This is a genomic window from Armatimonadota bacterium (genome assembly GCA_036504095.1).
Taxonomy (GTDB): Bacteria; Armatimonadota; DTGP01; order JAKQQT01; family JAKQQT01; genus DASXUL01.
In genome coordinates this window covers 57,672-173,014 of record DASXVS010000024.1, presented here as the reverse complement: position 1 = coordinate 173,014, position 115,343 = coordinate 57,672, and the positions used below count along the sequence as shown (strand labels likewise).

Annotated in this window: 109 protein-coding genes (2 of these 109 cut by a window edge); 54 read left to right on the top strand and 55 right to left on the bottom strand. The window is 62.8% G+C overall.

Annotation, left to right across the window (positions count from 1 at the left end; translation table 11 throughout):
* The 14 genes from aroF to VGM51_04725 form a co-directional block, all read left to right on the top strand.
* Positions 1-448: the final stretch of a 3-deoxy-7-phosphoheptulonate synthase gene (aroF, locus tag VGM51_04790; protein HEY3412363.1), read on the top strand. 575 nt of this gene lie to the left of the window's left edge; 448 of the gene's 1,023 nt are visible here — the last part of the coding sequence; its start codon lies off the left edge, out of view; the stop codon is at positions 446-448.
* Between the two features lie 172 nt (positions 449-620).
* Complete coding sequence (locus tag VGM51_04785) at positions 621-866, top strand: hypothetical protein (protein ID HEY3412362.1); 246 nt, start codon at positions 621-623, stop codon at positions 864-866.
* Positions 867-1,040: 174 nt separating this feature from the next.
* Positions 1,041-1,919: a phospholipase D family protein gene (locus VGM51_04780; GenBank protein HEY3412361.1), complete on the top strand. Its 879-nt coding sequence runs from the start codon at positions 1,041-1,043 to the stop codon at positions 1,917-1,919.
* A 257-nt stretch (positions 1,920-2,176) separates the two neighbouring features.
* Positions 2,177-3,460 (top strand): family 10 glycosylhydrolase, encoded by a 1,284-nt coding sequence (locus VGM51_04775; protein HEY3412360.1) that lies wholly within the window; start codon positions 2,177-2,179, stop codon positions 3,458-3,460.
* Positions 3,461-3,550: 90 nt separating this feature from the next.
* Positions 3,551-3,940, top strand: coding sequence for a type II toxin-antitoxin system RelE/ParE family toxin (locus VGM51_04770; GenBank protein HEY3412359.1), 390 nt, complete (start codon positions 3,551-3,553; stop codon positions 3,938-3,940).
* Entirely contained in the window at positions 3,940-4,266 is a 327-nt protein-coding gene (locus tag VGM51_04765) for a helix-turn-helix transcriptional regulator (protein ID HEY3412358.1), read from the top strand. Before VGM51_04770 ends, VGM51_04765 begins: the two co-directional genes overlap by 1 nt.
* Positions 4,267-4,534: 268 nt before the next feature.
* Positions 4,535-5,695 carry an exo-alpha-sialidase gene (locus tag VGM51_04760; protein HEY3412357.1) on the top strand — a complete coding sequence of 387 codons (1,161 nt, stop codon included), beginning with the start codon at positions 4,535-4,537 and terminating at the stop codon, positions 5,693-5,695.
* On the top strand, positions 5,692-5,988 hold the full coding sequence (locus VGM51_04755) for a MoaD/ThiS family protein (protein ID HEY3412356.1): 297 nt from the start codon (positions 5,692-5,694) through the stop codon (positions 5,986-5,988). The genes VGM51_04760 and VGM51_04755 overlap by 4 nt, the downstream gene beginning before the upstream one ends.
* A gap of 45 nt (positions 5,989-6,033) precedes the next feature.
* Positions 6,034-6,444: a VOC family protein gene (locus tag VGM51_04750; GenBank protein ID HEY3412355.1), complete on the top strand. Its 411-nt coding sequence runs from the start codon at positions 6,034-6,036 to the stop codon at positions 6,442-6,444.
* A 46-nt stretch (positions 6,445-6,490) separates the two neighbouring features.
* Complete coding sequence (locus VGM51_04745) at positions 6,491-6,760, top strand: DUF2277 domain-containing protein (GenBank protein ID HEY3412354.1); 270 nt, start codon at positions 6,491-6,493, stop codon at positions 6,758-6,760.
* Between the two features lie 202 nt (positions 6,761-6,962).
* Positions 6,963-9,194, top strand: coding sequence for a serine hydrolase domain-containing protein (locus VGM51_04740; protein ID HEY3412353.1), 2,232 nt, complete (start codon positions 6,963-6,965; stop codon positions 9,192-9,194).
* A gap of 112 nt (positions 9,195-9,306) precedes the next feature.
* Complete coding sequence (gene dapF / locus VGM51_04735) at positions 9,307-10,155, top strand: diaminopimelate epimerase (GenBank protein HEY3412352.1); 849 nt, start codon at positions 9,307-9,309, stop codon at positions 10,153-10,155.
* Between the two features lie 138 nt (positions 10,156-10,293).
* Positions 10,294-11,796 carry a vanadium-dependent haloperoxidase gene (locus VGM51_04730; protein HEY3412351.1) on the top strand — a complete coding sequence of 501 codons (1,503 nt, stop codon included), beginning with the start codon at positions 10,294-10,296 and terminating at the stop codon, positions 11,794-11,796.
* Between the two features lie 153 nt (positions 11,797-11,949).
* Entirely contained in the window at positions 11,950-13,272 is a 1,323-nt protein-coding gene (locus tag VGM51_04725; GenBank protein ID HEY3412350.1) for an MFS transporter, read from the top strand.
* Between the two features lie 52 nt (positions 13,273-13,324).
* Here the strand turns inward: VGM51_04725 and VGM51_04720 are convergent, their stop codons facing one another.
* Positions 13,325-13,771 (bottom strand): hypothetical protein, encoded by a 447-nt coding sequence (locus tag VGM51_04720; GenBank protein ID HEY3412349.1) that lies wholly within the window; start codon positions 13,769-13,771, stop codon positions 13,325-13,327.
* 482 nt (positions 13,772-14,253) lie between these two features.
* On the opposite strand from VGM51_04720, the gene VGM51_04715 reads away from it, so the two are divergent.
* Positions 14,254-14,625, top strand: coding sequence for a PadR family transcriptional regulator (locus tag VGM51_04715; protein HEY3412348.1), 372 nt, complete (start codon positions 14,254-14,256; stop codon positions 14,623-14,625).
* A gap of 14 nt (positions 14,626-14,639) precedes the next feature.
* Positions 14,640-15,443, top strand: coding sequence for a hypothetical protein (locus tag VGM51_04710; protein HEY3412347.1), 804 nt, complete (start codon positions 14,640-14,642; stop codon positions 15,441-15,443).
* Positions 15,444-15,642: 199 nt separating this feature from the next.
* Here VGM51_04710 and rbsK read toward each other — a convergent pair whose 3' ends face one another.
* A complete protein-coding gene (gene rbsK / locus VGM51_04705; protein HEY3412346.1) occupies positions 15,643-16,566 on the bottom strand; it encodes a ribokinase in 924 nt (307 codons plus the stop codon).
* Between the two features lie 139 nt (positions 16,567-16,705).
* Positions 16,706-17,356: a thymidine kinase gene (locus tag VGM51_04700; GenBank protein HEY3412345.1), complete on the bottom strand. Its 651-nt coding sequence runs from the start codon at positions 17,354-17,356 to the stop codon at positions 16,706-16,708.
* A gap of 379 nt (positions 17,357-17,735) precedes the next feature.
* Here VGM51_04700 and VGM51_04695 point away from each other — a divergent pair, with 379 nt between their 5' ends.
* Positions 17,736-20,039: an MFS transporter gene (locus VGM51_04695; protein ID HEY3412344.1), complete on the top strand. Its 2,304-nt coding sequence runs from the start codon at positions 17,736-17,738 to the stop codon at positions 20,037-20,039.
* 88 nt (positions 20,040-20,127) lie between these two features.
* Here the strand turns inward: VGM51_04695 and VGM51_04690 are convergent, their stop codons facing one another.
* Positions 20,128-20,697, bottom strand: a complete 570-nt coding sequence (locus VGM51_04690) for a peptidylprolyl isomerase (protein HEY3412343.1) — start codon at positions 20,695-20,697, stop codon at positions 20,128-20,130.
* Between the two features lie 193 nt (positions 20,698-20,890).
* On the opposite strand from VGM51_04690, the gene VGM51_04685 reads away from it, so the two are divergent.
* A complete protein-coding gene (locus tag VGM51_04685) occupies positions 20,891-21,256 on the top strand; it encodes an STAS domain-containing protein (protein ID HEY3412342.1) in 366 nt (121 codons plus the stop codon).
* Positions 21,257-21,287: 31 nt separating this feature from the next.
* Here VGM51_04685 and VGM51_04680 read toward each other — a convergent pair whose 3' ends face one another.
* The 5 genes from VGM51_04680 to VGM51_04660 form a co-directional block, all read right to left on the bottom strand.
* The gene (locus VGM51_04680) at positions 21,288-22,820 is read right to left on the bottom strand and encodes a right-handed parallel beta-helix repeat-containing protein (protein HEY3412341.1); all 1,533 of its coding nucleotides are present in this window, start codon (positions 22,818-22,820) and stop codon (positions 21,288-21,290) included.
* Positions 22,821-23,834, bottom strand: coding sequence for a hypothetical protein (locus VGM51_04675; protein HEY3412340.1), 1,014 nt, complete (start codon positions 23,832-23,834; stop codon positions 22,821-22,823).
* Between the two features lie 94 nt (positions 23,835-23,928).
* Positions 23,929-24,831, bottom strand: a complete 903-nt coding sequence (locus VGM51_04670; protein HEY3412339.1) for an alpha/beta hydrolase — start codon at positions 24,829-24,831, stop codon at positions 23,929-23,931.
* Between the two features lie 42 nt (positions 24,832-24,873).
* Positions 24,874-25,749: a glycoside hydrolase family 16 protein gene (locus tag VGM51_04665; GenBank protein ID HEY3412338.1), complete on the bottom strand. Its 876-nt coding sequence runs from the start codon at positions 25,747-25,749 to the stop codon at positions 24,874-24,876.
* Positions 25,750-25,879: 130 nt separating this feature from the next.
* Positions 25,880-27,175, bottom strand: coding sequence for an alpha-L-fucosidase (locus VGM51_04660; GenBank protein HEY3412337.1), 1,296 nt, complete (start codon positions 27,173-27,175; stop codon positions 25,880-25,882).
* A 133-nt stretch (positions 27,176-27,308) separates the two neighbouring features.
* Here VGM51_04660 and VGM51_04655 point away from each other — a divergent pair, with 133 nt between their 5' ends.
* Entirely contained in the window at positions 27,309-28,703 is a 1,395-nt protein-coding gene (locus VGM51_04655; protein HEY3412336.1) for an acetyl ornithine aminotransferase family protein, read from the top strand.
* Between the two features lie 273 nt (positions 28,704-28,976).
* Positions 28,977-29,756, top strand: a complete 780-nt coding sequence (locus VGM51_04650) for a phytanoyl-CoA dioxygenase family protein (GenBank protein ID HEY3412335.1) — start codon at positions 28,977-28,979, stop codon at positions 29,754-29,756.
* A gap of 37 nt (positions 29,757-29,793) precedes the next feature.
* Here the strand turns inward: VGM51_04650 and VGM51_04645 are convergent, their stop codons facing one another.
* The 12 genes from VGM51_04645 to VGM51_04590 form a co-directional block, all read right to left on the bottom strand.
* Positions 29,794-30,480 (bottom strand): cytidylate kinase-like family protein, encoded by a 687-nt coding sequence (locus tag VGM51_04645; protein ID HEY3412334.1) that lies wholly within the window; start codon positions 30,478-30,480, stop codon positions 29,794-29,796.
* 79 nt (positions 30,481-30,559) lie between these two features.
* A complete protein-coding gene (locus VGM51_04640) occupies positions 30,560-30,829 on the bottom strand; it encodes a hypothetical protein (GenBank protein ID HEY3412333.1) in 270 nt (89 codons plus the stop codon).
* A gap of 93 nt (positions 30,830-30,922) precedes the next feature.
* Positions 30,923-31,978, bottom strand: coding sequence for a hydrogenase expression/formation protein HypE (hypE, locus tag VGM51_04635; protein HEY3412332.1), 1,056 nt, complete (start codon positions 31,976-31,978; stop codon positions 30,923-30,925).
* 84 nt (positions 31,979-32,062) lie between these two features.
* The gene (hypD, locus tag VGM51_04630) at positions 32,063-33,154 is read right to left on the bottom strand and encodes a hydrogenase formation protein HypD (protein ID HEY3412331.1); all 1,092 of its coding nucleotides are present in this window, start codon (positions 33,152-33,154) and stop codon (positions 32,063-32,065) included.
* A 73-nt stretch (positions 33,155-33,227) separates the two neighbouring features.
* A complete protein-coding gene (locus tag VGM51_04625; GenBank protein ID HEY3412330.1) occupies positions 33,228-35,180 on the bottom strand; it encodes an NPCBM/NEW2 domain-containing protein in 1,953 nt (650 codons plus the stop codon).
* A 29-nt stretch (positions 35,181-35,209) separates the two neighbouring features.
* Positions 35,210-36,262, bottom strand: a complete 1,053-nt coding sequence (locus VGM51_04620) for a Gfo/Idh/MocA family oxidoreductase (protein HEY3412329.1) — start codon at positions 36,260-36,262, stop codon at positions 35,210-35,212.
* Positions 36,263-36,345: 83 nt separating this feature from the next.
* Positions 36,346-37,338, bottom strand: coding sequence for a galactose-1-phosphate uridylyltransferase (gene galT / locus VGM51_04615; protein ID HEY3412328.1), 993 nt, complete (start codon positions 37,336-37,338; stop codon positions 36,346-36,348).
* Positions 37,331-37,456 carry a hypothetical protein gene (locus VGM51_04610; protein HEY3412327.1) on the bottom strand — a complete coding sequence of 42 codons (126 nt, stop codon included), beginning with the start codon at positions 37,454-37,456 and terminating at the stop codon, positions 37,331-37,333. Before VGM51_04610 ends, galT begins: the two co-directional genes overlap by 8 nt.
* A 92-nt stretch (positions 37,457-37,548) precedes the next feature.
* The gene (locus VGM51_04605) at positions 37,549-38,940 is read right to left on the bottom strand and encodes a sialate O-acetylesterase (protein HEY3412326.1); all 1,392 of its coding nucleotides are present in this window, start codon (positions 38,938-38,940) and stop codon (positions 37,549-37,551) included.
* Positions 38,941-39,079: 139 nt separating this feature from the next.
* Complete coding sequence (locus VGM51_04600; protein ID HEY3412325.1) at positions 39,080-41,071, bottom strand: sialate O-acetylesterase; 1,992 nt, start codon at positions 41,069-41,071, stop codon at positions 39,080-39,082.
* 203 nt (positions 41,072-41,274) lie between these two features.
* A complete protein-coding gene (locus VGM51_04595) occupies positions 41,275-41,817 on the bottom strand; it encodes a peroxiredoxin (GenBank protein ID HEY3412324.1) in 543 nt (180 codons plus the stop codon).
* Between the two features lie 36 nt (positions 41,818-41,853).
* Positions 41,854-42,255 carry a transcriptional repressor gene (locus VGM51_04590; GenBank protein ID HEY3412323.1) on the bottom strand — a complete coding sequence of 134 codons (402 nt, stop codon included), beginning with the start codon at positions 42,253-42,255 and terminating at the stop codon, positions 41,854-41,856.
* A gap of 135 nt (positions 42,256-42,390) precedes the next feature.
* On the opposite strand from VGM51_04590, the gene VGM51_04585 reads away from it, so the two are divergent.
* Positions 42,391-43,653, top strand: coding sequence for a DUF1080 domain-containing protein (locus tag VGM51_04585; protein ID HEY3412322.1), 1,263 nt, complete (start codon positions 42,391-42,393; stop codon positions 43,651-43,653).
* Between the two features lie 64 nt (positions 43,654-43,717).
* Here the strand turns inward: VGM51_04585 and VGM51_04580 are convergent, their stop codons facing one another.
* Complete coding sequence (locus VGM51_04580) at positions 43,718-43,960, bottom strand: hypothetical protein (GenBank protein HEY3412321.1); 243 nt, start codon at positions 43,958-43,960, stop codon at positions 43,718-43,720.
* Between the two features lie 197 nt (positions 43,961-44,157).
* A complete protein-coding gene (locus VGM51_04575; protein HEY3412320.1) occupies positions 44,158-44,964 on the bottom strand; it encodes a FliA/WhiG family RNA polymerase sigma factor in 807 nt (268 codons plus the stop codon).
* 307 nt (positions 44,965-45,271) lie between these two features.
* Here VGM51_04575 and VGM51_04570 point away from each other — a divergent pair, with 307 nt between their 5' ends.
* The 4 genes from VGM51_04570 (at position 45,272) to VGM51_04555 (ending at position 47,200) form a co-directional block, all read left to right on the top strand.
* The gene (locus tag VGM51_04570) at positions 45,272-45,475 is read left to right on the top strand and encodes a cold-shock protein (GenBank protein HEY3412319.1); all 204 of its coding nucleotides are present in this window, start codon (positions 45,272-45,274) and stop codon (positions 45,473-45,475) included.
* A 95-nt stretch (positions 45,476-45,570) separates the two neighbouring features.
* Positions 45,571-46,188, top strand: a complete 618-nt coding sequence (locus VGM51_04565) for a TetR/AcrR family transcriptional regulator (protein ID HEY3412318.1) — start codon at positions 45,571-45,573, stop codon at positions 46,186-46,188.
* 75 nt (positions 46,189-46,263) lie between these two features.
* A complete protein-coding gene (locus tag VGM51_04560; GenBank protein ID HEY3412317.1) occupies positions 46,264-46,806 on the top strand; it encodes a D-lyxose/D-mannose family sugar isomerase in 543 nt (180 codons plus the stop codon).
* Between the two features lies 1 nt (position 46,807).
* Positions 46,808-47,200: a rhodanese-like domain-containing protein gene (locus tag VGM51_04555; protein HEY3412316.1), complete on the top strand. Its 393-nt coding sequence runs from the start codon at positions 46,808-46,810 to the stop codon at positions 47,198-47,200.
* 114 nt (positions 47,201-47,314) lie between these two features.
* Here VGM51_04555 and VGM51_04550 read toward each other — a convergent pair whose 3' ends face one another.
* The 4 genes from VGM51_04550 to rsmG all read right to left on the bottom strand — a co-directional run bounded on the left by VGM51_04550 (position 47,315) and on the right by rsmG (position 51,062).
* Positions 47,315-48,418, bottom strand: a complete 1,104-nt coding sequence (locus VGM51_04550) for a SpoIIE family protein phosphatase (protein HEY3412315.1) — start codon at positions 48,416-48,418, stop codon at positions 47,315-47,317.
* Between the two features lie 83 nt (positions 48,419-48,501).
* Complete coding sequence (locus tag VGM51_04545; GenBank protein HEY3412314.1) at positions 48,502-49,311, bottom strand: DNA-processing protein DprA; 810 nt, start codon at positions 49,309-49,311, stop codon at positions 48,502-48,504.
* A 67-nt stretch (positions 49,312-49,378) separates the two neighbouring features.
* The gene (locus VGM51_04540; GenBank protein HEY3412313.1) at positions 49,379-50,242 is read right to left on the bottom strand and encodes a ParB/RepB/Spo0J family partition protein; all 864 of its coding nucleotides are present in this window, start codon (positions 50,240-50,242) and stop codon (positions 49,379-49,381) included.
* A gap of 88 nt (positions 50,243-50,330) precedes the next feature.
* The gene (rsmG, locus tag VGM51_04535; protein ID HEY3412312.1) at positions 50,331-51,062 is read right to left on the bottom strand and encodes a 16S rRNA (guanine(527)-N(7))-methyltransferase RsmG; all 732 of its coding nucleotides are present in this window, start codon (positions 51,060-51,062) and stop codon (positions 50,331-50,333) included.
* On the opposite strand from rsmG, the gene VGM51_04530 reads away from it, so the two are divergent.
* Positions 51,053-52,063 (top strand): hypothetical protein, encoded by a 1,011-nt coding sequence (locus tag VGM51_04530; protein HEY3412311.1) that lies wholly within the window; start codon positions 51,053-51,055, stop codon positions 52,061-52,063. The genes rsmG and VGM51_04530 overlap by 10 nt on opposite strands.
* Here VGM51_04530 and VGM51_04525 read toward each other — a convergent pair.
* The 3 genes from VGM51_04525 to lon form a co-directional block, all read right to left on the bottom strand.
* Positions 52,060-52,848: an ABC transporter permease subunit gene (locus VGM51_04525; GenBank protein ID HEY3412310.1), complete on the bottom strand. Its 789-nt coding sequence runs from the start codon at positions 52,846-52,848 to the stop codon at positions 52,060-52,062. The two genes, VGM51_04530 and VGM51_04525, sit on opposite strands and share 4 nt — an antisense overlap.
* 2 nt (positions 52,849-52,850) lie before the next feature.
* A complete protein-coding gene (locus VGM51_04520) occupies positions 52,851-53,768 on the bottom strand; it encodes an ABC transporter ATP-binding protein (GenBank protein ID HEY3412309.1) in 918 nt (305 codons plus the stop codon).
* A gap of 134 nt (positions 53,769-53,902) precedes the next feature.
* A complete protein-coding gene (gene lon, locus VGM51_04515; protein HEY3412308.1) occupies positions 53,903-56,470 on the bottom strand; it encodes an endopeptidase La in 2,568 nt (855 codons plus the stop codon).
* A 306-nt stretch (positions 56,471-56,776) separates the two neighbouring features.
* Here lon and VGM51_04510 point away from each other — a divergent pair, with 306 nt between their 5' ends.
* Both VGM51_04510 and VGM51_04505 read left to right on the top strand, forming a co-directional pair.
* Positions 56,777-57,496 (top strand): hypothetical protein, encoded by a 720-nt coding sequence (locus tag VGM51_04510; GenBank protein ID HEY3412307.1) that lies wholly within the window; start codon positions 56,777-56,779, stop codon positions 57,494-57,496.
* 100 nt (positions 57,497-57,596) lie between these two features.
* Positions 57,597-57,950, top strand: coding sequence for a hypothetical protein (locus VGM51_04505; GenBank protein ID HEY3412306.1), 354 nt, complete (start codon positions 57,597-57,599; stop codon positions 57,948-57,950).
* A 118-nt stretch (positions 57,951-58,068) separates the two neighbouring features.
* Here VGM51_04505 and VGM51_04500 read toward each other — a convergent pair whose 3' ends face one another.
* On the bottom strand, positions 58,069-59,361 hold the full coding sequence (locus VGM51_04500) for a hypothetical protein (GenBank protein ID HEY3412305.1): 1,293 nt from the start codon (positions 59,359-59,361) through the stop codon (positions 58,069-58,071).
* A gap of 298 nt (positions 59,362-59,659) precedes the next feature.
* Between VGM51_04500 and accC the strand changes: the two genes are divergently transcribed.
* From accC to VGM51_04455, 9 genes are all read left to right on the top strand, one after another.
* The gene (gene accC / locus VGM51_04495) at positions 59,660-61,006 is read left to right on the top strand and encodes an acetyl-CoA carboxylase biotin carboxylase subunit (protein ID HEY3412304.1); all 1,347 of its coding nucleotides are present in this window, start codon (positions 59,660-59,662) and stop codon (positions 61,004-61,006) included.
* Complete coding sequence (gene nusB / locus VGM51_04490) at positions 61,006-61,458, top strand: transcription antitermination factor NusB (GenBank protein ID HEY3412303.1); 453 nt, start codon at positions 61,006-61,008, stop codon at positions 61,456-61,458. Before accC ends, nusB begins: the two co-directional genes overlap by 1 nt.
* A 104-nt stretch (positions 61,459-61,562) precedes the next feature.
* Positions 61,563-61,757, top strand: a complete 195-nt coding sequence (locus VGM51_04485; GenBank protein HEY3412302.1) for a hypothetical protein — start codon at positions 61,563-61,565, stop codon at positions 61,755-61,757.
* Positions 61,748-61,975 carry a DUF2283 domain-containing protein gene (locus VGM51_04480; protein HEY3412301.1) on the top strand — a complete coding sequence of 76 codons (228 nt, stop codon included), beginning with the start codon at positions 61,748-61,750 and terminating at the stop codon, positions 61,973-61,975. The genes VGM51_04485 and VGM51_04480 overlap by 10 nt, the downstream gene beginning before the upstream one ends.
* Before the next feature lie 23 nt (positions 61,976-61,998).
* Positions 61,999-62,850, top strand: coding sequence for a bifunctional methylenetetrahydrofolate dehydrogenase/methenyltetrahydrofolate cyclohydrolase FolD (gene folD / locus VGM51_04475; protein HEY3412300.1), 852 nt, complete (start codon positions 61,999-62,001; stop codon positions 62,848-62,850).
* 10 nt (positions 62,851-62,860) lie between these two features.
* Positions 62,861-63,646 (top strand): GNAT family N-acetyltransferase, encoded by a 786-nt coding sequence (locus VGM51_04470; protein HEY3412299.1) that lies wholly within the window; start codon positions 62,861-62,863, stop codon positions 63,644-63,646.
* A gap of 137 nt (positions 63,647-63,783) precedes the next feature.
* Positions 63,784-64,161 (top strand): Rid family detoxifying hydrolase, encoded by a 378-nt coding sequence (locus tag VGM51_04465; GenBank protein ID HEY3412298.1) that lies wholly within the window; start codon positions 63,784-63,786, stop codon positions 64,159-64,161.
* A gap of 77 nt (positions 64,162-64,238) precedes the next feature.
* The gene (locus VGM51_04460) at positions 64,239-66,368 is read left to right on the top strand and encodes a DUF4962 domain-containing protein (protein HEY3412297.1); all 2,130 of its coding nucleotides are present in this window, start codon (positions 64,239-64,241) and stop codon (positions 66,366-66,368) included.
* 105 nt (positions 66,369-66,473) lie between these two features.
* Complete coding sequence (locus VGM51_04455; protein HEY3412296.1) at positions 66,474-67,703, top strand: MFS transporter; 1,230 nt, start codon at positions 66,474-66,476, stop codon at positions 67,701-67,703.
* Positions 67,704-67,743: 40 nt separating this feature from the next.
* Here VGM51_04455 and VGM51_04450 read toward each other — a convergent pair whose 3' ends face one another.
* The 6 genes from VGM51_04450 to holA all read right to left on the bottom strand — a co-directional run bounded on the left by VGM51_04450 (position 67,744) and on the right by holA (position 73,291).
* On the bottom strand, positions 67,744-68,265 hold the full coding sequence (locus tag VGM51_04450; GenBank protein HEY3412295.1) for a hypothetical protein: 522 nt from the start codon (positions 68,263-68,265) through the stop codon (positions 67,744-67,746).
* Between the two features lie 120 nt (positions 68,266-68,385).
* Positions 68,386-69,342, bottom strand: coding sequence for a ketose-bisphosphate aldolase (locus tag VGM51_04445; protein ID HEY3412294.1), 957 nt, complete (start codon positions 69,340-69,342; stop codon positions 68,386-68,388).
* A gap of 211 nt (positions 69,343-69,553) precedes the next feature.
* A complete protein-coding gene (locus VGM51_04440) occupies positions 69,554-70,543 on the bottom strand; it encodes a LamG-like jellyroll fold domain-containing protein (GenBank protein HEY3412293.1) in 990 nt (329 codons plus the stop codon).
* Positions 70,544-70,615: 72 nt separating this feature from the next.
* Positions 70,616-71,872: a glycosyl hydrolase gene (locus tag VGM51_04435; GenBank protein HEY3412292.1), complete on the bottom strand. Its 1,257-nt coding sequence runs from the start codon at positions 71,870-71,872 to the stop codon at positions 70,616-70,618.
* Positions 71,873-71,878: 6 nt separating this feature from the next.
* On the bottom strand, positions 71,879-72,142 hold the full coding sequence (locus VGM51_04430; protein ID HEY3412291.1) for a hypothetical protein: 264 nt from the start codon (positions 72,140-72,142) through the stop codon (positions 71,879-71,881).
* Between the two features lie 99 nt (positions 72,143-72,241).
* On the bottom strand, positions 72,242-73,291 hold the full coding sequence (gene holA, locus VGM51_04425; GenBank protein ID HEY3412290.1) for a DNA polymerase III subunit delta: 1,050 nt from the start codon (positions 73,289-73,291) through the stop codon (positions 72,242-72,244).
* Positions 73,292-73,449: 158 nt separating this feature from the next.
* Between holA and VGM51_04420 the strand changes: the two genes are divergently transcribed.
* The 7 genes from VGM51_04420 (at position 73,450) to VGM51_04390 (ending at position 78,525) form a co-directional block, all read left to right on the top strand.
* Positions 73,450-73,806 (top strand): STAS domain-containing protein, encoded by a 357-nt coding sequence (locus tag VGM51_04420; GenBank protein ID HEY3412289.1) that lies wholly within the window; start codon positions 73,450-73,452, stop codon positions 73,804-73,806.
* Between the two features lie 81 nt (positions 73,807-73,887).
* The gene (gene rph, locus VGM51_04415) at positions 73,888-74,601 is read left to right on the top strand and encodes a ribonuclease PH (GenBank protein ID HEY3412288.1); all 714 of its coding nucleotides are present in this window, start codon (positions 73,888-73,890) and stop codon (positions 74,599-74,601) included.
* 34 nt (positions 74,602-74,635) lie between these two features.
* Positions 74,636-75,238: an RdgB/HAM1 family non-canonical purine NTP pyrophosphatase gene (rdgB, locus tag VGM51_04410; protein HEY3412287.1), complete on the top strand. Its 603-nt coding sequence runs from the start codon at positions 74,636-74,638 to the stop codon at positions 75,236-75,238.
* Between the two features lie 75 nt (positions 75,239-75,313).
* Positions 75,314-75,637, top strand: a complete 324-nt coding sequence (gene trxA / locus VGM51_04405) for a thioredoxin (protein ID HEY3412286.1) — start codon at positions 75,314-75,316, stop codon at positions 75,635-75,637.
* Between the two features lie 135 nt (positions 75,638-75,772).
* Positions 75,773-76,513, top strand: a complete 741-nt coding sequence (locus tag VGM51_04400; GenBank protein HEY3412285.1) for an energy transducer TonB — start codon at positions 75,773-75,775, stop codon at positions 76,511-76,513.
* 142 nt (positions 76,514-76,655) lie between these two features.
* The gene (locus tag VGM51_04395; protein ID HEY3412284.1) at positions 76,656-77,426 is read left to right on the top strand and encodes a PspA/IM30 family protein; all 771 of its coding nucleotides are present in this window, start codon (positions 76,656-76,658) and stop codon (positions 77,424-77,426) included.
* A 166-nt stretch (positions 77,427-77,592) separates the two neighbouring features.
* Positions 77,593-78,525 (top strand): hypothetical protein, encoded by a 933-nt coding sequence (locus VGM51_04390; protein HEY3412283.1) that lies wholly within the window; start codon positions 77,593-77,595, stop codon positions 78,523-78,525.
* An 8-nt stretch (positions 78,526-78,533) separates the two neighbouring features.
* Here the strand turns inward: VGM51_04390 and VGM51_04385 are convergent, their stop codons facing one another.
* The 7 genes from VGM51_04385 to VGM51_04355 form a co-directional block, all read right to left on the bottom strand.
* Entirely contained in the window at positions 78,534-81,380 is a 2,847-nt protein-coding gene (locus tag VGM51_04385) for a glycoside hydrolase family 2 TIM barrel-domain containing protein (protein HEY3412282.1), read from the bottom strand.
* Between the two features lie 115 nt (positions 81,381-81,495).
* The gene (locus VGM51_04380; protein ID HEY3412281.1) at positions 81,496-82,998 is read right to left on the bottom strand and encodes a carboxypeptidase M32; all 1,503 of its coding nucleotides are present in this window, start codon (positions 82,996-82,998) and stop codon (positions 81,496-81,498) included.
* A gap of 71 nt (positions 82,999-83,069) precedes the next feature.
* The gene (locus tag VGM51_04375; GenBank protein HEY3412280.1) at positions 83,070-84,794 is read right to left on the bottom strand and encodes a SpoIID/LytB domain-containing protein; all 1,725 of its coding nucleotides are present in this window, start codon (positions 84,792-84,794) and stop codon (positions 83,070-83,072) included.
* Between the two features lie 34 nt (positions 84,795-84,828).
* Positions 84,829-85,176 carry an ASCH domain-containing protein gene (locus VGM51_04370; protein HEY3412279.1) on the bottom strand — a complete coding sequence of 116 codons (348 nt, stop codon included), beginning with the start codon at positions 85,174-85,176 and terminating at the stop codon, positions 84,829-84,831.
* Positions 85,177-85,325: 149 nt separating this feature from the next.
* Positions 85,326-86,696 (bottom strand): tRNA uridine-5-carboxymethylaminomethyl(34) synthesis GTPase MnmE, encoded by a 1,371-nt coding sequence (mnmE, locus tag VGM51_04365; protein ID HEY3412278.1) that lies wholly within the window; start codon positions 86,694-86,696, stop codon positions 85,326-85,328.
* A 143-nt stretch (positions 86,697-86,839) separates the two neighbouring features.
* Complete coding sequence (gene tnpA, locus VGM51_04360) at positions 86,840-87,274, bottom strand: IS200/IS605 family transposase (GenBank protein HEY3412277.1); 435 nt, start codon at positions 87,272-87,274, stop codon at positions 86,840-86,842.
* A 102-nt stretch (positions 87,275-87,376) separates the two neighbouring features.
* Entirely contained in the window at positions 87,377-88,312 is a 936-nt protein-coding gene (locus VGM51_04355) for an aminoglycoside phosphotransferase family protein (GenBank protein HEY3412276.1), read from the bottom strand.
* An 88-nt stretch (positions 88,313-88,400) separates the two neighbouring features.
* Between VGM51_04355 and mutY the strand changes: the two genes are divergently transcribed.
* Positions 88,401-89,480: an A/G-specific adenine glycosylase gene (mutY, locus tag VGM51_04350; protein HEY3412275.1), complete on the top strand. Its 1,080-nt coding sequence runs from the start codon at positions 88,401-88,403 to the stop codon at positions 89,478-89,480.
* Positions 89,481-89,577: 97 nt separating this feature from the next.
* Here mutY and VGM51_04345 read toward each other — a convergent pair whose 3' ends face one another.
* The 3 genes from VGM51_04345 to VGM51_04335 form a co-directional block, all read right to left on the bottom strand.
* The gene (locus VGM51_04345) at positions 89,578-92,085 is read right to left on the bottom strand and encodes a glycoside hydrolase family 2 protein (GenBank protein HEY3412274.1); all 2,508 of its coding nucleotides are present in this window, start codon (positions 92,083-92,085) and stop codon (positions 89,578-89,580) included.
* A gap of 176 nt (positions 92,086-92,261) precedes the next feature.
* Positions 92,262-93,416, bottom strand: coding sequence for an inorganic phosphate transporter (locus VGM51_04340; GenBank protein HEY3412273.1), 1,155 nt, complete (start codon positions 93,414-93,416; stop codon positions 92,262-92,264).
* 66 nt (positions 93,417-93,482) lie between these two features.
* Positions 93,483-94,106, bottom strand: coding sequence for a DUF47 family protein (locus VGM51_04335; GenBank protein ID HEY3412272.1), 624 nt, complete (start codon positions 94,104-94,106; stop codon positions 93,483-93,485).
* A gap of 163 nt (positions 94,107-94,269) precedes the next feature.
* Between VGM51_04335 and VGM51_04330 the strand changes: the two genes are divergently transcribed.
* The gene (locus tag VGM51_04330) at positions 94,270-95,550 is read left to right on the top strand and encodes an ABC transporter substrate-binding protein (GenBank protein ID HEY3412271.1); all 1,281 of its coding nucleotides are present in this window, start codon (positions 94,270-94,272) and stop codon (positions 95,548-95,550) included.
* 10 nt (positions 95,551-95,560) lie between these two features.
* On the opposite strand, the gene VGM51_04325 is transcribed toward VGM51_04330, so the two are convergent.
* From VGM51_04325 to VGM51_04310, 4 genes are all read right to left on the bottom strand, one after another.
* A complete protein-coding gene (locus VGM51_04325; GenBank protein ID HEY3412270.1) occupies positions 95,561-95,830 on the bottom strand; it encodes a hypothetical protein in 270 nt (89 codons plus the stop codon).
* Between the two features lie 412 nt (positions 95,831-96,242).
* The gene (locus VGM51_04320; GenBank protein ID HEY3412269.1) at positions 96,243-96,815 is read right to left on the bottom strand and encodes a LemA family protein; all 573 of its coding nucleotides are present in this window, start codon (positions 96,813-96,815) and stop codon (positions 96,243-96,245) included.
* Positions 96,816-96,861: 46 nt separating this feature from the next.
* Entirely contained in the window at positions 96,862-97,860 is a 999-nt protein-coding gene (locus tag VGM51_04315; protein ID HEY3412268.1) for a DUF3137 domain-containing protein, read from the bottom strand.
* 113 nt (positions 97,861-97,973) lie between these two features.
* Entirely contained in the window at positions 97,974-99,323 is a 1,350-nt protein-coding gene (locus tag VGM51_04310; GenBank protein HEY3412267.1) for a Gfo/Idh/MocA family oxidoreductase, read from the bottom strand.
* A gap of 205 nt (positions 99,324-99,528) precedes the next feature.
* Here VGM51_04310 and VGM51_04305 point away from each other — a divergent pair, with 205 nt between their 5' ends.
* Entirely contained in the window at positions 99,529-103,491 is a 3,963-nt protein-coding gene (locus VGM51_04305; GenBank protein ID HEY3412266.1) for a hypothetical protein, read from the top strand.
* A 71-nt stretch (positions 103,492-103,562) separates the two neighbouring features.
* Here the strand turns inward: VGM51_04305 and VGM51_04300 are convergent, their stop codons facing one another.
* Positions 103,563-104,738, bottom strand: a complete 1,176-nt coding sequence (locus tag VGM51_04300) for a PIN domain-containing protein (protein HEY3412265.1) — start codon at positions 104,736-104,738, stop codon at positions 103,563-103,565.
* 272 nt (positions 104,739-105,010) lie between these two features.
* Between VGM51_04300 and VGM51_04295 the strand changes: the two genes are divergently transcribed.
* From VGM51_04295 to VGM51_04270, 6 genes are all read left to right on the top strand, one after another.
* A complete protein-coding gene (locus VGM51_04295) occupies positions 105,011-106,075 on the top strand; it encodes a sensor domain-containing diguanylate cyclase (protein HEY3412264.1) in 1,065 nt (354 codons plus the stop codon).
* Between the two features lie 220 nt (positions 106,076-106,295).
* Positions 106,296-106,775, top strand: coding sequence for a hypothetical protein (locus VGM51_04290; protein ID HEY3412263.1), 480 nt, complete (start codon positions 106,296-106,298; stop codon positions 106,773-106,775).
* Positions 106,772-107,770, top strand: coding sequence for an NAD-dependent epimerase/dehydratase family protein (locus tag VGM51_04285; GenBank protein ID HEY3412262.1), 999 nt, complete (start codon positions 106,772-106,774; stop codon positions 107,768-107,770). Before VGM51_04290 ends, VGM51_04285 begins: the two co-directional genes overlap by 4 nt.
* Positions 107,771-107,916: 146 nt before the next feature.
* Complete coding sequence (nagZ, locus tag VGM51_04280; protein HEY3412261.1) at positions 107,917-109,620, top strand: beta-N-acetylhexosaminidase; 1,704 nt, start codon at positions 107,917-107,919, stop codon at positions 109,618-109,620.
* Positions 109,621-109,767: 147 nt separating this feature from the next.
* Positions 109,768-111,222: a glycoside hydrolase family 32 protein gene (locus VGM51_04275; protein HEY3412260.1), complete on the top strand. Its 1,455-nt coding sequence runs from the start codon at positions 109,768-109,770 to the stop codon at positions 111,220-111,222.
* Positions 111,223-111,268: 46 nt separating this feature from the next.
* Entirely contained in the window at positions 111,269-111,490 is a 222-nt protein-coding gene (locus tag VGM51_04270; protein HEY3412259.1) for a hypothetical protein, read from the top strand.
* A gap of 147 nt (positions 111,491-111,637) precedes the next feature.
* On the opposite strand, the gene VGM51_04265 is transcribed toward VGM51_04270, so the two are convergent.
* Complete coding sequence (locus VGM51_04265) at positions 111,638-112,849, bottom strand: type II secretion system F family protein (GenBank protein HEY3412258.1); 1,212 nt, start codon at positions 112,847-112,849, stop codon at positions 111,638-111,640.
* Positions 112,850-113,110: 261 nt separating this feature from the next.
* On the opposite strand from VGM51_04265, the gene VGM51_04260 reads away from it, so the two are divergent.
* The gene (locus VGM51_04260; protein HEY3412257.1) at positions 113,111-113,695 is read left to right on the top strand and encodes a glutathione peroxidase; all 585 of its coding nucleotides are present in this window, start codon (positions 113,111-113,113) and stop codon (positions 113,693-113,695) included.
* Between the two features lie 283 nt (positions 113,696-113,978).
* On the opposite strand, the gene VGM51_04255 is transcribed toward VGM51_04260, so the two are convergent.
* Positions 113,979-114,779, bottom strand: coding sequence for an undecaprenyl-diphosphate phosphatase (locus VGM51_04255; protein ID HEY3412256.1), 801 nt, complete (start codon positions 114,777-114,779; stop codon positions 113,979-113,981).
* A gap of 186 nt (positions 114,780-114,965) precedes the next feature.
* Positions 114,966-115,343, bottom strand: partial view of an AI-2E family transporter gene (locus VGM51_04250; GenBank protein HEY3412255.1) — the 3' end only. 810 nt of this gene lie beyond the right edge of the window; 378 of the gene's 1,188 nt are visible here — the last part of the coding sequence; its start codon lies beyond the right edge, outside the window; the stop codon is at positions 114,966-114,968.

The window sequence follows — 115,343 nt, the reverse complement described above, 5'->3', positions numbered from 1 at the left end:
CAACTTCAGCCTTCTGAAGGAGATCGGCCAGACGCGCATCCCGGCGATGCTGAAGCGTGGGATGGCCAGCACCATCGAGGAGTGGCTGCAGGCGGCGGAATACATCGCCAGCCGCGGCAACTACGACATCATCCTCTGCGAACGCGGCATTCGCACGTTTGAGACGGCGTACCGCAACGTACTGGACGTGAACGCCATCGGCGAGGTCGCCATGCGCAGCCACCTGCCGATCTGCGGCGACGCCAGCCACGGAACGGGCCGCTGGCAACTGGTTGGCGGCAGCACCAAGGCCGCCCTGGCCGCCGGCGCCGACTGCGTGATGATCGAAACCCACCCCAACCCGAAAACCGCCCTCAAGGACGGCATGCAGAGCCTCACCTTCTCGGATTTCAGGAGGTTGATGGGCGAACTGAAACCCCTGGTGGAAGCGCTTGGACGAACCATGTAGGCTGCGGTTTCAACGCGGAGGCCGCGGGGACGTGCAGACGAACAATCACCTTGCCATGGCGCTCGGCACTATGTCATAATACGGCCGCTCAGCGGGCGTTACAATCGCGCTGAAAACAGCGGATCGAGCGCGGCGGCTTCACCTCTGGGCACAGTCTAGGAGGAGAAGAAGCATGGCAAGGATCATCCTCAAGCCCGGTGCCTGCGTGGAAGTAGACCGAGCGACGTTAGTACTCGGGGAAGATGGGATTCTGATTTGCGACCATTACGACTCGATGGGGGACGTATGGACGGAATTTGAGACCGAGGATGGAACGGTCGTAGTCGATCTGAACGACGACTTGGAGGGCGAATTGGACGATGAGGTCGCCGTGTCCATCCTCGAAGAGGAACCGGTGGAAGTCGTCTTTGGTGAATGAGCACGGATCTTGCGCTTGTTCCGCCGTGGGGGGAGTCTCGTTGGCGCAGCACATTGAGCGTCAGGATCGGCCACGCCGATTCTCGGGAGATGCCTGCCAAACCGCTGACCGAGCGGTGGACACACACAACTAACCGCTAAATCCGGACCGAGAGGTTAAACACCATTGGAACTAATGGCCTCGCCGTTTGCGTCGGCATTCGGCGCGTTCATCGACAGCGTCCAGACGCGCTGCGTAATCTGCTCCCCATACATCACGCAAGGCCCAATGCGCCTGTTGGTAGATGGAGTCCGTGAAAAGGGTGCGCAGAATGCTGTATCTGTGACTGTTGTCACGGACATCTCGGCATCCAACTTGGTCCAGGGAAGCACCGATGTCGCGGCGTTAATCTATCTGTGCGAGCATCTGCCGAAGACGCGACTAATCTACCTGCCACGTATTCACGCCAAGGTGTTCACTTCCGGAGACTCTTTGGCATTGATCGGCTCTGCGAACTTCACAGAGGGCGGGTTCCGAGGCAACCTCGAGTATGGCGTGCGGGTGACTGAAGAGTCAGTCGTGAAGCGCGTAAACCACGACATACGGCGCTACGCTCGGCTTGGCGGATTGGTCAGCCCAGATCGTTTGCTGAGTCTTCAGAGCCAAGTGACCGAAATCCGCGTTGCCGTTTCCGAAGAACAGAGGTCAATCAGGGCGAAACTTCGAGCCGCGTCGTCGGAATTGCGGCAGAACGCTCAAGACGACCTCGTCCGTATCCGCCTAAAGGGCAGATCCCTGCAGAGCATTTTCGCTGACACGGTACTCTACTTGTTGTCGGATCGCCGTCTGTCAACGCAGGACCTCTACGAGATGGTCCCTGCTATCCATCCAGATCTGTGCGACGACTCAGTTTCCCGGATCATCAGCGGAGATCGCCGCGTGATTTGGCAACACCGGTTGCGACATGCGCAACAGGCCCTGAAGAAGAAGGGGCTCATTGAGAATGATCCTGCGTCGGGCGAATGGTTGCTTTCGAGCAATCAGGATGGCTCTGTGTCTCCCGCAGCAGACTGAGACAGGCCGAAGACCGCGCTGAAAGACGGCATGCAGAGCCTCACGTTCAGCGACTTCAACCGCCTGATGGGCGAACTGAAACCGCTGGCGGAAGCGCTGGGCCGAACCCTGTAGGCTCCGAAATGAACCACGGAGGACACTGAGGGCACGGAGGTTCATAGAGGATCAATTCAGACATCGAATTCCTCCGTGCACCTCCGTGTACTCCGTTTCCTCCGTGGTGAAAATACCACCTATCATCTCCTCAGGAGGCCCGCATGAAGGTTCTGTTGTTCTCGCTCCTGCTCCTGATGGGAGGGTTCGCCATGGCGGAAGACGCCGTCTCGACCAAGCCGGAGGCGCGCGCAATCTGGGTCGTGCGCTACGACATGACCACCCCGCAGAATATCCAGCGCGTGGTCGATACCGCGGTGAAGTACAACTTCAATGCGATTATCGTACAAGTGCGCGGCCGCGGCGACGCCTACTACCTGAACGGCCTCGAACCGCGCGCAGAAGCGCTGGACAAGCAGCCCGCCGATTTCGACCCCCTGCAGACCGCCATCGACCTGGGCCACAAATCCGGCCTCCAGGTCCACGCGTGGTTGAACACGTGCTACGTGTGGGGCGGTACCTCCAAACCGAAGGATCCGAAGCACGTCGTCAACGCGCACCCCGAGTGGCTGATGGCCGACCGCCTGGGCAGCGTGCCGCTCGTCGCCAGCCCCAACCTCGAAGGCGCGTTCCTCGATCCCGGCAACCCGGATGCCCGCAAGCACATCCACGATGTCTTCCTGGACGTGGCGCGGCGCTACAACGTGGACGGTATCCACTTTGACTACGTCCGCTACCCTAACCGCGACATGGGTTTCAATGACAGCGACATCAAGGCGTTCAAATCGACCATCCTGCCCGCGCTGACTCCCGAAGAGCGCGAGGCGATGGACCTGATGCCGGCACGCGACGCCTGGCCGGCGATGTACCCGGCGAAATGGGCGCAGTGGCGGCGCGACAACGTGACGGGCCTCGTGCGCCGCATCTACAAGGACGTGAAGGCCATCAAGCCCAACGTGGCGGTTTCCGCCGCGCTCATCCCGTGGGGCGCGTTTACTAAATGGGAGGATTCGGAGCCGTACAACAGCACGTTCCAGGACTGGTTCGGCTGGATGCGAGAGGGCATCCTCGATATCGCTATCCCGATGACGTACCACACGGATACCGGCCAGTGGGCCGGTTGGGTGAAGGCCGCGATGGAGAACCGGCACAAGACGCACCTTTGGGCCGGCATCGGCGACTGGCTGCTCACCGGGGCAAGCGACGCCGAGAAGGTGAAGGTGGGTCGCACGCTGGGCGTCCAGGGCATCAGCTTCTTCGCGTTCGACAGCCTGATGGGCGAGGACCCCGAGTCCACGGTGAAGGACGCAAGCAAACTGGACACGCTGCTCAAGACAGTGTACCAGCAGAAGGTCCCGGTCCCGGACTTCCGAGCCCCGCAGCCGGACGCGAAAGCGCCGGAAGCCGTGCTCCCAAAGCCCAGCGAGGCCGAACAGCCGAGGTGGTAAGGGGGGTTCGGGGTTTCGAGTTCCGAGAGACTGGGTTCGAGACACGCTGCTGCCAAAGTGACAGGTTTATATTAGAAATGGTATAATGCCTTGAGCGATGCACTACACGGAATGGATGCAGACCGACCGCTGATTTGGCTTGGCTCGCCCCTCGACGACCTGCGCCGGATGCCCGAGGACGTGAAGGATACCTTCGGCTATGCCCTTCAGATCGTCCAGGAGGGTGGCACGGCGCCTCACGTCAAGCCGTTGCGCGGGTTCGGTGGAGCGAGCGTCCTCGAGATCCGGGACGACTTTGATGGGGACACATACCGGACCGTGTTCACGGTGAGATTCGCTGATGCGATCTACGTGTTGCACGCGTTCCAGAAGAAGAGCCGTGTTGGGCGCAAGACAAGCCAGCACGACCTCGCACTGATCCGACAACGACTGGCCGACGCCGCGAAGCACCACTCTGAGCACTTTGGGGGTAGGGTCTGATGGAGTTCACAACAGGAAGCGGTAACGTTTTCGCCGATCTCGGTCTGCCGGAACCAGAGGAGCGCCTGGCCAAGGCGCGCGTTGCCTATCGTATTCACGAGGTCATCGCCTCCTTGGGTTTGACCCAAGCGCAGGCGGCCCGTCGAACTGGCCTTACACAGCCGAACGTCTCGGACATCACGCGTGGGAGGCTGAAAGGCTTTACGCTTGAACGGCTGTTCCAGTGCTTGAATGCGCTCGACCAGGATGTTGAGATCGTCATCCGGCCCAAGAAGCCTGACGCCGATGGGGCAGTCACGCATGTGTCGATTGCAGACAACGTGTAGGACCCTGACTGAAACCGGGCAAACCCGGCCTGAATGACAGATCGTGCAGAGTGGCGGACCAGCCCCGGTCCGCCACTTTTCATTTTGCACGCTCCATTTTTCATCCCCCATTACCCGGAGCACCGCTGGATGACGCCGTGTTTCTTCATGTAGCCACAACGCCGCCTCCCGTGGCATCATTAGTGACTCGTGGCAAATGCGCGACGTTTTACGGTCCGGCCGGAGTGATTTTCGGCCCGTAGAAGGAACCGGATAGAGAGGAGTGACAATGAGCGGAGTACGCGTGCTGGTTGGCACAAAGAAAGGCGCTTTCATCCTGACATCGGACGAAAAGCGTGCAAAGTGGGACGTTTCAGGCCCCCAGTTCACAGGCTGGGAGATTTACCATATGAAGGGCTCGCCCGCCGACCCGGACCGGATATACGCCTCGCAGACCAGTGGCTGGTTCGGCCAGGTGATCCAGCGATCGAGCGACGGCGGCAAGTCGTGGGAAACGCCGGGCGGCGGGCCGTCGACGACGCCGGATGGCATGCCCATGGGAGAGAGCAACAAGTTCGTCTACGAGGGCACGCCGGGCACCCACATGTGGTACGACGGCACACAGCACCCCTGGGAGTTCAAGCGGGTCTGGCACCTGGAGCCGTCGCTCACCGATCCGAACACCGTTTACGCCGGCGTGGAGGACGCCGCATTGTTCAAATCGGCCGATGGCGGCGCCTCTTGGCAGGAGGTTGCCGGCCTGCGGCAGCACGAGTCGGGGCCGCGCTGGCAGCCGGGAGCGGGCGGAATGTGTCTGCACACCATCATCCAGGATCCGGGCAACCCGGGGCGGATGTTCATCGCCATCTCGGCCGCGGGAGCGTTCAGGACCGACGACGGCGGCACGACGTGGAAACCGATCAACCGCGGACTGCGCTCCGAGTACATCCCGGATCAAGACGCCGACGTCGGACACTGTGTCCACAGGATCGCGATGCACCCGTCGCGCCCGGACGTGCTCTTCATGCAGAAACATTGGGACATCATGCGAAGCGACAACGCCGGTGATTCGTGGTACGAGGTGAGCGGCAACCTGCCGTCCGACTTCGGGTTCCCGATCGACGTTCACGCACACGAGCCGGACACGATCTACGTCGTTCCGATCAAGAGCGATTCCGAGCATTTCGTGCCCGACGGCAAACTGCGCGTCTACCGCAGCCGCACCGGCGGCAACGAATGGGAGGCCCTGACCAACGGGCTGCCGCAGAGTGACTGCTACGTGAACGTCCTGCGCGACGCGATGGCCGTGGATTCGCTCGATTCCTGCGGCATCTATTTCGGCACAACCGGCGGGCAGGTCTACGCTTCCGCAAACTCCGGCGATACGTGGGCTCCCATCGTGCGAGACTTGCCGGCGGTCCTGTCGGTGGAGGTCCAAACACTTCAATGATACGGCTAGAGCTGCCGGCCAACCTGCGGACTCTGGCCGGCGTCCACGGGGAATTGGAATTGGAGGTGGAAGGACCGGTCACACAGCGATCGGTCCTCGACGCCCTCGAGGCCCGCTACCCCATGCTGCGGGGCACAATACGGGACCACGGCACGCTGGCGCGCCGCGCGTTCATCCGCTTCTTCGCGTGCGGTCAGGACCTGTCGCTGGATTCGCCGGACGCCCCGCTGCCGGACGACGTGGCTTCGGGGAAGGAACCGTTTCTCGTGATAGGCGCCATAGCCGGGGGTTAAGCCTGGTCCGGGTCGTTCATTTGAACTCCGTGAAAGGAAAATATGATGCAAGTTGAACCTTACCTGTTTTTCAGCGGTCAGTGCGAAGAGGCTTTCAAGTTCTATGCGCAGTGCCTGGGAGGCAAGATCACAGCCATGCACACTCACCGGGAAACCCCGGCTGGGCCGCAGACGCCCCCGGAATGGCAGGACAAGATCATGCACGCTCGTCTTGAACTGGGCGGCACGGTACTGATGGGCTCCGACTCCCCGCCGGAATGGTATGAGGCGCCGAAAGGATTCTCGGTATCACTTTCGGCCGGTTCACCGGCCGAAGCCGATCGCATATTCGGCCTACTGGCCGAAAACGGTACGATCAAGATGCCGATTCAGGAGACCTTCTGGGCTGCGCGTTTCGGCATGCTCGTGGACCGGTTCGGCATCCCCTGGATGATCAACTGCGACAAACCGGAGTGAGAGACACTGGCGTTTGAGTGGATACGGGCCGGCGGAGGAGGAAGGTATGTGCAGGAATATCCGAACGCTGTACAATTTCGAGCCGCCGGCCACGGACGACGAGATTCGCGCCGCGTCGCTGCAGTTCGTTCGCAAAATCAGCGGGTTCAACAGCCCGTCGAAGGCAAACGATGCCGCCTTCGCACGGGCTGTTGATGAAATCGCCGCGGCTTCCGGCCGCCTCCTTACGTCCTTGGAATCAACCTCCGCGCCGAAAGACCGCCAGGGAGAGGCCGCCAAGGCCAGAGCGCGCTCAGCCGTCCGATTCGGCCGGTAAATTCACCCCTCACCGTGCCGCCCGCCGCCCTTCCGGTTGGAACCGCCAAGCCGGAAGTGATATCGTTTGTCATTGAGCATCGGTCGCCTGCCATACGATATTCCTCCTGGCCCCGACGGGTCACGAGGACAATAACCGGCTGCGATCCACCCGCCGGTCACAGGTAACCGCATCGCTGAAACGTTAGTACGAGGACCACGAAATGAGTATCGGCACACTTCCCCTGCTGATTCCGGCTGTGATTGCCGTCTCGGCGATCGCTGCTCCTGCCCTGGCCGCTGAGACACCTCCCCCGTTCAGCGGGTTCATCAAGGACTGGGTGATCATCGGCCCCTTCCAGAATCCCGAGAGATCGGGACCGGACGACCGGGGCGCTTTCGATACCGATTACCTCTCGCCCATCGGCGGAGAGGCGAAGGCCAGAATCCGGCCGGAAACGACATTGGCCACGCCAGGCGGCGATACCGTCTCCGCCAAAAGCGTTCGGCTTTCCGGAAACACGCTGGATTTCGCCCTTCATTACCCGTTCACCGACCACAAGCTCGCCTACGCCTACGCGGAACTGAACGCTCCGGCGGACCAGGAAGCGGTCTTCTTCCTGGGATCGGACGATGGCGTCAAGGTATTCGTCAATGGCAAGAACGTCTTCGAGACACTGCTATTCCCGGGCCGGGGTTACGTCGCGCGCCAGGACCGGTTCAACGTTCGCTTGCGCAAGGGCACGAACACCATTCTGGCGAAAGTGGAAAACGCCACCGGAGCCTGGGTCCTGGGGATGGAAGCGTTCACCGGTAAAGAGGCCGAAGACATCACTCTCGCGCTCAAAAAGGCCGAAGACAACCGCGATTTCCAGAACCAGGAGGTTGTGCCGGCCACCATGTGGCCCGGCTACGCCTTCTCGGCGGAGGAGGGCCGCTTCCCCAGAATCGTATGGCGTGATGTCGACCATGTGCGGGAACTGGCCGGCGACGTTCCGCTAACGGTGCGATGGTTTGACAAAGACCTGAATGAGGTGAAGGCGCCAAAGGCTCCCGGCCGCTATGGGGCATATATCGAAGGCAAAACCAAGGACGGTATGGTCGTGAAGCGGGCGATGACGTTCTGCGGCGTGTCAGCAGCTTCGCTCTTTGGCGCGGAATGGGGTCTGGACGTGCCGTATCTGGGTTCGCCCATCGATCCAAAAGTGTGGGATGAGCAGCGGATAAATGTCGCCAACGCCGCCGGCGGCATCTTCCGGGAGTCGTTTCTGTCGTCCCAGGCCGGCGCGGGCGTGCTTGCGGCGCTCATCGACGCCAAGCCTACGGGATCGCCGGCGGGCGTCCTCGATGGCCCGGACGTCAAGTACGATGACTATCACCTGGCCCTCAGGCTGAAACTCGAGAAGCGCGCGGACAAGGTTCGTCCGTTGGCGCCGCCGAAAACGGTGTCCGGCAGCCCGGCCGAAGTGCTTCACGCCGGAACGCCGGCAGAGGCCGGCGTGAAGGCGGATGCCAAAGAGCGAATCGACGCCGTATGCCGCAAGTGGGCCGAGGACTCCGGCGAGCCGTTCACCATCCTCGTGGCGCGGCATGGCGCCATCATCACGCATCAAGCGTTCGGTAAGTCGGCAGACGGAACCCCGTTGCCGCTCGACTACCGCCATGATGTGGCCTCGATCACAAAGGCCGTCAGCGGCATGTTGTTCAGTCAGTTTGTTGACCAGGGATTCACCGCTATCGACGATCCCATCGGCAAGTACCTCCCCGGGTTCCCCACCAAGGGCAAGAAGGCGCTCACGTTTCGCCATCTGTTCACCCACACGAGCGGGCTCGCTGGCCACGGCGAGTGGGGCGGCATCCACAACCCGTACCTGGACAACGTGGTGCTGAACGGCCTCGACAGCCTGGATCCGGGCGCCGCCCATAACTACAACGGGATGGGCTACGACCTGGCCGGCAAGGCGATGGAGGCCATGACCGGCAAGAGCATCATCCGGCTGTTCCACGACAACCTGTATCGCCCGCTCGGTATCGGCGACGTCCCGATGGCGGACCTCGCCTACGGGGCGCGGCTGACCGCGTACCAGCTCGGGGCGCTCGGCCAGGTTCTCGCGAATCACGGAAGGTATGGCGATAAGCAGTTCGTCTCCGAGGAGACGTTTGCCCAGATGCTTCCGCGAAGCCTGAAGGAGTTCTACCCGGAAGTTGACGTGGAATGGGGCATCGGTCTCACGTGGTTCCGGGAGACGAAACCGGGGGCGCCAACCAACTCCACAGACCCGAAGGACATGATCCTCGGCAATCGTGTCATCGGCCATGGCTCGGCGACGGCCTGCATACTCCGCGTCGATCTGGATCACGAGCTGGTCATCGCGCAGATACGCGCGACAGCCGGCCCGAAATACGACGAGTACCTGAAGCAGTTCCTGACAAGCGTCGCGGACTCGCTGACATAGTTCCGGGTTCCGAGTTCCGAGTTTCGAGTTCCGGGTTTCGAGTGCCGGGTTTCGATTTCCGGGTTTTGGGTCTCGAAACTCGGAACTAGGAACTCGGAACTAGAATGATCGTATGCGATTCACGAAAATGCACGCGTTGGGCAACGACTTCATTGCCCTGAACGGATACGACCTGCCGCCCCACGATTGGCGGCAGTTGGCGATCGACATGTGCGATCGTCACTACGGCGCCGGCGCGGACGGGCTGTTCGTCGCCTTCCCCTCGGATACAGCCGACGTCCGGATGCTGTTCTTCAACCCGGACGGTTCCGAGGACCGTTGCGGCAACGCCCTCCGGTGCCTCGGGCGCTTCCTGCATGACGAGGACATCACGCAGAAAACCCACGTCGCTGTCGATACTTTCGGGGGGACGGTCCACCTCTGGATCCACAAGTGCGAAGAGGACGATTGCACGGTCACCGTCGACCTTGGCGCCCCCGCGCTGAACCCGATAGCCATTCCGATGTCCGTTGCCGGCGACCGGGCGCTCAACGTCCCCGTCACGGTCGCGGGCCGCAACCTTATCCTGCACGCGTGCTCAACGGGCACGCCCCACGCGATCATCCTCGTCGACGAAATGCCTGATGAAGCGACGTTCCAGACGGCCAGCCCCCTCATCGAGAACCACCCTCTGTTCCCGGAGCGCACGACACTGGAATGGACCCATTTCACATCACCGCACCGGGCGGAGATCCGCATATGGGAGCGCGCCGTGGGGGAAACGCTGGGCTGCGGAACCGGCGCCGCGGCGGTTGCGGTTATCGGCCACCTGCTCGGGATCTCGGCGAACCCGGTCACCGTCGTCTCCAAAGGCGGCGAAGTGAAGGCCTCCTGGGACGGGGACGATGCGGTGACCCTCTCCGGTCCGGCCTACATCGTGTATACAGGGGACTGGAAGGAGCGCTCCGGCGACGCAGGGTGATCTCCCCGATCAACCGCCAAAGCAACTTCCCGCCCACGGCCGGCCAAAGCTCCCTGCGCCGATAAATGGTAACGATCGAACGGAATTATGGGTATCAAGCACATTGATATCATGTCAAGCCCATAGGGAGGTCTCAAGATGCGTTATCGAGCGGTTCTTTTTCTTGCCGCCGTGGCGGCGCTCTCATACTCATTCGCCACTCCCGGTCGTGCGGCGAGCGCGATTCCCGCCGGCGCGCCGGAATACCACGATTCCATCGTCGTTCGGTGGGACAATGCGCTGCTTCAGGCAATTCGCGACACGAAACCGGGTCCAACCGTCGTTGCACGTGACCTGGCCATCGTCCACACGGCGATGTATGACGCCTGGGCGACATACGACGCCGTCGCTCACGGAACGCGCCTCGGGGGAGCGCTCCGCCACCCTGCTTCGGAGCGAACCGAGGCCAATAAGGCCGAGGCGATCTCCTACGCGGCTTTCGCCGCACTGGTCGATCTCTTCCCGCAGACGGCCGAAGTCGCGAAGTTTGCAGCGTTGATGGTGAGCCTCGGATACGATCCCGGCTACTCCCTGCAGGACGCTTCCACACCGGCCGGAACGGGCAACATCTGCGCCGAGGCCCTCCTCCAGTTCCGCCATCACGACGGTTCGAACCAGCTGGGCGATCTGCACGCCGGCGCCTACAGCGACTACACCGGCTACAAGCCGGTGAACGACCCGGACCATATCGTCAATCCCAACCACTGGCAGCCGCTGCGCATACCGGACGGCAAAGGCGGCTTCGCCATCCAGAAGTATTTCACGCCGCAGTGGGGAGGGGTCACACCTTTCGCCCTCAAATCCGGCTCGCAGTTCCGTATGCCGGGCGCCCCATTCGCGTTCATTTCGACGCGCCTGACCGGACGCGATACCGAAAGATCGACGATTGCGTACATCGACCAGGCCCGGCAGATAGTGGATATCAGCTCCAACCTCACGGATGAACAGAAGATGATCGCTGAATACTGGGCGGACGGCCCCGCCTCGGAGCTTCCGCCGGGGCACTGGTGCCTCGTCGCCCAGTATGTCTCGCGCCGGGATCAGCACACACTGGACGACGATGTGAAGATGTTCTTTGCCGTGAGCAACGCGGTGTTTGACGCCGGTATCGCCGCGTGGGACTGCAAGCGCGCCTTTGACTACGCTCGGCCGATCACCGCGATTCACTACCTGTACAAGGGCAAGTGGATCCGGGCCTGGGGCGGCCCGCTCAAGGGAACTCAGTGGGTGAGGGGAGAGAACTGGCAGCCGTACCAGGCGCCGAACGTGGTGACACCCTCTTTCCCGGAGTGCGTGTCGGGACACAGCACGTTCAGCGGCGCCGCCTCCGAGGTGCTGAAATTGTACACCGGCAGCGATGCATTCGGCGGTTCGGTGACGTTCCCGGCGGGGTCCTCCAAATTCGAAGCAGGGCTGGTTCCGGCCCGGCCGGTCACCCTGAGTTGGCCCACCTTTACGGACGCCGCCAACCAGGCCGGCATCTCGCGCCTTTACGGCGGCATCCACTTCAGCACGGGCGACCTTGAGGGCCGTAAAGTGGGGCACAAGGTCGGCGCCGCCGTGTGGCAAAAGGCGCAGGCGCTGTTCAACGGAACGGAGTGAGGACGGGAAGAAGGAAGCGAGGAAATGGGGAAACGACCATTGTCCGGTCGCTTCCTCATTTCCTCATTTCCTTCTTTCCGTCTCCCGAAATGGGCCGAAGGTACCTCGCCGCACGCTGCCGTATAGCGTATAGTTCACTCGGGAGGTAACGAGATGGCACAAGACAGCACGGCGATGGAGCGGGCTTACTCCGAGCGGCAGTCGGGGCGTTTCTACCTGGAGCTGAGCGTGTACTGGTTCGCGCTCTCGTTCCTGTGGGCGGGCATGATCACCATCGTTATCCAGACGCTGGTGAAGCACATGGCCGGCCCCACCAAGGACCTCACGCTGGGCTGGACGCTGGGCATCGGCGCGATGATCTCCACCGTGGTGGTCATCATCACAGGGGCGATGAGCGATCGGTCGCGATGGGTGATGGGGCGCCGCCGTCCGTATATGATCGTGGGTACGCTGCTCTCCGTGCCGGGGCTTCTCTGGCTGGCCCGTGTTCAGAGCATACCGGCAATGCTCGGCGCGTTCTGCCTGATCCAGTTCTGGGTAAACGTCGCGACCTCACCGTACCAGGCGCTGATTCCGGACATGGTGCCGAAAGAACGTCAGGGCGCCGCGTCCGCCTATATGGGAATGTCGAGCCTGCTGGGGCAACTCGGGGGACTCGTTCTCTGTGGCACCCTGATCCGCAAGCCGGGCGGCCTCTGGATCATCATGGTCACGCTCTCAGTGCTTCTCGTCGTGGCGATGATCTATACGGTGATACGCATCCCGGAGCAATCCGCCGCGCAGAACCCGGCGCCCCGTATCGGCATGTGGGGCACGCTCGTCCAGTCGTTCCACGTCAAACCGAGCGAACACCCTGATTTCTTCTGGCTCATAGCGTCCCGCTTCATGGTCAACATGGGGTTCTACACCGCCACGGAGTTCCTGCTGTACTACGTTGGGGACACGCTGGGGGCGCCCAAGCCGGAGGATACGGTCACCACCATCTTCCTCATTACCACCGTAGCGGGTCTGGTTGGCAATTTCCCCGCGGGTTTCCTGGGCGACAGAATGCCCAAAAAGCGGATAGTTTACGCGTCGGCGGGCATCACCGCTGTCGCGGCGCTGGTGTTCCTGCTCACCAGTTCCATCCATGTGGCATTTGTGGCGGCCTTCATCTTCGGCATGGGATTCGGGGCATTCGCGGCGGTCGACTGGGCCTTGGCCACCAACCTGCTTCCGGAGCACGATGAGGCGAAATTCATGGGTGTGTGGCACGTCTCATTCACGGTGCCGCAGGTGATTGCGCCGATGATCGGAGGGCCGGTGGCTTACCTGTTCAACACCCGGATTCACACGATCCTGGGATACAACACGGGGCCTGGATTCGGATACCGCATCGCCTTGTTGATGGTCATCCTTTACTTCGTCGCCGGTGTGGCGCTCATCCGGCCGGTGCGGGAGCGCGTGATCGCGAAGGTGGCAACGCAGGCCGCGTAACAATAAGGGGCCCGATCCGCGCGGACCGGGCCCCCTGTCTTCGGGCTGCCGATTACCGCGGCTTCGGCGGCATCCGCCCGTTCATGGGCATATCGCCCTTCATGCGGCCCTTCCTGCCCTTCATCGGCGGCTTCTGGCCTTTCATGGGCATGTTTCCCATCATCGGCATCTTGTCGCCGCTCATCATGCGGCCCATCTTCATGCCGGGCGGGAGTTTGGCCACCCTGAACAGCCTGTGGCCCATCGGGTCTTTGTAGCCCATTTTGCGGGCCTGCGCGGGCGTCCACGCCTGTTCGCATTTCCTGCAAACGTAAACCGCCCTGCCCATCATCTGCCGGCCCGGCGCCTTCTTCCCGGGCATCATGCCCGGGTTCATGCCCGGCCGCATATTCTTCCTGAGGACCGGCTTCTTCGCGGCCTCTTTCGGAAATGCGTGCGCGCCGGGCGAAAGGCCGGCGGCAAGCACGGCGACCGCCAGCAGGGAAATCAAACGATTCATCACCACTACCTCCTCAGTCAACGCGGAACGTCGTTCCGCCGGTTCGGATGGCGTGCGCGAATGGTGCGCGCCTGATGCAACAGGGCCGGCGCAAACCCAGCTGACCGACACCATGCCCCATAAAACTAACAACGTGGTGTAGGCTGCAAATCGGTCGCCGGCGGGCAGGCATATGCGACGGACGTCTCCAAAGCATGGTACACCATAGTAATCCGTATGTACCCTTGCAGACGCCCCTCGAAACCGAAGAGCATCCTGATCACGGACACGGATACCGATCTGGCGCCCGAGCGGCGCCCTGTACGCCATAACCTATGAGGCTTCCAATTGCGGTAGACCGCGTCACCTTGTCGCCCCCTCGCCGCTTCGCCCCCTCAACTCCGGGCAGCGCGATCGCGCGTGGTTGGACGAATCCTGGAGAGCTGTGGTATTATATCCGTATCGGATATAACCTCTAAAGACACATTGAAGGGAGCGCCTCGATGGCTCACGCACAAACACAGCCTGATCCCGCCTCGCCGATGGCGCCGGCGGCATTTCACATACTGCTCTCGGTCGCCGACGGCGAACGCCACGGCTACGCGATCATGCAGGAAGTCGCCGCCCTCACTCGCGGCGCGATGCGACTGGGACCCGGTACACTGTATACGAACATCAAGCGGCTGACCGGTGCGGGTCTGTTGGAAGAGACCGAAGAACGCCCTGACCCAGAGCAGGACGATGAGCGCCGCCGCTATTACCGCCTGACGGACGAAGGACGCCGCGCTCTCGGCGCAGAATCGCAACGGCTCGAAACCCTCGTGGAGATAGCCCGCCGCCGGAAGCTATTGCCCCACAAGTCCATGATCGGCTGAACAGAGGCGTAACGATGCAGCACTCCGAACCATCAGCGGTCGAACGCTCCCTGGCGATGTACCGCCGGCTTCTGCGGGCCTATCCGCCCGCGTTCCGCGAGCAGTACGGGGACGAAATGGCGCGCGCCTTCCGTGACGCTGCCCGCGCCGCCTGGCAGTGGGCCGGAACCGCCGGTCTGATAGGGCTGTGGGCGCGAACCTTAAGCGATACGCTGGTGAATGCAACCCAGGAGCGAGTATTCGGGCGTCGAAAGGGATTGACGGCAACCGCGTGGGAACTCATCGTGAACTGGGTGCATCGGGAGGTCGGTCCTGTGCCTCTCGCCTTCCTCGCGGCGGTGATCGTCTTGGATCTGACCAGGGCGTGGTTTCCAAACAATGCGCCGCCAGATCGCGGATGGGCCCTGCTCATCGAGTCAGCCCTATTAGGACTGGTGGCTCACGTCGTATTGAAGCTGATCGATGCGACGCGATCGTGGACCAACAGCATCATCACTGCGGGTATTATCGCATGGGTTTTCTGGCTCTGTATGTCGAAGGAGCTGGGCCTGGCCGGACTATGGGCACGCACCCTGCCGTGGGTGGCCCTTGTATGTTGGGCGACGGTCAAGTTTGGCCGCATGTTATCGACGGAGCACGCTAAATGGACTAGCTCCGCCTGCATCGCTGTTCCGGCCCTGGTTCTCCTGCTGATATCTCCCGCGCCACACCTGGCGACCAACGCTTTCCTCGGGTTCGTGGTGGTCGTCAACGGGGTTGCCGCCGTGCTGTCCCGGATTGAGTTGAAAGCGCTCGAGGGCGACGCGGGGCCGAAGTGAGGGGTTGCGTTTCCGCCGGATGAATCCGACGGCTGAACACAAAACCTGCCCTCCGGGCAGGGACGCCTGCCGCGCAGCGGCAGATTTCCTGAACTGACGCCGGATTCATCCGGCGGGTCAGGTCTATCCGGCAGGTTTGGCGGGCGAGGCGCCCGCGCTACACAAAGGCACCCCCCCGCCCCCTCGCCGCGTCACCCCCTCACCGCTCCGCCAGGAACGCTTCCAGTTGCGCGCGCGTGGGGATGCCCGGCTGGGCGCCGAGTTTGGTGACGGCCAGGGCTGAAGCGCCGCAGGCAAACCGCACCGCGTCCCGCGACTCGCGCCCTTCCGCAAGGGCGACAGCCAACGCTCCGGCAAACGTGTCGCCGGCCGCGGTCGTGTCCACCACGGACACGGGAAATGAAGGGAGTTCAAACACCTCGTCCTCATTGAACCAGAGTGCGCCCCGCTCACCGAGTGTAATGACCACATTGGGGATGCCCTTCGCGACGATCGCGGCCGCCGCGCGGTGGGCGCCCGGCGAGTCGTGGACGGCTATGCCCGTCAGGCTCTCCGCCTCGCTTTCGTTCGGCAGCAGGACGTCCACGCAGCCGATCATCTCGTCCGGCAGGCTGTCCGGCGCCGGCGCCGGATTCCATAACACCGTGGCGCCGGCGGCCTTGGCCACCTGTGCGGCGCGGATGGTTGTTTCGAGGCGGATTTCGTTCTGAAGAAGCACCAGGGAATCCGGGCTGAACACCGCGGCGGCCCAGTCGATATCGTCCGGGACGAGCATGCCATTCGAGCCGGCAGCAAGGACGATACGATTCTGCCCCTCATCGTCCACGATGATAATCGCGAGGCCCTGCGGGGCGCCGGCGGCGATTCGCACGCGCGAAACGTCCACGCCATTATCGGCGAGGTTGCGCCGCACTGGCTCGCCCAGCGAATCGTCGCCCACCCGGCATACCATGTGCGTCCGTGCGCCGAGGCGCGCGGCGGCGACCGCCTGGTTGGCGCCCTTGCCGCCCGGCAGATAGTCCAATGAGCGCCCCTGGACCGTTTCACCGGGCCACGGCGCCCGCTGAGCGCGCACGACGAGGTCCATATTGGCGCTCCCAACCACCACAACGTTTGGCGTCATTGTCTCCCCTTTGTATCCGTTCGGACGATCAGCCACAAAGCCACAGAGCACAGAGGAGTGATGGATGCCGGATGAGGGCGAGGCGCCCGCGCTACATTCCGGGCATTCATCGTTCATCGCTCATCACTCATCGTTTCACTTAACCGGAGCGCGAGCCGAATGTGAGCGTCGCTGCGCCGAGGCCGGCTGAAGGCGGCGACGCGCCCTCTTCGGCGGAAGCGTCCTCGAAAAGCATGAACCCGAGGCTCTTCTGGACGAAGCATTGACGGCATACAGGCTTGTATACGTACGTTCCGTCTTCCGGCAGAACGGGCGGGGCGCCCTCGACCAGGGGTTGCGTGCCTCGGTAGACCTGGGTGTGGGTCGCGTTCGGCCGGCGGCACACCTCGCACACGGCGCGGCGGTACCGCACGACGGCGGGTCCGAGTTCCAGCAGCCTCTGAATCGTCGGCATCAGTTTGCCCCGGTAGTCCATATCCAACCCGCTCGCCACCACCTGAACCCCGCGGTTGATGAGCGTGTTGACGATCTCCGCCTCCTCCGGCGCGAACATGTGGACCTCATCGATGCCGATGATCTCGTATTGCTGCTCCAGCAGCGGCGCCAGGGAGGAGAGTTTCGTGGCTGCGAGGCTGCTCCCCGTGCGGCTGAAGATCGAGGCGTCGCGCTGATTTCGCGCGCTTTGAAAGAGCCCGAACGAAATGTCGGTATACTGCAGCGGCGCGAAATGGCTGATCAGGTCGAACGACTTGCCGCTCTTCATGGGGCCGAGGATGAGTGTAAGGTCCATACTTGGGATTGAAGGGGATGGGAATATGTGACGCCCTTCCTGGCGCCAAGGACATGCTATCCCAGCCGGGCATTGAGGCGAGGTGTTACAACGTGTTCGGCAAACGCGTGCCGGCCTTGCATGATTGCACCAGTTCCGTCATCCTATGGCGTAGGGGGAGCGGCAGGCTAACGAAAGCTAACGGCGTGTCGCAGCCGATCAATCTCATGAATGGGCGATGTACCAGCCGGAAAGGCCAACGCTCAATCCGGCCCGTGCCGGCGTCCCGCGTTCAACCGTCCAGCGCACCGGGCAGGCGTGGCGCACGAAGGTGCGTTACATACTCTAATTGACCATGCCAAAGGAATTATCCCGCCTCGAAAAACTGCACGGAATGAAGATGAGCACCACCGAGGGCATCCTCGCGACGGTGTGGACCTCCCTTTCGCTCGGAACCATCCCCCAGGCATTCGCGCTTTCCCTGGGTGCATCCGGCCTCGTGCAGGGCCTCATCGCGGCTTTCCAGGCGCTGGCCGGGCTCACCACGCTGCCGGCCGCCATCTTCGTGGATCGCCGTTCCGAACGGCGGAAATTCGTGGCGATCGTCGCCGGGAGCGGGCGCATCTCATGGTTCCTGGTTGCGCTGGCGGCGTTTACCCTACCGCGCTCCGGGGCGATCGGCGTTCTGCTGATCGTGATGTTCGTGTCGTGGGCAGGCGTACAGATCGGCGTACCGGCATGGACTTCGTGGATGAACGATCTCGTGCCGGCCGGCATGCGCGGGCGCTATTTCGCGCGACGCAGCATCTGGCTCAACATCGCCGGATTGATCGCGGCGCTGATCTTCACGCGATACCTGGATTTCGCCAGCATACAGTTCTCCCCGCGGATAGCGTTCGGAACCCTGTTCGGATGCGCGGGACTGGTCGGCATCGTGAATATGCTCACGCTGCTGCGCCAGCCGGAGCCGCTAAAGGCGCCGTCGAAGACACGCTCCGAGTTCAGCGTGGAGTATTTCCGCGTGCCGCTCCGCAATGCGCCATTCCGCAGGTTCCTGACGCATTTCGCATTATGGGTGTTCGCGCAAGGCGTCGCAGGGCCGTTCTTTGGCGTGTATATGCTGGACACGCTGAAGTACCCCACGTTCAAGGTGCAGGTGGTATCCGGCTTCGCGACGCTCTGCACGCTGTGCGCGGCGCCGGTTGTGGGCTACCTGGTGGACAAGTACGGCAATCGCGCGCTCTACAAGATCGCCTACGTCGTCATCTGCTTCGTGCCGCTGCTCTGGGCGCTTACGCCGAACCAGTTGCCTGGGGTCACTCTGGGCATCTTGATGGTGGCGCAGCTGGTCTCCGGTGTCGCGGGCGCGATGCTCGGAATCACCCAGTTCAACCTGATGCTGCGCCTCTCGCCGTCGGACAACATGCCGCGATACAGCGCGCTATGGACGGCGGTTGTCGGGATGGCGGGGTTCATCGCCCCGACGGTCGGAGGCTTGCTGGTCACCGCGACGAAGCAGGCGCATATCCACGTCGGCATCATCGATATCAACAACTACAAGATCTCGATGCTGATTTCGATGGTCCTGCGCCTCGCGCTGATCCCGCTTCTTCGGTCCCTCTCCGAGCCGCGCTCCGAGGATGTGCGCGACGTGCTCGGCCGCATGGCTTCTTCCAGCCCGATGGGAACACTGAAGCACGTCCGGCGCATCCGCGGGGCCTCGGAGCCCGGCGTACGCGCCCGGTCCGCGCGGGCGCTCGGGCACATGAAGGCCCGCATCGGATTTGAAGAACTCGTTGAAGCTTTGGACGATCCCGTTCTCGCGGTTCGACGCCAGGCCGCGCTGGCGCTGGGTGAGATGGAGGACACGCGCGCCATCGAGCCGCTGTTGGCGGCGCTGAACAACCCCGGCGCGGGGATCCGTGTCCAGGCGGTCGTCTCGCTCGGCAAACTGGGCGACGATCGCGCAGCGATCGCGATCATCCGGGCGATGGAAGAGGACGGCGGGCACGATTCCGCGTTCACACAGGCGGCTGCACAGGCGATCGCAAAGCTTGGAACCTCGCAGGCCGCCGAAACGCTGCTGGAAATCGCGGAAGAGCCGGAACACCCCGCACGCGCCGCCGCCATCCAGTCCCTGGGTGAGCTCGGTGACGAGAGCATGGCGGAACCGCTGACGGAAATGTTGAGGTCGAACGAAGCGCTGGAGCCGCAGGAGGTGAGCGCCCTCGGCGACGCGCTCGCCAAACTGGGCGACGAACGCGCCGTTGTGCCGCTGCTCCAACGGCTGGAGGCCGTGGACACCGTGCTGCTTCGGCGCGAAATGGCCAACGCGGTGGCAACACTCATCGGCACCGAAGGCGAGATCTACGCGTGGATGGCCATGGACGAATACGCGTTGGACGCGGTGATGTCGGAGATGCTCACCGGTCACGCGAAGGAACTCCGCAAATCGGGGCGCCTTTCAGCGGCGCTGCGGGCGGAGGCCGCCTTGAACGCCCTTGGAAGGGACGAAATGGCCCGCGCGATTCACCACCTGCGGTTCAGCGCCGCCAAGGCGGGCTCGATTCCGCCGAACCTTCACCCGGCTGCCGATGCGCTGAACTGGATCGCCGTTCAGGCTCGCATCCGCCCCCCGGACAGAGAGGAAATGCTGGTCGCTGTTTACGCCTACGATGTGCTGATGCGGGGCTTGAAAGCCTGAGCCGGGAGTGCGGGTGTTAACGCAAATGAAAAAGCGCCGGTTCCAGCCTTTGACAGGCCGGAACCGGCGCGATTGGCCCTCCGGAACGCTACTTCTTCGCCTTCGCCTTTGGGGCAGGCTTCACCAAGACCTTGCCGCCGACGAGCCTGGCGCTGATGAATTTGTCGCCCACGCGGATCTTCTTCACCACGTCCAGCCCCTTCACCACGCGGCCGAACACAGCATAACCCCCATCCAGGTACGGAATGGGCGCCGTTGTGATGTAGAACTGCGAAGACGCTGAATTCGGCTCCTGGGAACGCGCCATGGCGACCACGCCCGCAGCGTCATGCTTCAGGGAGGGCTTGGTCTCAAGCGCAATGGTCCGTTCGCGGTGTGTCTTCGGATCGATGAATCCGCCGGTGCCGTTGCCGAGCGGATCGCCCGTCTGGATGACCGGCGGGTCCTGGGCCACGCGATGGAAGACCATGTTCCTGTAGAACCCCCGCTTCACAAGGTCGAGGAAGTTGCCCGCCGTGATCGGGGCTTCGTTCTGGTAGACCTTGATCGTGATGACGCCCTTGCTGGTCGTCAGAATCACCGTGGGGTCGGTCGCGGCGGCTTTGGCGCCGGTCAAGCATAAAGCGCCCAGCAGGAGCGCGGGAATGAGACGTTTCAATTGTGTGTTCTCCTTACGAAATGCCGGCCCACGGGCCGGAACCGCGGTCAACGGATGAGGGACTCGTTGAGGCGTTGAATCATTGGCTGAATTCAGTTTATCGCGTGCGGCCCGCCCCGCTCCAGTAACGCGCCGCTTTACAAGCGGCGTCGCATTTGGTTACAGTGTTTTTTGGCACATCGGACGCAAGACCATGGATGAATTCGACCCCACCAAACATCTGAAGACGCAGCGCGAAGACGTGGACGGCATCGCTGTATTCCACCTGATTGGCGACTGTGATATGCACACGACGCCTTATGTCCGCCTCGAGGTCTCCCCGGTGCTCACGATGGGGCAGCCCGTGGTCATCGACCTCACGCAAGTCGCCTTTATGGACTCGGCGGGCTACGGCATGCTGGTTGGACTCGCCAAGATGGCGTCGGACAATAACGCTTTGTTCAGCGTGGCGGTCAAATCGCCCGGCATTGTGCTCACAGGCCTTCGCGTGCTTCAGGTAGACCACGTCCTGCACGTCGCTATGAACGTGGAGGACGCGATCAAACTCATCCGCCCCTGATCCGGCAGCGCGCCCCCCGGTCGCTTCCGCCCTAGCGTGGCGTTCCGCGTAACACGTCCATCATCGTTGAAAGCGTAGTGGATGCCGGCGCCGTTACTTCCTTCGCCGGGTGCTCATCTTTGCCTGGACCTCCCGCAATACTGACAGGCCCGTTTACGGCTCCCGCCCACTGGTTGCCGTCCCAGACCCCGGCGCTGTCCGACCATGCGTTCAGCGGTTGATCCGCAAACGCGTTGCCCGTGATAGACGCCTTCGCGTTGGATTCCAGGCGCAGACCGGCGACGGTGTTGTTCTCGAAGCGGTTGCCCTTGATCACTTCGGCGTCCGCATTCATCACCAACGCGCCGACATCATTCCCATAGAAGGTGTTGCCGGAAACCGTGTCGTCGTGAGGGCGGCTCTTGGGGGTGACTTGGCCCTCAACCTTCACCAGAAGGCCAATGCCGTTTGCACAAACGGAGTTTCCGCGGATCACATTGTTCGCGCTGGTGGCCTGGTCCGGCCACGCGGCATTGAATTGCGCGGCGGCGTTCGCCCAGAGCGCGATCCCCCGGCCGTTGCTGGAGAGGTGGTTATCCGCGATTTCGTTCCGCAGACCGTGTTCAATCGCGATGCCGGCGATCCGGTTGCGCCTCACTTCATTCCCCTCGATCTTGGTGTCGATGCTGTAGCCCAGCCAGAACCCGTAGTTCGAGAAGCCCGCGCGATTGTTGCGGAAGATGTTCCCCTTGCAGAAGGTTGCCTCAAAGGCGTTGTTCGGCGAATAGGAGCAGTCATTGTCCTCGAAGAGGTTGTCATTGCAAGGTACTTTTCCGAGGTCGGGGTTGTAGCCCGCCACAAAGACGCCGTCCCCACCGCCCCGGAAGAAGTTGCGGAGGATCTTGTTGCGGCTGCAATTCACAACCATGAGGATTCCGGTGGCATCGGCCCCGGGATAGTAATATCGTTCGCCGCGTTTGTGGATGCGGTTGCACCAGTCCGCGATATTGTCCTGGACGATGTTGTCGCTTGAGCCGTACATGTGGATGCCAAACCCGCTCTGGAATGACGCGTTGTTCTTCTCCACCGTCAGCCCGGAGCAGCTGTACATCATGACGCCGTTCTGCTGGTGCTGAACGTCGTTGCCGGACACCAATCCGCCTTTCACGTCAAACAAGATGATCGCACCACCGTAGGCGTCCTTCGGCCCGAGCCAGATATCCAGCCAGGTGTCGTCCGGCGGAGCCTCGGGCGTGTCGCGTATCCGGCAATCCTGCACTTTGATGTTCTTCCCGCCTTCGACCCGCACTCCCCATTTGTAGCGTGATGCCTCAAGCCCCCTGATGGTTACGCCGTTGTTGCCCTTCACGAACACGGCCTGGCCGTCGCCTCCGCCGGTGAAGACCGCGCCCTTCGCATCCAGCGTGACGTTGTCCGCACCGATGACGATGCCGTGGGGCAGGGCATACGTCCCCGGCTCCAAGGTGGCGCTCTCTTTCAGGATCATCCCGTCCTTCGGAATGACCGGGGCGGCGTGAGCCGCGAATGGCAATAGTATGATGAGCGCGAGGGATCTTGCCTGCATCTAGTTCTCCTTGCGCGACGCCAAGAGGCGGCACGCTTGGCCCAGCAGGGCCGTATTGGGTAGTGGGACCGCCTTAGGATCGCAGCCCTCAATCTTGGACGCTATGTCGCGGAGCCGCGTCGCATCGCCCGCGGCGCGTGCCGCAAGCCCCCACCAGACAAGGTGATCCATGTCGTCCTCGGTCTTCACCAAAGCGGGCAGCGCAGCGGACGGTTGCTTGAGCATATTGGCGTACAGTTTCGCGTGGCGCTTTGAAGGAACGGCCCAGGAGATCGCCATCAGGTTCGCCATCACTCCGGGATACCATTCACCAGCCGCTCGCATCTTCCCTCCGTCGGGTTGGAGACCCACCAGATAGCAGTTGCGTCCGGGATCCCACAACGACGTTTCGATGGCCTTCTCCATGCGATCGGCCCTGGCAGCCCAGTCCTTGCCGTCAATCGTCTTGCCGCACAATGACGCCAGGTGGGCAGCGGCGCGCAGCCCGCGGGAGGTTTCCACGTTATCCATCACGTACATCACCGGCCACATCGGCTTCGCGAGCGTCAGGCCGACAGGCTGAAGCGTCAGGATAATCGCCTTGACCGCATTGCCGGCCGAAGCGTAACGCGCTACCGCCCAGGGCTTGTCAACGCGGGCGATCCCATCCAGAAGCTCCAGGTAGGTTGCGGCGTAGGAATCGGTCGAATCGTATTCGCCGGTTGGCTTCCATGCGCCGGGCGCGCCGGTGTGGTCATAAACGGTCCCATCCGCGTTCATATGGGCGGCATACCAGGCCGCCCACTTCTTCGCGGATCGGAGGTACCGCACATCGTGGGTGACGCTATGCGCGCTCAACAGGCCCAAGGCGGCGAGGTTGGAGAAATAGGGGACAACCCGGTTGGTGGCGGGGGACAGCCGATCCTGAACGATGGCGCCATCCGGCGCCTGTCTCCGGATGATCTCGTCCGCGAAACGGGCAACGGGTTGGGTCCGCGGCGCCGCGGCCGCCGGCAGGGCCAGAAGGATCAACATCGCGAGGGTTCTCACGCAAGACAGGATAGTCATTGCGGGAATGGGAGAAGGGGCAAACGAGGAAAATGGCTCGCATCAATTTCCCCTTTCCCCATCACTGCATCGCATTTGCCAGGAACCTGATGGCCCGCTCTCTCATTTCCGGCAGCTCCACGTGGCCGCACGGGTACCGCTCCAATTCCCAGGCCCGAAGCACGCCGGCATCGGCATACACCTGTCTCAGTTGCGCGTCGATGCGGTCGAGGCCTTCGGGCGGCGTGAGACCGTCCATGTTGCCCGCCAGGGCCAGATGCGGGCGTGGACAGATCAGCGCGTTGACATCGGCAGCGGTGAACTCCTTCAGCAGTCCAGGAACGTAGTAATAGAGACCGTGCGCGTCGAGGCGCCGGCGCGCGATGAGCGACGCGTAATCCGTGAGGCAGCAGATATCCACGCAGGCGGCCACCCGCTCGTCCAGCGCGGCGTGCCACTGGGCCATCACGCTGCCCATCGACATCCCCAGCGTCGCGATGCGGGAAGGGAAAACGTCCGGCCGCGAAACGAGGTAGTCGGTGGCCTTCAAAGTGTCGTAGACCATCAGGCCCCACAACACCTGCCCGCGCCATAGCGCCAGTTTGAACGCTTCCGACTCGGACAAATCGCGCCGTTCGCCGAAGCAGCGATGGTCGATGCAGAGGGCGCAGATGCCCCTCAGGGCGAGTTCATCCGCCCAGGGCGACACGATGTACTCCCGGCCATGGAGAAACTCGTCCTTGCCCAAGGCGTAGTTGCCGCCATGGGAGTGGTTATAGATCACCGCCGGCCACGGCCCGGGCGTTTTCGGGCGGGTGAAGTACGCTGGAACCGGCTCCTCGCCGTTCAGGTCCAGCCGCAAAACCTCCAGCGTGTAGTTGCCGCGCTCCTCCACGCGAAGGGTTTCCGCTGACACCGGCCGGTCCCGGGGTGGCAGATCGCCGAGGAGGGAGTAGAGGAGGTTCCTGCGGTCTTTACGTTTCAACAGACCATGCCTCACACGGTAGGTCGGGCCTCCGTGCCCGACCTACCGTGGTAAGCCGCCCGCGCCCTTCATTTGCCACACCCGAATATAGTCGATCGCCAGGGTGGCCGGGAACGGGGTCGCCGCGTCCGGTGGCCCGGGCCAGCTGCCGCCGACGGCGAGATTCACCAGCACGTGAGCGGTGCCGCCATCAGTCCCGTCATCGTGGCGCCAATGGTAATTGCGGCGCTCCGCGACCATCACCCCATCCACGTAATGGCACACGGTGTCCGGCGTCCATTTCACTGCGAACGTGTGATAGCCGTCCTTGTAGTCGAAGCCGGGGCGGTAGGAGCCCCACTTGTCGAGCTTCGTGGACACAGTCTCCGGTGTCTCGGACTTGCCCGGGTGGACGTTGTGGAAGCTGTTCTTCGTGGTGTCTCGCCCGTTGTCTACAATCTCCATCACGTCGATCTCCGGCGGCCACTTCGCATCCTGCGGGTTCAACCAGAAAGCGGGCCACAGGCCGCGGCCGGCAGGTACTTTCATACGGCACTCGTAGTAGCCGTATTTGCCGGTCCACTTCGAGCGCAGCATGCCGCTCTCGATGCCGCCGTTGACCAAGCCGCCCTGCGCCCGCGCGATCAGGAGCAGGTCGCCGCCCGCGATTCGGTGATTATCGTTGTCCCGGTACCGTTCCCATTCGCCGTTCCCGGAAAGAGTGTCGCACTTGCCGTCGTCGTAGACATAGCGCGTGTAGAACCGGTCGCGCAGCTGGGCCAGGGTCTTGATGGTCTTCCCGAAGTCCCAGTCTTCGACGAGAGCGTAGCCCTCGCCTCGGATGGGCGGCGGGACGGGGACTCTCTGCGCGGGCTTGGGAGCAGCAACGGCGCCGCCAGAAGCCAGCAGCGCGGAACAGATAGCGATTGTCCATTTCATGGGTGATACCTCCGGACATCGGCACGAATGTGCCTGGCATTGAAATACCCGTCTGGAGGGCGGCTTCGCCGCCGGTCGCCCTCCGCGATACCTAAGCGCTCCTCCGCGTCCTATCCGGTGAATCCGGAAATCACCGCAGGAACAGCTCCACCACCGGTACCGTTACGTTGGGCTTCTTCACGGGCAGTTCCAGCGTCACGGTCTCGGCGCCGCGGATTTCCTTCATCGCACCGTAGTTCGCTTCTGGGATGCTCCTCAGCATCTTCACTTCGCTGGTGTCGTTCAGGAGCTGGGCGTACTCGATGCGGTCGCCGAAGCCATCCAGGTGGACGTGGCGGAACGGCCATGCGAAGAGATGCAGGTACAGGCGGTTGGTGGCCGGGTTGTATGTATAACGGCAGTCCGGCGGGCAATCGAAATCGTCCGGCGCCTGTGTGCAGCCGTAGATGCTGCGGCAGTGGCGGCGCATCCATTCACCCATCGCGGACAGGCGGCTCAGGGCGCGCTCGTCGAACTCGCCGCGGCCGGTGGGGCCGACGTTCAGCAGCAGGTTGCCGCCCTTGCTCACGCTGTCCACCAGCATCTGGACCAGTTGGTCCACGCTTTTCCACGATTCCTCATCACGGTGGTAGCCCCACGAGCCGCTGAAGGTCTGGCAGGCCTCCCAGACGACCGGTTTACCGTTCACGCGGACCCACTCGCGTGGCTGATACTGCTCCGGAGTCTTCACGTCCTGGTCGATCTGGAGGCGGTCGTTGAGGATGATTCCCGGCTGGAGTTCCCGCACGCGGGCGATCAGTTCCTCGCTGTGCCAGGCGTCCTTGCCCTTGCCGGCGAACCGCTCGTTCGCCGCCACGCTGAAATCGAACCAGAGGATATCGATCTTACCGTAACGGGTGAGCAACTCCTCGGTCTGGCCGCGCAGGTAGGCGGCGTAGCGGTCCATGTCGCGCTGCGAGTCGCCGGCGATGTAGGCTTCGTTCTCGCGCATCGGATGGTGCTGGTCGACGGTGTAGTCCGCGTGATGCCAATCCAGCAGGCTGTGATAGAATCCGACCTTCATGTCGCGGTCACGGAAGGCATCCACCATCGGCTTCAGAAGATCGCGACCGGCGGGCGTGTTGGGCGCCTTGTAGTCGGTGAGGGCCGTGTCCCAGAGGCAGAAGCCTTCGTGATGTTTGGTCGTCACGACGAAGTACATCATCCCGGCGCCGGAGGCCGCTTCCGCCCAGAGGTTGGGATCGTAGAGATCGGGGTCGAAGTGTTTGAAATACTTGTCGTAATCTTCCGTGCTGATCCGCTCGATGCTCTTGAGCCATTCGTGGCGCGCGCCGAGGGCGTACAGGCCCCAGTGGATAAACATCCCGAAGCGATCGTGCGTGAACCAGGAGGTATCGCCGGCGGTGGTTTCTGGTTGCGGGACCATCACATTTCCTCCAAATCTCTGTGCTTTGGCGCCATCGGGTCATTATACGATTGGGAAACCGTGGAAAATGCTAACGGAGCAGGGGTTGGCAAACAGACGATGGTGTGGGATACTGATTTCGAAAGGACATCACATGGAAACACCGAATCGAAAGCCGAGAATCGTCACGGATGTGCCGGGGCCGCGCGCTCAGGAAGTCATCGCGAGGGACGCCAGGTTCACCTCTCCGTCGTACACGCGTGACTATCCCATCGTCGCCGCATCAGGCAAGGGATGCTGGCTCACGGACGAGGACGGCAACGAGTTCCTGGATTTCACTGCCGGCATCGCGGTTTGCTCCACCGGGCACTGTCACCCCAAGGTTGTTGAGGCGATTCAGGCGCAGGCGAGCCGGTTGCTGCATATGAGCGGCACCGACTTCTGGTACGCCCCCATGGCGAACCTCGCGGAGCGTCTTGCCGCGACAACGGCGTGGGGAGTCGACGACACACGGGTGTTCTTCACCAACAGCGGTACCGAAAGCGTGGAGGCCGCCTTCAAACTCGCGCGGTTCGCCACCGGCCGCAAGCGTATGATCGCGTTCCAGGGCGCCTTTCACGGTAGAACCTTCGGCAGCCTGAGTCTCACCGGAAGCAAGATATCCCAACTGCGCGGATTCACGCCGCTGGTGCCGGGGGTTCAGCATGTGCCGTATGGGTACTGCTATCGATGCGCGTATAACCTGAAGTACCCGTCCTGTGCGCTTCACTGTGTTACCACGCTCGACGATTCCCTGTTTGCGTCCACGTGCCCTCCAGATGAAGTCGCCGCGATCATCGTGGAACCGATCCAGGGCGAGGGGGGCTACGTTATCCCGCCGCCGGGATACCTTGAGGCGCTTCGCGAACTCACCCGGCGACACGGCATCCTGCTGATCGTGGACGAGGTTCAGAGCGGATTCGGACGCACGGGAAAGATGTGGGCATATGAACACACGGACGCCGTCCCGGACATGATCACATCCGCAAAAGGCATCGCCTCCGGAATGCCGCTGGGGGCGCTGCTGACCCGCAAGGATCTGATGAACTGGCCTCCCGGAAGCCATGCCACAACCTTCGGCGGGAACCCCGTTTCGTGCGCGGCGGCCCTGGCCACTCTGGATCTCCTCCAGGACGGAGGACTGATTGAAAATGCCGCCACGGTGGGCGAACACCTGATCGGCCGGCTGAGGGACGTGCAGCAGCGCCACCCCTGCATAGGCGACGTCCGCGGGCAGGGGCTGATGGCCGCGATAGAGCTGATTGACGCTCCATCCTCCGCAGACCGCGCACCCGTACCATCGGCCGCGCCGCCGCTGGCGCGAGAGCTCTTCCCTGGGCGAAACGCGGAACGTCGGGATCGCATCGTTCACGCCGCCTTCAGCAAGGGCCTGCTCCTGCTGGGTTGCGGCCGGAACGCCATCCGGTTCTGTCCCCCTCTCGTCGTCTCCAAGGGGGAAGTGGACACAGCCCTGGATATTCTGTCCGAATGCCTGGACGAAACGGCCTGAGTCCCCGGGTTCGCCCAGCCTCGGGAAATCATCCGGAACCCTATCTATATGACAGTAGTGTTAGTGAGGATGGGGAAACTGGGGAAAACCGGGATCAGGCGTGCTGATAGTGGCCTGGTGCGCGTTTGGGTGAGTACCGATGGAGGTGTGGAAACTTGGAGGGCACAAAGGGGTGGTTACCCCATGATTCCGTTTCCACATCCCTGTCCCCAGTCTGCCCACAGGCCGTTCCACAGCATTATCCACATCCCGTGGATTCGAGAGGATATCAGCATGGCGGACGCTTCCGGACCACTCAGTATTGAGGCACTGGGCTTCTATCGTACAAACGGGTACGTGGTTGTTGAGAATTTCCTCACACCGGCGGAACTGGCGGACATCTCCGCCGCGGTCGATGACGCCTACGCGAAGCACTATTCTTACGAGCACGACAACGTGGGCGCCAATCCTGCTTACGACGCGGTTTTCCTGCAAAAGGTCAATCTCTGGCAGGTGCATGAAGGCATCCGCCGGCACACATTCTCACCGAAGCTTGCGGCGTGCGCGCGGCAACTGCTGGAGGCCGGAGCCGTGCGCATCTGGCACGACCAGACGCTGGTTAAGGAGCCGAACAGCCTGCCTACGCCGTTTCATCAGGATCTTCCGTACTGGCCGATGATCGAGGACACCGCACTCACCGCCTGGACGGCGCTGGACGACGTTGACGAGCGCAATTCGTGTATGCAGTACATACCGGGTTCGCAGACGTGGGGCCGGCTGCCCGGCGTGGACTTCTCATCACCGCAGGGCGTTGCGGAAGTGGCGCCGGAACACGCCGCGGAGTGTGTGCCGGTATCGGCTCCTGTCCCCGCCGGAAGCGTCGTGTTTCACCACTCGCTCACCTTCCATGGGGCAACTGCAAACGTGACCGAGAGGCGACGCCGCGCGATGATCGTTCACTACATGGCGGACGGGACGCGCTTCAACGGTCAGGAACACATCGTCTCCAAGATCATGCTGATGAAACCCGGCGACCCGATGGATGACGACGCGATCTGGCCGCTGACTCCGTAGCTCCAGGCGCCGCGGCGATCCAACCGGCGCGTCGGCCCTACTTGAACCGGAGCGTGGCGACGACGGCGATCGCTTCCACGGTGGTCTCGATCCCCAGTTTGCCGGTGGAGAGCACCATGTCGTACGCGGTGGGGTCGTTGATATCGCGGTCGAAGCAGCGGCGGGTGTAGTCTGCCCGCTCCCTGTCCACCTGCTGGATGCGCTTGAGGGCGTGGGCATGGTCGATGCCTTCGAGTTGCATGATGGTCTTCGACCTCGTCTCGAGATTGGCCATCAGGCGCACATTGAGCGCCTCGGGGAGGATAAAGTTGGCTCCGCGGCCTATCGTGATGATGTGGCCCTGCTGGGCGAGAGAAGCCAGCACGAGGGCAAGGTGCTTCCGGAAGGTGGCCTGTTCCATGACGCCGAGCCCCATCGCAAAGTGGATGGTTTCGTCCACCCACGTTCGCGCGTGTTCATCGAGCGCAAGCACCATCTCTTTCTGGACGTTCGCGCTTTCGGCCATTTTCTCGATGATGCTGCGATCCCAGATTTCCCACGGTTTCCCCAGACGTGTCACCAGGGCTTCGGCGACGGTGTGACCGCCCGCTCCGTACTGGCGCGAAATGGTGATCATATGGGGGATGCCGGGGCGATGTGTATGGCTGCGACTCTGTCTTTGCGCCTGTTCACGCAGAAACCATTCGCGAATACGTCGATCCGCCAGTTCTTCCTTTGCGCTCATACGTGGCCTCCAGGCAGATTATAGCCCGGGCCGCGCAGAGCGGCCACACGCAGGCGCTCTACCGGAAGCATTCAAAGCGCTAGCTGAGAGAGTAGGGGGCCGCGTGGGATCGCAGTTCCTCCAAGCGCCTGGAGGGGGGTTCGCTGAGATCGTAAAGGATATTCGTTACCACGCGCAGTGCATCAACGAGTTCGGACACAGCGTCCCGGGCCGATTCGTCCTGGATGCGGTCAACAGACCGAGCGGCACGTCGCAGCAGGTCGCGGATGTCCTGCCCGCGCGTGCGCACGGAATCGCAGTCGTCGTCACCTTCATAACTGATGTACATCGTCTGTCCTTCTCGCGGCATCCGGCCCTCGAGGGGGCGCCGCTCAGTGCTTCGCCAATCTGGCTTATCAATATTTTACCATTGATGAGCAAAAAGGCAAACCTGACGATTTTATCAGCAAATTCGGGGCAGTTGTTCGCCGCTGAGCATGTCGACGATGCGCGTGGTTCCGACGGATGTCCGCAGTGTGACGGTGCGCGCCGGCGCTTCCGAGACCCTTCCGGCGACTGCCGCATTCGACGAAACCGGGACGGCGCGCATCACCTCAAGGGCACGCTGGGAGTCGCTCTCCGGGACGAAGGCGGCAAAGCGGCCTTCGCAGGCGACGTAGAGAGGGTCGAACCCGAGGATTTCGCACGCGGCCCGGACATCCTCGCGGACCGGTATGCCCGCCTCGTCCAACGCGATACAGCATCCGGCGGCGCCCGCGATCTCGTTCATGGCGCTCGCCAGGCCGCCGCGCGTCAGGTCACGCAGGCAGTGGATCTCGACGCCGGCGGCAACGAGGTTTTCCACAACGTTGTTCACAGGCGCCGAATCGCTGTCGATGGCGCTTTCCAACTCCAGTCCCTCGCGCGCGGCCATGATGGCCATGCCGTGCCGCCCGATGTCGCCGCTGACGATCACCACATCGCCCGGGGCCACCATCCGGGGAGAGATCTCGGCCGCGGTCAGCGGCACGCCGATGCCGGCGGTATTGATGAAAATGCCGTCGCCTTTGCCGCGGTCAACGACCTTCGTGTCACCGGTTACAATCTTTACTCCCACCGCGGCGGCGGCCGCCTGCATGGAGCGCACGATCTCCCACAGCGTCTCCATCGGAAGCCCTTCCTCCAGGATGAACGCAGCGCTGAGCGCAACGGGACGCGCTGCGGACATAGCCAGGTCGTTCACCGTGCCATGAACGGCCATGCTGCCGATGTCTCCGCCGGGGAAGAACAGGGGGCGGACGACGTAGGAATCGGTTGTGAACGCGATGCGATCGGACCCGGTGGCCAACACCGCCGAATCGTGCCGGCGCGCGTCCGGCAGGCCCTCAAATCCCGGCACGATCATCTTCTCGATGAGGTCGTGCATCAGGCGTCCACCACCGCCATGGGCCATCAGCACATGGGGGTAGCGCTCGATGGGGATCGGGCATGAGAGAGTGAAATCCACAGGTTTATCCACAGGTTTGTCCACATCCGGAAGGGGCGATGCATTCGCCGCGTTGATCAGGGAAGCCGTTCGAGCGAGGGAGCGAGAGCAAGGCGCCTACAAACCGTGTCCCCTGTAACGGTAGTAAGCCGCACAGGCGCCTTCGGACGACACCATCGGCGCTCCCAGCGGGCGCTCGGGTGTGCATTTAGCGCCGAATGCGGGGCATTCGTGCGGCTTGATTATCCCCTGCAAGACCTGGCCGCTGAGACATTCCGCCGGTTCATCGGCGGTCATCCCTTCGAGGCCGAAGCGGCGATTCGCATCGTGCCGGGAGTACGCTTCGCGAAGGGCCAGCCCGCTCTGGGGTATCGCGCCGATGCCGCGCCACTTCTGTGGCGCAATCTCGAAAACGGTCTCGATCAGGCGCATGGCCGGCTCGTTTCCGTCGAGCCGGACCGAGCGGGCGTACTGGTTCTCGACGACCGCCCGCCCTTCTTCGAGCTGCTTTACGCACATCGTGATGCCCTGGAGGATGTCGAGCGGCTCAAATCCCGTAACCACGATCGGCACGTTGTACCGGGCGGCGATCGGTTCGTATTGCTTGACCCCCATCACCGTGCAGACGTGACCGGCGGCAAGAAATCCCTGGACGCGCCGTTCCGGAGAAGAAAGGATCGCCTCCATCGCCGGCGGAACTAGAACGTGCGAAACAAGCATCGAGAAGTTGTCCACACCCTGCGCTTTCGCCTGATGCACGGCCATGGCCGTCGCGGGAGCCGTCGTCTCGAAGCCTACCGCGAAGAAGACAACCTGCTTCTCTGGATTGTCTTGCGCGACCTTGACGGCATCGACCGGCGAGTACACGATCCGGACGTCGCCGCCGGATGCCTTGATGGACAGCAGGTCGGTGTCCGAGCCGGGAACGCGGAGCATATCGCCAAAGGAGCAGAAGATGACATCCGGGCGGCGCGCCAGATGGATAGCCTTGTCGATGACTTCCAGCGGGGTGACACACACAGGGCAGCCCGGGCCATGAACCAGCGTGATGCCGTCAGGCAGAAGTGAGTCCAGGCCGAATTTCACTATGGCGTGCGTTTGCCCGCCACAGACTTCCATGAGCGTCCACGGCCTGGTGGTGATGTGGGCCAGCGCCTGCGCGTAGCGCTGCGCTTCCGCCTCGTTACGGTATTCGGAAGTGTATTTCATGCAGTCACAGATGGAAACGAAAAACGGGGAAACGGGGGCGTGGAATCCCGCGTTTCCCCATCCTCTCGTTTCGCTATTTGGCCTTGCTTATCTTCACCAGCACGCAGCCGTGCGGGGGCACCTCCGTGGTGAACGCACTCTTATGGACGCCCAGATCCTTGTGCAGCCACAGGTTGCGCACACTCATTGCGCCGCTGATCCCAAGATCACTCCAGCGGGCGGTTACCTTCATTGTCTCACTCCCGCGGTTGAACAAGCCAACGGCCTTCGAGCCGTCGATCAGCGGGCGGGCCCACACCTCGGCGTCCGCGTCCTTCGATTTGCGGCCGGCGGGCTTGCCCAGCGGATCCTGATTCACGTCCAGCACTTCGTCGTTTGTCAGAAGGCTGAGGGTGAAATTGTCCATCTGCGTCATATCGCACCCGATCAACAACGGCGATGACAACAGGCACCACATGCTGATGTGCAGGATCTGTTCGTTTGGCGAGAGGCGGGACGCGTGGAGGGTTGGGCCCCAGCCGACTTTGCCGACCACCAGCATATCCGGGTCGTTCCAGTGTCCCGGACCGGCGAATTTCTCGTGTCCGTCCTGGCTGAAACCGATGCTGGACAGGCTGGACCAACTGTCATTGATGTCGCCGGTGGTTCGCCAGCAGTTGGCGTCCACCTGGGCGCCCCACTCCCACACGTTTCCCATGCCGTACTGGCACAGGCTGTACACGATGTCGCGAGGGGCGTTGTTCAGCGCGGCCTGCATCACCTGGTACGGCTTCTGCATGTCGGCAAGCGAGGGATTCCGGGGAGCGATGCCTCCGTAGGAGCACCAGTCATACTTCAGGTAGTCGATTCCCCATTTCGCATACGTGTTCGCGTCCTGCTGTTCGTGCTGGTAGCTTCCCATGAATCCCGCGCAGGTCTGGGGGCCCGGCGAACTGTAGATGCCCAGTTTCAGGCCCTTGGAGTGAACGTAGTCGGACAGCGCCTTCATGTCCGGGAACCTCGAGTTCGACTGTATGTTGCCTTCGGCGTCGCGGCCGGCGTGCCAGCAGTCATCGATATTGATGTACTGGAATCCGTGCGCCGCAAGGCCGGTCTTCACCATGGCGTCCGCGGCGGCGCGGACCTTCGCGTCATCAATCGCGCCGGCCCAGACGTTCCAGGAGTTCCAGCCCATGGGGGGCGTTTGCGCCAGTTTGTGCGCACCGCCGATGATCGTCAATGCGCGCGTGGCCGAGCCTCTCGGGCCCTTCACAGTCAGGGTGACTTTGGTGGTCCCTTCGCTTTTTAGGGAGCCGGTGATGATTCCGGTTTTGCCGTTCAATGTGAGGCCCGCGGGCAGGCCTTTGGCGGAGTAGGTGAGCGGGCCCTTGCCGGTGGCAGGGATGAGGAACAGGAACGGATACCCCGGGGTGGAACCGGTGACGCGCGGGCCGTGGATGGCCGGCGCCGGCCCGTCACCCAGTGGGAGTTTCGGCGGCTTCATTTTCGGCGGCGGCGGCAGGCTCACAGCCTGGAAGGCGGCGGCGGCGCCCGGCGCGGGCACGATGACGGCGTCCGCCCAATCCGCGTGATCGGAGTCGATGCCGTCTCCAGCGTCTTCGACGATGAGGTCCATCGTCCTGGCGCCGGACAGGTCAACGTCCAGGGTCTTTGGCGCCGCTCCTCCGCGAAGGATGGGCGTTCTCGTCGCCACTTTGCCGTTTTTGCGGACCTCGAACACAACCGATCCCTGGCCCGTTTTCTCGTCATCGACGCCGACGACGGCTTTGAATCGCGCGGCTTTGCCGTTCAGCATCACGCGCATCTGGCTGTAGGCGTGCGTGCCGATACCGTGTTCGTACACTTTGCCGGCCAACGTCAGCGGATTGTTGTCGATGGATCGTCCGGCGCGCACGGTTCCATAGCCGGTGGTCATTTTGTCCAGCGACAGCGAGTCCAGCTGAACAGGTTCCTGCGCCCAAACAGGTGCGACAAGGCACGCGGCGATGACGCCGCCGAGGGGGTACATCAGGCTCTTCGTTTTCATGTGACTTTCTCCCTTGTGGTTTTCCCGCCTCATCCGATCCGGATCTCTCGCCCGTCGGCGGAACTACGGTACAGGCCATCCAGAATCGCCATCACGTCCATGCTTTGTTCTGCCGGCACGGGGGACGGCTTGCCATTCACAATGGCGTCGGCAAACGCCATGCACTCCTTGGCGTGCGGAGACCCGCCCTCGGCCTGCGTGAGCTGCGTGTTCGTCATCTGCTGCGCCGCGTTGTTGGTGTGCAGTAACTCGTTGTCCGGCCAAGTGCTGCCGCCTTTGTCGCCGTAAAGCCACATGCGCGTGTCCTCCGTGCCGTTGGGGGCTTTGTGATGCAGCATCCAGCTCACTTCCAGGATGAGCGTGGCTCCATTTTCGAACCGGACGAACGCGGATGCGAAATCCTCCACGTCGAAAGTTTCCGGTATGGCGCCACCCCAGATGCTGAACGCGCCCGGCTGGCGCGCCAGCTTGGTTTGTGTCACTCCGCTCACGCTGACCGGTTTGGGGTGTCCCATCATCCAGAGCGTGAGGTCAAGGATGTGGACGCCGATATCGATGCATGGGCCGCCGCCGCTGTGTTCCTTGATGATGAAACCGGGCCTCACCGGGCAGGCGGCGCGCCGCAGCATCCAGCTGCGCGCGTGATAGATATTCCCCAATGTGCCGGAGTCGATTTCGGCTTTCAGGGCTACCGACGTGCCCTGAAAGCGCATATGCTGGGCCGTCATCAGCATCTTCCCGCTGGCGTCGCGCGCGGCGATCATCTTGCGGATATCGTCCGGCGTGGGGGCCAGCGGCTTCTCGCAGATGACGTGCTTGCCGGCGTTTAGAGCGGCCACGGCGAGCGGTGTGTGATACGCGTTCGGCGTGCAGATATCCACGATATCGATTTCCGGATTGCCGATCAGGTCGTAGGGGTCTTCGTACATGAGGTCGATACCCTGGGCGGCGCCTGCCTTTTCAAGGGCGGGTGTGGAGGGGTCCGCCAGGGCGAACAGTTCCGTGTGGGGGCTGTCTTTCCAACCAGGATAGTGCACACCGGCTATTCCGCCGGTGCCGATAATGCCAACTTTCAGTGCCAAAGTAAGTGCCTTTCAGCGGGCTGGGGGCTGAGGGGAAAGGGCTGAGAGCGGCAAACGCGCCCTCGGCCCTCAATCCTGACCCCTCAGCCCAGTAGATATGGTTCTGTATCCCGAAGCTCCTCCGCCTTCTCCTCCGGCAGCGTGTCGTTGATGAACACGCCGGCGCCGGATTCGCTGCCGGCCAGATATTTCAGTTTGGTTGCCGTGCGGTGCGGAACATAAAACTCGATGTGGAAGCGGTAATGGTCGTAGTCCCCGCCGTCCGTAGGCGCCTGATGCATCACCATCATGTACGGCATGCTGAACCCGAACAGGTTATCCAGTTTCTGAAGGACAACTTTGAGAATCTCGGCCATTCCCCAGCGCTCGGCGTCCGTGAAATCCGTCATCTTGCTGACGGGGCGCCGCGGCATAATGTGCACCTCATACGGGTATCGCGCGTAGAACGGGATCAGTGCGAGCCAGGTGTCATTCGAGGCGACGATGCGGCGGCCGTCCCTGAGCTCTTCGGCGATGATATCGTCCCACAACCGGCGGCCGGTCTTCTCGACGTGCTTGCGCGACGCCTCGATCTCGGTTTTCGCCACCGGCGGCACGTACGGATAGGCGTAAATCTGCCCGTGGGGGTGGTCGATCGTTACACCGATGACCTTGCCCTTGTTCTCGAAGATGAACACGTAATCGACGTACGGGCGTGAACCGAGGTCCGTATAGCGCTCCTGCCACACGCGGATCAGCTTCTCGATTCGTTCCACGGGTTGCGACGCCAGAGTGGCGTCGTGCTGCTGCGTATACAGAACGACCTCACACACGCCGTCGCTGGGCCTGACCGGATAGAGGTCGGAGCCTTCAACCGCGGGTTCGGCGGCGGGCGTCTGCAGCGACGGGAACTTGTTTTGCAGAACGGCGATGTCGTATTCCGGCGCCGGTACGTCCGTCTGATACTCTTCCGACGCGCCCGGCTTCGTAGGGCACAAAGGGCAGAAATCGGCGGGGGGCAGGAACGTGCGGTCCTGGCGGTGCGTGGCCGTGATGGTCCACGTTTCGAGGGTTGGGTTCCAGCGGAGTTCACTCATGGGTCGCTTCGCTCCCGGTATCAGGGCTGAGGGCTGAGGGCTGAGTGGGCTGTTCATCGACGAAGGTGTAGTAGATGATCACGCGCTTCTCGTCGCGTTTGACCGTGTTCTTGACCATAGTGGGCTCCAAATGTGATCCAAAAGTGTGCGGGCCGGATGGCCCGCACACTCATTATAGTTCTGAGACCGAAGGAACCCTAACTCCGAGGCTCACTTCGGCTGTGTGATGCCCGGCCAATCGTCGGTGCGGAACGGTGAGGCGGGCAAACCGCCCTTGTTGTACAGGTTGCAGACGGGATTGCTCGCCCAGGCGTATCGGACCGCAACCGGTTCAGGAACACCAGATGACGATACAACCACACTCTCCCCGTCTATCACGACGTCTGCCCACACGAACTTGCGGTCCACGCCCGCGATGGCGAAACCGGTGAGCTTGCCGCCCTTTGCAACCAGGCCGCCGCCGATATGCGTGAACGTCAGACGGATCTTGCCGCTCTCGACCTTCATCGATTGGTAGTCGGGCCCGCTGTACTCGACTTTCTTGCCGTAGTCCTTCGCCAGCGCGTTCAGCGCAAGGCGCCGGCCCAGATCCTGCTTGTTCAAAGGATGGATCGTCTCCGTCTCGCCGATGTCGATCGCCACGGCGATGCCGGAATGGGGCAGGGCTTTGGCCGTCATCGACTGGGCCTCGCGGAGTTCCGCCCATTCGTCGTCACCAGGCTCCGGCTTCTGCGCCATGTAGTTGTACAACTGACCGATGTAGAACGGGAAATCGCCCACGCCCCACCGCGCCCGCCAGTCGTTGATCATCGTGGGCAGCAGCGTGCGATACTGGTACGCCCGGGCCGCGTTCGAGGAACCCTGGTACCAGATCGCGCCCTTGATGCCGAACGGGATCACCGGGGCGACCATGCCGTTGAACAGTACGGTGGCCAGGTTGGGCTGGTCGCTGAGATCCACCGATTTCGGATTTGAGGAAAGCTGTCTCTTCAGCATCCGGTTCTTCGCCAGAGCGGGCGCGAAATCCGGGATTTGCGCCAGGGCTTCCGCGCTCGTCCACGCCTCGGCCACGGTGCCGCCCCAGCACGTTTCCACCAGGCCGATCGGGATGTCCGTGCGCGTATGGACCTCCCTGCCAAAGTAGTACGCAATGGCGGAAAACGCGCTCACGGTCGAGGGAGCGCATTCATCCCAGTGGCCAACCGGTATGTCCTGCGGCTCCAGCGCGACACATCTGTTCACCTTGTACAGGCGGAGACGCGGATAGTTCGCCGCTGCGATCTCCTTCGCTGCATCGCGCGACTCGGCGACCGTCATTTCCATGTTGCTTTGACCGGATGCCACCCACACATCACCGACGAGCACATCGTCCAGAGTAACGGACTTCGGGCCGTTCACGGTGAGCGTGTGCGGTCCGCCGGCCTTCAACGGGCCAATCCGCGCCAACCATCGGCCGTCGGCACCGGCGACAGCGTCGGCCGATTTGCCGGCAATTGCCACGGTAACCGTCGTGCCGGGGGCAGCCCAGCCCCAGACGGGCGCCTTGATGCCTCGCTGGAGGACCATGTGACTGCCGAACATCGGGCTCAGAAACGGTTTCATATCTTGTCCAAACGCCGGCCTGGCCAACAACAGGCACGCACCCAGACCGGCAACTCTCGTTTTCACACGCATGTCGACGCCCTTCATTGTCGAACCTCCGGAACCAGGACCCAGGAACCGGGAACCCGAAACTCGGAACTCACTTCGGCTGTGTGATGCCCGGCCAATCGTCCGTGCGGAACGGGGAGGCGGGCAGACTGGCCTTGTTGTACAGATTGCAGACCGGGTTGCTGGCCCACGCGTAACGAACCGCGACAGGCTCTGTCACGCCCGGTGCGGAAACAACCACGCTGTCCCCGTCAATGGCAGCATCGGCCCAGACGAACTTGCGGTCCGCGCCGGCGATGGCGAATCCGGTGAGCTTATCCCCCTTTGCCTCGAGACCTCCGGCGACATGCGTGAACGTCAGACGGATCTTGGCGCCCTCGACCTTCAACGATTTGTAGTCGGGCCCGCTGAATTCGACCTTCTGACCGTAGTCCTTCGCCAGCGCGTTCAGCGCAAGCCGCCGGCCGACTTCCTGCTTGTTTTTCGGGTGGATGTCTGCGCCGTTTCCGATGTCGATCGCCACGGCGATGCCGGAATGGGGCAGGGCTTTGGCCGTCATCGACTGGGCTTCGCGGAGTTCAGCCCAGGCGTCGTCCTTCGGTACCGGCTGAACCTCCATGAAATTGGCCAACTGAACGATGTAGAACGGGAACTCGCCGACACCCCACCGTGATCGCCAGTCATTGATCATCGCCGGCAGGAGCGTGCGGTACTGATACGCTTGTCCCGCGTTCGCCTCGCCCTGATACCAGATAGCGCCCTTGATACCGAATGGGATCACCGGGGCGATCATCGCATTATACAGCACCGTCACGACGTTGGGATTGCTGTCCAAACGGACCGGAAGCGGCGCGGATTTTGCCAGGTCCACGCTGACCTTGTAGCTCCAGGGGCCGGCGAGGGGCATCTCGGGGCCGCTCCCAGGCTCGAGGTAGACCTGCGCCGGCTTGCCGGTAATCCCGCCCGCGCCACCGGTGTCCAGCACGCGGATGGCGATCACGTTGACGCCCGCCTTGAGCGCGGACGACGGCACTTTATAAATGCGTGGCGCATCCCAGACTGAAGTCTCGCCCACATTCACGCCGTTCACGAACGTGACATCCCGATCGTCAATGGGGCCGAGATGGAGTGTCGCGTCGTGCGATGCGGCCTCAGCGGAAAGCGTGAACTCGCGGCGGAACCAGACAACCCCGTCCAGGTTGGGCAGGCCGGCGTCTTCCCAGGCCGACGGGATGTCCATCGTCTTCCATCCGCCGGTCTTGAGATCGGGCCGCTCCCACCCGGGCGACGTGCTGGAACCGGGGTCGGTCTGCTTCCACCAGTCGGCCAGCCGGTCCTCATAGGTGGGGCTTCCGGGCTTCAGGTTGTCGATGCTGCTCTGCAATTGCTTCAACGCAGGCACGAAATCCGGGATCTTCGCGAGCGCCTCGCGGCTCGTCCAGGCCTCCGCCAGGGTGCCTCCCCAGCACGTTGAGATCAGACCGATGGGGACCTTCGTTTCGTTCTGAATGTCTCGGCCGAAGAAATAGGCCGCCGCCGAAAAGCCGCCCACAGTCTCGGGTGAGCATATCGTCCACTCACCGCCCGCCGTCTCCTGCGGGGTCAGTGCGGTCACGTCGGGGACGGTGAACAGGCGGATACGGGGGTATTTCGCCGCGGCGATTTCCAGATCGGCGCTGGCGGAGGAGCTCACGCTCATCTGCATGTTGCTCTGACCGGAGCCCACCCACACGTCGCCAACAAGCACATCGTCCAATATGACGGAGTGGGGACCGTACACGGTGAGCTCATACGGTCCACCGGCCTTCAGAGGGCCGATGTTCAACAGCCATTTGCCGTCGGCGCCCGCGACGGTAGACGCAGATTTGCCGCGGAACAAATCAGACCCAGGTGATGTGCTTCTGATGATCACGGAAACCCTGGCGCCGGGCGTTGTCCAACCCCAGATCGGCGCCTTTATGCCGCGTTGGAGCACCATGTGGCTGCCGAACATCGGGCTGAGGAATGGCTTTGCATTCTGGCCATAAGCAGCCGATAGCGACGCGCCCGCGACGATGCAGGCAAATAACGCACGAATCTTCACAGCGGTACCCCCCAATGAGATAGGAAATCGGGTGATGAGGAAACGATTGCCATTTCCATGCCTCCACGGTTTCCAGTATTGGGGTATCGTATGAACGCCGCGCGTGCTCAGACAAGAGAGCCGCCATGCCGCGACGGCGCAGTGGTCATTTCCCTGCGCCGTCGCGGCATGGCGGCCGTTAGAGGGAGCGTCCCTCAGATTTGTTACCCGTTGAGTGTCGCTTCGCCCCGATGCCAGTTCACGGGGCACAGGCCGCCGTTCTGAAGGCCGTCAAGGACACGCAATACTTCGTCAACGCTGCGTCCGACGTTCAGGTTGTGAACGACACTGTATTCCAGAGTCCCGTCCGGCCCGATGATAAAGAGCCCGCGGTAGGCGATGCCTTCGTCCTCTTTCAGCACGCCGTAAGCGCGGCTGACTTCATGGGTGTTATCGGAGGCCAGCGGATAGCTGAGGCCGGCTACCCCGTTCTCAGAGCGCGGGAGCTTAAGCCACGCTTTGTGGCTGTGCACCGAGTCTGTCGAAACCCCGATGACGGACGCTTTGCGGTCTGTGAATTCCCCGATGCGATCCCCGATCGCCGTGAGTTCCGTCGGGCAAACGAATGTGAAATCCAGCGGATAGAAGACGAGGACCAGCCACTGGCCCGCGTAATCCGACTTGGAAACGGTTTCGCTCAACGTCTGAAGGTTCTTCGTGCTGGGCATAGTAAAATCGGGCGCTTGCTGGCCCACTTTGGCGGACATAATCTTTACTCTTCTCCTCTATGGTCTGTTTGGTGCTCAGCCGGATGCGCGGCACGTTGCGCATACGCCTACCACGGTGATATGGACTTCATCGGCCAGGAACCCCTTCTCGAGGGCGACCTGTTTGATGACGTCGGTCGCAACGCCACAATCGTAATCCACGATCCCGCCGCAACGCGTACACCTCGCGTGGTCATGCCTGTCGGTGCGCGCATCGTACAGGCTTGCGCCGTCGCCGAACGGAATCTCGATCAGAAGGCCGGAGTCGCAGAGGTAGTGCACGGCGTTGTAGACGGTCGCGAAACTGATCCTGGGCTCGATGCCACGGGCGCGCTCCCAGATGTCCGATGCCGTCAGGTGGCCCTTGCTCTGCTGAACGGCTTCAAGTACCGCTCTTCGCCTGGATGTCATACCGGATATTGTTGTTTGGTGCTCCATCGGGCCTCCTGCTTTTAGAACGGTTCTAATTCTGCTGGAGTTCCGGGCATCTCCTGGAGTTTGCCTGGCCGGTAGAATGTTTCCTTCCGCTTGTGCGGTTCGACATAACATAGGGAAAACCACTCAGGAGCACGAATGATGCGCAGAACACCCTTGCTGCTTCTCGCCCTGCTGGCCATCCTGGCCGGGCGCGCCCCCGCCCGCGCGGCGGGATTCGAGAAACTGTTCGACGGAAAGACACTCAACGGCTGGAAACTCGTGGACGGCACGGGGCCAGGATACGTGGTGCAGGACGGTCTGCTGGTATGCCCCTCGGACGGCGGTGGCAGGCTATTTACCGAGAAGGAATACTCCGATTTCGTGTTCCGCTGCGAGTTCAAACTGGACAAGGGCGGCAACAACGGCGTCGGAATCCGGTCCTCGTACGAAGGCGACCCGGCCTATGACGCGATGGAATGCCAGATACTGGACGATGACGACCCGCAATATGCCACCTTGGAGCCCGGCCAGTACTGCTGCTCGATCTACAAGGTCGTCCCCGCCAAGCGCGGCGCACTGAAGCCCGCGGGACAGTGGAACGCCGAAGAGATCACCGCCGTAGGACGCCATATCAGGATCAAACTGAACGGCAAGACCGTCGTTGATGCAGACCTGAACAAGATAACCGACCCCGGTACCCTCCTGGGGCACCCCGGATTCCGCAACGAGCGCGGGCATATCGGATTCCTGGGCCACGGCCCGGCCGCGGTGGCGTTCCGCGAGATCTATGTGAAGGACCTCACGAAGCCGGCGAAGGACAATCGAGCGCCGGATGGCTTTACGGCCCTGTTCGACGGCAAGGATCTGAAGGGCTGGAAGGGACTGGTGGCGGATCCTCCCACGCGCGCATCGATGGCGCCTCAGGACCTGTCCGAGAAGACAATGGCCGCCACCGCGGAGGCCCTCAAGCACTGGAAGGTGGTCAACGGACAGATCACCTATGACGGCAAGAACAACAGCCTGTGTACGGTGAAGGATTACGGCGACTTCGAGATGCTGGTGGACTGGAAGATCGAGCCGGGCGGCGACAGCGGCATCTACCTTCGCGGCAGCCCCCAGGTGCAGATCTGGTGCGATCCGGTCGGTTCCGGCGGCCTTTACAACAACCTGCGGAACCCCAGCAAGCCCCTGCGCATGGCGGATAACCCGCCGGAGCAGTGGAACCGGTTCCGCATCCTGATGATCGGCGACCGCGTGTCGGTACACCTGAACGACCAGCTCGTGGTGAACAACGTCGAGATGGAGAACTACTGGGAGCGCGACAAGCCGATCTATCCGGTGGGCCAGATCGAACTCCAGCACCACAACAGCCCGCTCTTCTTCAAGAACATTTACATCCGCGAGTTTGCGAAGAAGTAGGATTCAGGGGTCAGCATTCCGCATCCAGCATCCAGGTCCGAAGTCCGGCCTGAATGCTGGATGCTCACGTCGTGGCGGTTGTAGGCGGCGCGCTAGACTCGTTGTGCCGTCGCTTGAGAATCTCCTCCACCAACTCGCGGACCGATCCGTCTTTGAGGGTGATGCGGCGCTCCTCCGTATAGTCGCCCGAGCCATTCGAGAGCAACTGAAGGAACCGGAGCATGTCGGACGGCCCAAGCGCCTCGGCAAGCGCGTTAATGCCGGTTTCGCGGACTTGTTCCAATGTGCGTTCCGCTCTTGAACTCATCGAAACTCCACGGTCCCTCGCGCGGGGCCCCTGGTGTGCAAAGGGCCGGTTCAGGCAGCAAGTGTCGAGGTAGACGCGCATCGCATGGACATTTTACCACCGGGCGTGGCCAATGACCAGCGTTCAGCGTCCGGACCTGGAAGCCGGATGATGGATGCTGGATGCTGGATGCTGAATCCTGGATGCTCCCCCCAAGATCACGCTGCCCGCAGGGCTTCGCGCTGGCGTACCAATTTACCATGGAGGCGCCCGATAGCCTTCGTGTGGATCTGGCAGACGCGGGACTCGGAGACGTTGAGCACCGCGCCGATCTCCTTGAGCGTCATGTCCTCGAAGTAGTACAGGGCGATTACGGTGCGCTCCTGTTCGCCCAGCGATTCAATCCCTTCCACCAGCACGCGCTTGCGGTCCTGGCGTTCCGCGTGACGGGCCGGGTCATCGCTGTGATAGCCCAGGGATTCGAGGGGATCGAGGGATTCGTCGCCGCTTTCGGCGACATAGGCGTCCAGGCTCAGCACGTTGCTTTGGGACGCGCTCGCGATCGTCTCGTAGTACTCTTCCAGGGTGCAGCCCAGTTGGCTTGCGATTTCGTGGTCTTCGGCCGGCCGGCCGAGTTGGGCTTCGAGGCTTGTTGTGGCGGCCTTCACCTCGTTCTCGCGGCGGCGCATCTCCCGCGGAACCCAGTCCAGCGCTCGCAGCATATCCAGGACGGCGCCGCGTATTCGAGTGACAGCATAGGTCTCGAACCGGACACCGCGCGAAGGATCGAATTTCTCGATGGCGTCGATCAGGCCAAGGATAGCGTGGCTCACGAGGTCATCATATCCCAGCCAGCCGGAGGGGCGAAGGCCGAGGCGGTCCACGACGTGCTTTGCGAGATAAACGTAATGGTCTATCAACCGCTCCCGCGCCTCGGGCTCCCCCCGGTCTTTGAGGGCCTGCCACAGGGCAAGCACGTCCGGCTTCCTCGTCTGTGTGACTGCTGGCTGTGTGGTATCGATCATGTGAAACATCTCCTGCTACGCTTCAGGTCTTTATGTGCCGATAGGAATCTGGCGGGCCTTCGGCACGGGATTCCATATCGCCTTGTGCCCACAGCATTAGCAATTGTCGTACCAGCGGCGTGCGGACTGATCTACAGACTTCGATGGATGTAGCGTGATGTGTACATTGAATTTGACGGTTCGGCACGCTTACAATACCGTAGGTCCGGTCAAGCCGGGCGCTAAGATGCGAATTTCGTGAGCAGCAAGAGGGTTCCGGAAGGGTCCTGTCTGTGCGGTAACGAGTTCGGGAAAGGATCACTCATCCATGTCTACCGGAACCGTAAAGTGGTTCAATGACGCGAAGGGCTTCGGGTTTATCGGCCAAGATGACGGAGGCGAAGACCTCTTCGTTCACTTCTCCAGCATCCAGGGATCGGGCTACAAGAGCATTCGCGAGGGACAGCCCGTCCAGTACGATGTCCAACAGGGCCGCAAGGGGCTCGAAGCGATCAACGTTGTACCTACATAAGCGTTAGAAATCCCCTTACCAACGGTTGAAGCGCCTCTCGGGGCGCTTCACCTGTTTTTGGGGGATGCGCCCGGTTCCGGCGCTATAATGCTCCCATGCCAAGGCCCGTTGGGAAGACCAGAGACCGGATGATGGACGTGGCGGAAGTGCTGTTCCAGCGCCACGGATACGCCGGCGTGTCCGTGGAGGACGTAACGTCCGCACTCGGGGTAAAGAAGCCCAATCTCTACAATCACTTTCGCGACAAGAGCGAGCTGTATGTGGCGGTCCGGCTTCGCCGCCTCAGCCGCCTTTCCAGCGATATCACCGCCGCGCTGACGGCGCCGCTCCGCTTCGAGCAAAGGCTGGAAGCGGCCGTTGCGGCGCTCATGCGCAACCCGTTTTTCCTGGCGGCGCTTGTCAACCGGGAGTCCGAGGCATTTCTTCCGGGACAGATGCGCGATCTGCTCTTCGCCCGGTCGTTCGGCGCCGTCTACGAGCCTCTGACGCGACTGCTTCGCGCAGGTGTTGACAACGGCTGCCTGCAGATTTCCCCGGCCGATATCCCGTTCGCATATGAATCGCTGATCGCGCTCGCGGCCCATTTTGGCGCATCCGCACCGTTGAACGGCCAACCCGAGGACATTGCCGAAATGGCGGATCGCATATCGCGGTTTTTCCTCGGCGGAGTGGGCAATGCCGCCGCCCCTTCACCGGGCCGAACCCTGGCGTAAGCTCCGCGCGACACAGATGTCACGAGGGCACCCGCGGGGCTATTGTTTGCGTATATCAGATTCAGGAGGAACCGAATGCCGTTGACAAAGGAAGAGTGGCGCAAGTATCAGGATTACATCGCTCGGACGCTGGGCGAACTGGGGATCGTGGTGACGGCCGAGGAGCGCGAGAACCTGGAAGTGGCCGACTTCGGGCTGGGCGACTTTGAATCTCAGGGGCTCGGAGTGCTCACCTACGTGAACACAACCCGGTGCTGCGCCAAGGAATTGGTGATGCTGCCGTTCCAGACGTGTCCCCAGCATCGCCACCCCCCGGTTGAAGGCGAACCGGGCAAGGAAGAGACATTTCGCGTCCGTAAGGGCATCTGTACCCTCTATGTGGATGACGGACCGCCGCCCGCTACATTGTCGTGCGAGCCACCCACGGAGTATTGCCGACCCTTGATGGAAGTTGTGATGAGGCCGGGTGAGCAGTATACGCTCAAGCCGAATACGTGGCACTGGTTCCAGGCAGGGCCGGATGGTTGCGTGGTCAGCGAGTTCAGCACGCGCAGCCGTGACGAAAGCGATGTCTGGACTGACCCCAATATCCAGCGCACTCCGGTGGTGGAGGACTGACATGCCTCTGAAGCGCACATTTGCGGACATCTGCGCGGAGGCGAAGACGCGCATCCGCGAGATCGAGCCCGAGGAAGTGCTGGATCGCCTCAATGAACCCGGCCGGGAGTGGGTGTTGATCGACGTTCGCGAGCACGACGAGTTCCGCGCCGGCCACATGCCGGGCGCGCGCGGCATCGGCAGGGGGGTGATTGAGTACCACATCGCCGATGAAGTCCCTGACACGGACAAGGAGATCGTGCTGTACTGCCGTGGCGGCAACCGGTCGGCCCTGTCCGCCGACAGCCTCCGGCACATGGGCTACACGAACGTGCTGTCGATGCGCGGCGGCTGGCGCGAATGGGAAGAGAAGGGGTACCCCGTGAGCCACGAGGGCGAGCCGATCAGGCACTGAGGGCCTGGCTCCGTGGCGGGTAGAGCTGTCTGCCCGCTGGGCAATATCCGCATCGGCAGACCTGTGGCGGGAACAGCTGCTCGGCCTGATCCCGCCCAGCGGGGCGGAAGCGCTCTAGCGGAATGGCGGAATGGCGTTATCGAGCACCCGAATCACCAGCACGCTGAGATCGTCCGTGGGGCCGCCCGAGAAATTCTCCACCTCCGCGATCACCGCATCGATGAGTTCCTCGGCGTGAAGCCCCCGGTTATCGGCCACGATTCGCTTGACGCGCTCGACGCCGAACATCTCCTTGCCGCGACGGGCTTCCGTGATGCCGTCGCTGCACGTGAAGACGACATCCTTGGGCTCCAGGTGAAGCCGGCGCTCTCCATAGCGCTTTTCGGCCAAACCGAGCACCGGTCCGGTCGGTGGAATGTCGATGCACTCCTCGCCGCGCTGGATGAAGATCGGGCTGTGACCGGCGTTCACGATGTTGATATCGCCACTCTCGGGGTGGAGCCATCCGTAGATCATCGTTACCAGGATGTCGCTGGGTGTTTCCTTCACGAGAACGTGATTCGTCTGATTCATGACGGCGGCGGCGGTCTTCGCGGCCGGGTAATAGCCACCGGAGATGAATTTGACGGCCGCTACGAGCGTCGCGCTGGCGATTCCGTGACCGGCAATGTCCGCAAGTTTGAATGTAACGATCCCGTCTTCCGGGTAGAACTTGACGCTCCAGTAGTCGCCGCCGACTTCGGACGCTGGGACGAGGCGACCCGCGAACTCGTATCCGTCGATAACAGGGATCTTTTTCGGGAGCAAATACTGCTGGATGTATTTGGCGAGGTGCAATTCCTTCGCGGTGTTCTCGGCGGCCTGGTTGCGGATCGTCCGCTTCAGGTTATCGACATAAGCTTGCCAGTACGCGTCGCTCAGAACGCCAAAGAAGGCGAGATTGTCATTGATCGCCCCCTCGGCGTGCGCGTCTTTGCCGGCTATGGAGTTCTCGAGGGCATCGCGGAAGGCCGCGACGACTGCCCGCTGCCCCATATCCTCGAGGGCCGTATGGGCGAGCGCATACGCGGTGCGGTAGACATCCTGAGCCAGGTCGGGCGCGCTGCCGGCACGGAAGCGCGAATGCGCTTCGATGAGCGAGCGAACAGCCTCTTCAAGCTTGATGTCGATGTGCGGGGGGCGCGACATCGCAGCCACCGCGGCCCGCCAACGCTCCATCGCCCCCTCCAAATCAGCGCCCAAGTTGTCTTTGTCACTAGTATTCATCTGCTGCGTTTCTTGCTCTGATCCCCCACGTAAGATTATCGCAAAAGCGGTCCGGCTGGGAAAGTCCCCGTCCAGAGCGACGCACCCTGGCTGCCAAGGACCTCCATGGCAGCCTCATCTGCGTATACTCTCTGCCCTGATGCGAGCGCGTGCTCGCACAGATGGTGAATGGTCCCTCCACTCCGCATCCCCAGCACCACGATGGTGTCGGATAGGGCCACCACCATCGCATCCCTCCGCCGGCCGTTCGGGGGCGTCCACGCGTCCCTCAAGCGAAAGGCGGAGAGCGCCGTACAGTGATCCGCGTCGAACGCGAAGCCCCAGATTCGAGCCGCTGCGACCGGATCCCGATGCATGTCGGAATCGAACGCGCAGAGAAAGCCTCGATCCAGCACCATCACGGAAGGGCGTTCACTTCGTTTTGCCGCCAAGACGGCCCATTGATATATCGGTCGGTTATGCCCACTCACGACATGCCACCCAGCCTCCAGCCCGGCCTGGATGGCGGCTTTGGCCTCCTCCGCCCGATCCATCTCCGAACGGGCCGAGCAAAGCACACTAAAACTACCCTTAGTTAACTCGCAATTTCCGATTCCGTGCTCAGACACGAGTGGAGGCGGGTGCTCCATACGCCTAAGATCGCCTGGATATGCCTGGTCTACGGTAGTTACCAACCGGATTGGTAACTTCGCGTATGCGTCTCGGCCCTGCGGAACATACTCGCTGAGCGCCTTCGCGGCCGCTCGGGGCAAGCCGTATTCCTCGGCATACCAACTGGCCGCGCGGCCGAACACGCCGGCCGGGACATCCCCTCCGGTGTGTTGGAGAATGTGGCCAAGCGCCATCGGCCCCAGTCCGGGGCAATCCTGAAGGCAAGCAAGAGCGATGCTGCGCTCGTCCATGGCGCCACCCTCACGGAAGGCCCAGCAGTTCTGCTATCCTCTGCAGATCCTGGGCGTCAAAGTACTCGATATTGACAGTCCCCCCATCCAGCGTTCCGCGAATCCGCACGCGAGTCCCGAGCAGCGACCTGAGCCTGTTTTCGAGCGCCTCAAGCTCCGGCGAGAGGCTCTGGCCCTGCGCGCCGCGTTCCCGTGCTTCACGTGAAACGTCCCCGCGTTCACGCCGTTCGGCCCGAGGCGTCTCGGGTTCGTTTCCGTAAGCGAGGCGCTCGGCCTCGCGCACGGACAGATTTTCCTGTACGATCTTTTCCCACGCCCGCATCTGCCACTCGGGGTCCTGTATGCTGAGGAGGCTGCGCGCGTGGCCTTCCGTGATGTCGCCGCACGCCAAACTTTGCTGAATAATCTTGGGCAGTTTCAAGAGCCGGAGCGTGTTCGAAACCGCAGGGCGGCTCTTGCCGACGCGCAAGGCCACCTGTTCCTGGGTGAGCCCGAATTCCTCTATGAGACGCTTGTAGGCGCGCGCCGCCTCCAACGGGCTAATATCCTCGCGTTGGACGTTTTCGACGATCGCGATTTCGAGCACCGTGCGGTCGTCGTAGGACTGAATCACCGCGGGAATGGTGCTCAGGTTCGCCCTACGAGACGCCTGCAGGCGACGCTCACCGCTAACTAGCTGGTAACCGGAACCGCTTGGCCGCACGATGACCGGCTGTAGAACGCCGTGTTGCTGGATGGAGGCGGCAAGCTCTTGCAGGGCGACCTCATTGAAGACCGTCCGCGGCTGGTAGGGGTTTGGCTCGATCTTAGCGACGGGCAGATCGGTGACGGTCGTGTTGCGGGGGTTGTCTGGTGAAATGATCGGATTGTCCATGAGCGTTGTGTCCTCGGCTGACCGCAATGACCGCGCGGATTGACGGAGGGAAGTGGCGGGTCGAAAGGGCTAAGCACATGATACAATGTCATACCGGTTGGCGGCGAATGTCCCGGTACAAGCGCGGGTAGGCGGACGGTGTGGGCTTCGCCTTGAAGATGGGCACGATGGCGCGGTCGCCGCCGCCGAAGGGTAGTTGGAAGAGGATGGGCTCCAGTATTTGGCCGCCGAGCACGGATATCGTGTGTTCTGCATTGTTCATTTCGTCACGGAGGTTGGGGCCCTTCATGGCGAGGAAATGGCCGCCCGGGCGTGTGAATGGGAGGCAGAGCTCGGCCAGGATCCGCATAGGCGCAACGGCGCGGGCTACAACTATGTCGTAGTGTTCTCGGTGCTCGGGCAAGCGACCGGCCTCCTCGGCACGGCCGAAGGCGACTTTGGCGTGCGCGAGGCTCAGAAGGCGGGCTACGTGTTCGACGAACGCAAGCTTCTTATTGGTGCTGTCAAGCAGGGTCAGGCGCAGGTCGCGCCTGAGAGCGCTGAGCACGAGCCCTGGAAACCCCGCGCCGGTTCCGACATCGAGTACGGATGCGCCTTCCGGGAACGGTACCACGCGTAGGCACGTCATGGAATCTATGATGTGTTTGATGGCGATGTCGTGCGGGTCGCGCACCGCGGTCAGATTCATACGCTGGTTCCAGTCCAGGAGTTGATCGACCAGAAGGGTCAGGTCGGTCACTTGGGATTCGTCCAGCGAGAAACCGAACTGGGATGCGCCCTCGATGAGGGCATTGTCAAAGGATGGCAGTTGTGCGTTCATCTGTGAATTCTATCATCGGCGCCCGGGCCGTTTGCGCTTTGGCCGTCCTCCTCCTGTCTCTGGCCCCGCTGCGTGCATTCAGCGCACCCGCCGCGGATGGCGCCGTGTTGAACCGCGTCAAAGGCGCCATGCAGGGGCTCGGGGGCGGATTTAAGGATATGGAGGCCATCGCCGAAATCATTGTGTCACCGCCGAGGGGTTCCGGCGATCAGCGGCGCGGCCGCCAGGTGTCGATGACGGCCCATCTCTATCTGAAGATGCCGGACAAGGTCAAATTCCAGGTACTCAACAGCACTTTCCCGCTCTTCAACCGTTGGATATTCTTGCAGAGAGGAGCCGAATTCGCCGCCTACGACCCGGTCTCCGATCGGTACGTCACAACGGATTTCCGGCGTCTCACAGGACGCGAGCCGGCCCGAATGGATACCAAGTTCGCGATGCTGGGGCTGTTGTTCGATCCAAAGCGTTACCGGTTCGAGATGCTGGGCAAATCGGTTCGAAACGGTGTCGGTGTTTACAAAATTCGAATGAGATTGTTCAAACCCGAGGTCCTCAATCCCCTCACCAACCTGGCGTATACCGATATGTACGTCGATACGACGCGGCTCTGCCCAGTGCACAGCGAATCCTTTGATACCGCGAACCGGCTGGCGACAACCGGCGAATTTCGCGATCCGGTGCGCACGCCTGCCGGGTGGGCGCCCACGCACATAACAATCACCGACCATGAGATTGACCGCGTACGGTCTCACCACAAGGTTCAACATATCATTGAGAAGGCGACGGGCGCCCGCGCTCCCGAGGCGAAGCCTCGGCCGGCCTCGTTTCCGACGGATCGTCGAGGCGCTCTGGATGTCTGGATCGGTTGGAAGGGAAATGTGTTGTACCCCGCGAAGATGTCCGCGCAGGCGCCGGACGGCGGCTCAACGCAGTGGACGTACACGAATACAAAGGTCAACTCCGGCATGCCCGACAGCGTGTTCCGCCTGAACGGGCGCTAGAGTTCCCGCCGCGAGAAGACGACGGCGCCGAGAATGAGCACTGCCATCGAATAGGCAAGCACATACAGAATGGCTTCGGGCTGGGTGTGGCCGGTGATCTGGTAAAATGGCCGGTCGGTGTTTAGCCAGTTCACGCGTGGGGTTGCGTAGCGGCCGAGATGGAAGACCAGCGCGCCGAGTGCTCGCCAGAAGGGGTGCAGGCGCGCGGTCTCGGCGACCTGCTGCCCGTAACCGTACACGGAAGCCAAAAAATAGACGCCCAGTGACAGTAATGCGGCGATCGGCATCGGCGCCACCAGGGTGAAGGAGATCGCCAGCGCGATCAGCGCCGTGTAACTCACACAGAATGCGCCCAGATTCCGGAGCATGTCCATTGTGAGCTTGGGGTCCTCGCGGCCGAGCATCAACCACACGATTGCCGCAATCACAGCCAGGTTGCCGGCTAGCAGGAGGAAGCACCCCAGGAATTTGCCGAACACGAATTCGTACCGCTCTACCGGCTTTGCGAACAGGGTGTAGGTCGTCCGCCGCTCGAATTCCGGTGGAATGGCGGTCACGGAGATGAAGATCGCCAGGACCCAGGTGAATCCGGCGACCACGCGCAGCAGCGTGAATACAGCCGCGGCGAGGCCGATATCGCTGCCTTCATTCGCCTGCATCGATCGCGCCACCAGGCCTAACGCAAGCGTCATCAGGACGGAGCAGAAGATCATTCCGGCTGACACGCGCTTTCGCGCCGATTCCTTCAGCGTCAGCCCCGCAATGGCCAGAATTCGCCTCAGCATCGTCAGGTTCGCTCCGTTTCGATGCGGATGAACACATCCTCGAGGGTTTCGCGCCGGGGGTTCATCGATATGATCTCGATTCCGGCATCCATCAGCGCGCGCAAGACAGCCGGCGTATCCGATTCGCGCTCCACAACGAGGCGAAGGACCCCATCAGTCGGCTCTCCAACCGCGAGAGAGGAGGCGCTGCCTGGCAGGTTCTCGGCGGAGGCGCGAACGCAGATCTCAACGCCGCCGCGGCTGATCAGTTCATTCACCGTGCCGATGCTCATCAAGCGTCCGGCCTTCAGGATGGCGACGCGGTCGCAGATCTGTTCCACCTCGCTCAAAAGGTGGGAGTTCAGGAAGACCGTCTTCCCCCTGGATTTCAGCGCGAGGATGATGTCGCGAATGTCCCGGCGCCCCATTGGGTCGAGGCCTGAAGTCGGCTCGTCGAGGAACAGTACATCCGGGTCGTTCAGCAAAGCTTGAGCCAACCCCACCCGCTGCGTCATCCCCTTGGAGAAGGCGCGGAGCGGGCTGTCCCGGCGATCCGCAATGCCGACCAAGTCGAGTACCTCGGCGATCCTGTGCCGGCGATTCACGCCGGAAATGCCGAAGACCCGGCAGTAAAAGGTGAGCAGTTCTACCGGCGTGAGAAAGTCATAGAAGTACGGCGACTCCGGGAGGTATCCAACGCGCGACCGATTCGGACCGCCGGGAAGGCGTCCCATCAATCGAGCGGATCCGCCGGACGGGCGGGCCAGTCCTAGCAGAATCCTGACTGTGGTGGTCTTGCCCGCGCCGTTGGATCCCAGATAGCCAAACACTTCACCGGGCGCCACCGCGAGTGTGACATCGTCAAGCGCGTGTACGTTGCGGCGCGGGAATCGGCTGCGGTACGTCTTCCGCAGGCCTGTTATCTCGATGGCTGGCTGCATGTGGGGTCTGATCTTGTACGTATCCGCCGTGGCATCTGGTCATTGCGTCACTTAGCGCCCGAAATTAGGTTGTCCAATATTTCGCGCCAAAGCATTACTTCTCGGCGAACGTAGTTAAGGCTCTGTGATAAAAGCTATACAGCAATCGGTTCGTCGTTCGGCGGGGTTGTTCCTGGCTTGGCGGGCTGCAGAGCCAGGTCCAGCACTTCCTTGAGTTCCTTCACGTAATGGACAGTGAGTTCCGCGCGCACGTCTTCGGGCACGTCTTCTTCAAAGTCCTTTCGGTTTCGTTCCGGGACGATCAACGTTCGGACGCCGGCCCTGTGAGCGGCCAGAGCCTTCTCCTTCAGGCCGCCTATCGGCAGCACTCGGCCGCTGAGACTGATCTCGCCGGTCATCGCGAGAAGCGGTATTGTCGGCCTGCCGGTCGCGAGGCTCGTGATGGCGGTCGCCATGGTCACGCCGGCGGACGGTCCGTCCTTGGGCACCGCGCCTTGCGGAACGTGAACGTGAAGTTCGTGTTTGGTGAAGAAGTCGTCGGCGATACCGAGTTCACGGCTGTGTGCCCGAACCCACGAAAGCGCGGCCTGCGCTGACTCTTTCATCACGTCGCCCAGCTGGCCCGTGAGGGTGAGGCCGCGTTCCCCCGGCATAGCGATGGCTTCGACGAAAAGGACGTCGCCGCCGACCGGGGTCCAGGCGAGGCCCGTGACGACTCCCGGAATCAGGGTGCGATCCCTAAGGTCTTCATCTTCGAAGCGGGGTGCGCCAAGGTAGGATTCCACGGCGGCAACGTCCACTGTCACCGGTTCCGTGCGGCCTTCGGCGAACTGGCGGGTGCATTTGCGGCACACCGCGGCTACCTGGCGCTCCAGATTGCGGACGCCGGCTTCCCGAGTGTATCCCCGCAGTATGTCCCGGATGCCTTCCTCGGTCCAGGCGATATGGCCTTGCGGCGCCTCGGGCGGAGCCTGGGGCGTGGACGGCTCCTCGGCCTCGTTCGGAGCGACCTCCTTATCGATGGGAACGTCCTTCGGAGTGTCCCTCTCTCCCTCGGGAATATACTCCTCGGTGACGACCCCTCCCGCCGACTTCAGGCCGTGTTCGTACATCTGCTTGGGAATGAGGTGCCGGATGGCGATCTGGACCTTTTCCTCCTCGGTGTACCCGGCGATCTCGATGATCTCCATGCGGTCGCGGAGCGGGCCCGGAATCGGGTCGAGCATATTCGCCGTTGTGATGAATAGCACCTTGCTCAGATCGAACGAAACGTCCAGGTAATGGTCGCGGAATGTGTTGTTCTGCTCCGGATCCAACACCTCCAGGAGGGCGGAGGTCGGGTCGCCTCTGAAGTCGCTGCCGAGTTTGTCCACTTCGTCCAGAACCATCACCGCGTTGTTGCTTTCGGCGCGGCGGATACCCTGAATGATCTGGCCGGGCAGGGCGCCAACATAGGTCCGCCGGTGGCCGCGGATTTCCGCTTCGTCCCGCATGCCGCCGAGGCTGAAGCGCACGAATTTGCGGCCAAGCGCCCGCGCGATGGATTTGGCGAGGCTGGTCTTGCCCACGCCGGGAGGTCCAACGAAGCACAAGATCGGCTGTCGAACGTGGCCTTCAGGCTTGAACTTGCGTACGCTGAGGAACTCCAGCAGACGGTCCTTCACCTTGTCCAGTCCGAAGTGGTCCGTATCCAAAACTTCCTTCACATGCGGGATATCAAGGTTGTCAATGGTTGCCGACTGCCACGGAAGCGATGTGAGCCAATCCAGATACGTGCGGCTGACCGTGTATTCCGCGGCCTGCGGCGGCATGCGCTGGAGCCGATCGAGTTCCCTGTCGGCTTCCTTGTGCGCCTCTTCTGTCATGCCGCTGGCTTCGATTTTCTGGCGGAGTTCTTCGATCTCCTCGGTGCGGTCGTCCGCGTCGCCCAATTCGCGCTGGATCGCTTTCATCTGCTCGCGCAGGAAGTAATCGCGCTGGGTCTTGTTCAGTTCCTCGCGGACCTCACCCTGGATCTTGCTGCTCAGTTCCAGCACCTGGGATTCACGGTTCAGGATTGAAAGCAGGCGCTCCATGCGTTCCCGGACGGGCAGCGTTTCCAGCAGTCCCTGTTTTTCCTCGGTGCCGATGGGCAGGTGGGCGGCGATCATGTCCGCGAGCACGGCCGGTTCCGTCACCGCATCGGAGATCCCGGCCAATTCGTCGGGCAGCCCGGGCGCAAGTTCAACCACGCGCTTGAATACGTCTCCGACGGCCCGGCGAAGGGCTTCCAGGTGCTCCGCCTGCTCTTCGGTAACTTCGGTCTGGTCCGACAGGGGCTCAATCCGCACACGTATGTACGGGTCGGTCTGAAGGACTTCGACGATGCGGAAGCGGCCCAAACCCTGAACCATCAAGCGCACGCCATCCGGCATCTTGAGCATCATGCGGATGACCACCGCGGTGCCGATGGTGTAGATGTCGTCCGCACCGGGCTTGTCGATGCTGGAGTCTTTCATCGTGCAGGTCGCGATGATGCGCCCCCCGGCCGTCACCGTATCATCGATCATCTTCACCGACGACTCGCGGGCCACGTTCAGGGGCAATACGGCGGCGGGGAACAGCACGGTGTCCCGAAGGGGCAGGAGGTTCAGTATCTCCGGCAACTCCATGGATTCGTTCTCTTCCGTCCCGCCTAGTGTTTGTTCGATTACCTCGTCCATTGTTCCTGCCGTCCGTGCCTGTCAAGTTTGTGATATTGTCTTACACGCGTATCTTGTGAAAGCGCCGCCTTCCAAAGCAAAACCGTGCTTCTTCGGAAACGGTTCCTTGCGAGCGGCCATATCGAGCGCGGATGCCCGCTGGATCCGCTATGTGGTCGCCATCGCACCTGGAAACGCATGATAGCATGCAGGAAGGGGTTTGCCGCAGGACTTGGGCGTCCCTGGACCGGTGGAGGTGAGCAAGATGAACAAACTCAGGGAGGCCGGACACGAGGCCGCCAGGGTGATTCTCCCGGGAGGCGCGAGATGAAGCCAGGCCCTTTGCGCGTTGCTATCGCTGCGTTAGTCGGGCTGGTCTCGGCTGGCGGCGCCATCGCGCAGGACTATCGGTCGGAGACCGACGGCGCTCGCCCCCCTCGCGAGCCCGCCTACCGGTCGCCTTCGCGATCATACGACGACGATCCGTACGGCTACACCCGTGTCCCAACGTACCGTCAGGGCGACGACAATGCCCCGCTGTATGACCGCGGCACACGGCTCGTGTCCGGGCGCATCACCGAAAGCACCGGCGCATTTGGGCGTACGCTCAAGGTGCTCCTCGACAACGGTGAGGAACGAAGTGTGTATGCGCCGCGCAACGTCGCCGTGAGGCGATACGGCCGCCCGATTTCGGTTCACGAATTACGCCGCGACGAGTTGGTCCGCATCCGCCTGGAACGGTACTCCATCGAAGGTGACCTCACGGGGTTGCGAATAGACGTACTCGAAGGTGCCGGCCGCCTCGATCGCGCGCCTGCCGGCCGGCAGGTCACCGTCCGCGGCCGCGTGAACAGTATCGACTCCCGTGGGAGCATCCTCCGCATCGATGTTGACGGACGCCGCGTGATCGTTCGCGTTAACCGCGCGGAGATACGCACGTCCCGGGGGCTTATCGTCCTGCGCGATCTGGAAAACGGCGATTACGTGATCGTGGAAGGCCGCAGGGACGGCGACGACATATTCGCGGCCTCTGTGACCGTTCGGTGATGCGGGAGACGTTTGCTTACGGGCGAGCGAGGGTAAGTTACAGGATGTGACGGGCGGCAATCTCGGTACGCCCGGTTGAATATCCACAAGGAGGAACTGAATGAGCTTCAAATCGGCCATAATGGCCATTGCAACGGTGATCAGCATATCGGTGGCCCCGACGCTGGCGAGAACGCCCGCGCACACCGTCAAGCACGGCACCGGCCCCGCGGGGCGCTGGGGAGTCATCGTCCGCAAGCCCACAGCTACTAACCGTAACATTCGCGTCCGCTTCGCCAATGGCGAGAATCCTGTCCTGGAAGTGCCGATGAAGGCAACCATCACGGAGGACGGACGCAAGGTTTCCATTCACGACCTTTCCAATGGCGAGCGAGTGCGGGTGTGGACCGTTCGGACCAAGTCTCACGAAGCTATGCAGGCGTGGCGCATCGACGGCTACACCAAGCGCAAGTAGCGCCGCTTTGAACTGAATCTCACTATCGGGGCAGCGCGCCATGTTCACGCTGCCCCGGTGCCGTTTTTGGTGGGTTGCGGACAGCGGATGGCATAACGCTCGGGCCGGCGCCATCACCTTACACCCTGGCCTTCGCGAACACCGGGAAGAGGATCAGGGCGACCAACCACACGAACGCCAGCAGGGCGAATAACGTGCCCCAAGAGAATGTGCTTGGCCTGCCAGTGCGGGAAGCGATCCACCGACTCCTGATGAAGAGCGCGGTCGGGAGGACCGTGGCACCAATCAGCCAGGCGAAGAAACCGAGGTTTTCGAGTCCCCACCAGGCGCGCACGTACCACGGAGCGTTGTAGATGGGCGGCGCTGGGGCATCCTTGTACTCGGCCCAGAACGCGGGGTCGGTGTCGGGGTGGCGGCCGGCCTGAAGACGCACCACCATGTAGGCCGTACGCTTCGCCTGCCACTCCTCGGCCTCCTTGCGCAGGCGGACGTAGTTGGACTCGACCGACCAATATGTACTCGTCGCGGCGGGCGCCGGCGGTACGACGGTGAAGTGAAGCAGCGGATGCCCTGGCCAGGCGGACCGCTTGCCGGCGCGAAGTAACTCACTAACACGCATCGTCGCAAGCTGTCCAATCGGCGCACCGCGCACGTGATGATATCTGAAGGCAAAAGAGAGAGCATCAAACATGTCAACGCTTTCCCAGCCCGCGCCCAGCACGATGATGCCGGCGATGCCATCGACGGTGGCCGCGATCCGATTCGTGCCGGAGGGCCTTTCCGTTTCGGAGAAGCCGCGCTCCACCATGTACTCACCCAGCGGTTGTTCCTGAGTGTAACCGTTAGAGCGCTCGCGGGTGCCTTCGTTCAGCATCCAGTCCATTGCGTAGACCTGGAAGCGCTCGCGGCCGTAGTGGGCGCCGGGATACACCTCAATCGCCTTCTGGATGAGGCTTCGTGCGTTCTCAACGTCGCTTAGCGGGCGCTTACCGGCGCTATGCATGTAACGGTGCACCCAGAACGTGCCGTTGTTGGCGTAATAGCGGTACCACGGAGTATCGCCGGAGTCTGGCGCGTCGCCGGATTTGCCGAGGGCCAGCATCCGCTCGCGCTTCCCCTCCATCCAGGCGATGGCCTCGTCGTCGCGGCCGATACGGTCGCACGCGACCGCGATGTCGTCGTACTCGGGCAGCAGGTTGGGGTTACGCTTTAGTTTCCCTGTGATGCGCTGGATGCGCATTTCGTAATAGAGCGGGGGGTTGCGGGGGAACCTTCCGGTGATCACCTGGACGGCGTTTGGGAACTTGCCCGCCACGTCGGCGAGGGTGGTGGTGTCCCGATCGTTGAGGCAGGCCCACGACGGCGCCGCCAGAGCCGATGCGCCGATAACCAAGAGGGTGCGTTTCGTCATCTCGTGCCTCCAGTGGAACGGTCTATGAGGTCAGTATACCTCGCGTCTGCTGCCAGCATACAGGCGCTCCGCTCCGATGAGTGAATTCGCGGCCAAGCGTCCACATAGCCCGCCTTCGCGGCCGATTTCGTGCATTGCCAGCCGTGACTTCAGTTGCAGAGCGCTATTGTCGGCGCGCCAGCACACAAGCGCACGCGTCTGCTATAATGACGGCGTTCCAATTCGCGCAGTCTCTGGTCAGAAGCACGATGCTCCGCTCGCGGTCTCCTGTCTCCTGCCTCCTGTCTCCTGCTCACACATGTTTAAAAAAGTACTGATTGCCAACCGGGGCGAGATAGCCCTGCGCATCATCCGCGCTTGCCGCGAGCTGCGAATACCATCCGTTGCGGTGTACTCACAGGCCGACGTTCACAGTCTGCACGTTCGCGCGGCGGACGAAGCGATCTGCGTAGGCCCGCCCGCCGGGCGTGAGTCATACCTGAACGTCGCCAATATCCTGAGCGCCGCGTTCATCAGCGGCGCCGACGCCATCCATCCGGGCTATGGCTTCCTCGCGGAGAACACCACGTTTGCGGAAGCGTGCGAGCAAAGCCGGATCAAGTTCATAGGGCCCACTCCGGCCGCCATCGACGGGATGGGCGACAAACACAAGGCGCGCGAATTGATGCAGAAGGCCGGCGTGCCGGTCGTGCCAGGCAGCCCGAGCCCGATCTCGTCCGAGATGGACGCGCTCAACGTTGCGCGATCGATCGCGTATCCCGTGATGATCAAGGCCGTCGCGGGCGGCGGCGGCAAGGGGATCCGCATCTGCCAGACGGAAGAGGACCTCCTCACCAACCTGAAGGCGTGCCAGACGGAAGCCCTGGCCGCGTTCGGCGACGCGGGCGTCATCATCGAGAAGTACATCGAGGAGCCGCGCCACATCGAGTTTCAGATACTGGCGGATGAGCACGGGAACGTGGTCCACCTGGGCGAACGCGATTGCAGCGTGCAGACCATGCGCTATCAGAAGATGGTGGAGGAGGCGCCCAGCATCGCGGTGGACGACCATCTGCGCCACAAGATGGGTGAAGCCGCCATCAAGGCCGCGCGCGCCGTCAACTACACGAACGCCGGGACCGTCGAATTCCTGCTCGACAGCACCGGCCATTTCTACTTCCTGGAGATGAATACGCGCATCCAGGTCGAGGTGCCGGTAACGGAGATGGTTACCGGCGTTGACCTGATCCGGCAGCAGATACTGATCGCGGCGGGCCAGGAGTTAACATTCGGTCAGAAAGACATCAGGATCAATGGCCACGCCATTGAGGCGCGCATAACAGCGGAGGATCCGGACCGTAACTTCGCTCCCAATGCCGGGAAGGTGGACCGGCTGATCCTTCCGGGCGGATATGGAACCCGCGTGGACACCCACCTGTACGCCGGTTATGAAGTGCCGTCCTACTACGACAGCATGCTCGCGAAACTCATCGTGTGGGGCGCCAACCGCGAGGAGGCTGTGAACCGCATGGTGCGCTGCCTCGATGAGTTCGAGGTCGAACCGCTGATCACCAATGTTGCCTTCCAGCGTCGCATTTTCGCGAATCCGTATTTCCGCCGCGGCGAGGTGAGTACGGCCTTCCTGCAAAAGCGAATGGGAGTCTGATGGCCGTTACACGCAGACTGGCTCGGGAGATTGCGCTCAAGACGCTCTACCAGATCGCGATTGGCGGGATGGACGCCGATACGGCGCTGGATGGCGCGCTGGACGCGAATCAGCCTCCAATCGCGGGCAGAGACGACGCGCTGGCGTGGGAGGCCGTGTCGGAGTACGCCCGGGCGTTGGTGCTGGGAGTGGTCGCCAATGGAGAGTCCTACGATCAAACACTGCAGCGCTATGCCCGCGACTGGGACCCGGACCGGATGCCGACGGTTGACCACATTCTCTTGCACATAGCGTTGCAGGAACTGCTGCACTCGGGCGATGTGCCGCACGGCGTGGCCATCAACGAGGCCGTGGACCTTGCCAAGGAGTACAGCACCGAGGAAAGCGGGAAATTCGTGAACGGCATCCTGGGTTCATACGTAAGGACGGAAGGCGCGGAGGCGAAGAAGTGACCGCCACGGTGCCTTCAGTGAGCGGCGTTCTTTTTCGCCTGACCGATGAGCGATGGACTCACATAACCGAGGAATAGGCTGAACTTGCCGGAAGGCGATTGGATGTGCTGGAAGCGGTTTCCGAACCGATGCGTGTGCTTGCCGGGACAGAAGGCGAGAGACTTGCCGTCCGCGAAGTGGAGCCGGGGAAATGGATCGTGATAGTTTATCGTGAGACCGGCGAGGACGGCTTCGTGATCACAGCCTTTCTCACCAGGCGCACCGGATATCTAGACAAGAGGAAGCAGCTATGGCCGTAACCAGCCCACAAGACTATCTCAGCATGGTGACTGCAGTGCGCGGCGCGCCAGAGGGGTATCTGTGGTCGTCCTATGACGCTGAGGCGGACGTGATGTACATCAACTTCAACAAGCCCAGCCACGCGACGGACATCGAGCTTACGGACGATGACATTATCGTTCGATACGAAGGTGACCAGGTGATCGGCTACACCGTCCTTCACGCCTCCACGAGATAGCCCATCTTCAAGGAAAGAACACAGTGCCCGCACAGATACTGGATGGTAAGGAAACAGCAAAGCAGGTTCGCCGCGAGGTAAAGGCCGCGGTTGAGGAACTGCGGGCCCGGGGCGTTCAACCCGGCCTGGCGGCCGTATTGGTTGGCAACAATCCCGCCAGTGAGGTCTACGTTTCGGCGAAGCAGAAAGCGTGCGAAAAGGCCGGCATCGTGTCCTGGCTGCACCGTCTGCCGGACACGGCGTCCACCGAGGAGGTCGTCACCCTCATCCAATCTCTGAACGCGAAGGCAGAGGTCCACGGCATCCTGGTGCAGTTGCCGCTGCCGAAGGGCATCGATACACAGTCCGTGATCGACTTGATTTCGCCGGACAAAGATGTGGACGGCGTCACCGCCGCGTCCTTTGGCCGCCTGCTCCTGGGCCGTGACACCTTTGTGAGCGCCACGGCGGGCGGAATGATGGAGCTTCTGCGTCGTTACGACATTCCGATCGCGGGCAAGCGCGCCGTGGTCGTTGGTCGCAGCAACATCGTCGGCAAGCCGATGGCGATCCTCCTGATGCACGCCAACGCCACCGTCACGATCTGCCACAGCAAGACCGACGACCTCCCCGGAATATGTCGCGAGGCCGATATCCTGGTCGCCGCGCTGAACCAGCCGGAAATGCTCGACAGGACCTATGTGAAGCCGGGCGCGGTTGTGGTGGATGCAGGTTATAGCCGGCCTCCGGGGCGCCAGGGCGATGTGGGAGATGTGAACACGGCCAGCGCCGCTGAGGTGGCCTCCTGGATCACTCCTGTTCCCGGCGGCGTGGGGCCCATGACCATCGCCACACTGCTCATGAACACGCTCAAGGCGGCGTCCAAAGAACGATGAGCGCGGAACGATGAACGATGAAGGCATGCCGGTTGGGCGTGAATTACTTGACCGGATAGCCCGGCATGACCTTGCTCTGAGCGCATCAGTGGCGGACGTGGTCGAGGAGTTGGACGGCGCCACCTTGGTCGCGGACGGTCGTGCGCCCGACCTCCGCGAGTTCAACCACGCGGCGCTCATTCGATCAGGCAGTGACGAGGCCCTTCAGCGCCTGATAACCTTCTTCGAAAAACGCAAACGCCAGCCCGCCGTTGTGCTCGATCCGGATGCCCCGGATGGCATCGCCGCGAAGCTGAGTGCGTCGGGATTCAAGCCCGTACCTTCCCGGTCCGACCTGATGCTTTGGAATCCGGATGCGCGCCATATTTACACCGCGGCGGAGGTCTACATGACGATGGCCACGAACGCCACACTGAACGAATATCTCCGCATCGCCACGCTCGAAATGCCGGAACCGGCCGGCGAGCAGGCGCGCATCATGTTGACGCTCCAGTTCCGCACGCAAGGCTTCTCATTCTGGTTCGGCCTCTTCAACGGGACGGCGGCGGGTGTGTGCCCTGTATTCGTCAGAGACGAAATGGCGCAGGTGGGCCCCGTGGTGGTTTCACCGGAGTACAGGCTCAAGGGGGTCGGCCTGGCGCTGGTGAATTATCTCACGCGCCAGAGCCGCAAGGATGGCGCGAGCGTAACCTACCTCTTCAACGATCACAACGGACCCGCGACAGGCTTGTGCCAGACCGCGGGTTACCAAACGGTAATGGAAGACGCCCGCCAAGTGTGGGTGCGAGAGGGCTGAGGGGAGAGGGCTGTGGGCTGAGGCCCAAGCACGTCATCCTGAGCGAAGCGAAGGATCTCAACGTTACGTCGAGGCTCTTCGCTTCGCTCAGGATGACGTGCCCGCGTAGAGAACGGTAAGAGTGAAAGGAAACAATCATGAACAAGCGGATATTCGAGGGACCTATCAAGGCGGCCGGCGCGCCGTACTCGCCTGCCGTTGAGGCAAACGGCTTCGTTTTCATCTCCGGCCAGGTGCCGCTGGATCCCGCCACGAAGCAGATCGTACCGGGGGGCATCGAGGAACAGGCGAGGCAGGCGCTGTCCAACCTGTGCGGCGTTCTCGCCGCGGCCGGCCTGAGTCCGGTGAATGTGGTCAAGACCACTGTCTACGTGACGGACATTTCCACGTACGGAACCGTGAACGGCATTTACGCTGAAACGTTCGGCACGGAACCGCCCGCCCGCACGGCCGTGGCCGTCGCGGCCCTGCCGTTCGGCTGCCAGATCGAGATCGAGGCCATCGCGGTACGATAGAAGGCAGGAATCAGGAGACAGGAGGCGCCTTCGCAAAGGTCGTCTCCTGAATCCCGAACACTGAACCCTGAATTCCCATGAGAAAGCCCTTCAACACGCCTAAGCCGTTCGGCATCCTGCTGCCCGCCACGCAAGCTCCCGCCAACCCGCCGTTCGTCAACTGGTTCCCTGCCGAAGGCGCCGCCCGGTATCGCGTCACTTTCGCCGGCCGCGGCGAACCACAGACCTGGGAGACACCGTACAACTTCCTCACTCCGCCCGTGCCGCTGGAGGCGGGGCTGTTCAGTATTACCGTCGAGGCAATCGGCTCCGACGGCGCGCTGATCGCCACGGACGAGCGTCAGACGCAACTGGAACCGCCCGCCACCGGCACATCGGCCGACCTGAACAACCTGCACCGGGCGCCCGGCAGCCGCTTGTTCCTGCAGGACGCCGACGTCCGTTCGATTCTAGCGGCCGAAGGTGAGCGCGGTGAATGGCGCGATCGCCTGCTCGCCGTCGCTGACGACATCAGTGAGGAACTGCTCCAGGGCCCGCCGGAACCGGAAAGCTACCCGAACGGCGTCTGGAGCTTCGACTACTGGAAGAAGAACAATTCCGTCTGCATCGCGCTGGAGGATGCCATTTTCGCCGCCACAGTGGCATGGCGCCTGACCGGTGATGACAAGTACCTTGCGCCCGCGATCCGCATGTTATCCCACGCGGCGCAGTGGGATCCGCTCGGTCCCACCGGCCTTTGGGAGAACGATCACAGCACACACGCGTTCCTCCACGCGTTCACCGTGGCGTACGATACCTTCGGCGAAGCCCTTCCCGCCGATCTCCGCTCCGCCATCCGCGCTTCCATCGCCGCCCGCTGTCGAGACATCTACGAATTCCTCAACCCATTCCACATGAAGGAACTCAGTTGCGGCCTCATGGGCTCCCCCGCCAACAACCACGCCTGGTTCGTGGCGGAGGCAATGGGGCTGGGTGGGCTGGCTCTCTGGGAAGAGGAACCGGACGCACGGCAGTGGGTAGCTCTGGCCGCGCAACTGCACACGGGCGCGTTCTTCCCGTTCGGCGACCCGGACGGCGGCTGGCACGAGGGCATCGACTACTGGTCGTACAGCCTGTTCTTCACGTTCCAGTTCCTGGATGCCCTGCTGGACGCGACCGGAGTGAACCTGTACGAGCACCCATGGCTGCGCAAGACGACCTCGTTCAAGATGCTCGCCCACCCGCCGGCCGGCGCGTACGTGCCTTTCGGCGACGTGAAACACCACCCGCCGCTGGCCGTCGATCGCCTCATCGCGATGCGCCTCGCCTCACGCCACCACGATCCCGGGGAATGGCGCTACGTGGACACGATCGCGGGCGGAGCCATCGACCAGAGACGTCACCTGCCGCACGCCCTCGCGTGGTCGGACCGCGGTGGCGTCACGCGGGAAGCGGCGGCGGTCGCCGTGCCGGCGCGCGTGGCGCATTACAAGGACATGGGTTGGGTGGTCGTCAACAGCGACCCGTTCCACGCCGACGATCAGGTCCTGTTCGCGTTCAAATCCGGCGGTAAGCACCCGGGCGCCAGCGGCCACTGCCACGCGGACGTCAACAGCTTCGTCCTCTGTGTGGGCGGCGAAAAACTGCTGTGGGACGCCGGCTACTACGATAGCTACGAGAGCCCGCACCACAGCGGTTACTCCCGCCAGAGCCAGGCGCACAACGTCTTGTTGGTGGATGGGGCCGGCCAGTTGGGTAAAACGCGCGGCGTCTACGGGCACATCTCGCGCTGCGACGTGGACGGCCTGAACGTGGCGGTGGAAAGCGATGCTTCGCACCCGCTGGTCTACGGCGGTTTGGTGGACCGATTTGTCCGCCGCGCATCCTTGCGCGACTGCGCGGAACTGATCGTCGAGGACGAGATCGTCACGCCTCACGCAGCCAGGCTCTCGCTCCTGCTGCACAGTGTCTACCCCATCCTGTGGGATCCCGGCGAAAAGACCCTGTGCATCCGCGGCGAGAGGATCGAACTCCTGGGCAGGCTGGAGACCGACCAGCCGATTGACGCCACGATCACCACCGCCTTCGAATATGTTTGCAATACCCGCAGCGCCCTGCTGGACACGTTCGACGACTACCCAGACCAGTACCATCTTGAGATGAAGACCGCGCGCGCCGTCCGCGAATGGAACCCCTGTATGGTCTTTACATGGAACGGAATCCGATGACCGCAAAGGCACAAAGGCACAAAGCGAATTCGGAATCCCTGAATCTGGGAGTCATATCCATTCGGGCACACATCAATATCTGCGACTTTGTGCCTTGGTGTCTTTGTGGTTGACTCCGATTCAAATAGGCGCCTGCAGATCGGGCGCTACGACATCGCGTCATTTCTGACCTACGCCATCTACGCCGCCGGTTCAGTCGTGATTCCGGTGTCACTGGTTGAGCTGGCCCGCGAACTCGGCTTTTCGCTGGAAGCCGGAGGCCTCACGGCGGGAGGCGCACTGCAGATTGGCCGCACCGCGGCACTGGTTTGTGCGATGCTGGCGTGCGGCTTCGCCGCGGCCCGATGGGGCATTCGCGGTACCCTGGGCTGGTCCATTCTCGCAATGGGCGCCGGGATGGCGCTGTGCGCATTCGCTCCGAACTACGTGATGCTGCTGCTGGCCCTTTCGGTGGCGGGTCTGGGTGAGGGCGTTATCGAGGGGCTTGCGACCCCGTTTGTACAGCAATTGCACGCGCGCGAGCCGGGCCGGTACGTCAATTTGTCGCATGCGTTCTGGTCGGTGGGGGTCTTCATCACGGTCCTGGCGGCCGGCTGGCTGCTGAGCGTAGGGGTGTCGTGGCGGGTGATCACGGCGGGGGTGGCGGCGTTGTCGCTGGCGCCGGCCCTTCTGCTCGTGATTCCGCGGAAGGGTGTCCGCGCGGAAATGGCGTTTGCCGATTCCGTTCCAGCCGCCGCCGTGTGGGGCCATGCGTCCGCTATCGTCCGTGAACCGCGGTTCTGGCGTTATTTCGCCGCCATGTTCGTTGCGGGTGGCGGCGAGTTCTGCCTCACGTTCTGGTGCGCCAGTTACATTCAACTCCATTTCGCCGCCGCCGCGTGGGCCGGCGGGGTCGGGACGGCCTGCTTCGCGGCCGGGATGATGGCGGGGCGCATTGGTTCCGGCTGGCTGCTCCACCAGAACCATCTGCGGTCGCTCATCATCGGCTCCGGCGCGGCGGGCGTAGTGATAACGCTGCTTCTGCCGGTCATAGGGCACATGAATTGGTTCTTCGTGGTCCTGTTTGCCGCCGGCATCGCCAGCGCGCCGTACTGGCCCAGCATCCAGAGCTACAGCGCCGACCGCCTGCCGGACACCGATACCACGATGCTGATGATCCTGCTCGCATGCGCGGGGGTGCCGGGCTGCGGGTTCTTTACGTGGCTGATGGGCTTCATCGGAAACCACACCGGCGGCCTCCAATCGGCCTTCTACCTCGTCCCAGCGTGCTATCTTGCCTTGACCATCCTGATCGCCACGGACGGACGAACGGAAACGACGAACGCGGTGCGATGAATTCCCGAGCCGCCCAGGTTGGTTTCGGCAGCGAGCGGTTCTATCTCTTCCGGGGCACGGATTCCTGAGACGATTTGAGCGCGACTAGCACCAATACTATCGAAACGACCGCTCCGAGATAGATGCCCCAGATGGATCCCCCGACCCACGCGAAACGCGATATCGATAGTGGCTTTCCGGCTCCATAGAACGCGTTTGCGAACAGATCAGGGCCCAGGGAACAGAGCAGCACTCCAATTGCGCCTCCGGCCAGCCAGCCAGCAGCCGCCCCGACCAAAATGCGTGCCAGGCACGACAATCCGGCGCGGATCGATGCCTCCGAACGCATGGTGAGGACGATTCCGCAAGTGAGCGTGAGGGACAGTAACGTGCCGGCTACGAGGGCTTCGAGGATGCCCTGGGCAACGATGGTTCGCGACAGGTTTGTCACACTCTCCCAACCCATCACGACGCGGAAGTACTCAGGGCTAACCTGGGAGTTGATGGTATTGGCGGTTGCCGCCAGAACAACCGCGCCGAGTACTCCGCAAAGGAAGATGGTGACCGTCGAGCGCATCTGCATGGTATGCCTCCAACTCCACTTGACGCACTCTTCCGCGGATATGGTTCGCCCAAAACCCGATGAGCGATGAATCCCCGAACCGGGATTCATCGCTCATCGCTCATACTTCATCGTTTCCACTTACGAGTTGGCTTTGATGAACTCGCGGGCGGCGTCGATCTGGCCGGCGGAGCCGAGCAGCACGTTGCGGCTGGCGATGAACTTCGCGTACTCGCCCATGAAGATCTTGCCCGGGGGGCGAAGATCGAAGTCGCTCGGCGTGTCCCGGAAATGCTCGCGGTGAACGCGGCACCACACCAGGCGGCCGTCGGTATCGATGTTGATCTTGGTGACGCCGCGCTTGGCGGCGGGGAGGTACTGGTTGGCGTCTACGCCCTTGGCGCCCTTCAGCGCGCCGCCGGCGGCGTTGATGCGCTCTACTTCATCCTGCGGGACGCTGGAGGAGCCGTGCATCACGAGCGGGAAGCGGGGCTTCAACTTGGCGATGGCTTCCACGATCTCGAAGTGGATGCCCTGGCCGCCGGAGAACTTGAATGCGCCGTGGCTGGTGCCGATGGCGCAGGCCAGGCTGTCACAGCCGGTGGCGTCGATGAAGGTCTTGGCTTCGTCCGGATCGGTGAGGTGAGCGTTCTTTTCGTCCACCGACACGTGCTCTTCCACGCCGCCCAGCTGGCCCAGTTCGGCCTCAACGCTGACGTTCTTCGCGTGGGCGCGGTCTACAACGCGCTTCGTGACGGCGATGTTCTCATCGAACGGGAGATGGCTGCCGTCGATCATCACGCTGCTGTAGAAGCCGCTGTCGATGCAGTCATAGCAGGCCTGCTCGTCGCCGTGGTCAAGGTGGACGGCGAAGAGGGCGTCCGGCCAGATCTCGTCGGCGGCGCGGATCATCGCTTCCAGCATGCGCTTGTCCGTATAGGAACGGGCGCCCTTGCTGAGCTGGATGATGAACGGGGCCTTGGAATCCATGTTGCCGCGAAACAGGCCCATGGTCTGCTCGAGGTTGTTGATGTTGTACGCGCCAAGGGCGTACTTACCGTAGGCGTGCTCGAACAGCACGCGTGTGGGAACGATCATTGTGCTACTCCTTAAATCCGGCCAGGATTGCCGGAAAACATGTTACTATTCAATCGTCAGGAAAGCAGTGTCAGCACCTCCATGTTATAGGAAATCGGCGGGCCAAAGTAAACCCGGACGGCGCCTGCACGCTTGGACCCATGAAAACCGGCGTCAAATGAGACGGCTCGCGTCACCATGACGGCCGGACGAATCGCCTGCCTGAGGCCATTCAGGGATTGGATTCCAGCCCCGTCGCGCGTCGCGCGATCCGAAGCGCGTCCAGAAGGTCTATCGCGGTTGCGGAGCCTCCGCCGATCTCCACATTCAGCCTGGTTTTCTCCCACGAAGTGGCGGCGGCGCCCACCCCGCCGGCGATCTGCGCGGCGCGGGCCGCCTCCGCGAGAGTGTACGGCGGAGTGAAGCCGAGGGCGCCCGGCCCCATTGCCACGTTTGCTGCGATCTGCGCGGCGTTGAGAGCGCCGTTGTAGATCCGGACCTCGCTCATGCTGCCCCTGAACGTGGGATCGTTGAATGGTGAGCCCCCTCCGATGCCGACCACGCTGATGCCTCCCGCACCGGCGGCAACCTTCGCGAAAGAGTAGACGGTGGCCCCTTGCGCAACTTTGACGCCGTCGAGATAGACCGCCGCGACGCCCGTCGCGCCGATTCCGCCGAAGCCCGAAAAGACGAGATGCACCACGTGGTTGCCGTAGGAAACCGGCAGCGGGTCCGGGCTCACAATCACATTCTCTGCCGCGCCGTCCGAACGTGTGCCCAGGCCGATTCCGGCGCCGCTCCGGTTTGGCGAGAGGATGGAGTAGTTGGTGAGGCTGCCGTACGCTCCGGCCACGGAGAACAACGCCTGAAAGTACCCGCCCGCCTGGCCGTAGACGTCGAGCGGCGTGCTGAAGTTGGCGGTGAAGATCTCGATTGTCGCGTTTTGCAGCCCGCTGACTGCTGTCACCGGAAGCCGGATGTACCCCGGGCCGCTGCTGGAGGTCCCGCCCGTGAAAATGGCCGTGCCGTTCGCGCCCCACGCCGGCACGATGGACACGCTTCCCACCACGGCGCCGTGGGCGGTCCCGACGGAGTCGTTCGCATTGCCGTTGAAACTGTACCGGTGAAGCAATGACTGACCGTGGCACGGCGCAAGCATCCACACTGCCAGCGCGGCTGTCGGCAGTGCTTTCGTCAGTGCGGTTTCCAGTGTCTTGCTCAAGAATCTATCCCCGGTCGGCGAAGGCCGACTTGGCTTCGGAAGCCAACCAATTCGTTGGCATGGGCGCAGCGCCTACAGGCGTCCGTAGAGACGCCCAAGGTCGGTGAGTGTGCCATCGTTGTTTACCAGTGCGGCCGCTCCCAGGGCCGCGTCTCCGGTGCCGGCGGAGAACCAGGCGTAGCGCTGAACATAGTCGCGCCGATTCAGCTCCGGCAGCACTGTCCGGGCGAAATCGGCGCATTGCGCCGGCGAGATTCCACGGTTGCCGGACCAGTCCGCGGGCGCAAACTCCGTGATCCACACGGGTTTGCCGTAGAGGTTGTGTATGTAATCCACGTGGCTCAGGAAGCCCCACGGGTCGTTTCCCCCGTACCAGTGGATGCAGACGAAGTCCACTCGGTAGCCTTTGGTCGCACAGCCCCCCATGAAGTCCTTCATCCACTGGTTGTCCGCGTGGACGGTGGCCGGGCTGCCCAGTGGTAGACCGGTGCCGACCATATACTGCCAGCCCTCCAGGGCGTAAGCGACGGAAAGGTTGGCCTGCGTCGAGTTGTCCGGTTCGTTGAACCCCAGCAGGTACCGCACGCCGGGCTGGCCCTTCACTCCGGCCAGCCAGTTCACCTGCGAGTTGTTCGCGTTGCCGTAGTAGCCCCAGACCATCGGCACGAATTCCGCTCCGCTCGGGGCGTCTGCCGGCCGATCGCCGCCCCAGGTGTAGTACCACGCGCCGTTCAGGTACGGAACCTTGGTCTCGCGGCCTCCGAGGCCTTTCTTCGGGCTGGGCAGCACCTTGGCGACGCCGGCCCAATCCAGTCTGAAGACCTGGTTGTCGCCTCCCCAGTAGGCGTAGATATCCGTTGTGTCGCCGGCCTTCGCCGAGTTCCCATTACGGATCTCGAGTGTCTGGTTGGACGTCACGCCTGCGTTCTTCGGGATGATGCGGTAGTAGCCGTTTCCAACGTCCTTGAACCACCATTGCTGCGCCGTGTTGCCGTTGTCCTCCCAGGTCGTGACGGAGTTGCCGTTTGTGGACACACCGTTATTGCAGTCCAGCATCTGGAGGGAGTTCCGGCCGGAGTAGGCGTAGATCTTGTAGGCGCCGTCGGCCTGCTGCTCGACGAGCCACTGCTGATTGCTCGTCTTGTTGGCGGTCCAGAGTTGAACGGCCGTGCCATTGGCGTTTCCGAAGCCGTAGACGTCCAGGCACATGCCCGGTTGGCCGCGCGTGGTGAGGCGGTAGACACCCGTGGTGGGGTTGGCGAGGACGGTCGCGCTGAGCAGACAGCAGAGCGCCAGTGTTGAGATTGCAGGCGTTTGAACACGGGGCATCCGGGGCTAACCTCTGTGCTCGATGGTCGGAGCGCTGGAGAATAGAGTTCTCCATGGCTCATTCAAATCACTGGTTGGATCAAGCGGGCGTGCAGGAGGCGTGAATGGCGCGTAAAGTGGATCGTGGTAGTAATACTCCTCCCGGAAACGTATCTGGACGTTGACTCCGAGCATCAGCGCGATTGTCGCGAACGTGGTCGGCACTAGAAAAGCCCAGGCGACGGTCCTTCTCCGGCGCTTCGCGGCTTTCAAATATGAGAACTCATTCATGACGACTCCTTCGGCACAGGAATTGCGCAACGCGTCCGCGGTGCACATCCTGACGCCATTATACCCCGGGGCGTAGCCAACGGCCACGCCCACGTCGGCTCAGCCCTTCCGGCACAATTCCACGATGAGAGTCTCGAGCGATTCGTCCTCGTCCGCGGCGGGCCCCTCGATCCCCTTCAGCGCCAGGTCCCTGTCCAGGATAAGCCGGAAGGCGCGTCGCAGGCGCTCCCACGTAACCATGCGCGCCTGCTTGGCTGCTTTTTCCCGGTTCCACTCCCCCATCTTCAACAAGTTCTTCTCGCGCGGAAGACGGTCAGCGGCGGTTCGATCCTCGGCCATCATTTTCGCTTGCCAGACGAGGCGGTACTGCCACGCGATCATCGGGAGGATGCGCAGCGCGGGCTCGTTGTTGGCGCGCAGGCCGTGCAGCGTTGATAGCGCGAGGGCGGCGTTCCCCGCGCAGATAGCGTCTGTCATCACGAAGACGCTGAACTCCGTGCTCTCGGAAACAACCGTCCGCACGTCATCCCGCGTGATGGTCGCCCGGTTGCCGCTGAACGCCGCCAACTTGTCGAGTTCCATGGCGAGGGCGCCCAGATCGCACCCGACGCGCGCGAGCAGTTCGGTCCGGGCCTGGGTGTCCATGCTCTTGCCGGTCCGGGCCACGGCGGCCGCGAGCCAGCGCGCCGCCTCGGGCGGCTTGAGGACGTCGAATTTCTGCACTACGCCTAGTGATTTGCAGAGCGAGTCCAGCCGCCGCACGATGCCGGCTACTTTCTGCGCTGACTTCCCGCCACCGTTGTCGTCGCCGCCCTTTTTCTCCTCGCCCGTTTCGCCTGCCACGAAGATCACCACGCTCATCGCACCGATGCTCTTCGGGAGGAGTTTCTGGATCTTCTCGACCTCCTCGGTGGGCATCCTCTGTGCATCGTCGACGACGACCACGCGCTTCTCGGACGCAAAAGGAACACCGCCCAGGGCGGACAGGACGCGCTCGGCCGTGGCGTCACGCCCGTCGATCCGCTCGAGGTCGAAATCACGGAATGCCGCGTCCGTAAAGCGCTCGATGAGGGAGTTCAGCGCTTCGTTGCGCAGAACGGCCTCCTTGCCCTTCAGGAAGTATACGGGGTGGTTTTTTTCGTTAGCCATGCTGGAAATGGATAGTCCGGGTGCGCGTGCGTGTTCATTATAGACGCGACATGTCGCTCGCTTGTCCCCTGGCGGGGCTCGCCTGGCGACAATGCATAGTTTTGCCAAAGGCTGGGTACACTAAACAGATAACATGTTAATGTGCGGGAGATCGGATCATGGGTTTCGACATATCAACGGAGGCGTCACAGCCTGACACAGTGATCATTCGCTTTTCGGGGCAGTTTGATTTCACGCACGTCGCCACGGCACGGGCCGCCATCGCTGAGACGATTGAAGCAGGCGCGCACCTCATCGTCATCAACCTCGATGGGCTGGACTACATCGACAGCGCCGGCCTGGGCGTCCTCGTCGGAACCCTGGCGCGTCTGCGCGACCGGAATGGCGAGCTTGCCGTGGTGTGCCGGTCCCCCCGCATCCGCCGGGTGTTCGAGATTACCCGCCTCACCCAGTTGATATCGCTGATGGACTCCGAGGCAGAGGCTCTGTCCGTCCGCGTGCCGCAGCCGTCTTGAACAACGCGCCGCGCCTCCCCTACACTGAGCGGGTATGATTCCACCAGACCCGCAATGTGACAGAGGAGAGTGACAGTGAGCGTGCGTTCAGATGGCCGGGCACCCGATGAGTTGCGCCCCGTGACGATTACCCGCAGATTCCTCAAGAACGCCGAAGGCTCCTGCCTCATCGAGTTCGGCGATACCAAGGTCATCTGTGCGGCCAGTGTTGAGGATCGCGTGCCGCCTTTCCTGCGCGATTCCGGGAAGGGTTGGGTCACCGCCGAGTACTCTATGCTTCCGCGGGCAACCAATACCCGCACCCAACGCGATCCCGGAAAGCCCAACGGGCGCAGCCTTGAAATCCAGCGTCTCATCGGTCGCAGTCTGCGCTCAATCGTCGACCTCGAGGCCTTCGGCGAACGGACGATCACGCTCGACTGTGACGTGATGCAGGCAGATGGCGGTACACGCACCGCTGCAATTACCGGCGCCTACGTCGCCCTCGTGGATGCGTTTCGCTGGATGATGGCCAACCGCGGGCTGAAGCGCGTGCCTGTCGCCAACGCGGTCGCCGCCGTGAGCGTGGGGATTGTCCAAAGCCGCGATCTTTTAGACCTCTGTTACGCAGAGGATTCGTCCGCCGCGGTGGACATGAACGTGGTCATGACATCGGCGGGCGAATTTGTGGAAGTCCAAGGCACCGCCGAAGGCCTGCCGTTCGGGCGCGACCGGCTGAACCGCTTGCTCGACCTCGCCGAGGGCGGCGTCCGGACACTGCTTGAAGCCCAGAAAGCCGCCCTCCGGGACGACTGAGGGAACCGGTTCCGCCGCGTCATTGTTGAACCCCATGGCAACACGAAACACGCTGATTCTGGCGACCGCCAACGCTCACAAAGTGCGCGAAATGGAGTCCCTTCTCGTCGATTGCGGCTGGGCAGTCGCGGCGGCGCCGGCGGAAATGGCCGAGATAGAAGAGACCGGCTCAACGTTTGCGGAGAACGCCCGGATCAAGGCGCTGGCGACGGCCCGGGCGACCAAGAACATTGCCCTGGCCGATGATTCCGGCTTGATGGTCGATGGTCTCAACGGCGAACCCGGCGTGCATAGCAAGCGATGGGCGGGAGATGATGCGGACGACGGCGATCGCATTGCGAAATTGCTGAACGCTCTGGACTCCGTGCCATATCAAGACCGCACCGCACGATTTGTATGCGCTGCGTGCATCGCCGGGCCCGAAGGCGTGCTGTGGGAAGGTGAAGGCCGCGTGGAGGGAGTCATTGCTCTGGCGCCGTCCGGGAATGGCGGGTTCGGCTACGATCCGATTTTCCATGTTCCCGAAGCCGGCCGCACAATGGCAAATCTGTCCGAAAAAGAGAAGAACGCCATCAGCCATCGCGGACGAGCCATGTCTCAAGCCGCGGAATGGCTGAGGTCCAATAAAGCACGATAGCCGCACTGCATCGTGACGCGGCCGTACACAAATCGCGGGGGCACGAACCCCCGCATACACTCAAGGAGAAAACATATGAGCGCTGCCCTCGAAGTAAACGAAGCCAATTTCAAACAGGAAGTCCTGGATTCCTCGATCCCCGTCCTGGTGGATTTCTGGGCGCCTTGGTGCGGCCCCTGCCGCATGGTCGGACCCGTGGTCGACGAGATCGCGAAGGACTATGCCGGCAAGCTGAAGGTTGTGAAAGTGAACACGGACGAGGCGCCCGGCGTGGCCGGTTCCTACAACATCATGAGCATCCCTACCCTTATGATCTTCAAGGGCGGCGAGCGCGTGGACCAGATTATCGGCGCGCAGCCGAAGCAGGCGATCGTCGGGAAACTCAGCCCGCATATGTAGGGCAAAGATCGTGAGGAGAGGGGGATGGAGACAGGATTCCATCCCCCATCCTTCTCGCCCCACGCTCCATCCTCCATTTCCACCCCCGGTGCTATCATCTCTCATGTGGACGCTGGCCGTCCGCTGGAGTGATTGATGGCACCGAACGACACTAACAAGCCTTCGAAAGGCAATCCGGTTCCCCCGGGCGCGATGCCGCCGGACCCTCGGTCGCGCCGTGCCGATCCGCGGCTATGGGCATTGCTGCCCGTGATCGCGCTGTTGATACTAGGCGCTTACCTGCTGGGCCAGTACCGTAGCCCGGAGCCACCGCCGCAGGTGCAGCCGACGGTCCAGGCGCCCCCTCCCGTCGCCCCGCAGGGCAAGATTTCGGTCACCGAGGTGCCCAAGGCCGTCAGTATAACCCCGGTGCCCCCAAGCGTGGCGCCCCCTGTGAACAAGCCGCCCAAATCGGAGGCCGGGCCATCGTTCAAGCACGAAGAGCCGGCCGTTGTTCTCCCCAATGGCGCCGATGACACCACATCCGCCGATTCGGGCTCGGATGCCGGTTCATCAGGCTCCGCCGAGGCGCCGGCGACAGAAGACTCCCGCCCCGTGGCGGCGCCCGATCGCGACGCCGTGAAGCTCAACGATCCGGCGCAGGAGTATCCTTCGTCCGCCTACGAGGAAGGCGTCGAGGGAACCGCGAAGGTAACGTTTACCATAACCCCGGACGGCATAACAACCGATGCATCCATCGGGCAGTCATCCGGCGACAGCCGTCTCGATCAGGCGGCGCTGGATTATGTGAAGCGTCTGCGTTTCCGCCCCGCGATGAAAGACGGGCTCCCCGTGCCCGTGCAGGCAACGCGGAGCGTCGTATTCAGCCGGCGCTAAACACGGAGCGCGGCCCGACAGACGGCGCGTGGCTTCGTGCACATTATTGACGCCTGAAACTTCGGCCTTGACAAGCGCGTATCGACATGCGCGGGAGGATTCAGTCTTCCCCACGCTTTTTGAAAGGATCGACCAAACGCCCATGTTCACCAATTGGTTCACACGCATATGGCGAGGATTCTGGGGTGCGTTTTTCGAAAACGCGGAGGATCCGGAACTGACGCTTAAGCAATTGATGCGCGATATGCGCGCCAAAGTCCCGAAGATGCGCATGGCCGTTGCCAGTGCGTTGGGCGCCCGCAATATGGCCCAGGCGGACCTCGATGAAGCCAAGCGCGAACTGGCAGCCCTCGAACCGCAGATCATCGCCGCCGTCCGCGGGGGCGAACCCATGCGACAGGCCGCCGAAGTCCTCATCACCCGCAAGCAGAACCTCGATGCGGGGATGGGCGACAAGGAACGCCAGCTTGAGCTCACTCAATCGGCCGCCGACCAGGCGAAGCAGCTACTGGATGCCTACGAATCGGAAGTCGAACGCCGCAGCCAGGTGGCGATTCAGAAGATCAACCGTAACAAGCAAGCCGCGATGGTCGAACAAATGGCCCAGTTGCGCTCGTCATTTGAGACCGGTGACGACGCCAGCGTTCTGGATGAAGTGGGCCGTCGCATCGATGAGCGCTACGCCAAGGCGCAGGGAATGCTCGAGGTAAGCGGCCGTTCGACGGAAGCCCAACTGGCGCAGGTGCGTATCAGCGCCGCGTCACTGGCCGCTTCCACGGCATACGAGGACTATCAGCGCCAACTGGGCCTGCTGCCCGGCGTCGAGACTCCGCGACAGCTGTCCCCGGCAGCCTCGGCGGAAGCGCCGGCGGAAGAGCAAGTCGCTCCGCCGACGATCGAGCAGAAACAGTAACACGCCATTCGGCCGGGCGGAACAGGCCGGTTTGCCGACGACGTGCCGGTTCAATGGCGCTCAACACGCTGTGACCGGCACGGGCATTTTATGCCCGTCGGCTCACAGATGAGGCAGGCGCGCGCCGGCCCTTCCCGGCGTCGGCGCATGAGGCAGGTCAGGCAGGATGCGGATACAATACAACGTAAAATCGGCGTTAGGGGAGTTGGGGAACCTGTTGTTCCTGGGCTTTGGCGCGGCGCTGTACCTGGCCTCCGGGGCGGTGCCGATATTGCTCGGCGCCCTCGTCATCGAGTGCGCGTATCTGATGATTGTACCCCCGAGCGCATGGTACCGCGGCATATTGGAGGAGCGCGCCTTTCGGCTCCGCCAGCGGGACCGGGCTCGCCTGAAAACCATGACCCTGCCGAGGCTTCTGCCGGCCGACCGCAAACGGTTCCTTCGCCTGGAGACGATGCGCAATCAGATCCCTGCCGCCGCGGGTACGCGGCCGGCCGAGATGGCGGGGATTTGCGGGCAAATGGACGTCCTCCTGGACAAGTTTCTCCAGTTCGGCGCGAAAAACGCCCAATACCGCGCCTACCTGGTCGAAATGGTTCGGCCGGCGCCGGGGCCGGCCCAGTCGGGCGCTCCGTGGCTCGACAAACTCTTCGACCTCGCCGGAACGCTCCTGAACGAAAAGCAGGATTACGTGCAGATACCGGTGGGCGGCACCCCTAAGCGCGTCACGGATGTCGGCGCGATTATCGACGAGATCCGGAAGGATCAGGACGCGCGCATCCAGCAGCTTCAGGCTTCCATCGGGGCCCAGACGAGCGACGCCAACAAGATGGTCATGTCGAAGAACCTCGAGGTTCTCACCAAACGCCGCACGCGAATCGGCGAATTGGGCGACATTATCACCAACCTGGAGTGCCAGCTGGATCTGATCGAGAGCACCTTCGGCCTGATCGCCGACCAGGTGCGCACTCAGGCGCCGGAACAGGTCTTGCGGGAGATCAACGAGGTTGTGATCCAGACCGAGACGACCACGCAGCTCCTCGCCGCCACCGCTCCGATGGAGGCCGCCCTGAGCCACCTCGAAAACAAACTGTCGTAGGTGCGGCGTCAGTCGGCGGCCGCCGCCTGCTGCGATCCCACACGGAAGCTGCTCTCGATAGCCGCTCCCGGCTGTAATTCCAGGTAGAGGTCCGGCACGGCATTGCTGCTGATGTCCCGCGGTGGACACACCTTCCAGTTCACGTACAGAAGCGTGTGACCCTCGGCATTTTTGCCGCCCCTGACCTGATGCCGGTCGTCGGCGCTGAACTCGACGCGCAGGCCGTGCCCATCGGGCGCGCTGAGGGATGCCCACTCGCATTCGTATTTCGTTGAGTTGAAGTCGAAGGCATCCGGGCGCGTCAGGTTCGTATTGTGGGCGTCCATGGAGTCCGGCCGGGCCGTGCCGGCGGGCCGTCCGATGTGCAATGCAGGGTAGTACGTCCACAGCGCGTGGCGGTTCCACGAGAACCGATCGTACAGGGCGGGCATTTCGAATACCCAGCCGATCTCCTGAACATCCGCCTTTTCCCCCGTCCACTCAACACGGTAGGCGAACCTGACGTCTGAAAAGCGCACACTTACACGGCCGACAACGCGCGTGGGCGCATCCGCCATCACGATGTCGCCTTCCATCGACGTCGTTCCACCGAGGCCCGCCCCCTCCGGCGTGCGCTTCACATTGATTACGCTCGCAGCATGCCGTTCCGCGGTGTTCCACAGGTACGGATCACCGTGGGTGTCGCGGGTTATCAGGTTGAATGTCAGGAACGGCAGACCGGCGGGTGGCGGGCCCAGCGCGGGCGTCGCGATTGCCGGGGTGAGCGGGAACTGACACGTGACGATGTTCCATCCGCGCGGGTCTTCGAACGCAATACGCAGCGTATCGGCGCCCAACCCGGCAAATCCCGCCGGCAGCTTCAGGGCAACGCTCCGCCGCGTCCGCGGCGGCAACGCCAGGCGGGCCGTACCCTCTTCGACCTTCCGCCCCCGGGCGAGCAGGGTCCACTCGGCCCTGATCTCCGACAGGTTCGTGAACGAGTACCGGTTATGCACTTTCAGAACTGCGTAGCCCGGCTTCGATGCCATGTCGGCCTTCGCATCGACCTGGATCGGCGAGTAGACCATCTTCACGTGGTAATAGTCCGGGCGAGGGTGTCGCCAACCGTCCACAAGGCCCTTCGTCTTGGCGTACTGAATGCCGGTTTCGCGGTCGAACCGGTAGAGTTTGACCGGCGACTTGTCCTGCACGGCGCGGTCTTGCCATTCCCACAGGAACTCGCCGGGTATCCCGGGAGCGTCCCACACGATGTCCCAGTTGCGCTTGAGGACGGCGGCCCAGAGGTCGAGACACCCGTAGTCGGCGCCGTTCCGCACGTCCCACACGTTGGGGTTTTCGGCGAATATCATCGGCCACTTGGCCCGGCGCGCGGTGTCGTCAGCGCGTTTGCGGATCTCGGCGGGCGACGTATAGTGAAGGTCGTCCATCTCCACGCCGTACCGGTCCGCCTTCATCTCCGATACAAGCCGTGGCCTTGATGGATCGAGCGCTTTGGCGATGTCTGCCGCGACCTGGAGGTTGCGTCCCGGCTTGTTCTCGTTCCCAACCGCCCAAATGATGATGGACGGGTGGTTCCGGTCGCGGCGCACCGTCTCCCGGGCGCGCTGCTCGAAGGCCGGCCTCATCGCGGGGTCATCGGCGTTGCACCAGCAATATGGGAGTTCGTCGAGGACGTAGAATCCCATTTCGTCGCACCGGTCGTAGAAGCCGGAGCCATAGGGGTAGTGCGAGGTGCGGATCGCGTTGATGTTCGCCGCCTTCATCAACTCCAGATCCTTACGCCAGACGTCTATCCCCACGGCCGTTCCCGCGTCCGGATACACGTCGTGGCGGCAAATGCCCGTGAGTTTGACCGGCACACCGTTCACCATCAGCACGCCGCGCCGGATGGAGACCTCGCGGACCCCGATTCTGCGGCGGATCTGTTGAATCACTCGCCCGGACGGCTCACGGAGTTCAACTGTCAGGGGATACAGGTTCGGGTGTTCCGCCGACCACAGGCGCGGCTTCGAGAGAACCTGGGCTATCTCCACCGTTCCTCCGGGCACCGCCGGAGCGGTGTGCCATTCGGCGTCGTCGCCGATGCGGACGGCGATGAGCGGGGCTTCCCGGGCCGGTGTTACGGTGACGCCCACCCGTACCTCGGCGCTCCCGCCGCGTTGAAGTGTCGTACGGACCACGAAATCCTCGATGTGCGTCTGCGGCACGGAGAACAGGGTCACTGTGCGGTGGATGCCGCCGAGGAAGAAATAGTCGCCCGAATCGAGATCCGCAGACCGTGTGATCTTCGTTACTCGGACCGCCAGCAGATTACGTTCGCCGAATTTCACTTGCGGCGTGAGGTCCGCCTGCCAGGCTGTCCATCCGCTCTCGTGGTAGTTCGCGCGGTCCCAACTCGGTTCGCTCACGCTCACCGGCTGTCCGTTGAGGAACAACTCCGCCCCGTTCTGCACGCCGTCGAAGTTCACATAGACCCGCTGGCCGGCCCACTTCGACGGCACTTTGAACCACTTGCGGTAGAATCCGGAGGCGTTGTCCGGGTGGTCATAAGTGGCGGGCGAGTATCCGGCGATCTCCCAATTGCCGGGCACGCGCAAGTCGTGCCAGGCGGCGTCTTCCACGTAGTCCGTCCGGAAGAACGGCTCAAAGGTCTCGGGGGTGGTGATCGGCTCGATGGCGCCCAGTTTGCGCGGCGCATCGGCCGCGGTGTCGCCGGCCTGTTCGAGCTTGAATCGCCACATCCCGTCGAGGGAGACGCCGGCGCCGCCGTCCGTCGGAATCGGGATGGCGCCGGCGGTAGCCGCCAACAAGGCGAGGACCAGCATCGCGGCGGGAACCGAAACGAATGTGCTCATGGATATCGGCCTTCCCGGACTCTTCCGCCGATCGCGTTCGGCGCGAATCACATTGAACTCGGAACTCCCTGGTTGTGCGGCGCCGTCACGCCGTATCGGTGAACAGCGCGACTTCTTACAGACCGTACAGTTCGCCGTACTTGCCCGTGAGGTAGGCAACGTAAGGCGCCGGATCCAGGGGCTTGCCGTTCACCTTCAGCGCGAGTTCCTTCGGCTCGTACTGGCGGCCGTACTGGTACACGTTTTCCACCAGCCACGTTCTGAGCGTTGTGAACTGGCCCTGCGCCATCTGTCTCGGGATCTCCGGGTGCGCCTTTAGGGCCGTTTCGAAGATCTGCGCGCCCAGGATATTTCCCAGCGCATACGTCGGGAAATACCCGAGCGAGCCCTGGCTCCAATGCGAGTCCTGCAATACGCCGTCCGCGTCGTTCGGCGGCACGATCCCCAGGAATTCCTGCATCTTGGCATTCCAGGCCTCCGGCAGATCGGCGACTTTCATCGTCCCGTCCAGCAAAGCCTGCTCCAGTTCGAAGCGCAGCATGACGTGAAGATTGTAAGTGACTTCATCCGCCTCGGTACGGATCAGGCTCGGCCGAACGCAGTTTACCGCGCGGTACCACTCCTCGGCGGTTACATCCGCGAGGTTCTCCGGGAATGTCTCTTTCAGCAGCGGGAAATAGTGCTCCACAACACCGCGATTGCGGCCGACGATGTTCTCCCAAGTCCGGCTTTGGCTCTCGTGGAACACCATGCTGCACCCGTTGTCGAGGGGCGTGCGGGAGAAAACGGGCTTGATGTTCTGCTCATACATAGCATGGCCGGATTCGTGGAAGATGGAGTAGAGGCATTCCTGAGGCGCCTTCCGATCGAACCGTGTGGTGATGCGCACATCATCGCGCCCAAAATCCGTCTCAAACGGGTGCGGCGCAACGTCGAGGCGGCCGCGGTTCAGATCGTAGCCATAATCCTGAGCGACTTTGAGCGCAAAGGCCTGCTGGCCGGCCTCCGGGTAATCCCTGGTCAGGAAATCGGTACGCGGGGCGGGGCGTTCCGCGATCGCCTTCACGAGCGCAACCTGCTGCGGGCGGACAACGTCAAATACCGCCTTCACTTCCGCCGTCCTGGCGCCCGGCTCAAAGACATCGAGCAGGGCGTCGTAGGGTGAGTCCTCGAAGCCGTAATAGTCGGCCGCTCGCCGCGCGTAATCCACCTGCTTTTCGAGATGGGGTTGGAACGCCTTGAAATCATTGGCCTTCCGCGCGACCCGCCACGCCTCGTTGGCGCGGATACCATCCATCGTCCACGCGGCGACGAAATCGTTTGGCAGTTTCCGCGCCCGCTCGTAGTCTTTCCTCACGATGCGGACAAGGCAGGCGTCGTCGCTGTCCCGGTCCAGTGCGTCCGCTTCCTGCTGCGCCGCGTCCAGGAGCTGTTCGGTCTTGCTCGAGGTAAACCAGGTGTGGGACAGCCTGCTGAGGGTGGAGAGCTGCTGCGCGCGCCCTTCGGTTCCTCCGGGAGGCATATACGTCTGCTGGTCCCAGCCGAGGACACTGGCTGCCATGTCGATGTCGCTTATCTCTCCGAGATGCTCGCGCAGTGCGCTGATTCCGGTGCTCATCAAATCCCTCCTTGGTTTTGTCGCTGTGCTATATGATTCGAGGCTGCGCCCGACAAACCTGCCGGGTCTGGCTAGGCCTTCACGCGCCAGGCGAACGACACGGTTGCCTGCCCGCCTTTGGGGGTGACAACGAGATCGTATGTCCCCGCGGGCAGGTCTTTGAACTGGAAGAAGCCTTCCCGGTCCGCGACGGCTTCAAGGCCGGCGCCGGCCACCTGCACGAGGGCGCCGGGCGCGAACGCGCCGGAAATGTCCCGCGCGCGCCCTTCCAGGATACCGGTGCGCTGTTTCTCGTGCGTCAGTTCGATGCCGGTGTAATAGTGCTTGAGGATGGCGTCGTATCCGATGCCGGCCCGGGCCATCCCGCAGGCTCCCCACTGGCAGAGGCCAACGCCGTGACCGTATCCCCGTCCGGAAAACGTCCACGTATCCTCGCCGGACCGCGAGACGGTCATGATCTGGCTCTTGAGGACATTCGTGCCCACCATCTTCCGGAACTCATAGCCCGCGAATGTTGACTTCACCGGTTCGGGGGTTGGCGGCGCGGTTCCAGGGTCGGCCGGGGCTACCGGGACAACCGGCTTCCCCGGATCCGCCGCCGAGTCGCCCTGGGCAGCCGGCGATTCCACCTTCGGTTCGGCAGGTGTTGCGGCGCCAGGCTGCGCTGCGGGCGCGATCGCTTTTTCGGATACCGGGAGCCCCTCGACCTCCACCTCTCCGACCCGGCCATCCGCTGATACACGGTTGAATCGGATGTCGGTGATGGCTGCCAGTTTCGTACCGCCCTTCGCGTTCAGTTTGGCGATGATGTCGGCCGCGGGGATGTCGAGCGTCCACGTGTGCCGGGGCGACGCGGAGCAGTAATCCGGTCCGCCCGCGGGGGCGTCCACTACCGGGAGCAAGTACGGCAATTCTCTATGGCTGAGGCCGGCCGCTGCATTCGACCTGGTCTGCCCGCCGCAATCGGCGCTGAAATAGGCGACAATCGGCTCATCGTGGTAAGTCGCGATGATGCCGGCGGTCTCCTCCACAGCCTGGCGGATTTCCGGCCAGTCCGAGCGAGTACCGCCGTAGACCTGGTCGGCCACGGTATCCACAACGTCGATGCCATTCGGGCGATGGCCGGATTGCGACAGGGCGAACGTGCGCGCCGCGACGGCCTGGGCCTTCAGAGCGCCCAGCGGGAACGCCTTGACCGATTCGCCGGCCAGCACGCCCGCGATGTAGTCCTCGCGCCGTACTTCGTTGACGACTTCCAGGCCGGAATCGCCGACACGCACCTCAATCGCGCCCAGATACGCGCGCGTACCGATGGTGATAGGACGGGATGCGTTGAGGCTAATGATGCGAACGGTGGCGCACGGCAGGTCGGAGCCGCCCGGCCCGGCGACGTCGCGCCCGTCATCCGAGAGGGAAAGCATGTAAGGCATCCCCGCCGGTACGCGGGCGAACGCGGAATGCGTTTCAGGGTTCACCACCAGCAGATCCGCCTCCGACGTCAACGTTACGCGACCTTTCTGGGCGGCCTTGGTGATCAGTACGCGGACGGTCTCCTGGGGCGCGGCCAATCCGGCGCCCGTGAGGAAGTCTTCGGCCCTGACGATGGGTTCTTTCTGGAACGCCGCCCGGTGAATATGGCGGTTGCGATGAACGGGCCTGGGGGGAGGCGCCTCCGCCATCTGCGGGCGGGCCGGCAAGTGACGGCCGGACAGCAGCGCCGCGCAGGTAAGCGCGGTCCCGATCGCGATGGCGAAAGCCAGCGGAGAAATGGTTATGTTCAGGCGGGGAAGCGGCATAGCCCTCGGCCGGCGTCGGTGCGCCGTGTTATCCTCATTCGATGACCTGGGAGAACTGAATCACCGTGACGATATTCGATGGAGTCAGCGAGTCCCCATAGATGCGCTCGAGAAGGTCTACCAATTCGTCGGCGGTGCGGATCTCCGGGCTTTCCTTCTCGATTTCGCGCGGGGTGAGGTCGGTGATAGGCGCAACACGTACCGTGTCGATAATGGCGGTAAAGAGTTTCTGCCGGGTGCCGTGGCGGTGACCCGTTGTGATCCAGACCAGCTGCCCAGGCTGGTATTTTGACGATTTGTCGCCGAGGCGGACCGTTCCGGTCTTGCGGCCCTTGCGCAGCATATCGACGTAAATCTGGGAATAGAAATTGATGGCAAACATGGGGCAGTTTCCGATAATGGGCAAGCGGCGGGTACAAGTTCCCGCAACATATTATATCCTCTCAGGCGACAGGAGACGGGAAACAGGCCCGCCGAACCCTGTCCCGCCGCCATCCGCATCCCTATCTTTGGCTCCTGCCCCCGATTCCTTCATTTTCCCACGCAGAATCGGGCGAATATCTCCTGTATGATCCGCTCGCTTGCCGTTTGACCGCCGATCTCGCCAAGGTGGCGCGCGGCGATCTGGAGGTCCTGGGCGACGAGGTCGAGCGGCCAGTCACCTCTCAGCGTGGCGAGCACGGCCTCCAGGGCATTGCGCGCCCCTGACAGGCTGGCTACGTGCCGCGCACGGCTAACGGTGACGTCCTGCGGCGCCATCTTGCCGTCCAGAACGACCTTCGCCAGCGCCATTTCAACCTCCGGGAGACCGGCGCCCGTGGCCATGGAAGCGGAGACCACCTCTGCGTGCGGCAGGCGGACCGTGACATCGGCGCCGACCAGGAACTGCCGGAGATCGCTCTTGTTCAGCACGACGACCGCCGGGCGGCCGCGCGCCTCGTCCAGCGCCTGCTCGTCCTCGCGGGTGAGTGGAGTGGAGGCGTCCAGAACCACCATCAACACGTCGGCGTCGGCCATCGCGGCGTGCGTGCGCTCGACGCCGATGCGCTCCACAGTATCCTCGGAATCCCGGAGGCCCGCCGTGTCCAGGAGGCGGATCGCCACCCCGCCCAGCGTCACGCTTTCCTCTATGACGTCACGCGTCGTGCCCGGCACCTCGGTGACGATCGCCCGGGCATCGCGAAGGAGGGCGTTCAGCAGGGAAGATTTGCCCACGTTGGGCCGTCCGACGATGGCGCACGACACGCCCTCGCGATACACCCGGCCGCTGTCCGCCGTCGCGAGGAGACGGTTCACCTCGTCCAGGACGTGGCCGGTCTGGAGGATGAGCTGCGGCCTGTCCGGTTCGGGCACCTCGTCCGGGAAATCCGTGCTCGCCTCGACAGCGGCGCAGACAGAGAGCAGCGAGTCCCTGGCGGCGGTCACGCGACGGCTGAGCACGCCCTCCAACTGGCGGATCGCGACCTTCAGTCCGGCGTCGGATTTCGCGCGGATGCTGTCGATCACGGCTTCCGCCTGCGCCAGGTCAAGCTTCCCGTTCATGAAGGCGCGTTGCGTGAACTCGCCGGGACCGGCCAGCCTCGCCCCGGCCCTCAACAACAGGTCCAGCGTGCGCCGCAGCGGAACCGGGCCTCCGTGCGTGGACAGCTCCACGGTGTCCTCTCCGGTGTAGGAATTCGGGCCCCGAAAGACGGTCGCCAGGGCCTGGTCGACCTCTTCGCCCTCGTCGGCAATCGTGCCGAAGCGCACCGTGTGGCTCCGCTGCCCGGATATCGGTCTGCCGCTTTTCGCCCGGAACACGCGCGCTGCGACAGCGAAGGCGTCCGGCCCGCTTACGCGGACGATGCCGATTCCGCCCTCCCCGATCGGCGTGGATATGGCGGCGATGGTGTCGGTTGTCATACTCCCTCCTCATCCAGCGCGTAGCATCCCGTGGCATGAATGCCACTGCTGCTGGCCTTCGGCCACGAAGCCCATGAATGGGCTGCCGGTTTTCACTCAGCCGTTCAGTGAGGGACTAGTGGAGCCCGGCGTCAGTGCGTGTCTCATTCCGCTTTACTCGGTGCGTTTTGTTCGAGGGACGGTTCCCATGCAGGAAACGTGGAGCATTCCGCATGGTGTGCTTTCTGGCGTTGAACATAGGCCTGTACCCGTGGGACATGATTGGGGCTGACGCTCAAGGCGGCATAGCCACCCTGCCAGCCAAACCCCTCGCCGGAAGGCGTGGCTCGGATGAGATGTGAAGAAGCACCCTTCATTTGGTTGAGGAGACGAGGAATACCGTACTGGGCAGGCAGAGAAACCAAGACATGGACATGGTCCGCAACGCCTCCCAGCGCCAGGATGCGGCAGTTCATCTTCGCTGCTTCTGAGGCCAATACGCGGTAGACCGATCGTTCTGTATCACTAATCAGCAATGGTTCCCGATTGTGGGTTGTCCACACAAGGTGAACATAGATTTCTACGAGACTCTGTGGCATCCTTCCCTCCGTCAGGCCATTCATGGCCTTTGCGGCCGTAGGCCCTTTGCCGGGGCATTTATGCCTCGGAGCCCGGCTGCTGGACTTTGTTGTCGCCCATGCTCATACTCCCTCCTCATCCAGCGCGTATCGCAGCGCGTTCAGCCAGTGGCCTTCCTGTTCGGGTGTGAGCTCGGGACGGCTGAGGAACTGCAGGAGGTTCACCAGGTCGCAGGTTCGTCCCAGCGTCCGCCAATCGTCGGGCAGTTCGCCGCCATGGTCGGCGAATCCGCGCGCAAAATCGTCGTGATATTCGGGCGGCAGGCCCTTATACCGGATCATCTGCCCCAGATCGAACAACTGCGGCCCCGAGAACGCGAACTCCCAGTCGAGCACTCCGGCAACGGCCCATTCATCGCGGGCGCGTCGCATGATCAGATGGCGACCGTGAAAATCCGCGTGGACCAAGCACTTGCTGTCGCGGACCCGGTTCAGGCTGCCGACGTGCTGCATCGCAAACGTCCACATACGCGCGGCGAGGTCCCTGCCCATCCGGTCCGCCGCAATGCCCTTGAACGCACAGTCCTTCACGCAGTCGCGGATGCCCTGCGCGAAGCTCTCCCACGGATCCGTGACCGTCAGGTCGGGTCCGAGGAAGCCGGCCTTCGGGAACGTGAAGGAGCCGATGCGGCCCAGCACCTCTCCGGCGGCGTAGGCGGCCTGATGCGCGTCCGATCCGCCTTCCGCGATCACCTGGTCGAGGGGAACGCCATCCACCCAGCGCAGGATAGCGTACGGGTTGTCGATCAGTTCCGGGTTTCTGCCGTGCCAGAGGACGTGAGGGACCGGCACTCGGCGGGCAACATGGGCCATGATCTCCCACTCGCGCGCCGCCGACTCCGGCGCCCGCGTGTAGACCCGAACGGTGATCGGCGCCTCGCGGCCATCCAGGCTGACCCGGTAACTGCTGTTCGCCATCCCGTCCAGCGGTGCGGAAGAGATCACTGTTCCGCCCGGAAAAGCCGGCTGGATCAAGCGTGTGAGGATTGAGTTGTCCATTTCCAGTAGAACGGGCGTCCCGCCCGTTGCATTGCATCGAAAACGGGCGGGACGCCCGTTCCACTCAGGCTGTTGCTACCATCATTGTATGCTTCCAGAAGACATACCGGCCCTGCAGGCGGCCGTGCTGGATTGGTTTGGCCGCAACGCGCGGCCGATGCCGTTCCGCGACACGCGCGACCCCTACGCCATCTGGGTGTCCGAAATCATGCTCCAGCAGACCACCGTCGCCGCGGCAACACCGTACTGGGAGCGGTTCATGGCGCGGTTCCCGACCGTGCGCCAACTGGCGGACGCGCTGCTGGACGACGTTCTGCACGCTTGGGCCGGGCTGGGCTACTACAGCCGTGCCCGCAACCTCCATGCCGCGGCGCGACAGGTCGTAGAACGCCACGGCGGCGTCTTCCCGCGATCTTTCGAGGACGTCCTCGCGCTGCCGGGGATCGGCCGTTACACCGCCGGAGCGATCTGCTCCTTTGCGTTCAATGACAACGTTCCGGTCGTCGATGCCAACATCTCGCGTGTGCTGGCGAGATTGATGCTCATCTACGGCGATCCGCGCTCGGGCTTCACGCACCGCGAACTCTGGCGAATCGCTGAGGTTATCCTGCCGCACGGCCGCGCGCGTGACTGGAACCTCGCGCTGTTCGACATCGGCGCCTCAGTCTGCGTCCCAGAGGCCCCGCGCTGCCCGGAATGCCCGATATCCCCCTGGTGCAGCGCGAGGCGCGAAGGCCGTCAGTCGGAGTTCCCGCAGATCGCGCCAAAACCGCCGATGGAAGCGCAGGCCGACGTAGGGCTGGTCATCCGAGATGCCGAGGGCCGGATACTGCTGCTCCAGCGGCCGCCAACCGGCGTCTGGGCCGGCATGTGGGAGGTCCCGCGCGGTACCGTTCAACCGGGCGAATCGCTCGAGAACGCCGCGCGTCGAATAGCGGCGGAACGCCTCGGAGTTGAAGTGACGCTGGGAGAATACATCACGGCCATTCGCCACACCGTGATGCGCCGGTCCATCGCCCTTCATGCCTACGAGGCGAAGCTGCAGGAGCGGATCGCGACCGGCCGATGGGTGACAACGGAAGAAGCGAAGGCCCTGGCCTTGCCCTCCCCGCAACGAAAACTGATGGCGATGGTCCACACAGAAACTACCACGGAGGTAACGGAGTAAACGGAGGAGCACGGAGGAAAGCATGCGTGTCAGGTTGAGCGCAGCGAAACAACTCAACGTGACGTCGAGATCCTTCGCTGCGCTCAGGATGACATGTTTACAGGTGTCGGACGACCAATCTTGAGCGCACGTCCTCCACGCTGAGGCCGGGCGCATTGAGCGTGACGGTCGTTTCCTTTCCGGCCCGCATGTGGAAGTGGTTGTCGCTCCACTCGCCTGGTTCGTCGCCGGTCAGTCGCAGCCAGATGTACGGAGTGAAGCGCTTCGCCCCGAGCGTAACGACGAAACCGCCGCCCGTCACCGACACATCAACGCTCAAACCGGGGTCGGCCATCTGCAGTTCCTTTGGTTCGGCGAGGAACATGTAGTTCTCGATCTGCGGGCCGCCGTCCTCGGGGCGGAAGCGGGCGTACACGTAGACTTCCCGTTCGCGGCCCTCGGCGCACACGATATTGACCGCGTCCACCTCCGCCGTGCCGTTCGCCGGGATATACGCGATGGCGTCTTCCTTCTCCAGGCGCTCGCCGATGAACGACTCCACCCGAACCGTTACCTTGCCCCGGATCGGTTCGTTCGTGTCGTTGGTCAGGTGGGCGCGGACCACGTCGCCGTCGCGGACCAGTGAGATCAGGACCGGAGCGTAGAATCGCTTCATGCCGTAATACGCGGCTTTCGGCTCGCCCGCGGAGTCGATGACGGCCCACGACTGAACCGGCCAGCAGTCTTCCAACTGCCAGAAGATCGTGCCCCAGCAGCGCCCCTTGTGACGGCGCCAATGCTCCACGCCGCATTTCAGCGCTTCCGCCTGGTTCAGTTGCGTGTAGTAGACGAGGTCCTCCAGCGTGCGTGGCTCCGGGAAGTGCGCCGCCGTGTAGCCGATGTATTCCTCGTACTTCTTGCCGGTCTTGTTGTGCCACTTCACGGCGTCCGAATACGGGTGCTTGTCTTCAGGTGCGAGGCAGGAGTCCCACGCCTTGAGGCCGCACGATGATGCGAAGCCGAACTCGCTCACGAACCGCGAGTTGTCCTCGAGGTATTTGGTGTAGTCGCCGCCACCGTGCCAGACATCCCAGTCGTGGCGGTCGCCGGCGTCCTGGCTGTTCGGCTCGTCGCCGCCGAAGGGGGACGAAGGACAGTACGGCGTGGACGCGTCTTCCTGCTTGACAACTTCCGGCAGCACTTCGTCGTACAGGTGGCTGCCCAGTACGCGCGCGTTGGGCGTGGATTTCGGCCAGTGCGCCGCCAGCCACTGGTTTTCGTTGTTGCCGCACCAGAGCGCCAGCGACGGGTGGTTCCGCAGCCGACGCACGGCTTTCATGGCCTCGGCGCGCGCCTCCTCGGCGTATTCGCCTGTGTCCGGATAGTGGGCGCAAGCGTAAGGGAAGTCCTGCCACACGAGGATGCCAAAGGAGTCGCAAAGTCGGTAGAAATACACCGATTCGTATACACCGCCTCCCCACACGCGCACCATGTTGATGCCCCCGTCGCGGGCCTGCGTGAGGACACGCTCCAGATGCTGGAATCCATCATAACTATCCAGTCGCGAAGGCAATGAGTGCGCGGGGATCCAGTTGGCTCCCTTGATGAAGACGTCCTTTCCGTTTACGCGGAACTTGAAGCACTCGCCCTTGCCATCCGCATCGGGTTCGCGGACAAGTTCGACGGTGCGAAGGCCGATGCTAGTGTGGCGGACATCCAGCGCAACGCCGGAGGTGGACAACTCCAGAAGAGTGCGATAACGTTCCGGGTTACCGCTTCCGTTGGGAACCCAGCGCTTGGCATCCGAAACATAACATTTTACTGGAACAGCCAGTCTTCCTAAACCAGCCGGAACGTCCGCGAGTACTCTAGGTATACCGTGCATCGGGAACGAAACCGCCGCGGTCAGCGGCGTCTCTTCCTGCCCCGGGGCGCGCTCCACACTGACCTCGAAGGCTACCGTGGCGCTGCCATCTTCATTGAAGACGGTATCGTACTTCCAGTCGGTGATGCGTGCGACCGGAACGCTTACGAGGGAAACGCCCTTCCAGATGCCGCAGGAAACGAGTTCCGGGCCCCAGTCCCAGCCGTACATGTACTGCGCCTTGCGGACGAACGAGCGCGGGCCCCAGACGGCGCGGTGGTCCTCCAGCCGGTCCTCGCCGGTCTTGGCGTACGCCGCGCGGCGCTCGCGGCCGATCCTCAGCGCGCTGCGGAACGTCACCTTCAGCGTGTTCTCGCCCGCCTTCAGGCGGCCGCCGACCGGGAACTCGTGCTCCACGAACATGTTGTCGGTGTTCGCCAGCGGTTCGCCGTTCAGCTCGATCTCCGCGATGGTATCGAGGCCCTCGAAGCGCAGATAGGCGTTGGCGGGCGGCGTTTCCAGCGTGAAAGTGTTCTCGTATACCCAGTCGGTCTCATCAACCCAGCCGACGCCGCGTTCCTGCATGCGGCTGAAGGGGTCGGGGATGACGCCGGCGCGGGCCAGGTCGTCGTGTACGTGGCCGGGCACGGTGGCCGGCATCCAGGGCAGGGCGGTATTGGGGGAGGAGTCCGGCGGGCGTACTTCGGTGAAGCGCCAGCCGGTGTTCAGAGGCAGGACAGTGGTTTCCTCGGACGGGTTCATGTGAGGCTCTCCGGTTCTGAAAATATGCTGTCGGGGACAGCATGGCTATCCGAGGTCAGGATGGCACATCGCTCAAGAGATTGTCACGCGGCGAAGGCGTTTCGAGTTTCGAGTTCCTGGTTCCGAGACTCAGAACCCGGAACCCGGAACCCAGAACCCGGAACTCAGGAACGCCTTCAAGCGTGAACGTGCTGAGGCTTTCTGGTAGACGACAGCCAGCCCACGAGAGCGTATAGCAGGGCGCCGGCTATCAGCACTCCTATGGCAGACTGGCCGGCCTTGGGGAGTTGGGGCAGCAGGCGCGCTACGGCAAAATACGTCGCTCCGGAAAGCAGTGCGGCACATGGGATGGTCAGGATCCAGGCCCACACGATTCGGTACGTGATGCCCCAGCGCACGGCAGACAGGCGCCGGCTGGATCCAACGCCGACGATAGCGCCGGTGATGGTATGGGTTGTGCTCACCGGGATGCCGGCGATGGATGCGCCGATGATGGTGCATGCGCCCGCCAATTCCGCGCAAACCCCTCCCAGCGGCGTCAGTTGGGTGATCCGCATTCCCATCGTCTTCACAATGCGCCACCCTCCGGACAGTGTGCCGAGAGCAATGGCGGTGTGGGCCGAAAGGATAATCCAAAGTGGCACATAGTGCAGGTCACGCGGGGGCATCAGCCAGTGGGGCGCGTGCTGGAGCGCGGGGATCTGCGGCTGCATGCTTATGAGGAGAATAGCGATAATGCCCATCGTTTTCTGCGCGTCGTTGAGGCCGTGACTCAACGAGTAGCACGCGGATGACAGGAGTTGCAGCAGCCGCGTCCAATGGTTCACCGGGCCTGGCTGCGCGTTGCGGAGCGCCCTCATAGACAGGGACATCAGGATGAATCCGATGACCATGCCGATGGCCGGCGAGACGACGATAAAGAGGGCGGCCTTCTCCAAGCCGGACCCGATCACAGCCTGAGGTCCCACCTTTACCAGCGCCGCTCCCACCAGGCCGCCCACAAGCGCGTGGGATGAACTGGACGGCAGTCCCAGGTACCACGTTGCCAGGTTCCACAAGATGGCGCCCACCACAGCGGCAAGGATGATGTTCACGTCCACGATGGACGGGTTCACGATGCCTTTGCCGATGGTCTTGGCCACGGACGGAGCGAACGTGAAGGCCGCAATGAAATTGAAGAACGCGGCCCAGAGCACGGCCTGGCCGGGCCTGAGCACCCGGGTAGCGACAACGGTGGCAATGGAGTTGGCGGAGTCGTGAAAGCCGTTGCTGTAGTCGAAGGCGAGGGCCAGCACGATGACCAGGATAACGACGATCAGAAGGGGCGACATCTGTCGGCCCTCCTGCCAATGACGGCCTGGCGCGAAAACGCCGCCGGCACGATCAGAGCGTCCAGGCTATGCATACTTGACGACCACGCTCTCTACCATGTTCGCCACATCCTCGCACTTGTCCATGGCGCGCTCGATGCGGTCGTAGATCTCCTTCCACTTCATCACGTTGATCGGTTCGGCGTCCGGCGCGTTGAACAGGTCTCCCAGAGCGTTGCGGAACCCCAGGTCGGCCTGGTTCTCCAGTTCGTGAATGCGGATGAGGGTGGCCTGCAGTTTGGTGCGGGCCTTGAGGTTGCGGAGGTGGCCAACGGCCTTGCGAGTGGCGGCGGTAATGTTTACCAGAAGGCGCACCAGTGCGCTCAGATCGGGCCTCGGCCCGGGGATCTGATAGATGGCAAGGCGTGAGGTCGCGGCGTCGATGCAGTCAGTAATATCGTCCAGGCCGCCGACCAGCGCGTGGAGATCCTCCTTGTCGAGCGGGGTTACGAAAGTAGCGTCAACCCGGTTGGTGAGTTGATGGCAGAGGTCATCCCCGGCGCTTTCGATCTCGTCCAGTTCCTCCACGTAGTTCAGAAGGTGTTTCCAGTCGTCGGTCAGTTTTAGAAAGGTTTCGGCGGCTTTGTGCGCCGTGTCCGCCTGCTCTTCCAGCAGGTCGTAGAACGATGTGTCTTTGGTAAAGAGTGCCAAATGTTCCTCCGGTACTCGCGGCGTGAGCGCCGGGAGCGCTGGGGCTTAAATTGCCCTTAAGCATTATTGACGGTACACAGGCGAAAAGTCTCCGGCCATGCGGGTATGCGTGCGGTCCGCGCCCCCCGGCGGCACGTCAAATTGTGTTAAGATGAGACCGTCTATGAACCGCACAGCCTTCGTAACCGCAGGTATACTCATGTCGCTGGCCGCCGCCGGCTGCCGCCACGCTGCCGCGCCGGCCGCTAACGTGGTGACGATCCACGTTGCCGATTGGGGCGGCGCCTCCGCGGACGAGAAGTCCAACCAGCAGAACCAGCAGTTGATCGCCGAGTTCCAGCGCCTGCACCCGAGGATCCGGCTCCAGATGGAGCATATGCCGGACGCGTACACCCAGAAGGTGATGATGACGATCCTGGCCGGCACCCAGCCGGACGTCATCGCCCTCGACGCCTCGTACGCGGCGATCTTCATCGACAACAACACGCTGCAGGACCTCACGCCATTCATTGAGGGCGATCCGGAGATGCGCCTCTCCAGCTTCTATCCCAACGTGGTGAACGTCGCGCGGCGCGGAAAGGCCCTGTACGCCATGCCCGCCAACTTCACGCCGATGATGATGTACTACAACAAGGCGTCGTTCCGCAGGGCGGGAGTGCCCTTCCCGAAGGAAGGGTGGACCTGGGCGGATTTCCACGACGCCGCGCGCCGCCTCACGATTCGCAGGAACGGTAAAGTGGTGCAATACGGCTTCAACGCCACCGACTGGATGCCCGGTTGGGTGATGTGGATATGGCAGAACGGCGGCAGCGTGTTGAGCCCGGACGGTAAGAAGGCTACCGGCTACCTGAACAGCAAGGCCAGCGTCGAGGCGATGCGATTCTATACGGACCTTGTCGTGAAAGAACGCCTCGCGCCGACCACCTCCGAGGCGCAGGCCATGGGCACCTCCAACTTCCAGGCCGGCAACGTGGCCATGGACGTTTCCGGCCACTGGATGATCCCAACCTACAGCCAGAACGAGCTCTATCCGCTGTCAAACGTGGGGGTGGTGGGGCTGCCGCGAAACAAGGCGCACGTGACGGTGATGTACGAGTCCGGCCCGGCGATGATGCGAGGCTGCAAGCACCCGAAAGAGGCCTGGGAGTACATCAAGTTCATCAGCGGCAAGTACGCTCAGCGGATGTACGCCGATCAGGGAATCGCCATCGCGGCGGACCGCCAGATCGCCGAGGAGTACCGCGGAAAGAGCCCGCTGGAGCCGGCATTTCTCGACAACGTGCGGTACGCGCGCGGCCCGACCGGAGCGAGCGTGGAGCAGTACGCGCTGGTGGAAGACATCGGGCGGGAGGCGATCGACGAAATCCTTCTTAAGAAGCGAACCGTTGAGGCCGCGCTCACCGAGGCCGCCCGCCGCATCGATGTGCAGCTAGGCGAAGAGTAGGGGGCGGAAGTCAAGCGCCGGACAAACGCCCACTCTCCCCCGGATCGCGATCGCCTGTATGGCCAGGTTCGCCTTCTTGCGCCTGCAACGCCTTAGTCTCCCTGACCAGTTCGTCGACTGTCGGGTTGCCAAGCAATGCCTGTCTGTCTCGGGTGTAGTCGCCGGACCCATTGCTGAACTGCTGGAGGAATCGGATGAATCCCGATGGGCCGAGCGCACCCATCAAGGCGTTTAGACCAATTGTACGGATCTCTTCGCCTGTTAGGGACTCAGTGTTCATTGGAGGCCTCCTGTTCAAGCCATTCCCAAGGGGACACGACTCCGACGGTCGGTGATCCCACGCAACTGGCCGCTTTCCTGACCAACCGATCATCCGTCGTCAGGAGCACGTCCACCTTCGCGCATTCCGCACAGGCAACGTGGAGGGCGTCGTATGCACCGTATCCGGCAGCCTGTAATTCGTTCGCCCGTCGTTGAACAGTTTCATCCACCTTCGCTTCGGTTGAAGATGGCCCAAATCGCCTCAGCCTCCAAGCGGACCCGTGGATGTGCCTGGTCGTCAAACGGGTGGTTCAGGCAGCAGGTGTCGAGATAGATGCGCATCGCATACTCATTCGACCATTTTGGCGCGTACAGCAATCACCATCCCGGCCGGAACCTGAATGCTGGATGCCGGACGCTGAATGCTCGCCTTACTTCCACGCGGGAGTCTTCTCGCGCTGCTCCTCCGGGATGCTGAACATCGCCGCGGTGGCGAAGCCGTGTACACTCGCCACCATTCCGCTGGGAACACCCTGCACCAGGTTGTTGTACATCGTCGTGTTGCCCGCCAGCATCTGCCGCCCCGCGCGAATCTCCTCCTCAATCTCGGAGAGCGAACGCATCAACGTGTCCACGGTCTGATCAGCGTGGGAATCCGGGTAGTTCTCAACCATCACGTTGAACGCCTTCAGGATGTCGCCCATGGCCGCTTCTGCGGCCGGATCGCCAGCGCCCCGCGCCCCCATAACTGTTTTCCGCGCCTTCGTGACACTGTCTACGAGGTCCTTCTCGTGAGCCATGTGGCGCTTTACGCTCTCGACCAGGTCCGGGACCAGGTCATACCGCCGCTTCAGGCACGCATCCAGCACGGAAGTGGCATTCTGGATGGCATTCCGGCGCCGGATAAGGTCGTTCAGAGTGCTCACCCACCAGACAACGCCAACAAGCAGCACCAGGCCGGCTAGCCCCAGGACCACTGCCACCGCCAAGGAAACCAACATCATCGTATTCCCTCCAGAGACGAACGCTTAGCGTTCGGAATGCAGGCAATCATTGCTTCGTCCAGATACGTGTGTTCAAATCCAATTGCTCGACCAGGCCATCGAGGAAAAGCAGGCTTGCACGGCACTGGGAAACGACGCGCAATACGGACTCCTCCCGCACCCTCCGGAACAGGCCCGGCGCATCGCCGAAGCCGAGTTCAACGCCCGGCAGCCCAAGGTAAAGGCAGCTTTCGACGTAGGAAAGGTGAATGGGATCATTGAAACGAGCCTGCAGCGCGAGAATGCGTTCCAGGGTGGCCGGTGAGAGAAGGTAGTGGGCCGCGAACTCGTCCGTAGCCGACACCGAGAACCGGCCCATGAACTCCGACGATGGAAGCAGGACCTCCGTCGTCCCTTCTCGACGCGACGACTGCCGGCGTGGATCGATGAAGACGCGGCCCGTGAAGTCCTTCGCAGCGTCGAAGCGCAGGAGAAGCCCCGAAAACCGCGTGTCTGTGTGGCTTTCCGTAACCGTCCGCGTCTGCGTGTTACCGTTGGAATCGGTGTAGCTTTCCGTCCTCGTGGTTTCCCAGGTGTACGTGACGTTCAGGTTTGACGCTGCCATTTCCGTTTCGCCCACTTTTCGATGGACATAATTGGCTCCCGAGAAGCCGTTATACTCGTCGGGAAAGAGGCCGCTTAGCTCATATTCGGCGCTCTCCAGATACCTGGCCGCGTCGAAGTCGCAGTCAGGGTCCAGCGACCGCATGACTTGCTCGTCCTGCCACCGCGAGAACACGCCGGCGAAGTCGTTCTGGCGGGAAAACGCAGCCCACAAACAGTATATGAAGGCCGCGATTCCGAGCGCTCCGGCGATTCCGGCGGGTACAAGGTCGTAAGGATACGTGATGACTGCCAGCGCCACGGCGCCGGCAGTCATCACGAACACGCCGAATGCGAGGTAGAACGCTCTGGCGGCCTCCGCGCGCTCCGTTTCGAGGTGCGGGATCACCTCCGCTGTCAAAGCGCTATCGGCAGCCACGTCCAGGGGTTTCTCTGTGGTCACGGCAGGGCACTCCATTCAACGGTCGTTACGGATCGTTGCCCCGTCAGGTTCCGGCCGCTGGTGTCGGGTGTCAGTTTCCCGACACCAGACACCCGACACCAGACACCCGGCGCCTACTTCCACTTGCCGCGCGTGAAGTCCGGGAAGTTTGCCGGGGCGCTGCCGTGGGCGACCGACCACTCGCTGAGCGGACCGGGGGCGCTCCAGGCCGCCGCGTCGTACACGTCCATGTCCGGCGCAATGCCCTTGCGGATGCACTCGATCAGACGCCACGCCATCACGAAGTCCATCCCGCCGTGGCCGCCGTTCTTCTTCGCCAGTTCGCCAACTTCCTTCCAGTACGGGTGGTTGTACTTCTCGATGAAGGAATCGAACGTCTGCCAGTCGTCGGCATCCTGGCCGTCCAGGAAAATGCGCGCCGGGTAATCTCGGAACGTGGCCAGCGTGCCGGAGATGAGGTTCAGGCGATCGTATGGCCGCGGGCCGACCACGTCGTGTTGAAGCATGATGGTCAGGCCGTTGACGGTCTTGATGATGCTCGTATTCATGTCGCCGCAGGCATACCGCTCATCGTGCTTTGGGTCGCCCTCTTTTGTGTGGTCGTCACGGTACCGGGAGAGATTGCGTTCGGGAGTGCTGGCGGACACCAGATAATCGAAGCGGTCTCCGTTGTGCATCCCCATGTACTTCGCCACCGGTCCGAGCCCGTGTGTGGGATACAGGTTGCCGTTTCGCTTGAGGTGTTCAAACCGCCGCCACAGGCCCTCGCCGGCGTCCGAGAAGAGTTCGCCCCGGAGGTCGTGGATGTAGGCCGCCTCTCCGTGCGTGAGCTTGCCGAACACGCCAAGCTGGATCATGTTCAGAACCGTCATCTCGTTCTGGCCGTAACAGCAGTTCTCCATCATCACGCAATGGCGCCGCGTGCGCTCGGACGTGTCCACCAGTTTCCAGCAATCATCGATGGTCTTCGCGGCCGGCACCTCGGTAAAGGCGTGCTTTCCCTGCTCCATGGCGAACACGGACATCGGCACGTGCCAGTTCCACGGTGTGGCGATGACGGCGATGTCGAAATCGTCGCGCTTCAGGAGGTTTTCGTAATCGTGGTCGCCCTTGCTGTAGCCCGCGGGCTCCTTACCCCCGGCGGCGGTCACGATACGCTGGGCGTTCGCGACCTTCGATGGGACGACGTCGCAGATGGCGGTGACATCCACGTTCCCGGTGCCGAGGTATTGCCCCAGGAGGCCCGTTCCCCGACCGCCTACGCCGATGAAGGCGAGGCGGACACGGTCCTTCGCTTCGAACGGCACGCCCTTCATCGTCGCGCCGGACGATCTCGGCGTTTTGAAGGGTTCGGCCAGGGTTTTCGATCCGGCCGATCCCGGAAGGGCCAGCCCGGCGCCGGCGAGGCCAAGAGTCTTGAGAAAATCCAGTCGTGTGAGTTTGCCCGTCCAGTTGTCGCCCATGTGAGTCCCCCCTGCTTGATGAGTGCGTTTGTGATTCCCGATAAGGTTTGCAGTATCTTGTACATGGCTCGCAGTGGAAGTTCCAGCGGAGAGGGCATCCGGACGCTGTTTGTGGGCGCCGGCGCCTCGCGGAGGGCATACTTGCTTCACTTGCATGGCGGCGAACCGGTTTCATAGAAGCGTTTTGTTGATGATATGCGGCGCGGTGGCAACCCTCCTGCTCGCGCCCTCTTCCGTTCGAGCCGACACCGCGATTTCCGGCTCCATTCAGGGCAGCCTTGCGCTGAGCGGGAGCCCGTACCTCGTGACGAGCCGCCTCACCGTCCCAGCGGGCGCAACGCTGACCATCGATGCCGGGGTCCAGCTCAAATTCCAGGACCGGGTGCAGATGTTTGTCAGCGGCACGCTCCTCGCGAACGGGACGGCCGCGGCGCCGGTCGTGTTTACGTCCGCCACGGGCTCCGTACCGGGTACCTGGGCCGGGATCGGCGTTCAGCCTGGCGGCTCCGCCTCGCTGGCCTTCATCCAGGTGACCGCGGCGGGCCTTCCGGGCGGCTTTCCCATCTCGGGCCAATTGGCGCGCTCGGCCGCTCTGTTCTGTTACCGGGGCAACCTGTCTGTCGCGAACTCGGAGATCGGCGCGTCTGGCGGGGACGGGATCTACTATCAGAACGACACATTACAGCCTCAGTCCCTCGGCATCGTCGACTGCGCCATTTCGGCAGCCCGGACCGACGGCGTACACATGGAAATGATCTACCCCGGCGATTCGTTGAGCGTGAGCGGCAACGTGATTTCCAATTGCGGGGCGTTTCCGTTCCACATCCCTCCGTCCGCGATGGGCCGGATCGGCCCGGCAAACACGATGACCGGCAATGCGTCCGGCAACGGTATCGGGTTAAGCGCCGGGTCTGTTTACGGAACGGTGAATCTCACACCGAACAGCCTGTGGTTTGTGCTCGGGCAAATCACCGTGCCGGCCGGCGCTTCGTTGAACCTCGTCGCCGGGGACACGCTGCGCTTTCGTGCGGGCGTGAAGTTGCAGGTGATCGGGACCCTGAGCGCAATCGGCTCACCCGATTCGTCGGTCGGATTCATCGCAGACAGCACCGCTCAGACTCCCGCTTCGCGGTGGGCCGGAATCGAGTTGACCGAGGGTTCGTCCGTTACCCTTGCCGGCGCCGTCATCAGCGGCGCCGGATTTGCCGATTCGTTCCAGATACCGGGGACAACCCAATACCACAGCGCCTCCATCTTCGCCTATCGGGCCAACCTGGCCCTGAACTCGACGGCCATCACCGGCAGCGGCGGCGATGGACTCTACTGGTACAACGATTCGCCCTCGCACTCGCTGAGCGTGAAGAACAGCACGATCAATTCGACCGAGAACGACGGCTATGTGGTCGCCATGGAGACGCCGGCGGACACCGTGAGCATTTCGGCGAACACCGTCGCCGGGGTGCAGCGCTACCCAATCCTCCTTCCGGCGCGCCGCCTCGTTTCGCTCTCCGGGAACCTGATCACCGGCAATGCCACGCCGGCGATCGGGATCTCTGGCGGCTCCATTGAGTCCAATACGGGCCTGGATGCCGGGGGGCTCTACCACGTCCTTCAACCGTTGGCCGTTCCGCCGGGCGTGGCGCTGACGATCGCCGCGGGAGCGGAGCTTCACTTTGCTCCCGACTCCTGGCTGGATGTCTTCGGCTCGCTGGTGACGCTGGGGACGGCGGAGCACCCGGTAACGCTGACTTCGTTCTGGCCGTCGCCGCTGCCCGGCGATTGGGGCGGGGTGGCGCTGCAGCCGGGATCAGCGGCGACAATCGCGAATACTGGAGTGCGATACGCCGGCCAGTACGGCGCGTTTCTCGTGTCCGGAGTCGGCGCGGTACAGGCGGGCGTTCTGGTGAACCGGGCGTCGCTGAACGCGACGGGCCTAAGTTGCGACCACAGCGCCGGACACGGTCTCTATGTATACAACCCGGGGGCGCCTGCTCAGAGCATCACTCTGACCGGCGGCACGTGTGCCGGTAACGATGGTGACGGCGTGCAGGTCCATCAGTCTCAATTGGCCGACACCGTTTCGATCACGGGCTTGAACGCGTCAGCGAATTCCGGCGACGGCGTGCGGCTGATGGACGTGCGGGGGATCGCGACCGTGGCATTGCTGGCGGCAAATGCGAACGGCGCGTTTCCGTTGCGCTGCGGCGCGGCCATGCTGGGCGCCGTCACTGCGCCGGTATTCAGCGGAAATGCCGCGGGTGATCACGTTGCATTGACCGGCGGGGCCGTGGCGGGAACCGTGAGCGTGGGGTTTCCAATCAGGCTTCTGGATATGGTGGATGTGCCGTTCGGGGCGTCGCTTGAACTTGTGCCTGGCGCCGACGTGACAGGCGATTCGCTTTCGGGGATTCAGGTCGAAGGGACACTCTCCGCCCACGGGATCACGACGGCGCCGATCGCGTTCCACGGCCCGCCCGGCGCGCAGCGCGGCGCATGGGGCGGGATCGGCATTATGGAAGGCGGCGCCGGCAATCTGTCATACGTTCGCGTAGATGATGCAGGGGAACAAGGGGATTTCTACCCGACCTTGTATTCCGGCGCCGCCGGCGGAGTGCTGGTGTTCCGGGGTAATCTGAGCCTCACCGATTCAGCGGTCGGAAACAGCGGCGCGGACGGAGTCGTGTGCGTGAACAACGGCAGCGCGGCGAGATCCCTGGTCATTGAGGGCGTGTCCGTGTCGCGCGCGGTCGCGGCCGGGATCAACATCACGGCGTCCGGACCATCGGACACCATATCGATCGCGCGCAACACCGTGACCGACTGTGGCTCGATGGGGGCCGCGATGCCGATGCGCTCGCTTTACGGTCTGGGTTTCGGCAATTCATTGACCGGAAATGCCGGAGGCGACGGGGTGCGCGTCACCTCCGCATCGCTTGATGCCGGAACCCTGTCGCGTAACGCTTCGGTAGCCGCAGACAGCACCCTGTTTGTGCCGGGCACAGTGTCGGTTGCGGCGGGCGCGACTCTGTTGCTTTCGAAGGGTGTAACTCTGAAAATGGGCAGCGGGGCGTCGATCCTGGTGAGCGGGTCGCTGACAACGCAGGGTTCGCCGGAGCATCCAGTACTGTTCACGGCGGATGCGGCGCTCCCGATGCCGGGCATTTGGGGTGGCGTGGGTTTCGGCCCGGGATCGGCCGGCGCCCTCACAGGAGCCGAAATCCGCTACGCCGGAAAGCCGTTCGTGCTGCCGGGCGGAACGAACGCGACCGGAGCGGTATCGGCCGTGGACGCGAACTTGACGGTCGCCGGATCGTTGTTCCGCGACGGCGCGGGTTCCCTGCTCTTCGCGCGTGGCGCCCCGCTCACGCTGGCATGCAGGAACACGACGTTCGTGGACAACGCTTCGGGCTCTCACGTTCGCCTCGTGGACGTCGGGGGGGCCGGTTCGGTCGTGTTTGGAGGGGCCGCGCCGAGCGGCTGCGATTTCCTCAGCCTTCAGGATGCCGCGTTCAGCAACGCCGGGCCCGCCATCTCGTCGGCGAGGTATTGCTACTGGGACGCGGGGGACGGGCCCCGGCCGCCCGGCAGCGGGGCGGGAGTGGTCGGCTCGGTCGATACAACGCCATACTTGGCATCACCCGCTAACGCACCCATTGCGAACCTGAGCATCACGCTGCCGGTTCCGCATGGCTTGGTTTCCATTTCGGGAACAGCATTCAGCCCCTGGTTCCAGTCATGGGTGCTGGAGGTCGGTTCCGGCGCGACGCCCGCCACGTATTCCACGCTGGCGGGGTCGGTATTGACTGTGAGCGGCGGAACGCTTGGCGTTTGGGACACAACTTATCTTGCAGATGGGCAATACACACTGCGCCTGATCGTGACCGACCGTTTGGGACGCGTCGCGCAGGCGGTTGATCTGGTCTCTATCGGCGCCGGAGGGCCGGGTTCCGGCGATCTGAGCGGGAACGGAAGCGTGGACGTGATGGACGCCATCCTGGCGCTGCGGATGGCGGCCGGATTGCAGGCAGCGTCGGCCGGGGCGCTGGCCGCAGGCGACGTGCGGCCGAAACCCGGAGACGGCGTACCCTACGGGGACGGGCGGTTGTCGCTGGACGATGTTACCGCCATCCTCCGAAAGGCCCTGGATCCCGGATTGCCCTGGCCGTAGGTCCGACGGACGAAAAAAACAGGGGTCAGGGGACGGTTGCGTTCGTCCCTGACCCCTGGCCCTGACGCAGGCTACCGGCGCTGCCGGACTGTGCGTTCGGGGCGGAATGTCTGCGGGCCGTCATCGCTGTCGCGGATGGCCGTGAAGATCATCTTGCCTGCCACGGTCTGGAGCACGCTGGAGACCACCACGTTCAGATGCTCCCCGATGTGACGCTTGCCGCCTTCCACCACGATCATCGTGCCGTCCTCGAGATAGCCCACGCCCTGGTTGGCTTCCTTGCCTTCCTTGATGATCTGAACCACCATCTCTTCGCCGGGGAGCACGACCGGCTTCACCGCGTTCGCCAGTTGGTTAATATTCAGGACCTTTACGCCCTGCAGTTCCGCCACCTTGTTCAGGTTGAAGTCGTTCGTCACGATGGCCGCGTTCAGGTGCTTCGCGAGGGTAACGAGTCGCTGGTCGACCGGCACGCCGCCTTCAATCCCGTCCACGCCGTCGAAATCGCGCACGATCAGGACGGTCGCTTTCTGCATTTCGTTCAGGATGTCCAGGCCGCGCCGTCCGCGGGCGCGTTTCAGGGCATCGCTCGAATCCGCGATGTGCTGCAACTCATCCAGCACGAACCCCGGGACATAAAGCGTGCCTTCCAAAAACCCGCTCTGGCAGATGTCCGCGATACGCCCGTCGATGACGATGTTGGTGTCCAGGATTTTCACGCTGCGGAGCACAGGCGCGGCAAGCGATCCATCCGGTCGGGCCGTGGGGAACAGGCTCCACAGCTCATTGGACAGGCTCATCATCGCCGTGATGCACAGGTAAGTTACGACCACTCCGACAAACAGCGTGAGGAAAATGGGCAGGGCGCCCGCGTCCGGCAGTAGTTTGAAGAAGAGGAAGGCTAGAAGACAGGTAAAGGCGAGCCCCAGCATCACGCCGAAAACGGCCGCGACCCGTTCACGAGGAGGCACTTCCTCCAGGGTGTGGCTCAGGCGCATCACTCGCCGCACCACTTTGCTCGCAAACAGGAACCCAAGCAGAGTGCCCAGCAGCACGAACAGCACCCCGATAACGTATCGGAGCAGCTGCTGCCCCTGGGGGCTCTTGGTGACGGCGACGAAATTCGTCGTGTACCAGTTCTGCGTCAACATCCAGTCGGCGCAGAGCTTGCCGAGATATCCGGAAAGCGCTGTAAACAGCGCTACGAGCGTCAGACGTATCCCGCGTGAGGGTTGCACAGGTTCCATACCTTTCTCAACAGGGCTGTGTTTATCGCGTGTGGCCGATTAATACCACTATCATGGACGTTCCTGAGCGCGTAAGGTTCGCAATTAATCCATATTAGCCTTCGCGCCCCCCCGATGCGGCCGGTTTAGCGTGGCAATCGGCAAATATCCACCCGGATGCTGATTTTGCTTTTCCTTGCTCTGTAAGCGGGGGCGAGTTCATGGAACGAATATCTAGCGGTCGGTTGCTTGCGAGTTTCTCAAGACCGTTCGCGTCTGTGTGATAATACGCCATGACTTGTGTCTTACCTATCGATGAGAGCGGCCGCCAGCAGGCCCTGCTTCGCTACGATATCCTCGATACCGTGGCCAACGATGACTTCGGAGCGCTGACGCGCCTCGCGGCGACCGTTTGCAGCACGCCGATGGCGTTGGTGAGCCTCGTTGATGGGGATGGGTGGCGCCTCGGGTCCAGCGTCGGGCTGGCCCGTGCACCGCACACGCGGGAGGCTTCCTTCTGCACCCTGGTCGTGCGAGAGGGGCGGTTCCTGAGCGTGGAAGACGCTCTTCGGGATGAAGCCACCGCGCGCATTGCCGGAGCTTACTCACCGCAGGTCCGGTTTTACGCCGGCGCGCCGCTCACGACGCCGGACGCATACCACATCGGCGCGTTGGGTGTGATGGATACGGTGCCTCGGACCCTGGATACGAGGCAGTGCGATGCCCTCATGGGCCTGGCCCAGCAGGTGGTCACTCACCTGGAACTGAGGCGCCACGCCCGGGCTCTCGCCGAAACGGTGCAGCAGCTTCGTGCTGCTGAACACACGATCCTGCACATGGCCCACCACGACGCCCTCACGGACCTCCCCGGACGCTTCCTGTTCAACGATCGCCTCGAGTATGCGCTTCGCCGCGCCGTGCGGCACCACGAGACGCTGGCGGTGATGTTCCTGGACCTGGATGGGTTCAAGGCGGTCAATGACACGCACGGCCACCCGGCCGGCGACCGGCTGTTGCAGGACGTCGCGCTCGCCCTGCAGAGTTCGCTCCGCAGGAGCGACACGGTGGCACGGATGGGGGGCGACGAATTCGCTATCGTCTGTCCCGACCTTCGCGACGCGGAGAACATCGATATGATCGCCCGGAAACTGCTCGCGGCGGTGCGATCGTGCAACGCGTGCGGCATGGCTATCTCCGCAAGCATCGGGATTGCGGTCTACCCCTACGATGGCGCTACAGCGGAGACGCTCCTGTTTGACGCCGACTCGGCGATGTACCGCGCCAAGAGACGCGGCAAGGATACCTACGCGTTCAGTTCCATTTCGGGACGCAAGGGCGCAATTGGACGAATGGCTTGACTGGCACGGACTCCGCCAGGAACCAGACCGCTTGCCGGTTGTGTTGATTCAGGTGTGGGGCTCAAAGGCGCCGTCATGCAACGACTTCGACCCCTCCCAACATGGCACCATGGATCACCGGAGCGCGCATGCGCATTGTCGGAACTCGTGCGAATCCAACACCGACCTTAGCGCGGGATTCCTCAACGCCGAACAGGCCCTCGAATGGGATGGCCCCCCTTTGCCCGAGTGCCTGATCCCCTTGCTCCCCGAACGGATGGACCGTGAGCACTTTGCGGCCGTCGGGGCGAGCGCTCTTCGGCTGGTTGGTCTCCGCGTGGACACGGAGTGCGTTCAGTGCTCTCTCCCCGGCGGAGTCTCGCTTCTTCAGTTCGGCCACCCCACAACTGAACTGACCCCGACAAGCGCCACACGCCGCTGGATCATCACAGGAGGACGGCTGGCCCGCTTGGAGTCCTCGTACGGAAGCATCACCTTTACGTGGTCGATGCGGCAACTGAACGAAGACTTGTGGCGCCACCGGCTGACAGCGCGTGTTGAAGGCTATCCGTCCCGGTTCATCCCGGCGCAGTTCTCGCGGAATCCCTTGCGACGCGCCGTCGCCGCGGCCTATGGGTGGTACCACGGTGTAGTCACCTGCCGATATCTTAAGCGGCTCTCGTGTTCGCTGCGCGCGCAGAGCCGGGAGGTTCCGCTATGAGCACCGCCGGCCGAATCCTCGTCACTGGCGCCACGGGATTCGTGGGGCGGGCCGTGTGGCCGGCGCTGGAAGAGGCGGGTTACGTGGTTCGCGGGCTCTCGCGAAGCGCAGACCTCGCCCGCGCGCGGTGGCCGGACCGCGACTGGGTCCAAGGCGACGTGGCTACGGGAGAAGGCGTGCAGCGAGCGCTCGAGGACTGCCGGGCAGCGCTGTATCTGGTGCACGGAATGGGCCGTGGCGACGCGGACTATCGCGAGAGGGACCGGTTGGCTGCCGCGGATTTCAGCGCGTCGGCTTCCCGCGCCGGGCTATCCCGCATCATTTACCTCGGTGGCGTGGCTCCGCAGGGAACCGCGTCCGAACACCTCGCAAGCCGGCTTGAGGTGGGCGAAGCGCTCCGCTCCTCCGGCATACCCAGCCTCGAGTTACGCGCCAGCATGATCATCGGGCACGGCAGTTTGTCCTGGCTGATTGTGCGCGATCTCGCCGCCCGTCTGCCGTTCATGGTGTTGCCGCGCTGGATGCGGCATCTCACACAGCCCGTCGCCATTCAGGATGTCGTCGTAGCTCTTGTGCGAGGGCTGTCCGTGTCCATCCCGGCCGGCGCGAGTTTCGATCTCCCCGGTCCGGAGAGCCTTTCCGAGAAGGAAATCGTCGTCCAGACGGCAGGCGCACTCGGACTTCGGCCCCCGATTATGCTGGAAGTCCCGGTGCTCTCGCCCTGGCTTTCGTCGCACTGGATCCACGTGGTCACAAGGGCCGAATGGGGAGTGGCGCGCGAAATTGTCCTCGGGTTGGCGCACGACCTGCTGGCGCGAAACGACGCCTACTGGACGCTTATCGGGCTCGAAACAAGGATTCACTTCGCGGAGGCGGCACGCCGCGCTGTGGCGGATGAACGAAAAGACGGCCAGCGCGACACGGGATTTGCTGCCTGGGTCGAGTCGGGCATGCGCCGCTTCCGCGGTACCCAGCGACCCCCGAACTCGGCATAGCCCGCGTAACGGTTCGCTTACACCTGCCCCGGAGGGCCGTCCCGGACACCCATTTTGACCCCTCTCGCGCCGGCCAACTACCATCTCATGAGAGCGTCGCGCACGCTCAATCACGTCACCCGACGGTTATCAAGGAGCCCTAGACCGTGAAACGCCTGGAAGAAATGACGCTGGAGGAGAAGGTCGGCCAGAAGCTTTTGTTCGGCTGGCAGGCTGATGACGCCGCCGGACCGAGCCTCAGCGAAGGCTATCCCGGCGCCGCGCCGGAGAAGGCCGCCACGGCGGTCAACTCGAACGCGCTGCGTCTCCTACGCGATTGGAAGGTGGGGGGCGTCATCCTGATGGGCCGGAACGTGGAGAGTCCGGCGCAGGTGGCCGCGCTGCACAACGCTGTTCAGGCGGAGTGCGAGATCCCGCTGTTCTACTCCACCGACCAGGAGGGCGGCCACGTGTGCCGCATGAAGAAGCCGTTTACCGTGATGCCGGGCGCCATGCCGCTGGGCGCCACGCGCGACGTTTCGCTGGCGGAACGCGCGGCCTCCGCCGTGAGCGCGGAACTCAGCGCCATCGGCATCAACCTGGATTTCGCGCCCGATGCCGACGTGAACAACAACCCGGACAACCCCATCATCGGCGTCCGCTCCTTCGGCGAGGACCCGGCGCTGGTCGCCCGCATGGTAACCGCGCAGGTGACGGGGTATCAGTCCAACGGGACCATCGCGTGCGCCAAGCATTTCCCGGGCCACGGGGACACTGCGGTTGACAGCCACCTCGGCCTGGCGGTGCTGCCGTGGACGATGGATCGCCTGCGGAGGGTGGAACTGCCCCCGTTCATCGCGGCGATCGAGGCGGGCGTCGATTTCGTGATGACGGCGCACATCATCTTCGAGGCCATCGATTCGGATCTGCCGGGCACCCTGTCGCCGAAGGTGATTGACGGACTCCTGCGCGGTGAACTGGGCTATAAAGGCGTGGTGATCACCGACTGCATGGAGATGAAGGGCATCATCAGCAGATACGGGATCGGGGAAGCCGCTGTGTTGGCGGTTGAAGCCGGCGTGGACATACTGGCTGCCTGCCACACACCGTCCAGGCAGGGTGAAATCCGCAACGCATTGCTTGAGGCAGTGCGGAGAGGCCGGATTCCCGAGTCGCGCATCGACGAAAGCGTGGAGCGAATCCTGGCTTCCAAAGCGAAATACGACCTGGAGGCGCGCCGCGTGGTGGACGTGGATTCCGTGATGAAGGTTGTCGGCTGCGTGGACCATCGCGCCCTTGAACACGAAATCGCGCGCAGGAGCGTCACGGTGGTGAAGGACGAGGCAAAACGCATTCCCCTTCGGCCCGGCAAGACGCTGGTTGTGGGGCCGCCGGACCCGGCGCGTGCGCTGGCGGAGGAGATCGCTTCCGCGCGCCTTTTCCAATCCCTGGACACGGCGCCGGTTGAGCACGTGGGGATCGGCCCCGCTTTCACGAACGAGCAGTTGGCCGAGGTTGCGGCGAAATCAGCCGGAGCGACCGCCATCGTGGTTCTGACCAAGCACAAAGAGCCCTGGACGCAGGTTCCGCAGGACGAAGCCGCTCAGGCGGAGATGATCAAGAGCATGATCGCGCTGGACAAGCCGGTTGTGGTGGCGGCGATCCGCAACCCCTATGACATCCGCCACTTCCCGCAGGCGCCCACGTATCTGTGCACCTACGGCTACACCGCCGCCAGCCTCACGGCGCTCGCCGAGGTTCTTGTCGGCGCCGTGGAACCCACTGGCAGACTGCCGGTCACCCTCCCGATGGACGGCGCGGCGCCGATCCCCGCGGCCGTCGAGGAAGATACGACGAAGTGGGGATTTTGAGCGGCGGGACTTGAGTATTGAGAGTTGAGTATTGAGAATTCTGAATTGAGATTCCTTGTTCGATTCTCAGTTCCCAACTTCCGGAATGATGAGGCCAGGATGCTTCGGACTTGCTTGTCGGTTTTCGTTCTTGTCACAGGAGTGGTGATGCCCATGGCTTACGCCAACAGCACAGAGGATTTTGGCGAACAAGCCTTGCGCGACCGGCAGGCGCTGGCATCGGATCCGCAGCGCCCGGTCTACCATTTCGTGGCGCCGAAGAACTGGATGAACGACCCCAACGGCCTCATCCAGCTCAACGGCGAGTACCACCTGTTCTACCAGCACAACCCACAGGGCGCCGCGTGGGGGAACATGACATGGGGGCATGCGTCAAGCCGCGACCTGGTCCATTGGAAGGATCTTCCCTTCGCGCTGAGGCCGGACGCTCCCTATGACAAGGACGGTGTCTTCTCAGGCTGCATGGTGAACGATGCCGGCACTGCGACCGCAGTGTACACCGGAACGGCGCCCGAAGTGCAGTGCATCGCCACCAGCAAGGACATGCTCACCTGGCAGAAGCCGTCCGTGAATCCGGTGATCCCAGGTCCTCCGCCCGGACTCCAGGTAACGGGTTTCCGTGATCCCTTTGTGTGGAAGGACGGCGCCGGATGGCTTGCGGTCATCGGTTCCGGCATCAGGGACGTGGGCGGCGCCATTCTCCTCTACCGCTCGAAGGACCTCCGCACCTGGGAGTACCTTCACCCCGCCTTCGTCGGCGACAAGACGAAGACTGGCGATATGTGGGAATGCCCCAACCTTTTCGCCCTGGGCAACAAGTGGGTGCTGATGGTCTCAACGAACGGGCAGTCGTACCACTTCGTCGGCTCATTCCTGGACGGCAAATTCTCCCCCGAATCGGAGGCCGGCACCGATCAGGGTGGCGGCCTGTACGCGCCCTTGACTTTCAGGGACGGCAAGGGGCGGCGCATTATGTTCGGCTGGTTGTGGGAACAGCGAGGAGACGCGGCCCGGTACGGCTGGCAGGGCGCACAGTCGCTTCCTCGTGTCATCACACTGGGGACGGACGGTCGCCTGCGTTACGAGCCGGCGCGCGAAGTGGAATCCCTTCGCGGTGAGCGCACGCGCCTCAAGGACGTCTCTGTCACGCCAGGTGGCCTCAAGCCACTGAACGGTGTCAAAGGCGATGCTTTGGAGATCGACGCTCACATCGCGCCGGGAGAGGCTCAGACGGTTGGGCTGGTGGTTCGCCGCTCACCCGGCGGGGAGGAAGAGACGCGCATCGTCTATGACGCGAAGGCCGGAACGTTGAGCGTCGATCGTTCGCAGTCAAGCACGGATCCGAATGCCGACAAGGGCGCCCGTTCCGCTCCGCTCAAGCTCGTGAATGGCGAGGCGCTAAACCTCCGCGTGTTTATCGACCACTCGGTGCTGGAGGTCTTCGCCAACGGGCGGACGTGCCTCACTTCGCGCATCTACCCTTCACGCCCGGACAGCCTGGGTGTAGGTGCCTTCGCTGAGGGCGGCGCAGCGAATATCCGGCAACTTGACGCCTGGACCATGAAGCCGATCTGGCCCACCGCAGCGCCATCGGCGCGCTAGCGATGAAACCGGCGGCCGGACACCTGCGTAGACCCTGCGGAGGCATATGATGGCCGTGCGAAACCGCATATTTGTGACCACAGCCGGAGCCGCCGTGTTCTTCGGGCTGTTCTTTCTCACGCCCGGGTGCGGCCGGACCGGTTACATAAACGAATCCCTGCGACACTGGCGGGGCCGCTGGGAAGACTGGGTCTCCCTGGCAATCGCTCTTGGGGTGACCATGGGAATCGCCATCGTCATCTGGGGTTGGACGGAGCGGGACTCTTAGCTGTTACGTCAAACGCTTCAAGGCATCGATTCACCAGCAGACGGAACGCGGCGGGGGGCCGTATGAACCCCCCGCCGCATCTTATTTCCTGACTGCGGGTGCTATCGCGGGCTCTGAGTCCACAGCTCTCAGCCCTCAGTTTCTGACCTAGTGGCTGTGCGCCAACGTTGCCTGCAGGCTGAAGATCGGGCTGATGACGGAGATGGCGATGAAGCCGACCATCACACCCATGAAGACGATCATCAGCGGCTCGATCAGACTCGTGAGGCCCTTGACGGCGTTCTCCACCTCCGCGTCGTAGAAGTCTGCGACTTTGGTCAGCATCTCGCTCAGTCGGCCCGTTTCCTCGCCAACGTCGATCATCTGTGTCACCAGTTCCGGGAACAGTCCGCTGTTTTTCAACGGTTCCGATATCTTCTTGCCTTCGCGAACATTGGTGCGCGCCGTGTCGATCGACTTTGCGATGACCGCATTGCCGGACGTTTCGCCGACGATTTCCAGGCTTCTCAGCATCGGAACGCCCGCGGCGACCAGCGTGGCGAACGTGCGGGCAAACCGGGAGACGGACATCTTCTGGATCAGCTCGCCCACCACGGGGATCTTCAGTTTCAAGCCGTCAATCCGCATGCGCCCGCTGGGCCGGTTGCCATACCACTTGATGAACGAAATGAGGCCGACGACCAGGACGGGGCCCAGCCACCAGTTGGTGCTCATGAAGTGGCTGATGGCGAACAGCGCCTTTGTCGTGGGAGGCAGAGGCGCTCCCAACTGGGTGAAGATATCCAGAAACTTCGGCAGCACGAAGATCATCAGGCCGGTGGTGATGAGCGTGGAGAAGATGAGGATAACCACCGGGTACATCATGGCCGCCTTGATCTTGGAGCGCAGTTCCTGCTCCTTCTCCAGGAAGAAGGCGAGGCGGTCCAGTACGTGGTCCAGGATGCCGCCGGCTTCCGCCGCGCGGATCATGCTCACATAGAGTTTGGTGAAGACCCTCGGGTGCTTCGCCATCGCTTCCGTCAGGCTGAGGCCGGAGGTCACGTCGCGCTTTACCTGGTTCAGGACCGGTTTCAGCACCGCATCCTTGGTCTGATTCTCCAGGATATCCAGGCATTTGACCACGCGAACGCCGGCGTCGATCATGGTGGCGAACTGCCGGGAGAAGATGACCAGCGCTTGCAGTTTGACCTTGCCGGATCGCGAGGCGCGCTTCCCGCTGTCTTTCACTTCGGAGACCTGCGTGATATGCACTCCCATCCCCTGCAGGCGGGAGAGCGCCGCTGCCTCGTTATCCGCTTCAAGTCGCCCGGAGCGGTTCTTGCCCATCATGTCGAGGGCCATGTACTTGTAGGTCGGCATACCGTGGGTTCCTTCCTCTGCTCACTGTGCTGCGATGATGCGCAGTGCCTTCGGAGATTTGTTCCATGGCTCGCGGTATCCGACGGGCAGGGGAAGCGATGGAGAACGGATGGGGCGAACCACCGGGGGAGGAGACTGGCAAACGGAAAACCCCTGTGTCTTCCCAATTTCCTCATTTCCCAGCTTCACGGTCTGGCGCGGCGGAACGGGGACGAGGCAGGGAGCGTTTCCCATGCGTAGCCCTTTGAAAGGAGCACACGTATGAAGATACAGCCTGCAGTCCGCCGAGCTTCGGCGTTATTGATAGCCACCGCGCTGGCCGGGGCCGCGTTTGCCGGGCCGCGCAAGGAGACACGCGTCGTGACCCCATTGTTGAATCGGACGATGAAATCGCTGGATGGAAAGCCGGTAAACCTGGCGGATTACCGGGGCAAGGTGTTGATGATCGTCAACACTGCCAGCAAGTGCGGAAACACGCCTCAGTACGCCGGCCTGGAGGAAGTCTACAACAAGTACAAGGATCGCGGCTTCGTGATTCTTGGATTTCCCGCGAACAACTTTCTCAGCCAGGAGCCGGGCAATGATGCGCAGATTCGGGAGTTCTGCACCAAAAACTACGGCGTCACCTTCCCGATGTTCAGCAAGATCAGCGTAAAGGGGAAAGACCAGGACCCGCTGTATAAGTTCCTCACAGACAAGACCACAGATCCCCAGTTCGGCGGCGACATCGACTGGAATTTCGCCAAGTTCCTCGTGAACCGCCAGGGCCAGGTGGTCGCCAGATTCAAGGCCGGCCATAAACCCACGGAACCGGACGTGATCGCGGCCATAGAGCACGAGTTGTAGCTGGAAGGCAGGAGGCAGAAGGCAGAAGGCAGGAAATGGGAGTCAGCCTACTGTCTACTGTCCCTCCCGTTTAGCGCCCTCCGCTTCCCGCGCGATACATGGGTGCAGGCGCGGGCTAACGCGTCTGGGAAAGGGGGTCTAACGCTATGAAGGACCTATTCATTGCGGAGGGCATCCTTCGCTGAAACAGGCCCGACTTGCGGCGGGTTTCCGCCGATAAGAGGGCTGCCGGCCGCCGCGGCGATCGCCACGGCGGCCGGTTCCCGTTTTTGGGGCGCGCGCCCTATGCCCGGTAGGCGTACCAGGCCGCGATGATGGCGAGGCCGGCCACGATGCGGTACCAGAAGAACACGTCCATGCTCTTCCGCTTCACGTAGTCCATCAGGAAGGCGATGGCAAGGTAACCCACGATGGCGCTGGCTACTATTCCGGCCAGAAGAGGAGTCACTCCGCCCGGAGCCGACGCCAACTCGTGATGGTGCTTGACCGTGGAGTACAGCGCGACCGCGGCAATCGTCGGAACGCTGAGCAGGAATGAGAAGCGAACCGCCGCCTCCCGGGTGAGGCCGGTGAAGAGCGCGAAAGTCATGGTCGTGCCCGAACGTGACGCGCCGGGGAAGACGGCCGCGATGACCTGGCCAACCCCTACGAAGATGGCGTCCGCGATGCTCATCTTCTCGGCTTCCCGCTTCTTGCGTCCGACGGTGTCCGATATCTTCAGCAGCACGGCGAAACCTATGAGGCATCCGGCAATGAGCAGCGGCGCCCATGGAGTGACGTGCGGGTCGCTGAACGCCCCGGCTTTCTTTTCAGCGATCTGCGCGAGGGGGAGTGGGACGCAGCCGGCGACGATAAGCCAGACCATCCGCTTGTCCTTCGCGCGCAGGACTTCCACCAGGTCTTTCCAGAAGTAGATGAGGAGTGCTAGCAGCGTTCCGATGTGCAGCGCGATGTCGAATGCCTTGCTGGGGTCGGGCCAGTGGAGGAACCACGGCACGATGACCAGGTGGGCGGTGCTGGAGATCGGCAGAAACTCCGTGAGGCCCTGGATGATCCCCAGGACGATGGCTTGCAGTATGCTCAAATGTACCCTTCCTTGATTTGCGAAAAGGCGGCCCGATCTGGCCGCCCAAAAGCCGTGTGCTTATAGAAAGTTGGAGGGCGGGCGCCGGAAATGGCAAGTGAGCCCCCGAGACGGATTCATGGTCGGGAACCAACATTCAGGCACTTCTCACCAGTCAACTGCCGCCCGACACCTATCACCCGGCGCCTAGTCCTGAACGTACCGGCGCGACCGCAGCAGATAGGTTCGCAACAGCACCTTCAGCAGGGCCGCAACGGGCGCGGCGATGAACACGCCGATGATCCCGCCGAACTGGCCGCCCAACAGCAGAGCGATCAGCACTGAGGCGCCGTGCATCTGAAGCCGCTCACCGATGAGTTTCGGCAACAGGATCTTGCTCTCCACCAGGTGCATCACGGTGAAGAATGCCAGCGTGGCGAGACCCACACTCACCCCTTGCGTCAACGCAATGAGAATGATCGGAATTCCGCCCAGAAGCGGCCCGATAACGGGTACGAACCGCGTCAGGCCCGCGAGGACGGCCAGGCTCAGCGCGAACGGCACCTGCAGCAGCCGCAACCCGAT

Excerpts from the sequence above, each read along its gene's own strand:
- VGM51_04785 (HEY3412362.1), top strand. The coding sequence starts at position 621 with ATGGCAAGGATCATCCTCAAGCCCGGTGCCTGCGTGGAAGTAGACCGA.
- VGM51_04780 (HEY3412361.1), top strand. The coding sequence starts at position 1,041 with ATGGCCTCGCCGTTTGCGTCGGCATTCGGCGCGTTCATCGACAGCGTC.
- VGM51_04775 (HEY3412360.1), top strand. The coding sequence starts at position 2,177 with ATGAAGGTTCTGTTGTTCTCGCTCCTGCTCCTGATGGGAGGGTTCGCC.
- VGM51_04765 (HEY3412358.1), top strand. The coding sequence starts at position 3,940 with ATGGAGTTCACAACAGGAAGCGGTAACGTTTTCGCCGATCTCGGTCTG.
- VGM51_04760 (HEY3412357.1), top strand. The coding sequence starts at position 4,535 with ATGAGCGGAGTACGCGTGCTGGTTGGCACAAAGAAAGGCGCTTTCATC.
- VGM51_04755 (HEY3412356.1), top strand. The coding sequence starts at position 5,692 with ATGATACGGCTAGAGCTGCCGGCCAACCTGCGGACTCTGGCCGGCGTC.
- VGM51_04750 (HEY3412355.1), top strand. The coding sequence starts at position 6,034 with ATGCAAGTTGAACCTTACCTGTTTTTCAGCGGTCAGTGCGAAGAGGCT.
- VGM51_04745 (HEY3412354.1), top strand. The coding sequence starts at position 6,491 with ATGTGCAGGAATATCCGAACGCTGTACAATTTCGAGCCGCCGGCCACG.
- VGM51_04740 (HEY3412353.1), top strand. The coding sequence starts at position 6,963 with ATGAGTATCGGCACACTTCCCCTGCTGATTCCGGCTGTGATTGCCGTC.
- dapF (HEY3412352.1), top strand. The coding sequence starts at position 9,307 with ATGCGATTCACGAAAATGCACGCGTTGGGCAACGACTTCATTGCCCTG.
- VGM51_04730 (HEY3412351.1), top strand. The coding sequence starts at position 10,294 with ATGCGTTATCGAGCGGTTCTTTTTCTTGCCGCCGTGGCGGCGCTCTCA.
- VGM51_04725 (HEY3412350.1), top strand. The coding sequence starts at position 11,950 with ATGGCACAAGACAGCACGGCGATGGAGCGGGCTTACTCCGAGCGGCAG.
- VGM51_04720 (HEY3412349.1), bottom strand. The coding sequence starts at position 13,771 with ATGAATCGTTTGATTTCCCTGCTGGCGGTCGCCGTGCTTGCCGCCGGC.
- VGM51_04715 (HEY3412348.1), top strand. The coding sequence starts at position 14,254 with ATGGCTCACGCACAAACACAGCCTGATCCCGCCTCGCCGATGGCGCCG.
- VGM51_04710 (HEY3412347.1), top strand. The coding sequence starts at position 14,640 with ATGCAGCACTCCGAACCATCAGCGGTCGAACGCTCCCTGGCGATGTAC.
- rbsK (HEY3412346.1), bottom strand. The coding sequence starts at position 16,566 with ATGACGCCAAACGTTGTGGTGGTTGGGAGCGCCAATATGGACCTCGTC.
- VGM51_04700 (HEY3412345.1), bottom strand. The coding sequence starts at position 17,356 with ATGGACCTTACACTCATCCTCGGCCCCATGAAGAGCGGCAAGTCGTTC.
- VGM51_04695 (HEY3412344.1), top strand. The coding sequence starts at position 17,736 with ATGAGCACCACCGAGGGCATCCTCGCGACGGTGTGGACCTCCCTTTCG.
- VGM51_04685 (HEY3412342.1), top strand. The coding sequence starts at position 20,891 with ATGGATGAATTCGACCCCACCAAACATCTGAAGACGCAGCGCGAAGAC.
- VGM51_04680 (HEY3412341.1), bottom strand. The coding sequence starts at position 22,820 with ATGCAGGCAAGATCCCTCGCGCTCATCATACTATTGCCATTCGCGGCT.
- VGM51_04675 (HEY3412340.1), bottom strand. The coding sequence starts at position 23,834 with ATGTTGATCCTTCTGGCCCTGCCGGCGGCCGCGGCGCCGCGGACCCAA.
- VGM51_04665 (HEY3412338.1), bottom strand. The coding sequence starts at position 25,749 with ATGAAATGGACAATCGCTATCTGTTCCGCGCTGCTGGCTTCTGGCGGC.
- VGM51_04660 (HEY3412337.1), bottom strand. The coding sequence starts at position 27,175 with ATGGTCCCGCAACCAGAAACCACCGCCGGCGATACCTCCTGGTTCACG.
- VGM51_04655 (HEY3412336.1), top strand. The coding sequence starts at position 27,309 with ATGGAAACACCGAATCGAAAGCCGAGAATCGTCACGGATGTGCCGGGG.
- VGM51_04650 (HEY3412335.1), top strand. The coding sequence starts at position 28,977 with ATGGCGGACGCTTCCGGACCACTCAGTATTGAGGCACTGGGCTTCTAT.
- VGM51_04645 (HEY3412334.1), bottom strand. The coding sequence starts at position 30,480 with ATGAGCGCAAAGGAAGAACTGGCGGATCGACGTATTCGCGAATGGTTT.
- VGM51_04640 (HEY3412333.1), bottom strand. The coding sequence starts at position 30,829 with ATGCCGCGAGAAGGACAGACGATGTACATCAGTTATGAAGGTGACGAC.
- hypD (HEY3412331.1), bottom strand. The coding sequence starts at position 33,154 with ATGAAATACACTTCCGAATACCGTAACGAGGCGGAAGCGCAGCGCTAC.
- VGM51_04625 (HEY3412330.1), bottom strand. The coding sequence starts at position 35,180 with ATGAAAACGAAGAGCCTGATGTACCCCCTCGGCGGCGTCATCGCCGCG.
- galT (HEY3412328.1), bottom strand. The coding sequence starts at position 37,338 with ATGAGTGAACTCCGCTGGAACCCAACCCTCGAAACGTGGACCATCACG.
- VGM51_04610 (HEY3412327.1), bottom strand. The coding sequence starts at position 37,456 with ATGGTCAAGAACACGGTCAAACGCGACGAGAAGCGCGTGATCATCTAC.
- VGM51_04605 (HEY3412326.1), bottom strand. The coding sequence starts at position 38,940 with ATGAAACCGTTTCTGAGCCCGATGTTCGGCAGTCACATGGTCCTCCAG.
- VGM51_04595 (HEY3412324.1), bottom strand. The coding sequence starts at position 41,817 with ATGTCCGCCAAAGTGGGCCAGCAAGCGCCCGATTTTACTATGCCCAGC.
- VGM51_04590 (HEY3412323.1), bottom strand. The coding sequence starts at position 42,255 with ATGGAGCACCAAACAACAATATCCGGTATGACATCCAGGCGAAGAGCG.
- VGM51_04585 (HEY3412322.1), top strand. The coding sequence starts at position 42,391 with ATGATGCGCAGAACACCCTTGCTGCTTCTCGCCCTGCTGGCCATCCTG.
- VGM51_04580 (HEY3412321.1), bottom strand. The coding sequence starts at position 43,960 with ATGAGTTCAAGAGCGGAACGCACATTGGAACAAGTCCGCGAAACCGGC.
- VGM51_04575 (HEY3412320.1), bottom strand. The coding sequence starts at position 44,964 with ATGATCGATACCACACAGCCAGCAGTCACACAGACGAGGAAGCCGGAC.
- VGM51_04570 (HEY3412319.1), top strand. The coding sequence starts at position 45,272 with ATGTCTACCGGAACCGTAAAGTGGTTCAATGACGCGAAGGGCTTCGGG.
- VGM51_04565 (HEY3412318.1), top strand. The coding sequence starts at position 45,571 with ATGCCAAGGCCCGTTGGGAAGACCAGAGACCGGATGATGGACGTGGCG.
- VGM51_04560 (HEY3412317.1), top strand. The coding sequence starts at position 46,264 with ATGCCGTTGACAAAGGAAGAGTGGCGCAAGTATCAGGATTACATCGCT.
- VGM51_04555 (HEY3412316.1), top strand. The coding sequence starts at position 46,808 with ATGCCTCTGAAGCGCACATTTGCGGACATCTGCGCGGAGGCGAAGACG.
- VGM51_04550 (HEY3412315.1), bottom strand. The coding sequence starts at position 48,418 with ATGGAGCGTTGGCGGGCCGCGGTGGCTGCGATGTCGCGCCCCCCGCAC.
- VGM51_04545 (HEY3412314.1), bottom strand. The coding sequence starts at position 49,311 with ATGGCGCTTGGCCACATTCTCCAACACACCGGAGGGGATGTCCCGGCC.
- VGM51_04540 (HEY3412313.1), bottom strand. The coding sequence starts at position 50,242 with ATGGACAATCCGATCATTTCACCAGACAACCCCCGCAACACGACCGTC.
- rsmG (HEY3412312.1), bottom strand. The coding sequence starts at position 51,062 with ATGAACGCACAACTGCCATCCTTTGACAATGCCCTCATCGAGGGCGCA.
- VGM51_04525 (HEY3412310.1), bottom strand. The coding sequence starts at position 52,848 with ATGCTGAGGCGAATTCTGGCCATTGCGGGGCTGACGCTGAAGGAATCG.
- VGM51_04520 (HEY3412309.1), bottom strand. The coding sequence starts at position 53,768 with ATGCAGCCAGCCATCGAGATAACAGGCCTGCGGAAGACGTACCGCAGC.
- lon (HEY3412308.1), bottom strand. The coding sequence starts at position 56,470 with ATGGACGAGGTAATCGAACAAACACTAGGCGGGACGGAAGAGAACGAA.
- VGM51_04510 (HEY3412307.1), top strand. The coding sequence starts at position 56,777 with ATGAAGCCAGGCCCTTTGCGCGTTGCTATCGCTGCGTTAGTCGGGCTG.
- VGM51_04505 (HEY3412306.1), top strand. The coding sequence starts at position 57,597 with ATGAGCTTCAAATCGGCCATAATGGCCATTGCAACGGTGATCAGCATA.
- VGM51_04500 (HEY3412305.1), bottom strand. The coding sequence starts at position 59,361 with ATGACGAAACGCACCCTCTTGGTTATCGGCGCATCGGCTCTGGCGGCG.
- accC (HEY3412304.1), top strand. The coding sequence starts at position 59,660 with ATGTTTAAAAAAGTACTGATTGCCAACCGGGGCGAGATAGCCCTGCGC.
- nusB (HEY3412303.1), top strand. The coding sequence starts at position 61,006 with ATGGCCGTTACACGCAGACTGGCTCGGGAGATTGCGCTCAAGACGCTC.
- VGM51_04480 (HEY3412301.1), top strand. The coding sequence starts at position 61,748 with ATGGCCGTAACCAGCCCACAAGACTATCTCAGCATGGTGACTGCAGTG.
- VGM51_04470 (HEY3412299.1), top strand. The coding sequence starts at position 62,861 with ATGAACGATGAAGGCATGCCGGTTGGGCGTGAATTACTTGACCGGATA.
- VGM51_04465 (HEY3412298.1), top strand. The coding sequence starts at position 63,784 with ATGAACAAGCGGATATTCGAGGGACCTATCAAGGCGGCCGGCGCGCCG.
- VGM51_04460 (HEY3412297.1), top strand. The coding sequence starts at position 64,239 with ATGAGAAAGCCCTTCAACACGCCTAAGCCGTTCGGCATCCTGCTGCCC.
- VGM51_04450 (HEY3412295.1), bottom strand. The coding sequence starts at position 68,265 with ATGCAGATGCGCTCGACGGTCACCATCTTCCTTTGCGGAGTACTCGGC.
- VGM51_04445 (HEY3412294.1), bottom strand. The coding sequence starts at position 69,342 with ATGATCGTTCCCACACGCGTGCTGTTCGAGCACGCCTACGGTAAGTAC.
- VGM51_04435 (HEY3412292.1), bottom strand. The coding sequence starts at position 71,872 with ATGCCCCGTGTTCAAACGCCTGCAATCTCAACACTGGCGCTCTGCTGT.
- VGM51_04430 (HEY3412291.1), bottom strand. The coding sequence starts at position 72,142 with ATGAATGAGTTCTCATATTTGAAAGCCGCGAAGCGCCGGAGAAGGACC.
- holA (HEY3412290.1), bottom strand. The coding sequence starts at position 73,291 with ATGGCTAACGAAAAAAACCACCCCGTATACTTCCTGAAGGGCAAGGAG.
- VGM51_04420 (HEY3412289.1), top strand. The coding sequence starts at position 73,450 with ATGGGTTTCGACATATCAACGGAGGCGTCACAGCCTGACACAGTGATC.
- rdgB (HEY3412287.1), top strand. The coding sequence starts at position 74,636 with ATGGCAACACGAAACACGCTGATTCTGGCGACCGCCAACGCTCACAAA.
- trxA (HEY3412286.1), top strand. The coding sequence starts at position 75,314 with ATGAGCGCTGCCCTCGAAGTAAACGAAGCCAATTTCAAACAGGAAGTC.
- VGM51_04400 (HEY3412285.1), top strand. The coding sequence starts at position 75,773 with ATGGCACCGAACGACACTAACAAGCCTTCGAAAGGCAATCCGGTTCCC.
- VGM51_04395 (HEY3412284.1), top strand. The coding sequence starts at position 76,656 with ATGTTCACCAATTGGTTCACACGCATATGGCGAGGATTCTGGGGTGCG.
- VGM51_04390 (HEY3412283.1), top strand. The coding sequence starts at position 77,593 with ATGCGGATACAATACAACGTAAAATCGGCGTTAGGGGAGTTGGGGAAC.
- VGM51_04385 (HEY3412282.1), bottom strand. The coding sequence starts at position 81,380 with ATGAGCACATTCGTTTCGGTTCCCGCCGCGATGCTGGTCCTCGCCTTG.
- VGM51_04380 (HEY3412281.1), bottom strand. The coding sequence starts at position 82,998 with ATGAGCACCGGAATCAGCGCACTGCGCGAGCATCTCGGAGAGATAAGC.
- VGM51_04375 (HEY3412280.1), bottom strand. The coding sequence starts at position 84,794 with ATGCCGCTTCCCCGCCTGAACATAACCATTTCTCCGCTGGCTTTCGCC.
- VGM51_04370 (HEY3412279.1), bottom strand. The coding sequence starts at position 85,176 with ATGTTTGCCATCAATTTCTATTCCCAGATTTACGTCGATATGCTGCGC.
- mnmE (HEY3412278.1), bottom strand. The coding sequence starts at position 86,696 with ATGACAACCGACACCATCGCCGCCATATCCACGCCGATCGGGGAGGGC.
- tnpA (HEY3412277.1), bottom strand. The coding sequence starts at position 87,274 with ATGCCACAGAGTCTCGTAGAAATCTATGTTCACCTTGTGTGGACAACC.
- VGM51_04355 (HEY3412276.1), bottom strand. The coding sequence starts at position 88,312 with ATGGACAACTCAATCCTCACACGCTTGATCCAGCCGGCTTTTCCGGGC.
- mutY (HEY3412275.1), top strand. The coding sequence starts at position 88,401 with ATGCTTCCAGAAGACATACCGGCCCTGCAGGCGGCCGTGCTGGATTGG.
- VGM51_04345 (HEY3412274.1), bottom strand. The coding sequence starts at position 92,085 with ATGAACCCGTCCGAGGAAACCACTGTCCTGCCTCTGAACACCGGCTGG.
- VGM51_04340 (HEY3412273.1), bottom strand. The coding sequence starts at position 93,416 with ATGTCGCCCCTTCTGATCGTCGTTATCCTGGTCATCGTGCTGGCCCTC.
- VGM51_04330 (HEY3412271.1), top strand. The coding sequence starts at position 94,270 with ATGAACCGCACAGCCTTCGTAACCGCAGGTATACTCATGTCGCTGGCC.
- VGM51_04325 (HEY3412270.1), bottom strand. The coding sequence starts at position 95,830 with ATGAACACTGAGTCCCTAACAGGCGAAGAGATCCGTACAATTGGTCTA.
- VGM51_04320 (HEY3412269.1), bottom strand. The coding sequence starts at position 96,815 with ATGATGTTGGTTTCCTTGGCGGTGGCAGTGGTCCTGGGGCTAGCCGGC.
- VGM51_04310 (HEY3412267.1), bottom strand. The coding sequence starts at position 99,323 with ATGGGCGACAACTGGACGGGCAAACTCACACGACTGGATTTTCTCAAG.
- VGM51_04300 (HEY3412265.1), bottom strand. The coding sequence starts at position 104,738 with ATGGAACCTGTGCAACCCTCACGCGGGATACGTCTGACGCTCGTAGCG.
- VGM51_04295 (HEY3412264.1), top strand. The coding sequence starts at position 105,011 with ATGACTTGTGTCTTACCTATCGATGAGAGCGGCCGCCAGCAGGCCCTG.
- VGM51_04285 (HEY3412262.1), top strand. The coding sequence starts at position 106,772 with ATGAGCACCGCCGGCCGAATCCTCGTCACTGGCGCCACGGGATTCGTG.
- VGM51_04275 (HEY3412260.1), top strand. The coding sequence starts at position 109,768 with ATGCCCATGGCTTACGCCAACAGCACAGAGGATTTTGGCGAACAAGCC.
- VGM51_04270 (HEY3412259.1), top strand. The coding sequence starts at position 111,269 with ATGATGGCCGTGCGAAACCGCATATTTGTGACCACAGCCGGAGCCGCC.
- VGM51_04265 (HEY3412258.1), bottom strand. The coding sequence starts at position 112,849 with ATGCCGACCTACAAGTACATGGCCCTCGACATGATGGGCAAGAACCGC.
- VGM51_04260 (HEY3412257.1), top strand. The coding sequence starts at position 113,111 with ATGAAGATACAGCCTGCAGTCCGCCGAGCTTCGGCGTTATTGATAGCC.